Origin of the sequence: Arthrobacter sp. NPDC089319 (assembly GCF_040684925.1) — a bacterium.
Taxonomy (GTDB): Bacteria; Actinomycetota; Actinomycetes; order Actinomycetales; family Micrococcaceae; genus Crystallibacter.
Genome location: NZ_JBFBGZ010000009.1, coordinates 114439 through 228648 on the forward strand (window position 1 = coordinate 114439; position 114210 = coordinate 228648).

Sequence of the window (114210 nt, forward strand, 5' to 3'; positions counted from 1 at the left end):
GCCACGCCCACCGATGTGAAGGTTTACGAGGCCCGCGGCGCCAACTTGGACGGTGCCGACGAGATCGACATGGTGATCGACATCGCCGCCGCCCGCGCGAACGACCGCGACGCCGTTTTCGCGGACATAGCGGCCGTGGCCGAGGCCGTACATGCCGGTGGTGCCATCCTCAAGGTCATCCTGGAGACCCACCTGCTCTCCGACGAGCAGAAGCGGATGGTCTGCGAAGCCGCGGCCGAAGCCGGCGCAGACTTCGTCAAGACCTCCACCGGGTTCAGCGGCGGCGGAGCCACCGTTGAGGACATTGCGCTCATGCGGGACGCCGTGGGGCCGCAGCTCGGCGTCAAGGCCTCCGGCGGCGTGCGCTCCATCGACGACGCGCGCGCCATGCTCCGGGCCGGCGCAACACGAATTGGCGCCAGCTCATCAGTGGCTATTGTTAATGGTGAGCAAGCCGCCGGCGGCTACTGATGCCGCATCGCACTATCGAGGAGAAACACCCCATGGCAGCCCATCCCAAGCAGCGCACCCATTCGGGCGAGGGACATCTGGTCAGCAATCTGATCACGTTCGTGGTCATCATGCTGATCTTTTTCGGTTCCCTGTACGCTTTCAGCCTGGAATCGGTCATCGGCCCCATCCCGGCGTTCGCCATCGGCCTGGGCCTGTTCGCGCTGGCGTTCTTCATTCCCAAGCAGATCCTCGGGCGCTCCGACACCCACCACGACGCCTGAGTCAACACAGGCTTTCCGGGCGCGCAGCCAGGGCACGGCAGGATCTGCCCCCGGCTGCGCGCCCGGCGCTTTTAAGCACGACGGCGGCGCCTCCTCGCGGTTCCGTCCGAACGGTTCCCGGCGCCTGAGCAACGATGGGCGTGTAAACTGGCACACGGTGTGACGGGAAGACTGGTCGTCAAGTCATTGAACGAGCCCTCAGGGCGACCAAAGTCAGGAGCCATACATGGCCACTCCCCCATCTCCCGGCCAGAAGACCATCCTCAGCCGAGGCAGCTACCCAGAGTTCCTCCGGATCAGCGAGCTGCTGCGCAAGGAAACGGTCGGCGGGATCCTGCTACTGGTCGCCACCGTTGCGGCGCTGGTCTGGGCCAACTCGCCCGCAGCCGACAGTTACTTCGCCATCCGCGACTTCCAGGTCGGCATCGAGGCCCTGCACCTCAACCTCAGCATCGGCCACTGGGCTTCAGACGGCTTGTTGGCGATTTTCTTCTTCCTGACCGGTCTGGAACTCAAGCGCGAGTTCGTCGCGGGCGACCTGCGCTCCCCTGCCCGGGCCATCGTCCCGATCGCCGCGGCCTTCGGCGGGGTCGCGGTGCCCGCCCTGATCTTCGTGATGGTGAACCTGAGCGCCGGCCCCGAAGCACTGCGCGGCTGGGCCATCCCGACGGCAACCGACATCGCCTTCGCCGTCGCTGTCCTTGCAGTCATCAGCTCGCACCTGCCCAGCGCCCTGCGGATCTTCATCCTGACCCTGGCCGTGATGGACGATCTGATCGCCATCGCCATCATCGCGTTCTTCTACTCGTCCGACGTGCAGGTGCCCTACCTGCTGTGGATGTTGCTCCCGCTGGGCGCCTTCGCGTTCCTGTCGCATAAATTCCCCAAGTTCTTCGCCCAACACCATCTGGCCGCCTGGGTCATTCTGCTGCCGCTCGGCATCGTCACCTGGGCACTGATGCACTCCTCCGGCGTGCACGCTACAGTCGCCGGCGTGCTGCTCGGCTTCATGGTCCCGGTGCTGCGCAGCAAGAAGAACGGCGGGCCGGAAGCCGGCCCCGGGCTGGCCGAACAGTTGGAACACCGCTTCCGGCCGCTCTCCACCGGGTTCGCGGTGCCGGTCTTCGCGTTCTTCGCCGCCGGTGTGGCCCTCGGCGGCTGGGAAGGCATCAGCCGCACCTTCACCGACTCGGTGGCCATCGGCATTGCCGCAGCACTCGTGATCGGCAAACCGCTGGGCATCATGCTCACCACCTGGGTGCTGACAAAGTCCACCAAGGCCAGCCTTGATCCCTCGCTGAAGTGGATCGATGTGCTGGGCGTTGCGGTGCTGGCAGGCGTCGGCTTCACCGTGTCACTGCTGGTCAACGACCTGAGCTTCACGCTCGGATCCGAGCACCACGACCATGCCAAGGTGGCCGTCCTGGCCGGCTCGCTGGTCTCGGCCCTGCTGGCCGCCGTCCTGTTGCGCGCCCGCAACCGGCACTACCGGCAGGTCGAGGAGCTTGAAACCGCGGATGCAGACCAGGACGGCGTGCCGGATGTGTATCAGCAGGACCCGCGCGCTACCAACTGATCCGGGGCCGGCTCCGGCCCGCTTCGCCGCCGCCTCTGCGACCCGCGTCACACACCGTACGGTTCCGCTGTGCGCACCCGTGCCCGTGCCATACTGAACCAGTTATGGCCAGCCCGGGCCCCGCAGAGTAGCCGGCAGGAGGGCTGCCGGAGTAGGGGATCTTCGAGCATGTCTGCCGCACCAAGCCCGCTGTTGTCATTGCTGATCGGACGCCAGCAGTTCCACGAGCTTTCCCTGCGCGCACGCGTGGTGCTGAGCCATCTGCCGCTGTGCCTGTCTGTGGCGTTGACCGCGCTGCTTGCTGCAGTGTTCTTCCCGGACCTGCTGTCCAACCCGCACTTCATCGGCGGACTGGTCGGCATCGGCCTCTTGTGGATCCTGAGTGCCGTCGTCCCCTGGGATCGGCTGCCCTATCCCTCCTATTGGGTGATCCCGCTGCTGGACTTCGTCGCCATAGGGTTCCTCCGCCAGGGCAGCGGGACGGAACTCTCCGGCATCAGTCTGCTGGCCATCTTCCCGGTTTTCTGGATGGCATGGTCGGAGATCGCTCCCGCCGCCGCCCGTGTTATTAGTTTCGTCGCGCCGCTGTTGATCATCTGGATCCCGGTGTTTGCCGGGCCGGATCCGGTGACAGCTGAAGCATTGGTGGGTCCAGCCCTGATCCCGATTGTGACCTTGGCTGTCTCCATCACCGCGTCCGTTTTCGCCTTGAGCTCTACAGCTCAACAACAAACGCTGGCTCACAAAGACCGCGAGCTGCGGGCCCTGCTGGAAGAGAGCAAGGTCCACGTTCGCCGGCTGGATACCGTTTTGAACGCCGTTGCCGTGGGCGTCCTCGTCACCGACGCCGAAGGACAGGACATCCTGAGCAACGTCCAACAGCAGCGGGACCGCTCGGTGGCCAGGCCCCAGGGAATCGAGAATCCGGACGAGGCCGACCTGCTGGTCTTCGAAGCCGACCGGGTCACGCCTTTCGGCCTGGAAGACCGGCCCATCCGCCGTGCCGTGCGCGGGGAAGCATTTTCGGACGTTTTGGTGTGGATTGGTGCCGGTGAGAACCAGCGGGCCATGCTGTGTACGGCCCGGCCCATGCAGGACGATGCAGGCCGGTTCGACGGGACCGTCATGGCGTTCAGCGACGTCACCGACCTCGTCAACGCGCTGACGGTCAAGGAAGAGTTCGTCTCCAGCGTCACGCACGAGCTGCGCACACCCCTGACCTCCATCATGGGCTACTTGGATCTCGCCCTCGAGGACGCCGACCAACTGCCGCAGCACGTCAGCCATTCGCTCAACATTGCGATGCGCAACTCCGAGCGGCTGCTCCAACTAGTGGAAGACCTGCTCTTCACGGCGGCGGGGACGCTGAGCATAGAACCGCGCAGCACCGCTTTGGCTGAAGTCGTGGCCGGCAGCGTCAGTTCGGCCATGCCGAGGGCGGAACACGCAGGCGTGGAATTGGTGATCGACGCCGCCGAGGGGCTGGTCGCCGAAATCGATCCGACCAGGATGGGCCAAGTTCTGGACAACCTGCTCTCCAACGCCATCAAGTATTCGCCCGACGGCGGCCGGGTCACCGTGCGGACGCTGGAATCCGACGGCGCAGCCGTGCTGGAGGTCCGCGACACCGGGATGGGCATGTCCGAAGCCGACCAGGCGGAAGTCTTCACCAAGTTCTTCCGGACCAGTTCGGTCCGGCAAGCTGCCATTCCCGGGCTGGGGTTGGGGTTGGCGATCAGCAAGTCGATTACCGAAGCGCACGGGGGCACGCTGACCTTCACCAGCGTGCTCGGAGTCGGCACCACGTTCCGGGTTTCAATCCCGCAGCGGGGCGAAAAGGGAGGCCGCCCGGAGACGGCCTCCCTGAGCCAGCTGCCGGCATAAGCCGCTGGTGCCGGCAGCTGGCCGGATGATGCCCGACCGTTAGCGGATGGCCTGGTGGCCCTTGAACTCCATCTTGCCGTTGCCAGATCCCTTGCCGTTGCCCTTGGCGGTGCCGTTCACCGCCGAAGTGGTTTCCGCGAAGGTCAGCGTGGCGTGCGCAATCGCATCGGCCATCTGTTCGAGCACCACGGGGTCAACGTTGTCCACCGTGTCGCAGGCTTGGTGGTAGCAGGGATCAAAAGGCGCGCCGACCGTGCCACCATAGATGGCTGCTTGTTCCGCGGTCTTTTCGCCCTCGGCTCCGGTGAACAACCCTCCGGCCGGGATGCCGTTGTTAATGAAGGCGAAGTAGTCCGAGCGGCCGTCGAAGTCCGTCGGCTCCGTCGCCAGTCCTTGCGAGGCGAAGTAGTCCTCGAAGATGCGCTCGATGTTGGCGGACCCGTTCGGGCCTGCCAGACCCAACGGATCGCCGTCGCCGTCGTAGACGAAGCGGACGGCGTTGGGTGAACCGACCATGTCGAAATTCAGGTTCAGCGCGTGATTTTTGATGTCCTTCTTCGTCAGCTTGGAAACGTAGTGCTCGGAGCCGAGCAAGCCGTCCTCTTCGCCGCCCCAGAAGGCGAACCGCACCCGGTTTCGCGGCTCGTCCCCGCTGGCCGCGATCTGCAGCGCCGTTTCCAGAATCGCCGCACTGCCCGAGCCATTGTCATTGATGCCGGGGCCTTCGGGCACCGAATCCAGGTGCGCACCGACCACCACGGTGCGGTCCGCGCGTCCGGCCGTGTCGGCCAGAATATTGAAGGTCTCCGTCTGGACGATTTCGGCGTCCACCGCGATCCGCACCTCCAGACCATCCGTGCCGGCCAGCTCGGCCCCCAGATCGAAGCTGGTGGTCACCGCCGGTATGTCCTGGAGCGTGCCCAGCGTCCCGCCGAACAGATCGAGCCGGTCCGCTGTGCCCCCGTTGCCCTGGTTGAACAGCACCACGCCCACGGCTCCCGCCGCCGCGGCGTTCGAGACCTTCAGGGCGAAGTCGCAGGTACCGCGCTGGATCAACGCGATGTTTCCGGCGGGGAAGCCGGCAAAGTCGGCGGTCTCACAACCGCTGGTGGACGCCCTGTCCCCCGTGAGGTTGATATCCACCGCCGTCACCGGTGCGATGACATCGTCCGATCCTGAGTAGTCCATGCCCAGGAAATCCTGTTCCTCCGTGTAGTCGGTGGGCGTCGGGGCCACCTGCTCGAACTCCGCGCTGTTCAGCACGAAGCGTTCGTAGGAGAACGACTGGCGGACCGGGGCGTATCCGGCGGACCTCAGTTGCGCTTCGATGTACTGCGCCGATGCCTCGTAACCGGGGGTGCCCGCGGCACGGTTGCCACCATTGGCATCCGCCACGTCCTGCAGCGCCTGCAGGTGGCCGAAGATGTTCTCTGCGGTGACGGCGTCCCGCAGGGCGCTGGTATTCGTCCCGTTGTCGGCCTGGGCTGGCAGCCCGATACCGAAGGCCAAAGCGGTGGCGGCTGTGATGGCCGCTCCGCGCCTGAAACGGTGGGTTTTCATACTGGTTCCTCCGTAGGGTGCGATGATGGACCCCGCTATCCCCGTAGCAGGATCCTGCCCGGAAGCTATCCGATCTGAAGCGATTGCAAAAGAGTTGGCAACTGTTTCGGTGCTGAAACGAACAAAACAAGCATGAGCCAGGTACCGATGCCCCTCACCGATAACATGGTGGCGGGCTGCCCGCCTCACCCGACGGTCAACCTGCGCGAAAGGAGCCCCATGCGGCTAGGCACACCTTTGATGCGGGGCCGCATTCTCACCGCCACGTTGCTGGCCGCCTACATTGTGGTGGTCGCCGTTGTTGTGCTCTGGCCCACTCCCGTGGATGCGGCAGCGAACGGATTGATCCGGCAGGTCCTGTCGGCGCTACATCGCGCAGGCATTCCGGACTGGTTCGACTACAACCTGATCGAGTCCGGGGCCAACGTTGTGATGTTCATCCCGCTCGGTTTACTGACCGCCTTGTTGCTGCCGTCCGCACTGCGCTGGCTCACGCCGGCGGGAGCGCTGGTGTTCTCCGGCGCCATCGAATGGTGCCAGCAGGCGTTCCTGCCCGGCCGCTACGCTTCCTTGCAGGACGTCTGGGTGAACACACTGGGTGCCGCGGTAGGCACGGTGCTGGCCTACGCCTGGCTGGAGCACCTGCGCAATCGGCGCCCGGTAACACGATAAAGTCGAACTAGTCTCTCTCACCGCACAGATAAAAGGACCAGCATGCGTATTTCCGTCATCGGCTGTGGCTATCTGGGGGCCGTTCACGCTGCCGCCATGGCCAAGCTTGGCCACGATGTCGTTGGCATCGACGTGGACGAGCGCAAGATCGCCGAGCTCAAGGCCGGCCGTGCCCCGTTCTTCGAGCCGGGGCTGCCGGAATTGCTCACCGAGGTCCAGAAGACCGGACGGTTGACCTTCAGCACCGAGATGGCCGACGCCGCCGGCGCCGTCGTGCACTTCGTCTGTGTGGGCACGCCGCAGCGCAAGGGCGAGAACGCCGCTGACCTGCGCTTCGTTGACGCCGCCTTCACCTCGTTGGCGGAACACCTGAAGTCAGGTGACGTAGTCGTCGGCAAATCCACCGTGCCGGTGGGCACGGCTGCGCGGTTGGCCGATGAAGTCCAGGCGATTGCTCCGGAAGCGGTTCTCGCGTGGAACCCGGAGTTCCTGCGCGAGGGCCATGCGGTGAAGGACACCCTGACCCCGGACCGTTTCGTCTACGGTGTCCCTTCCGGCGCCAAGGGTGAAGCCGCTACGGCAGCGATGGACAAGGTCTATGCCACCCCGCTGGCCGCCGGAACGCCGCGGCTGGTGGTGGACTACGCCACCGCTGAACTGGTCAAGACGGCCGCGAACTCCTTCCTGGCCACCAAGATCTCCTTCATCAATGCCATGGCCGAGGTGTGCGAAGCCGCCGGAGCGGACGTCACCGCCCTCGCCGACGCCATTGGCATGGACGAGCGGATCGGCCGCAAGTTCCTCAACGCGGGCGTTGGTTTTGGCGGCGGTTGCCTGCCCAAGGACATCCGGGCCTTTATGGCCCGGGCCGGCGAACTCGGTGCGGATCAGGCATTGACATTCCTGCGCGAAGTGGACGCGATCAACATGCGCCGCCGCGCCCGGGTGGTGGAACTGACCCGGGAGCTGTGCGGCGGGTCGCTGATCGGCAAACGCATCACCGTGCTGGGTGCCGCGTTCAAGCCGCAGTCCGACGACGTCAGGGACTCCCCGGCTCTGTCGGTCGCCGCACAGCTGCAGCTGCAGGGCGCTACCGTCACGGTCACGGATCCAGAAGCGTTGGCCAACGCCAAGCAGCGCTTCCCGGAGCTCAGCTATGAGCCGGATACGAAGACGGCAATAGCCCGCGCCCACGCGCTGGTCCTGCTGACCGAATGGCAGGAATACCGCGAATTGGATCCGGCGGCCGTGGGAAACCAGGTAGACGAAAAAAACGTTCTGGACGGACGCAACGTGCTGGACCCGGGCGCTTGGCGCCAGGCCGGCTGGACCTACAAGGGCATCGGCCGCCCCTAGCTTTTCCCAAGCCTTTCGCCCCAGAATGGGCTCGTGCAGCTAGAGCTGTGCGGGCCCGTTGTCGTTTCCGTTGACAGCGGTCCCCGTTCAAGGGAATGATAGGTGAGCCAGCGCTTCAAGCCGCCGACCCTGTTTTCTGCGGGTCCGGTCGAGCTGCGCTGGTTGATGGGGGGACATCGAATGCTGATTCGGAGGGGCTTTGCCCTCGCCGCGGCTGCAGTCTTGGGGCTGTCCGGTCTGTCACTGACCGCAGAGCCCGCCGCAGCAGCCCCGGATCCGGGCCAGCACTTCTATGAACCCGGCGCCACCACTCTGCACGACACATACTTTCCTGACGCCGGTAACGGCGGCTACCAAGCCACCCGCTACCTACTGGACCTGGTGTATGACCCGCCCACCGACCAGCTCAACGGCAAGGCAACCATCACTGCCCAAGCCAAGCAGGACCTTTCGGAATTCAGCCTGGACCTAGACGGGCTGGCCGTCCAGTCAGTCAGTGTCAACGGACTGGGTGCCCGCTTTGACCAGGCTGGCACCAAGCTCGGGGTCGCTCCTGCCCGCGGCGTGCCGAAAGGACGGACTTTCACCGTGGAGGTGGAGTATTCCGGCGTTCCCCATACTCTTGCACTCCCCGGTCCTGCCGGCTTCATCCATACCGGCGACGGCGCACTAGTCACCGGCCATCCGGCCAGCGCCCCCACCTGGTTTCCGGTGAACAATCACCCCAGCGACCCAGCCAGCTACACCTTCAACGTCTCGGTGCCGGACGGTTGGCAGGCCGTAGCCAACGGATTGCCGGACGGAACCAGCCGTACCCCAGGCCGCACTGTCTACAAGTGGACGGCTCAGGAGCCGCTGTCGCCCCATCTGGCGACCATCGCCGTCGGGCATTTTGATCTGGCGAAGTACTCTAAGCGCGGCATCAGCTACGTCGACGCCATGGATCCGGCGTTGAAGAAGACGGTTATTCCCCGCAACGGAGATGGTCTGGCTTGGTCGCAAAGCGACGACGCCAGCTACAAGCGCCTCACCCGGACTGTCAGCGTGCCAGATGCCGACGCCGAGTTCTCCTTTTGGATGCTGCGCGACACCGAGCCCGGCTGGGACTACGCTTTCGTCGAGGCCCGCACGCCCGGCAAGGACAACTGGACCACTTTGAAGGACGCCACCGGATTCGCGGAGAACGGCACCGGAAATTCGTGCCCGGCCTGGCACCAGGTGCATCCCTTCCTGAAGCATTACCAAAACGACGACGGCGGCGGCAGCTGTTCCGCGAAGGGGTCCACCGGGCAGTGGTGGGCGGCCACCGGGACGAGCGACGGCTGGGAGCACTGGGAGTTCGATCTGGCGGACTACGCCGGTGAGGACGTGGAACTCTCCATCACCTATGCCAGCGACATCACCGGACAGAACGACGGCGTCTTCGTCGAGGACATCAAGGTGACCGGGAGCGACGGCTCCACCTCGTTCGACAGCGACGGTGACCGGTGGGACGGCTGGAGCCCGCAGGGCGGCGCGCCCAAGGGAAGCCGGCCCAATGAGAACGAGTGGACCGCCGGCAGCAGCACGCCCCCGTCCCAGGGCTACAAGATCCAGCAGTCGTTGGACAAGCAGCCGAAGATGATCAAGTTCCTCTCTTCCGTGTTCGGGGCCTATCCGCTGGCCAGTGCCGGCGGCATCGTCGACAATGTCGAGGACCTCGGGTTCGTGCTGGAGGCCCAGGCCAGGCCGGTCTACCCGATGGATTATTTCTACAGCGAGGCCAGCGGTGACTCATTCATCGTCCGACAACTCGCTCTCCAGTGGCTGGGCAGCCAGTTGCCCGTCCATCGGTGGCAGGACAGTTGGCTCAACCAGGGATTGGCAACCTACGCCCAATGGCTCTGGGCGGAAGACCGGGAACCCGGCAGCGCCCAAGACAGTTTCGAGTTTTACGCGGACATCGACGCCGCAGACCCGTTCTGGAAGTTCAAGTTGTCCGACCCGGGGCCGGACAACCTGTTCTCCAGCGGCCTGCAGACCCGCGCGGCCATGGCCCTGCACGCGGTGCGGACCGAGATCGGCGACAAGGACTTCCACAAGCTTGTCCGGCAGTGGGTCAAGGACGGTTCGGGTTCCCCCAAGGATTTCCGCAAGCTCGCCGAGGATATCTCCGGCAAGGATTTGGGCCCGCTGTTCAAGAAGTTCGTCGCTACCGCCGGAAAACCAGGAGTACTTTAGCGGTCCTCGCCCAGCACCCGGAGTCCTTCACGGTATGCGTCTGCTGTGAGCTCGCCGCGGGCAAACCGCTGGTCCAGAATCTGTCTAGCCGTACTGCGTCCGTGCGTCCTTTCCATCTTCCCGGCGGCCGCTGCCACCGCAACAGCATCTTCGACGCTACCGGGCCGCAGGCCCATGAAAGCCCGGACCACCAAGATGGCCAACATGGCCACGATGGCCAACAGCAAAATGCCAAACAGCCACGCCAAGCCCATATCTACCATGATGAAGCACTCCTTCGATCACGACGGAACGATGGCTTTATAGTCCGTTCCCTTAGCGTCAGGATACGCGTCGGCCCCGGGAACAAACAGGGCAAATCCATCACAAGAGGATCCCGTAGCCCCGTCTGCTCCCCGCGACGGATATCCCGGGCCGTCCCGCGAGACAGGTATCGTCGGCGCCACATGGGACCGCGCGATGCCCTCCACAAGCCGTTGGCGGCAAATGATGCGGCATTGAGATGTTCAGCACCCATGGCTTCCCCGGATTCCGGCCGCTCCGGACATAGGATGGCTGTAGGCACCCTCCCGTGTAGATCACCGGGCCGCTGTGCTGTTCTATTCCCTGACCTCCGGTTGCCCGGTTGAAAGTCGAGTTGATGAGCCCCACTGCCGACGGCACGCCGTTCCCGCGCCGCCGCGACGTCCGCACCGGCGCCGCTGAACCAGCCGCGCCCACCGGGATGATTCCGGTGGTCCCGCTGGTCTCCGCACCGTCCGGCACCCCCTTGCCTGCACGGCGTGAACTGCGCACCGGCCTCATCCAGGTAGTTCCGCCCGCCGCCGGCCAGGCTGGTGGAACCACCCGCTATGTACGCACGGAGGCTCCGGCCGCACCGAGCGCCAAGCGGCTCAAGGGGCGCGGGACCGCGTGGGCGGTGTGCACCGCCGTCGTGCTTGCCGCTGCGGCCGCCGCCTTCTGGTTGATGTTCGTTCGCTAGGCGTTAGCCTTCTGCCGCTGCCAGCTTGCCCAGGAGCGAGGAGAGTTCGGAGCGTTCCTCTGCGGACAGGGCGGCAAAGTATTCTTCAGCATGGCTTACTTGGATTTTCCGGATGGCCTGTCCAATCTCCCGCCCTGCCTCAGTGAGGACAACCACCGTGGCCCGGCGGTCGGTCGGATCAGGCTCACGCGCGCACCAGCCGCGCTCCTGCAAGCCGTCGACAATATCGGTGGCCGATCGCGGTGCTATCCGCAGCCGCTCGGACAATTCGCCCAGCCGCAGCGAGCCATGGTGGCGTAGCATCCGCAGCGCTCGGGCCTGTGACGGCGCCACGCCCAATGGGGCCATTCCCTGCGAGGATCCCTTCCTGAGTTGGCGCGACACGGCCCAGAATAGGTCTAGTAAGTTCTCATCAGCCACAGGAATAGGCTATCAAGTTTGCCTGTTGTAACCTCATAGTGAGGTAACCTCAGCAATACCGGGGCGTCGCAGCTCCACCATCATGAAACGAGGTGGTTCCGACGGAAACATTCGGAATGAACCCCGGCCGCGGTCCCGTGAAGGAACCGACGGCCGCAGAAAAAGAACAAGCACGGCATGTTCCGCTCAAGCGGATTGTGGCCCTTTTCCGTCCCTACCGGAGACAGCTGGCTTTGGTCACGGCCATCATTGTCGCTTCCTCCGCCGCCGCTATGGCCTCCCCGTTCCTGCTGCGTGCCGTCATCGACACGGCCCTGCCCCAGCAGCAGCTGCCGCTGCTGGCCTTGCTGACCGCGGGCATGCTGGCCGTGGCTGCGGTCACCGCCCTGTTCGGCGTCCTGCAGACCTGGATTGCCACCAAGGTGGGCCAACGCGTGATGCACAGCCTGCGGACCGATGTCTTCTCCCATTTGCAGCGCCAGTCCGTTGGCTTCTTCACCCGGACGCGCAGCGGGGAAATCCAATCCCGCATCACCCAGGATATCGGCGGCATGCAGTCCGTGGTCACGTCCACCGCCACCGGCATTGCCACCAACCTGACCACCGTCGTTGCGACCGCCGTGGCCATGGCTGCCTTGTCCTGGCAGCTGTCGCTGATCTCGCTGCTGGTGATGCCGCCGGCAGTCGTGCTGACCCGGCGGGTGGCCAAAGTGCGGCGTGAGCTGACCGCCCGCCGCCAGCAGGAACTGGCCGACATGAATGTGACCATCGAAGAGTCGCTCTCGGTCAGCGGAATCCAGCTGAGCAAGACCCTGGGCACCGGAAACGATCTGGCGGACCGGTTCTCTGCCTCCTCCGAGCGACTGACCGACCTGGAACTGCGGTCGGAACTGGCCGGCCGCTGGCGCATGGCCACCATGAGCATCATCTTCGCCGCAGTACCGGCCGTCATCTACTTCGCCGCCGGCCTGCCCGGGGCCGCGGGAAACATCAGCATCGGCACCGTGGTGGCCTTCAGCGCGCTGCAAGGCGGGCTTTTCCGCCCCTTGCTGGGACTCTTGAACGTCACCATCACCGTCACCAGTTCGCTGGCGCTCTTCGCGCGAATTTTCGAGTATCTGGACCTGCCGGTGGAGATTACCGAGCCGGCCTCGCCGACTCCGGTGGACCCGGCAAAGGTAGCGGGGCACGTCCGTTTCGAGGATGTCAGCTTCAGCTACCCGGAGAGCGAAACATCGGCCCTCCGGCACGTGAACCTGGCCGTTCCCGCCGGTTCCTCCTTGGCCCTCGTGGGCCCGACCGGTTCGGGAAAGAGCAGCCTGGCCGCGTTGGTGGCCCGCCTGCATGATCCGACGGCGGGGCGCATCACCATCGACGGCGTGGACCTCCGCTCCATGCGGCTGGCCGATCTGGCACGCATCGTGGGCGTGGTCAGTCAGGACACGTATCTGCTGCACACCACGGTGCGCGGGAACCTGCGCTACGCCAAACCAGATGCCAGCGATGCCGAAATCGAGCAGGCCGCGCGGGACGCCCAGATCCACGACCACATCGTCGCACTGCCGGACGGCTACGACACCATCGTCGGCTCGCGCGGGCACCGGTTCTCCGGCGGCGAGAAGCAACGCATTGCGATCGCCCGCACGCTGTTGCGCAACCCTCCGGTGCTGGTGCTGGACGAAGCGACCAGTGCACTGGATACCCAGACCGAGCACGCCGTGCAGCAGGCGTTCGACCGACTGGCCGCGGGCCGGACCACCATCACCATCGCCCACCGGCTCTCCACCGTCCGCAACGCGGACCAGATCGCCGTCTTGGAAGCGGGGCGCATCATCGAACGCGGCACCCACGAAACACTGCTCGACGCCGACGGGCGCTACGCGGCTCTGGCCGCCTGACATGGGACGGGCGTAGCGGGCGCAGTCCGCGTGCCCACATGTAACAGGCGCACCGCACCCCTAGACTATTGCGGTGAATCGATTGAAAAAGCGTCCTGTCCTGGTCACCGTTTCCGTCCTTGTCGGCCTGCTCCTCGTGGCCGGGCTGACCGCCGGAGGCTACCTGTGGAACCTGGCGCATTCTTTTGATTCCAAGAGCGAGAAGATTGCCGACGCTTTCCCCGAGGAGTCGACCCGGCCGATTAAGAAGGCCGAGGGTGCCGTCAACATCCTGCTGATGGGATCCGACACCCGCGGCGGGGACGGCACGGAAGACGCGCTGGAGGGCGCCCCGGGAGATGCCCGCACCGACGCACTGATGCTGCTGCATGTGCCTTCGGACCGCTCTGGGGTCTACGTGATGTCCATCATGCGCGACACGTGGACGGAGATCCCCGGCCACGGCGAGCACAAGATCAATGCCGCCTACGCCCTGGGCGGGGTTCCCTTGACCGTACAGACGGTCGAAGGACTCTTCGACACCCGCATTGACCACGTGGCCATCATCGACTTCGAAGGGTTCCGCGCGCTGACCGACGCGCTCGGCGGCGTTGAGATCAAAGTCAATCCGGCCTTCACGTCGTCGCACTTGGGCGGCCGGCATTTCGCGGCCGGCCCCACTCTGATGAACGGCGAGGAAGCCCTCGCCTTCGTCCGCGAACGCTACGCCTACTCCGACGGCGACTACCAGCGGGTGCGCAACCAGCGTGCCTTCGTCGGCGCGGTCCTCTCCAAGTTCCTCACCGCTGACACCCTCACCAACCCGGCCCGGATTAGTGCCACGGTGGATCAGTTCGCCCCCTACATCACCGTTGACGAGAGCCTGAATGCCGGAGCCATCGGAACTCTGGGACTGGGCCTCAACAAGGTGCGCAAGGACGACATCCACATGTTCACGCTGCCCACCAAGGGCACCGGATCCTCCCGCGACGGTCAGTCGATCGTGCTCAAGGACGAGCAAGCCATTAAGGACATCACCGCGGCGCTGGGCGACGACTCACTGGACAAATACTGGCAGACCTTGCCCTCCGACAACTGAGCCGATCTTGCAACCGGTCGCGGACGCTTTGCGGCATTGGCTGCCTGACCAACAGCGCCGCTAGTCTGTGAAGACCGCGTCGATCACACCCTGCGCCCACTCCAGGATCTGTTGGTCGGCCAGGTCTCTGCCCCCGATCCTGGCGGTCTTGGGTTTGGGGATCAGGATGAAGTCCAGCGCGGGTTTCACCTGCGAGCCCGGGTACATCCGGGTTAGCCGCATCGCCTTGGACTCCGGTAGTGCCGCCGGCGCGAACTTGATGAAGTTGCCCTGTACCGCCACATCGGTCAGTCCGGCGGCGCGGGCCCGGACCCGGAAACGTGCCACGGCGACGAGGTTCTGCACCGGCTCCGGTAGCTCGCCGTAGCGGTCGGTGAGCTCGGCAACCACTTCGGCGATGGCCTCGTCGGTGGCCGCCTGCGCCAGCTTCCGGTAGGCCTCCAAGCGCAGGCGCTCCCCCGGCACGTAGTCGTGCGGCAGGTGGGCGTTGACCGGCAGCTCGATCTTCATGTCGGCAACCTTTTGCTCGGTTTCGCCGCGGAAATCGGCCACGGCCTCGCCGACCAGCCGGATGTACAGGTCGAAGCCGACGCCGGCAATGTGCCCCGACTGTTCCCCGCCGAGCAGATTTCCTGCACCGCGGATTTCCAGGTCCTTCAGGGCCAGCTGCATGCCCGCGCCGAGTTCGTTGTGCGCCGCCACTGCCTTGAGCCGCTCCAGCGCCACTTCGCCAAGCGGTTTCTCGGCGTCGAACAGGAAGTAGGCGTAGGCCCGCTCCCGGCCGCGGCCCACCCGGCCGCGCAGCTGGTGCAGCTGGGAGAGGCCGTAGCGGTCCGCGCGGTCAACGATCAGCGTGTTGGCGTTGGAGATGTCCAGCCCGGTTTCGATGATGGTGGTGCAGACCAGCACGTCGAACCGCTTTTCCCAGAAATCGACGATGATCTGTTCCAGCCGGGACTCGCTCATCTGCCCGTGCGCCACTTCCACCCGCGCTTCGGGGACCAGTTCCCGGATCCGCGCCGCCTGCCGCTCGATGGACGAGACGCGGTTGTGCACGAAAAAGACCTGTCCTTCGCGCATCAGCTCGCGCCGGATCGCCGCCGTCGTCTGCTTGTCCGTGTACGGGCCAACGTACGTCAGCACCGGGTGCCGCTCCTCCGGCGGGGTGGCCAGCGTGGACGTCTCGCGGATGCCGGTCAGCGACATCTCCAGGGTCCGCGGGATCGGCGTCGCGGACATGGCCAGCACGTCCACGTTGGTACGCATCTTCTTCAGCGCTTCCTTGTGTTCGACGCCGAAGCGCTGTTCCTCGTCCACGATGACCAGGCCCAGGTCCTTGAACTGGACCTCCTTGGAGAGCAGCCGGTGCGTCCCGATGACCACGTCGATGCTGCCGTTCTTGATCCCTTCCATGGTGTCCTTGGCTTCCTTGGACGTTTGGAAGCGGGACAGCGCCTTGACCCTGACCGGGAACCCGGAGAAGCGTTCACTGAAGGTCTCGAAGTGCTGCTGGGACAGCAGCGTGGTGGGCACCAGCACCGCCGCCTGTTTGCCGTCCTGGACCGCCTTGAAGGCAGCGCGGACCGCGATCTCGGTCTTGCCGTACCCCACGTCGCCGGAGACCAGGCGGTCCATCGGGATTTCCCGCTCCATGTCCGCCTTGACCTCGTTGATGGTGGTCAACTGGTCGGGGGTCTCGATGTACGGGAATGCTTCTTCCAGCTCACGCTGCCAGGGCGTGTCCGGTCCGAAGGCGTGCCCGCGGGACGCCATCCGGGCCGAATACAGGCGGATCAGCTCGCCGGCAATCTCCTTGACCGCCTTGCGCGCCTGGCTCTTGGTCTTGGCCCAGTCGGAGCCGCCCATCTTGGACAGGACCGGAGTCTCGCCGCCCACGTACCGGGTGACTTGGTCCAACTGGTCGGTCGGCACGAACAGCCGGTCCCCGGGGGCACCCCGCTTGGACGGGGCATACTCCAGGACCAGGTACTCGCGCATGGCCTTGGTGGGTCCGGCACCAGTGGAGCGCTGCAATAGCTCGACGAACTTGCCCACCCCGTGCTGCTCGTGCACCACGAAGTCGCCTTCGGTCAGCTGCAGCGGATCCACCGCGTTGCGCCGCCGCGACGGCATTTTCCGCATGTCCTTGGTGGAGCGTGCCGAGGCCCGGCCCAGCAGGTCGGCTTCGGTCAGCAGGCCGAGCTTCAGTCCGTCGAAGACGAACCCCTTGCCGGTGCTGGCCGTGGTGATTTCGATGATTCCCGGCTGCGGTTCGTTCTCCAGCGATTCCACCCGCGTGGCCGGTATCTCCGCGTCGTGGAAGAGTTCGGCCATGCGTGAGGCCGGGCCGGGTCCTTCGGTGGCCACCACCACGCGCCACTGGTCGCGTACGCGGGATCCAATGAACTCCATCATCTCAGCGACGTCGCCCTGATAGCCCCTGGGTTCCCGGGCCGCGATGGTCAACGTGTCGATGTCCAGCACGGTTTCGTCGTCGGGGTTGAACGAGGTGATGGACCACCAGGACACCTGGTGCTCGCCGGCCGCCGTGCGCGTGTCGCCCAGCGAGCGGAAGCCCGCCTGCTCCAAGTCCCCCTGCAGCGCCAGGTCCAGCGGCGCGTCTCCGCCCTCGGAGGCGGTGGCCCAGGCAGCGGCCAGGAATTCGTCGTTCGTGGTCTCCAGATCGTGTGCCCGACTGCGTACCTTCTCCGGTTCAATGACAACCGCGATGGATCCGGGCGGCAGCTCGCCAACAAACGGCACCATGGCATCCACCAGCACCGGCGAAAGTGACTCCATGCCTTCGACCGTGACGCCCCCGGCGATCTTTTCCAGCATGTCCGCGGCCGCCGGCATCTGGTCCTTGAGCTTGGCCGCACGGCTCATCACCGAGGGCGTAATCAACAGCTCCCGGCAGGGCGGGGCGTACAGCCGGGTGGGGTGCTTGACGTGCTCGCCGGCCAAGGAACGCTGGTCTGCCACAGCGAACCAGCGCATCGATTCAACTTCGTCGCCAAAGAACTCAATCCGGACCGGATGGTCGTCGGTGGGCGAAAAGACATCCAAAATCCCGCCGCGCACAGCAAACTCGCCGCGTCGGCTGACCATGTCCACCCGAGCGTAGGCCGCGTCGGACAACCGACGGACCACGTCGGTAAAGGCGACCTCGTCGCCGACCGCCAGCGCGACCGGCTGCAGCTCGCCCAGCCCCTGGACCAGCGGCTGAAGCACTGCGCGCACCGGCGCGATGACCACGCGCAGCGGCGCCGCACCGTCGTCGTGCTTTAACCGGCGCAGCACCGAGAGCCGGCGCCCCACGGTGTCTGACCGCGGCGACAGCCGCTCGTGCGGCAACGTCTCCCAGCTGGGGAATTCCTCGATGAACTCATCCGGCAGGTAGCTCCGCAGCGCAGCGGCCAGGTCTTCCGTCTCCCGCCCGGTTGCCGTGACCGCCAGCACCACCGGTCCGGTGGTCGACGACGGCCCGCCCTCGCCATCGTTGGTCGACCAAGGCGCGCCAGCGCCGCGTGGAGACCCGCCGGTCTCCAGCCCCTGCACCATCTCTGCCAGCAACGCTGCCCGCAACCCAGGCGGTGCGCCGATCTGCAGGTCCTCGCTGCGCTCTGCCACGGGCCGGGCCGACTGCAGCCGCACCTTGGCGAACGTTGTGTCCTCGGCAAGGGCGGCCAGCAGTCCGTTCAAGCTCATGGCGGTAAATTCTCCCGGTCAGCATGCAACACGAATACCCGAGGTTTGGCAGAACCCCGGGGCGACCGTTCAACTTTACCGCGACACAGACCTTAGCGCAGTGTGGCGTAAAGCAATGCAGCAAGCACGCACACCGCCAGTACCGCCACCACGGTGTTCGCGATTCGGCGCTGCCGGGCAGGCGTGAGGCGGTTCCATTTGCGGCGAAGATTCCGAAACACAGGCAGTCCCCCAGACTGGTTGTGGCGCTCGTACTGCGATGTACCCATAGCGCTGTTTCCCTGCAGCCAACGTACTAGCAGCCATACGCTCCCGGGACAGACAGCGCCGAACGTTACACGGCTGTAATCTGCGACCGGAATATCAGTAAGATGGGTGCCGGACGATTGTTCTCAACACCACCGGGAGTCTTCATGGCGCTCAGCGCTTCCACCACCCTGCCCTACTCCGTCGCCCAAGTCACCGAGACCTTTACCGAGGAAGCGTTCCTGCGCCATACCAGCGAACTGGTCGGTGGCAACCTGGAATCAGCAACAGTGGACGGTTCCGTAGACGGTGCCTTCACGTTGACGGTAGTGCGCAAAATCCCGACGACGCGGCTGCCGGACCTGGCCAAGAAGATGCTAGGCGAGACGCTGACCGTGACCCAGACGGAGCAGTGGCAGGCTCCGGAAACTGATGGCTCCCGAACAGCCAATGTGGCCGTGAAGGTCGCCGGTGCCCCGGTGGATGTGAAGGCCGTGCAGAAGTTGGTCGCGGATGGCACCTCTACCCGCGTGGACCTGACCGGCGACGTGTCCTCGAGCATTCCGTTCCTCGGCGGCAAGATCGCCGCCGCTGCCGAGCCGATGCTCGGCAAGGCGCTGAAACTCCAGGCATCCGAGGCCGAGGGCTGGATTTCCGGCCGGACCAAGTAGCCGCGTCGTGGTCATCCCCGCTGCCCTCGCTTGGATTCTAGTTCTGGCCGGAGCCTGGAGCCTTATCCTTGGCGCGTTGCTCCTGACCCGCGCCCGGCGCGACCCGAAGTCCAAGGATGATGCCGGCGACCTCACCCGTTCCTTCACCCTTCAGTTCATGCAACTCACCACGCTGATGATCCTCGGCATCGCCGTAGCGGTCATCGGCGTCCGGGGTCTCATCGGCTAATCGTGTGACAGCGCTGGTCCGCCAGAGTCCTTCCACGGGCGGAACTTTAATGGGCGTACCGAGTCGTGGCTCCCGTTGCCCGTGGAGCCAAGAAAATTGTGTCTCGTAGCCTCCAAGGAGGTGCTCATCTACCGAGCGGTCCATGGTGATGAGCAGCCGGTTTTCCGACTCGCCATTCTGGATGTGCAACGGATGTCAAGGGGGGCCAGACAATTTGTGGGAAGATGGTATGCGTTTGCACGACGCCCGTGGCGACTGCTGGTCAATAAACGTAGGCGTTGCCTTAGGCAAACCGTCCCAACCCTATATGAGCCGAGGGATCATCGATAATGATTTCGGCGCATTGCAACAAGACCTCCCAGAGAGCGAGACCGTAGATGTCCCTGAAAATCGTGATGATCGGCTCGGGATACGTTGGTCTCGTAAGCGGCACATGCTTCGCGGACTTCGGCCATTCGGTAACCTGTGTGGATATCGACGCCGAAAAAATTGAACGACTCAAGCAAGGCGAAATTCCGATTTTTGAGCCAGGGCTTGATATTCTCGTTCAAAGCAATACCGAGGCAGGCCGACTGTCATTCACCACGGATCTTGCCACCGCAGTGTCGGAAGCTGATGTTGTGTTCATCGCTGTCGGAACCCCGTCGCGGCGTGGTGACGGACATGCAGACCTGAGATATGTCTATGACGCAGCCCGTTCTGTTGCGATGTCCCTTAAAGGATTCACCGTAATCGTGACCAAATCGACGGTGCCGGTGGGAACGGGCGACGAGGTGGATCGACTGGTGCGAGAGACCAATCCCGAAGCGGACTTCTCAGTAGTTTCAAATCCCGAGTTCCTGCGCGAGGGCGCCGCGATCGACGATTTCCGTCGCCCAGACCGCGTGGTGGTCGGAACCACTGAAGAGCGAGCTATCCAGGTGATTCAGGAGGTGTACCGCCCGCTCTCTTTGAACGAGGCACCGCTAATGTTCACCGATCGGCGTACAGCTGAGCTAATCAAGTACGCAGGCAATGCCTTCCTAGCAATGAAAATCACGTTCATCAACGAGGTCGCCGATCTCTGTGAGAAGGTGGGTGCAGATGTGCAAGCCGTTGCTCGAGGGATCGGTCACGACAACCGCATCGGGAAAAAGTTCCTCCACGCGGGCCCAGGATACGGTGGCTCCTGTTTCCCGAAAGACACGCTGGCGCTCGTGAAGACCGGCCAAGACAATGAATCACCGCTACGCCTAGTCGAAACCACTGTTGCGGTCAACGACCAGCGTAAGCGTGCGATGGCGCGTAGGGTTGTCGCTGCCTGTGGAGGAGAGGTCCGGGGACTTACAATCAGCTTGCTCGGCCTAACATTCAAGCCGAATACCGACGACATGCGGGACGCTCCGTCCATTTCTATCGTGCAAGGCTTGCTCGATGCTGGTGCCCGGATACGAGCTTATGACCCAGAAGGTACTTCACAAGCTAAGAAGATTTTCGACGGCATCGAGTACGCGGACGACGCATATTCGGCTGCCTCGAATGCTGATTGTGTTGTGCTGATCACTGAGTGGAATGAATTTCGATCAATTGATCTGCATCGCTTGGGAAAACTCATGGCTACGCCACGCCTCGTTGACCTTCGGAATGTATACCTACCGGCCGAGATGAAGGCTGCTGGCTTCCAATACACAAGCATTGGGCGCGGTTCATCCGGCGCTGCTGTGGCGGACAAGGCGTCCTGAGAATGAAGGTTCTAGTAACTGGCTCGGCCGGATTCATTGGTTTCCATACCGCAAAGCGCTTTTTAGACGCGGGACATGAAGTGGTCGGTTTTGACGGTTTCACTAAGTACTACGACCCGCAGCTCAAACAGGCCCGCGATCAAATCCTCAGGGGTTACTCATCGTTCACGCCGGTGGTCGGAATGCTTGAGGATAGAGGACTCGTCCTCTCCACCGTGGAGGAGCATCAGCCTGAGCTCGTCGTCCACCTCGCCGCACAGGCTGGAGTGAGATACAGCATCGAGAATCCCGCTGCATACATCGATTCGAATGTACTCGGCACGTTCCACTTGGTCGAGGCCCTCCGACATCGGAAGCCCAAGCATTTCCTCTTTGCATCAACCTCGTCGGTGTATGGTGCAAACCCTGTTCTCCCTTTTGAGGAAACTGCTCGGACCGCGTTCCCGGTATCCCTGTACGCCGCAACGAAGAGCGCCGGCGAGGCTATAACCCATTCCTATGCGCACCTTTTCGGTATCCCGACCACCTGCTTCAGATTCTTCACGGTATACGGGCCGTGGGGGCGCCCGGACATGGCTGCCCTTAAGTTCATCCAACGAATCCGGCGCGGCGAGGAGATCGAGGTCTACGGCAACGGCGAAATGTCGAGAGACTTCACTTTCATCGATGACCTCGTCGAGGGCATCTTACGCCTCAGCCAAGTTGTGCCGGCCGCATCGCAGACAGAGCCCGAAGTACGCGCTATTGATTCTATATCCCCAGTGGCACCCTGGCGGGTCGTAAATATTGCAGGTGGAAAGCCGGTGCCGCTCATGCGCTTCATCACGGCCATAGAAAATGCACTCGGCGTCGAAGCCAAGAAAAAGATGTTGCCCATGCAAGCGGGCGACGTACCTGACACTCTGGCGAGTCCCGATTTGCTCCTGTCATTGACGGGTTTCAGACCAAATACAACCGTCGAGGAAGGTGTGAAAGCTCTTGTCAATTGGTACTCGGAGTACGAGACCGGTGCAATCTGATCTCGCGTACCCACAGGTTTTGGTCGGAGGCTTCAACACGATCTCTTGCACGAGGGCCGAACTCGCAGAGTTACTACTTGAAGACTGCATTGAAGCACGAAAGCAGGGGGAATCATGGCTCCCGAAACTGGTGTTCTCATCGAACGGCCAGGGCGTTACCCTCGCCGGCAAGTCGCCCGAGTTCATGAGGATGATGTCGGAAGCCGATATCGTGCACGCTGACGGTATGCCGGTCGTATTCGCCTCGAAACTCACTGAGGCGCCGCTACCAGAACGAATTCCCACCACGGATTTCTTCCACGATGCAGCCCAGGTTGCTGAACCAAACGGACTGCGTTTCTTCATGTTAGGCGCCAAGGATGAACAGAATGCGGCTGCAGTAGCAGCTATTGAAAAGATTTATCCCGGCCTCAATGTTGTCGGGAGGCACCACGGGTACTTCACTGAAGCTGAAGATGAAGCCGTCTGCGAAATGATCCGTGAGAGCAAAGCTGACGTGGTGTGGATCGCGCTGGGCAAGCCTCGCCAGGAGGAATGGTGCTTTCGAAATCGCGATCGGCTGCGCGGGGTCGGATGGTTGAAGACCTGCGGTGGGCTCTATGCCTTCCTGGCGGGTGATGTGCCTCGAGCGCCAGAGTGGATGCAGAAAGCAGCCCTTGAATGGCTATTCAGAATGATGGACGACCCAAAACGTCTTGCGTGGCGATATCTCTCGACCAATCCCTATGCGTTCTACCGGCTTGTACGCGAAACCCGTAGAAGACGAGATCGATAATGCAACCGATCTCGGGAACCATGATGCCCCTGATCTGGCCAAGTCTGCCAAAACGACGACCTAGGTCTGGATGGTGATGGCCAGCTTATGGAGCAGGAGCGGACGGTTTTGTGGGTTATAGGCCAGAAACGTGTGTCTGGAGGCGCCTGCTTCATTGTGCTTCCGCGGCTGAATCCGGTTCCGCATACTCCGGGTCCTTTATTCGTGGAGGGTGCTTGATTCTTGGGACGAATGTGCTCTCTGCGGCGGGACGCTAAAACGCAATGGAAAAACAGCTGCCGGTTCGCCCAGACGGCTGTGCAAGGCACGCGGTGCCAGCTCGTCTGAACGCCGGCGCAGACCCGACGTTTCTCATCGGCACGTTCTGGAGGCGTTCCTAGGCTGGCTGCTGAGCAAGGACTCCCAAGCCCAGGCCGACGGCACGGCCACCGGCCGGACCCTGCGCCGCCGGATCGCGTGGTGCTGGAACGTGGTCCCGCAGATCTCCGTCACCGGCCAGATCCACGACGAGATCCAGCTCGACGGCATCTACCTCTCCGGCGGCTGGTGCTGCCTGATCGCGATCGCCGACGGGCACGTGATCGGCTGGCAGTGGTGCTATACCGAGAAGGCCGCAGCCTGGACCGCACTGCTGGAAAAGTTTCCCGCCCCGCGCGCCGTGATCGTCGACGGGGGCTCCGGCCTCGCGTCTGCGCTCAAGCGAACCTGGCCCGATACGAAGGTCCAGCGCTGCCTGGTGCACGTCCAGCGCAACGTCCGCGTGCTGCTCACGCTGCGCCCGCGGACCAAGGCAGGACGGCAACTCAGGACACTTTCACTGACACTGACCAGGATCGCGACCCGGGACGAGGCAGTGGCCTGGCTGAACGCACTGAACGTATGGCACAGCATCCACAAGGACCTTCTCGCCGAACGCACCTACCGCGGAACCGGCCCCGTACCCAAACACGCCGCACCGAACCAAACCTGGTGGTACACGCACTACCGCCTCCGCCGCGCCTACCACCTGATGGCCCGCTGCGTCCGCCAGGAAGTGCTCTTCACCTACCTGCACCCCGACCTGGCCGGCCTGCAGATCGCCTCCACCACCAACAGAATCGAGGGCGGCATCAACACCGAAATCCGCTACCTGCTGCGCAACCACCGCGGCCTGCCGGCAGAACACCGCAAACGCGCCGTCGAGTGGTACCTCTACCAACGCAGCGAGAACCCCCCAACCACCCTGGACACTGATCCGGCCCGAACACCACAAACCCGCCACAACAGCCAAACGGGTCGCAGCCGAGCCACTCGGACCGGCCGAACTCGGCACCCCTGCCATCGCCGAGGAAGGCCTCTGGGCACGCTCAGGATGGGCCGGCAGAACCTGACACGCCCGGACCAGACACACGTTTTTGGCCTATAAGCCGGTTTTGTTGTGCCGGGTCGTGGACCCGGCCCAGTGGTGCCGGCGCTGGGCCTGAGTTGCACACCTGATAGTTGATTTCGCCATCAAGCAAATGTTTGCCTCGCCAGCACTGGCTGCAGTGAGACGTGCCGGGCAAGAGAAACTCAATCCGACCTAAACAACACTGGATCTGGGAACCGATGACGAACCGGACCGGCCCGTGCGGTCGTGGTCCAGTGCCTCCCTGCTGCTGGTCGAAGGTGTCCGGGCTGTCTCCGGGTCTCGGGGGCCCGATGCTGTCGACGATGTACGTTGTTACAGCTTAGTCGGTATGTTTCAGCTCACATCCGACACTACGAGACGACAACCGAAGAAGCTAACATCCAGCAAGAGCTGGAACTCATCCGGTACATAAACAGAGCCCCACCGCTTAGCCGGATAATACTGTGACCATGTGGCGGCATGTAACTTTTTCTCGCATCTGAAGACCGAGTTTTACCAGCCAAGTTTCAGCAGCCGCCTCGCGACAGGCAACGGCGCCATGGACTACATTGAGTCCGGGTAAAACTGGAAACGTCCATTGGCGAGAGCTCCTGTTCTCGCAGAAGATCAGCTCCCGTCTAGGAACCTGTGTGACAAGAAATCAAGGACGACACTGCCTCACAAGGTCGACAGCGCACCATCTCAGCACAAGCCTCTGAGTGTCACCGACTAAGAAGATCAGGATCCACCTTTCATGCCCACGGCGCTGCGCACGAAGAATCTTAATGGTGCTGACACTGGAGAATCAAAAATGCTTCCAAACGCCCCGAGGACATTACGGACCATTGGGCTCAGAATATGCGAACGGGCTATTTCAACTTCGCCTGCCGGTGATCCAAAGAGCACCATTCGAATCGCGGCGTTGACGATCTTCTTCTGGACGGTCGCGTCGTCAGTTCCAATAACCGCGATTGGCCCACTCGCCTCGATTCGCGCAAGTGCCTCGGCTTCTTGGGCCGGCGACATTTGTGCAAGACGCGCCGCCGCAACGGAGTAGCACGCCTGAGAAACGATCTTCGACGCGACGTAGGAGACCCCGTCGAACTGCACGTACCGGTCGTACACGGGCTCCGGAACCGTTGCGAATCGTGAAACCTTTGCAATCCGAAGCCAAAGATCCCGGTCCTGGGCGTACTTGAATGCCACGCGGTACCCGCCTACAGCATTGTAAACATTTCGGCGGATCATCACCTCGCCATGGGAGAAAAAATTAGTCTTAAGAAAGTCGTTAAGGCCCGCGTCGTCGGCGTTCGGGGACCGAAGTCGTCGGATGCCCTGGTCCTCCTGAACGTTGCTGTACCAGCCACCGACCACGCCCACATCTGGCCGTTCATCGAGCAGGGCGACTTGCAACTCAAGCCGCTTAGGCAGCGAAGCATCCCCGGAGCCCTGGATAGCGATGTACTCTCCGGTTGTCTGCGCAATCGCGTCCCGCAGGCCACAGACGAATCCCTTATTCTGCTCATGGACGGTGTATCGGAACCGAGGGTCGTTGTAGAGCGCGGAAAGCTCGGCAAGACGCTCTGCAGTACCATCAGTGGACTTATCGTCGAAGACGATCAATTCAAAGTCTTGGAAAGTCTGATTAAGGATCGATTCGATCGTCCTTTCCAGCACCGAGGCACGGTTGTAAAATCCGGTGATCACGGAAACTCTCGGCATTGTCATCCTTCACTCGATCGTAAATCGGGCCACCGTTCGTCGGCGACCTCGTGGGCGGGACGCATGCGCCCATCAGGCGACAAATGCCTAACCTCGCAATCCATAGTGAACCCAGTGCGGGCTTGGACAGTGGTCCGGACGAGCGCGATCAACCACAGGACATCATTATCAGTGGCGCCGCCTAGATTCACGATGAAATTCGCATGTTTCTCTGAGATTTGTGCACCACCGCGGCGCACGCTCTTGAGTCCTGCTTCCTCGATCGCACGGCCGGGGGCGCCGACGATCGAATACATGGCAGGATTCGAGAGAAAGGTGGATCCGCAATTGGGCAGATCGAACGGGAACTTCGCAGCTCGCTCCGCGAGAATAGCATCGATGTCCACGATGAGCGCCGCCGGCTCTCCCGGGACCAATTCGAGCTCTACTTCGAGGATCGCGGCTGTTTGCCCCTGCAGGTTTGAGGTGCGGTAGGCGAATCCGAGGTCGTCGTGGCGGACAGCATGCAGCTCGCCTCGTTCGTTAGCAATCAAGGTGCGGACAACTTGCTCACCGATTCCCTTCCGCTGCGTCCCACCGTTCATCAGCACGAGGCCACCGAGCGTACCAGGAACACCAGCAGCGTGGATTATCCCACTCAGTCCAGCTTCGGCTGTCGCCCTAACGAGCTCCGGAATAGACGCCCCAGCCTCCGCGTGAACGCGCCTCCCCTCGATGCTCCACTCTGACATCCGAGGGCCGACCCGCATGAGCACGCCGTCGAATCCGCGGGAGTCGAAGAGCATGTTTGAGGTCTCACCGATAACGACGATCGGCTCAGGACGCTCTGCCATGACACGTAGAACCGCCGCGGCTTCAGTAGCCGACGATGGCTCAACGATCGCAGCGGCTCGGCCACCGATCCGCCAGCGAGAAAGTGTGTCGAGCGGCTCATTGAACCGGACGGAACCTGTCACCGCCTCGCGGAGCGTCGACGCGAGGTCAACCGCTACTGCCTCGACCACTTCGTCAGGCTCCGATCTCGACCGGGGTGTCCTCACGAATAGTGATGTCGGCACCTAGAGCGCGCAATTTGCCCTCGAGGTTGTCATATCCGCGCAGTGCCATGTGAACGTTGTGAATCTCCGATCGACCCGGCGCGCACAGGGCCGCAACAACTACGGCCATCGATCCTCGAAGATCGGTCGAATCGACGATCCCGGGGATGAAGCGCGCGGAGCCACCAATCGTGATCTTCCCCGCCTCCGCTTTCAGGAAGGATCCTTCGACGAGCTTCGCGAGCTCACCGACGAATGCGATTCGCTCGGGATATCGGTAGTCGTATACTCGCGAAGTACCGGCTCCGACTAAGCCGAGCAACACGTAGAGTGCCTGCATATCGGAGATGACGCCCGGGTGCGTGCCGCAGGCAAGCTCGAAAGGCTGAACCTGCCCCGAGAGTAGGCAGTCTGGTGTGACGTGGACCGAGGTGGAGTTGCGGAAAAGGTCGATGCCCGCCTTTTCTAAATGGATCAGCGGCACCTCCATCGCGGAAAAAGGCACGCCCTCGATGGTAAGCGCCCCGCCGGATAGGATCGCGTACACGATCCATGTGAGAGCTTCGATGCGGTCAGGCATCACACTCATGCGAGCGCCGCCTAGCACGCCACCGTGCCCCTCGACCAAAATGCGGCTCGTACCATATATCGTGATGTCCGCGCCCATCCTACGCAGCAATTCGATGAGGTCTTCGACTTCGGGAGTGATGTAGGCGTTCGCAATCTCCGTTGTCCCTGTGGCTACCGAAGCGCAGAGAAGCGCATTTTCCGTGCCACCGACAGTGGAGATGGGAAAGTCGATCGTCCCACCGACGAAGCCACCTGGAGCGACGACTTCAATGTGGTCGAACTTCTCGGTTACGGTGCAGCCGAGCCGTTCCCAGACCATGATGTGAAGATTATAGCCACGGCCACCGGCAGGCCCCCCTCCGATAGCGCAACCCCCCGGATATGGAACGCGAGCCAAACCCTCTCTGGCTAATTGGCTAGCAGCCAACAGATAGGTCGTGCGTATGGGCACGTCGAACTGCTCGCGTGTGAGGATTCGTGGTCCAAGCCCGCCTGCTTCGACAGTCACCGTCTGAGTCTCGTCATTCACGACAACCAGACCACCGAGGTCCTGGATGAAGCGCGCCTTGTGACCGACATCAACTAGACTGACAGGGAAGTTCCCGAGCTCCACCGGTGCATCGGACAAGAGCGCTGCCGACAGCAAACGTGTTGCAGAGTTCTTTGCTCCACTAACCCGTACCACTCCTCGTGGTACAGATCCGCCTTCGATCACGGCGCGCATCAAGCCCCCCTCAGTGAGAATTTCTCAGACCTATCATCACGTATCTAGTCTCTTCCGGAGCGAAGCGCTGGTCGTCCCTCTTAAGCCCGCGTTGTCGGTCGGACGAGTTGCTTCGAAACACTCAGGCGTTCGCCCCTGTGACTGTACTGGGAAGTCACGACAGCAGGCAAACTGGCAAAGAATCCGCGCAGAGGCGTAATCCGAGGTCCCCGGTTTGACTCAACCATCGCTATTTTTTGCGCGAGTTCATCGTCGAATTTGGAGGTATGACTCTGTTGGCAGAGGATCGGAACCATTGATTTCCCGGTGGGAGGCGCCGATATCCAAAATGATCCACCGCGCAGACGAGCCGTGGCCAAAGAGGTCGAGGAATAACCCACGTTCGTGTTTGACTGCACGCAGTTGAAGACATTGTGGCGGCCGATGACTTGTACGTCTAGATCGAGGTTACGCTTGCGTTCCTCAGTTATTCAGATCAATGGGAACTACTTCGCAGCCTAGGATCGCTTGTGGATGAAGAAAGGACGCTATGTCCCGCGCGCGCATCAATATCGCAGTAGGCGGAGGAATTAGCCACCCCGCAGCCCATTAGTCCGCGGGGTTCGTAAACCTTCCGTTCCGGGGCCAGCCGCAGCGGGCCGGGGTCATAGTCAACTACTGACACACCGACGACCCATAGTTCGTGGATTCGCTGCATCGATATGGTGCCCACTGGCGACACGCCAGCACCCATTCTCCGACGCCATCTCCCGACACTACTTGTTACTTGTCCGGTGGCATGGAGGTTCTGAGTATACTAATTGCGCCGACCGCCTCCGAGGCGTTCAGCGTTCTCGCTCACTCCTTATAGACTCATGTCGTGACCGAATCCTTTAGACCACCGCGCCGCCCGACTCGAATCCGCACCCCGTTTCTGGCGACGCGACTCTCGGCCCGCAACACAGGCAGTTTATTCGCACGCACGCAGGGGCCGGTTCGGACGCGGTTATTGGTGACCTTGACCACCGCGGCGCCTACGCTTTCCACACGGCCCCGGCGTTCCATGCGGTCTGCGAAACGAGCAACCTCGTCCTGGTCGGTGGAGCCGCGGTTGCCTAAGCAGCGCAATTTCCGACCCACCTTCGAGTTGACAGCAGAAATCGGCGCGATGACCTGATACCGATGGCTAACGGACTCAGTATCCTCGCGATCGGCGGCTCGGAAGCGCATGTCGTCTCAGTGCAAATGTCGTCGGCTGCTTCGCGTACCGCGCTGACGTACACAAACTTGGCTCAGACTAGATGGGCCACCGTAGGTCGAGTGGATGTATCGTCCCCTGTACGCCCCACGACGGCTTTCGAGCCCTACCTGACTGATCCGTTCAAGCTGGCTGGGATACTAATCGCCCGCAGGAGCGCCGTTCCCCAAGGTGAGGAACCGCAGCTCGACGCGGCAACTTGCAATTCGGGGGTGGCGCATCGTGGCAATACGACACCAACCAGCAATACGTGCGATCTTGGTAAATGAGATCGAACGCGGCACCCAGGTCTTAAGGATTGAAAGATCCCTCTGCCGCGCAAGGAAAAGAACTTCGACACTCCATCGTTCAGATAAGACAGTACGGAGTGGCAGGTCGCGAGGAGAATTATAAATGCCCTCTGGACAGTCTCTGACTGCCTCCGCCGCACGCGGCGGAGCGGTTACAATCGTCGCTCAAGTGGCTCGCACAATTGTGTTACTCGTCCAGGTGGTCGTACTGGCGCGCGTGATTGATCCGGGAACCTATGGCTTGCTCGCTATGGTTGTGGCGTTCACAGGCGTCGCAGTAATATTGCGCGATTTTGGGCTCTCGACCGCGGCACTGCGCTCTGCGGTGCTCACCCACCAGCAGCGCACAAATCTGTTCTGGCTAAACACGGGATCCGGCTTCGTGCTCGGGGCGACCATCTTTACGCTCGCCTGGCCGATCTCGGCCTTCTACCAAGAACCTGAGTTGGTCACTCTGGTGCAATGGATAGCGCCAACGTATCTCCTAAGCGGAATCACCGCTCAATTCCGTGTTTCAATCAGTCAAGCGCTTCGATTTCGGGCGCTGGCAATATGCGATGTAGTCCCGCCGCTCGCGGCGCTTGTCCTTGCTATTCCCGTCGCCACGTCGGGCCATGCGCTCGCGGCGCTGATTGTCCTGCAGGTGACCGCACCAGCAGCCGACCTCCTGCTCGCATATTTTCTCGCCCGGTGGCGCCCTGGTCTGCCTCGCCGCGCTGAAGGCATGCGTGGACTGATGTCGTTCGGACTCGGTTTCGCTGCTACCCAGTTACTCTCCTATGTCTCCCGCAATATCGACAGCATTTTGATCGGGCGTGTGTGGGGCGCCAATGCACTCGGTTTCTATGATCGGGCATATCAGCTGTCGGTCCAGCCGGTGAACCAGATCAATACCCCTATGACTAAGGTGGCGTTACCAGTACTTGCGCGCGTCGTGGATGACCGAGAGCGATTCAACGGTGGACTGCGGTCAGCGCAACTCGTTGCGCTTTACGCGACTGCTACGGTTCTCTGCATCGCTGCCGGCCTGTCGGCCCCACTTATCGACGTATTCCTCGGCGCCGCCTGGGCCGCGTCGGCCCCCATTTTTGCCGTCCTTGCGATCGGCTCGGTCTTTCGCGCAATCCAGCAGATCGCCATCTGGTTGCAGGTGGCCAAGGGAACTGCAGGTTCGCTCCTTGTCGGAAACCTCATAGGTCAGCCCGTGATCATTGTCGCGGTCCTCTGCGGGCTTCCATGGGGTCCTATCGGCGTCGCAATCGGCAGCGCTATCGGCTACGCGGTGTTCTGGGTCTTCTCTGTGCTCTGGGCCGGACGAAACACCGGAGTGGATACAAAGCCGCTGCTTAGCCGTGCGTTCCGTGTAGTGCTGCTGGTCGGCGCGCCAGCCGGCCTCTCAGCTTTCGTCGTAAGCACGTTAGTACCCGCTCCAAGCATTGTCCTTCTAATGCTTGGCACAGCGGCTGCAGCGGCGTCACTCGTAATCAGCTGGGCTTCCTCTTCTCAGACTCGGTCCGAGTTGGGCACGCTCCAGCGCTTCCTTCGGGCCGGTTTGGGACACGTGAGCCACTCGTGAGTGGTTTTTGCTCTAGACGCCGCTGGCCGCGATGGCCGCTCGGGGATCTCAGTGCCCTTGGCAACCGCAACTTTTTGTGAGGGAGAATGACGACGATGCTGGCACCCAAGACGTAGTCTGAGAGATTCGCTGCCCATCGCAATATCCTTAGGGGACCCGGGATGCTGAAGGTTTGGGCAGTCTCCTACCCTACGGCTACTTGGATAGTCTTGAAAGAATCCCAAGTTCCAATTCAAAGTGGTACATGTGGGAGCGTGCGGCGACGATAGTAAAGAGTCGGCGAAGTGGGCGGTTACAGGCAGGCCTTCGGCCAGCATCCAGCGCCCAATCCTCCACTGTGATCACCCACCCAATCGTTTGGAACAGGTGGCTCAGTTTTCAACCGTCACAATGGCTCACTTTTCGACCGACACCGACATGCCACGGTTGCCGCCCGGAAGTGGTCATGCCCCGGTCCCTTCCAGCAACGAGTTAGTGGAAGAGACTGTGCGTTAGTTGCCACGGCCGGTTCGACGTCGTTCTTGATTGCCACGACGTGAGCCTTGAAGCGACGTTCCGGTTCGGGCGGTCAATAAATCTCGGGAATCGGCTTCTGGCACAGTACGAGGCGCCTTGGCGCTCCAAGCTGCCTGCGCCACCATCACCGTAACGATGACCCACAGCGTGGACAATTTTCCGCCGAATACGACCCCCATGGTGCCGCACAGCATGACGAAAAGCACGACTGGCCACGCATACCTGTTAGAGCGGTTTGCTCGTCCGGCGAACAGACCGCCGAGCAAGAAGAGAGAGAGCAGTACGGCACCGATGACACCGGTTTCGAAAGCCGCGTTGATCCATGTGTTGTGCGCGTGGGGGGCAACGTAGGAGGAGAAAAAGTGCGCAGTGAGGGGGCTGAAAAAGCTCCCAAACCCGTATCCTTGCCAAAACCGGTCCGGTATCATCCCGAGGGCGCCCTGCCAGATGCTCGTGCGACCGGTCAGCGTTTCCAGGTTGGACCCTTCCCTGTCGAGGAGGCTCATAATTGAGGTGAAGTTAATGGTCACCCAGGCCACAAGACCGATTACCCCGATTATCAGCACAACCTTGAATGCAGCATGGACGCGCGCATACAAGACGGCGCCGACCACAATAGCGACGAACACCGTATTAGCTCGTGTCTGGGTGGCCAATAGCGTGACGATTAACAGGATCAATGCGAGATTGTCGCGGGCAGTGTTCGTGAACACTTGGTGACCCGCTACTCGAAGCGACACCCATACGATGATCCCCGCGCCGACAACGAGCGCTAACCGCTGTTCGTGCCCCATAACCCCGTTGAGCCTCCACGTGACGTCCGGAACGACTGCGAGGCTAGGGGTCAGGAGTAGCATGAGCCACGATGCGCCTGCGACGAGGGTCGCGACACGCGCGTACTCGCGGGCCATGTGCAAGGGCGGGATGTCAGCGTACGAGACGGCAAGCACGAGAGCAAGAAAGAGTAGCCCAGCTTGGAGCATGCTCTCGCCCGGTATCGCCGACCAACCGGCCGAGCCCAAAGCCCAGATGCAGTAGCCGAAGAGGGCGATGACGGGCCACTTAAACGTCACATGCAGGTTTCGGATTACCGATCGAATCCGGTGGAGCAATAGGAAGTACGCTAAAGCGGCGAAAATCGCCACGTTAAACCGAAGATCGGCCCCAAAGCGTGGTCCCTGGACCTCGAGCAAGAGCGCGGCAACGATGATGATCCGCGCTGTCAGCCGCCAGTTCCTTTCGGCCAGCGTTTGCCGGGTACGGTCACGCCTAGCCATGGTGACCTTCACGGCTGAGGTGCCGTATCTAGGGGTAGATGGCACCAATCAGAATCGCGGCAGCGAAGGCTGCCGCGACTCCCACGGGTTCGAACGCGCCAGAAATTGATGCTCCTGACCATGCGGTCTTGGGTGAAGATGTCACTAACAAGGAGTACAAGGCAGATCAGTCCCGTCACGGCGTCCAGCAATGCAGGATCCGGGCAGCGCGAGGAGGAAGACACCTCCGCAGTATAGGCCATCGACCGAAATAGCACGTAAACCGCTCTGCCGCCGGACGAGCTCGCCGCGCGACAGGGCGTGCCCGTCGTCGGGAGCCCGGTGGTTGTCAACCGGATGTGAGCCATGTCAGCGGCTAGCGAGTATTGGCTGGAGTTTGAGCCGGGCGCCGTCGTTTGTGATAGTGATAGCCGGGGCCTCTGACAGGTAGAGGCGCAGCCGTTCCAGTATCGGCTGGGGGCGGTGTGTAGTGCCCGTCAAGGCGCTACTGACGTATATGCGTCAGCTCGGTTCAAGTGCTGTCAGGCTCACCTAGCCGTCATCTCCACGGACGTAAGGTGTATCCTGGACGAAAGTGTCCCATAAACAAGACCTCCCGCTTCGTGTCTCATCTAACGCTTTTCTCGCGCCCGCTTTGCCGCCGAACGGTTCCAGGTCTCGGTCAGTGCCGCGCAGCGCTGGGTGAAGCGGTATTGTACAGCGGGCGAGGCCGGGATGGCGGACCGTTCCTGCTGGCCGCAGTCAAATCCCCGACACACAAGGTGCGGCGCGAAGGCCGGATTATCGGGCTGCAGGTAAACCGACGGTGGGGCCGGGGCCAGACCGTTCAACTGCACCGCGATGCAGGCCTCAGTACAGCATGGCATAAGCCAGGCAGGCAGCACGCAGACCACCACGATTGCCGCGGAAGGTCCGCGACCGCGCGCTGCCGGACAAGCGTCATCCGATGCCTCTCTTGCGGCAAAGATACCGAAACAAAGGCAATCCCCCGAACTGGTCGTGGCGCCGCGCTGCGGTCTCCCCGACGCGGCTTCCGCTGCAGACAACGTAGCGGGTGGACTCGGAATGGCGGCCACTGCTCCGCGGCGTAGATAGGTCCTCGCTGCTTGACGTGATCGAGCGGCCGCGTCCGGTAACAGCGGACGAGGCCGCCGGTTGTAGGTAGGGGTAAGTTCGACTCACTGCGAGTGTTGCCTGTAGCGGACATGGATGTGGGGTGTTCTTCGGCCGGCGATCGCTTAGTCACCGACTAGATGTTGCTCAACGGCACTCCTCACACGCTCGTGCCCCAGCCAAGAAGTAAGCCGTGCAGGCGTGGTCAATACCGCTGGGCCAGACAAAGCGTGTGTGATGGCTAGTCGGCAAGGACCCACCCAGCGACCATCGGAGCAAGGTAAGCCCCGAAGTCGTAGGTCAGGTGTCGCTCGTCTCGTCGCACTACGAAGTCCCCGATGACGGCTGGGCAGTTTCCGCCCGCATCACAGAACCACATTCCCGTATCAACCATCTTCGCGCCCTCGGCGTTCGCTACATAGGCGGACGCGTCTCGGACCTCGAGCCAACGCTTCGTGATCGTCGAGCCACAGTCGACCGGTGTGTTGTATGGGCGTGAGCAGAACGCGAGGTCCTCACCTGCAGGAGGCGGCATCACGACGAATGTCTCCCCTGAGCCATCAAGCGCCTCGAGCGTCGTGCCGAGCCCTTCCTCCCATACGTCCACGATGTGGGCATCGTCAACGCCGGGCAGCGACCGGGGCAGAGCGGATGTCATCCAGATCGCGTCAGGCTGGATCTTACGGATCTCGGAGATCGCCCAGTCGCGGAACTCGTCGCACGACTCGTAGGTCCCTCCCCCAGGTGCACTGGTAGGGATGTTAGGGGCTGCGCACCCGAGCTTCGCAAAGACGCGGATGTTCCAGTCAGGGTTCTGCTGCACGAAGGTGTCAACGGCGAAGGCGGCGTTCATTGCGATCGAGTCTCCGAAGACAACCACCGTGTGGGGTGCGTCCGCGTCACCTCGCAGGCAGGTCTTGGGCTCGTCCTCGGCCCGAGTCCAGCAGTCCGTGGCCAGCGCACCCGTGTAGTTCTCGATCTCCGAGATAGCCGGTCGGAGGTCTGCCCAAGAGTTCCGTCGCTTGCCTTGCTCAATCATCGCCTGCAGCTCGGCTACCAGCTGCGCCGCCTCGGCCGGCTGGTCCGCCTGCGGGGCTTGGCTTCCCGCAGCAACACCGTGAGATTCACCGACACCAACCTGCTTCCTGACGGCGAAGTCGAGCGCTGCGGTTCCAACCCCCACTATGAGGAGGGCGGCCGTCATCAGCCCAACGTTCCGTGTCACGCGCCCGTTCGTGAACGCGCGCGGACGCTGAGAGCGCTTCAGCCACGCGGAGTTGCGGACCGGCTCCTCAACCCAACGATACGAAGCCCACGAGAGGACGACAGTGAGCGCGAGCGCCACCGGTATGACCACGATCTCGCGCGGGATGAGCGCCGCAATGATCATGATCACGGGCCAGTGCCAGAGATAAAGAGAGTAGGACGCGTCGCCGATGGCAGTCGCCAGGCGTGTGCGTAGCGGCCACATCTGCACTGGTCGATCCGAACCAGTTCCCGCTGCGATGTACAGGACTGCGCCGGTCACCGGAGTAAGCGCCATGGGGCCCGGGAACCCGGACGTGGGGTCGATGATCCAGACCGAAATGACAATGATAAGAATACCCGCCGCGCTCAACCACGGCCGAATTCGCATCGGGATGGAGGCGGCCCTCGGCGCGAGGATCGCGAGCATGCCGCCGAGCGCGAACTCGAAGGCGCGGGAGAATGTCGAGAAGTAGGCGAAGGTCGGCGACGCTTCCGTCTCCATCATCGCCCACGCAAACGACAGAATAGCGACTGTGGCCGTGACAGCGAGTAAGGAACGCGCCGCGGGGAAACGCTTAAAGGCGGCGATCGCTGTTGCCGTGATGAGGACCGGCCACATAATGTAGAACTGCTCCTCGACCGACAGCGACCAGTAATGCTGGAAGATTGAATGGTGATCGGCCGAGAAGTAGTCAACCCCGCGGAACGCGAACGCGATATTCGAAAGAAACAGGGCCGCCCACAGTCCGTCGAGGGCGGACCCTCCTACCTGCCAAGGCCAGAACACGAGCGCAGAAGCGGCAATGGTGACAAGAATCACTAGTAGGGCCATGGGCAGGATGCGGCGTGCACGAGCGACATAGAAGTTCTTGAACGAAACTCGACCGTCCTTCTGTATCTCCGTCACTAGGTGCTGCGTGATCAGAAATCCCGAGATGACGAAGAAAACGTCGACTCCGATGAAGCCGCCGGCGGGACCCCCTGGAAGTTTCTGCAGCAGCACTAGGTGATCGAGGATCACCAAGAGGACTGCGATCGCGCGAAGTGCTTGGATATCCGACCGTTGCAGGCGTCTTGCGCGCGTCAACGGCGGCGCCTTCTCGATTACAGCCACCTGTTGGCTTCCCCCTGGTTCCGCGACGAGCCCGTGCTCATCCTATGGGACACATGTTTCGGCGGACGGCTCGTCGGAAACGAACGCCGCCCGCTGGAAACGTCACAAGGGCGACTTTAGCACCGACCTTGAACTCGGACGCTTGCCAACCGTCGTCCCCCTCGGGCAGGAAAAGAACCCTCCCCACCCAACCGGCGGTCCCTCACACGCTGGGGGATGAGGGAGCCAAATGAGGACTTCCCCTTACCAGGGCCTCGAGCCGCCGAAAAAGAAAGTTGCAAAAATGCCAATCAGATGCCGAACGGTCGCGCTCACCATAGCTGCCCTGCCAGCGCAACTGCGAGTACTCCCTGACGTGGGATCTGTGAGCGAAAAAACACCCACGCGTCCTTCACCCTGGCTACTACTTACCATCTAACCAATAGGTGTTGCAACGACCACTACAAAGCGCCCGCTGCCCGGCCCTTATGCCTACTGTTCCGGTCAGTTCGCCGCCAACAGGGCTTCCTCCAGCGCCACCCACGCCAGCATGGCGCATTTGACCCGTGCCGGGTAGCGGGAGACGCCCGAGAGCGCTGCGGCGTCGCCCAGGATTTCTTCGTCGGCCTCGATGCTCCCCCGGGAACGCATCAGCTCGCGGAAGTTGTCCACCACTTTCAGCAGTTCCTCCTGGTCCATGCCCTGCGCCAGATCGCTGAGCACGGACGCGGAGGCCATCGAGATGGAGCAACCCTGGCCGTCCCAGCTGATGGCGGACAGGGTGGTGGCGGCGCCGTCGTTGTGCACGGCTGCCCGCAGCGTGATTTCATCCCCGCAGGTGGGGTTCAGCATGTGCGATTCACCGGATTTGTCGCCCGGCGGCGGATCTGCCAACGGCGACCCGTTCCGCTTTTTGGCATGTTCCAGGATGATCTGCTGGTACAGCTGCTGCAGTTCGGCGCTCACGTCAGTTGACTCCAAAGAACGGGCGGACCCCGGCGACGGCGTCCAGGAAAGTGTCGACGTCGTCCGTGGTGTTGTACAGGTAAGTGCTGGCCCGCGTGGTCGCCACCAGTCCGAGGCGCCGGTGCAGCGGCTGCGCGCAGTGATGGCCCACGCGCACCGCAATGCCCTTGTCATCCAGGAACTGCCCCACATCGTGGGCATGCACGCCGTCCACATCGAAGGCGGCCAGCCCGATCCGCTCGGTGCCGGCGGCGGGGCCGAGCACTCGGACACCGTCGATGGCCTCCAGACCGGCGACCAGCCGCTGCCCCAGTTCGGCTTCCCACGCATGGATCCGGTCCATGCCCGTTTCGCGCAGGTAGTCCACGGCCGCGGCCAGAGCCACCGCCTGCGAAATCCGCTGCGTCCCGGCTTCGAACCGCTGCGGAGAAGGCAGATAGTCGGCCTTTTCCATGGTCACCGTGGTGATCATGGAGCCGCCGGTCAGGAACGGCGGCATCGCGTTGAGCAGTTCCGCCTTCCCGTACAGCACGCCGATGCCGGTGGGACCAAGCATCTTGTGCCCGGAGAAGGCGGCGAAGTCCACGTCCAGCGCCTTCACGTCCACACCCATGTGCGGCACCGATTGGCACGCATCGAGTACGACGGCGGCGCCCGCCTCCCGTGCCAACCGCACCAGGGTGGCCACCGGGTTGATGGTTCCGAGCACATTGGAGGCGTGCGTGAAGGCCACGACCTTGGTGCGCGGGCCGATGATGTTTTCGGCCTCGTCGAGGCGCAACGCCCCGGCGTCGTCCACCGGGATGTAGCGCAACGTGGCACCGGTGCGGAAGGCAAGTTCCTGCCAGGGAATCAGGTTGGCATGGTGCTCCATCTCGGTGACCACCAACTCGTCGCCCGGTCCCACCACGAACCGCGCCGCGGCGTCCCCGCCGCGTCCCACGCTGGCGTTGGAGAAGGCGTATGCGATGAGGTTGATCGCCTCGGTGGCGTTGGAGGTCCAGACCACTTCGTCCATCCCGGCGTTGATGAAGCCGGCCAGGGTTTCGCGCGCGTTTTCGAAGGCATCCGTGGCCGAGACCGCCAGCATGTGGGCGCCGCGGTGCACCGCAGCGTTGCGCTGTTCGTAATACTCCTGCTCCGCCTCCAGCACGCACAGCGGATTCTGCGAGGTGGCGCCGGAATCCAAGTAGACCAGCGGCGAGCCGTTCACCTGCTGGTTGAGGATCGGGAAGTCGTTGCGGATGCGCCGGGCCTCGGCGTCGTCGATCATGCCAGCGGCATGCTTGAGCGTTGCGGGCGTGGATACCACAGACACCTTGGGGTGCTCCTTGGATCGATGGTTGGAACCGGCTTGTCCCGCACGTGGCGCGGCCAACATCCGACAATACGCAAGACAAGTCTGCGCTAATCATCCCACTTCGCTGGCCCTCGGTCACGTGAGCCGAACCTTACCGGCGGACCGCTACCGCCCTACCCGCATTTTGACTGGTACTTCCATCGGATTCCCGACCACCGACAAGAAGTTTCGCTTCAACGTTTCATCTGCGGCTCCCCAAGGCACAGTTCCTGCCCACTCTCGGCTAGACTTGTGGGGTTTGAGGCATGTTCGCTAGGGGAAGGACCGCACCGTCTCGTGGAAACCAATTACACCGAGGAACAGTCTCAAGGCTTGGAGCTCCGCGACTACTTGCACGTCCTCCATACCTACTGGCGCGGCATAGCCGCCATCACCATGCTGGTCACGCTGATGGCCTTCGGCTGGACCCTGTTGCAGAAGCCGGTCTACGAGGCGCAGTCCACTGGCATGGTCATCGCTGCAGCTGACGCGGACATCAACGCACTGAACGCCGACAACCTGGCGAAATCCAAGGCGAAGAGCTACGCCAGTGTGGCAGAGTCCCGGCCGGTGGCCGAAAACGTCATTGACAACCTCGGGCTGGCTATCAGTGTTGAGGACTTGATCGCGGAGATCACAGTAGAGACCCCGCTCGATACCTCCGAGCTGCGGATCACTGCCGCCGCCCCCAGCGCTGTAGAGGCCCGCGAATTGGCAGATGCCTGGGTCGCCGCGCTGACCGAGCAGGTGGAGGAGATCGAAACCGGTGGCAAGGCAAGCGCTGAAGCCGGAGTCAGGGTCACGCCGCTGGCCGAGGCCGGCCTCCCGACGTCTCCAGCTTCTCCTAACGTCAAGCTAACTTTGGCAATCGGCGTGGTTCTGGGCCTGATGCTCGGCCTGGCCTACGCCTTGATCCGCAATCATCTGGACCGGCGGGTCCGATCCGCGGAACGACTGGAACGAGAATTCGGCGTCTCCGTGATCGGGACGATTCCGGAGGACAAGCGGTTGGCGGCGTCGCGGAAGGTGGTGGAGACGGGCTCGCTCGAAACCAACGGGAACCGGGCCGCACACGCGATGTCTGAAGCGCTCCGCGAGCTCCGAACCAACCTCACCTTCGTCGACGTGGACAATCCTCCGCGGATGATCGTCGTCACCAGTTCGGTACCGGCAGAAGGAAAGTCCAGCGTTACCGCAAACCTGGCCGTGACCATTGCCGCCTCCGGCCACCGGGTGGTGGTTGTGGACGGCGACCTCCGACGTCCAGTCGTGGTGGACATGTTCGGCCTGGTGCCGGGCGCAGGAGTCACCGACGTACTCAACGGCAGCGCAGAACTTGAAGATGTGCTCCAACTGTGGGGGCCGCTGCCGAACCTCGCCGTCCTCGGCTCCGGCCGTGTGCCGCCCAATCCCAGCGAGTTGTTGGGCTCCCAGGCCATGAGTGACATGCTGCAGCGTCTCGCCCAGCATGCCATTGTGCTCATCGATGCGCCGCCGCTGCTGCCGGTTACGGACGCTGCGGTGCTGTCCAAGGTTGCCGACGGATCGCTGGTGGTCATCAGCGCAGGAAAGACCACAGAAGACGAAGTTGGCAAGGCCCTGGGGAATCTTCGCCGCGTGGACGCCCATATTCTAGGCGTCATTCTGAACCGCGTTCCGACGCAGGGTGCGGATGCGGCCCAGTACGGCTATTACGGCCAGTACTACCAGCAGGACGAGGAGGCTTCCGGCCGCCGGCCGGAGAAGCGCCGCCGCTCACGGGCAAAAGCCACCGGCCCTGTCCGCCATGCTCGTCCCCCAGTAGATGAGTTCCATGCCGTGCTCAGTGGTGATGACCGCGCGCCGTCGAGACTGCCATAAATCCGTTGTAACGGAGACCGCCGCATCTACCGGCGGAACGGCCAACCGTTGTCATGCGAAAACGCTCAGCTGGAGGAATCCAGCCGAGCGTTTTTGCTTTTGCGGCCATTGAGAGAAGCGGAGCCATGAGGGCTGCAGCCTCCCGGGGTCATCGTAGGAACCGTGAGACCCAGGACCTTGGTGATAACCGCAGGCTTAGTAAGCGCCGTCTTTTCCGATGACCGCCTTGGCGGTCTTGATCATGATGGTCAGGTCGCCGGCCAAGGACCAGTTCTCCACGTAATAGAGGTCCAGCCTGACGCTATCCTCCCACGAGAGGTCGGATCTGCCGCTGACCTGCCATAGACCGGTGAGGCCCGGACGGACGAGGAGCCTGCGGTGTGTGTATTCCTCGTAGCCTTCCACCTCACCGGGCAAGGGTGGCCGCGGCCCAACCAGAGACATCTCACCGACCAGGACGTTCCACAATTGCGGGAGTTCATCGAGCGAGTAGCGGCGAAGGAAGGCCCCGACCTTCGTAATCCGGGGATCACTCTTCATTTTAAACAGCACGCCGCCGCCCTCATTGTGAGCAGCCAATTCCTCTAGGCGGTCTTCGGCGTTGGGGACCATGGAACGGAACTTGTGCATTGAGAATCTGCTGCCCCTGACCCCCACCCGTTCTTGATGGAATAGGACTGGGCCAGGGCTATCCAGACGGACCGCCAAGGCAATCAACAACATGACCGGTGTAAGCGCTACCAGCGCGAGCGCGCTGGTGACGATGTCCAGCAGGCGCTTCCAGGCGTACTTAGACCCCTCGTAGTTGGGCATCTCGACGCTCATCAGCGGCAGGCCCTCCACCGGGCGCCAGTGAATGCGAGGGCCGGCGACGTCCACCAGACGGCTGGCCACAACCAGAGATGCCTTTGTGGACTCCAGCTGCCAGCTGAGCTCTTTGAGGTAGCGCTGGCTGTCTACTGGCGAGCCGGCCACAATGACCGTGTCGAAGCCCTGCTCTTCCACAAGGCGAACAACGTCTTCAGGTCCTCCAACAATCGGAATGGCTTGCCCTTCCGGCACGTCGACTTTCTTGTCGACGGCAGACCGGACCGCTGCCCCTGCCAAAAGATAGCCCGACTGCGGAGTCTTGAGGACTTTTCGCGCTACGTAACGAACGTCGGGCATCTGCCCGACAATCAACGCACGGTCCATATACTCGCCCCGTCCACGTTTCCGGAGCAGTGTCAACCGCCATAGATGACGGGTCAGCAACAGAAGGACGAGCCCCAAGGGCAGCGCGATGGCGAGATATCCCCGCGCGATGTCAAAATTCACCAACATGGTGCCAATAGCGAAAACGCCAAAGGTACCCATAGTGGCGTTGATCACACGCCGATACTCGTCGTTGCCGATGGCCAAGACGGGAAGGGCACGGCTGCGCGTCATAGACAGTGCTGACAACCACAGGGCACCGAGAATCAGGGAGACCATCGAATAAGCGCCGGCCACTCCGTGGAAATCCAGGTCGGCGTCAGTAACACCGAAGCGGATGAGTTGCGCGGCGAGTAGCGACCCGACCACAACCATCAGATCAGTCAGCGCCAGGCGGCGCTGGAGCGCCGGTCCCCACGACTGGGAAGAAGAAGGTTCCGGCTGCATGGTCAGAGGTGCGGAGCCACCACCGACTCGTTTCCCGTCAGGTGGATCGGTTAACTTTTCCTCCCGCGCCGAGACTGCCATCCCCCACTGCCCTCCAACAAGTCTTTTGCTGCCCCACCCCAAGTACACCTCAATTGTACTAACTATGGGATGAACGATTCCTCGATCGCGACCAGCCGGTCAATGGCCGGCACCAGTTCCCGACCCATCTGTTGGTACACACTATCGTCCAGACGGTAGGGATCCACGATGTCATCTTCGCTGGGATCTGCTGCCCGGGTCTCAAAACGCTTCAGTGCTGCCAAGTGCGGCAGCCGCCTCCACCGGGCTTCGACCTCCTCAGCAGTGGTCCCGCCCGGAATCTCCAAGTGCGGATCGTTCTGAACTGCGTCGAGCATGCGCGCGAGTTCCCTGACGGTGAAGGTACGCTTCAGCAGCCGGGGAGCCAGCTTCAAGACCCGATCTCGATGTTCGGTGGACATGGCCAACACCAGCGCGGGATCGGCAAGGTGCTGTTCCGTGAGATGGCGGGCGACGAAGCCATCTGAGGCCCCTCCGAAGACGTGCAGCAACCCGGCGGCACGTGCGTCCATTGGCGCCCCAGCCAATGCCTGGATGCCGGCGCTGCTGACCTCGAACATCCCAGAACGGACGGCATCGAGTCGGGATTGGAGCAGACGCTCCGCCATTGGCGACCGGCACACATTGCCAGTGCAGACAGTCAAAATCCGGATCATAATCAGACTCTAACCCGCCGCCGCGCCCCCATGGGACACGCAACGCTTCCCCCGGGGAGGACAGCAATTCTTAGGCCAATTCTGAGCAGATGCTGCGTAGCAACCCGCTCCAATCCGTCATGTTCTGCACCGCCGTTTGCTCGTCCGCCGGTCCTTGATGCGCCCGCCCCCTTCTATACAAAGGTGCCCGCGCAGGCTAAAAAGTCGTTAAGTGCCGAGCCCGAACACCCCCAAGGATCCTGATGAACCAAGCCCGAGTTGCCCCAGACCGTGACGCGTTGCGCCGAGTCGCCGAAGAATCGTTTGGTTGGAACGTCCTTCGCGAGGGGCAGCTGGATGCGATGGCCGCCGCCGCGCGCGGCGAGGACGTCCTGGCCGTGATGCCCTCCGGGCATGGGAAGTCTGCCGTCTATCAGGTTCCGGCTGTCGCGTTGCCGGGCACCGCCGTCGTCATATCTCCGCTGATTGCGCTGCAGTATGACCAGGTTGACGCCATCAACGACGGTCTGGGCGCCCGCCGGGCGTTTGCCATCAACTCGCAGCAGAAAGCCTCGGCCGGACGCGCCGCTTGGGACGCCGCCGCCAGCGGCGAGGCGAAGTTCCTGTTTCTTGCCCCGGAACAACTGGCCCGCGAAGAGACCCTTCAACGGCTGGCGGAGCTGGAAATCTCACTGTTCGTGGTGGACGAGGCGCACTGTATCTCGTCCTGGGGCCACGATTTCCGACCCGACTATCTGACGCTCACCCCGGTGGTGAAGCGGTTGCACCATCCGCCGGTAGTGGCCCTGACGGCTACCGCGTCGCCGCATAGCCGCACGGAAATCATTGACCGCTTGGGCATGCGCGACCCGTTCGTCACGGTGCAGAGCTTCGACCGGCCAAACCTCAACCTCCAGGTGCGGCGGCACCACGAGGACCGCGGCAAGCGGCAGGCTGTCGTGGACCAGGTGGCCGGCTCGGGCGGGCCGGGGCTGCTCTACACGGCCACCCGCAAGGACACGGAGCGATACGCCGCCGAACTGGCCGAGCGCGGTTTGCGGACGGACGCCTACCACGCCGGCCGGAGGGCCGCCGACAGGGAGGCGATCCACGAACGGTTCCTTGAAGGAGGACTGGATGTGGTGGTGGCGACCTCCGCGTTCGGCATGGGCATTGACAAGCCTGACGTCCGGTTTGTGGTGCACGCGGATATCCCGGACTCGCTGGACAGCTACTACCAGGAAATCGGCCGCGCCGGCCGGGACGGCGAACCCGCGCAGGCAGTGCTGCACTACCGGTCCGAGGATCTGGGCCTGCAGCGCTTCTTTGCCGGCGGCACTCCCGATCCGGACGATCTCGCCGCGGTGTACGGCACTATCCGAGAGCACGGCCCGCTCCGCCCGGCCGCGCTGCGCGAACGGACCGGCCTCTCGCAGCGCAAACAGGCCCGGCTGCTCAACCTCTTGGAACACAGCGGCAGCATCACCGTGCACCGCAACGGCTATCGGGCGGTCGGCGGAGTCGATCCCTCGTCGGCTGCGGACAAAGCAGTGGCCGAAGCCGAATCCCGGCACCGGATCGATGAATCGCGGATCGAAATGGCCCGCGGCTATGCCGAGACGGACCATTGCCGGCGCGACTGGCTGCTGAACTACTTTGGCGAAGAGACCGATGGCTATTGCGGGAACTGCGATAACTGCGAAGCCGGGTCGGAGGCCGTGGCTGAAGCCCGGGAAGCTGAGATGCCGGAGGGGTATGAGATCCAGCGGCCGGTGAAGCACCGTGAATGGGGACCGGGCATCGTGATGGGGACCCAGCCGGACCGCATCACGGTCCTGTTCGAGTCGGTCGGCTACAAGGACATCGCGCTGTCCGCCGTGCGGGAGGATGCGGGCCTGTTGGAATCCGTGGAGGACCAGTAGCGAATCGGTAGCCGGCCGTTGGCGCGGCATCCCGCAGACCCCGGGGGCGGTTAAAGCCGCACCCATCAAAGCCAGCCATCCTCTATACAAAGTGGTGCCGCCACGCTAGAAATAACGCTATGCGGGGGATAATTCTGGCTGGGGGAACAGGATCGCGGTTACATCCGATCACCCTTGGCATCAGCAAACAGCTAGTACCGGTCTACGACAAGCCGATGATTTATTATCCGCTGTCCACACTGATGTTGGCGGGAATCCGGGACATTCTGATCATCACCACACCGGTGGATGCACCCCAGTTCCAGGCCCTGCTCGGCGACGGGTCCCAGTTCGGCATCTCGCTGACCTACCGGCAGCAGGCGGCGCCCAACGGACTGGCCGAGGCGTTCATCATCGGCGCGGAACACATCGGAACCGACGCGTGTGCCTTGGTGCTGGGCGACAACCTGTTTTATGGTCCCGGCCTGGGCACGCAACTGGAGGACATTGCCAAAGTCGACGGCGGCACGATCTTCGGCTATTGGGTGGCGGATCCGAGCGCCTACGGCGTCGTCGAATTCGATGCCAACGGCACGGCGGTTTCCATTGAAGAGAAACCGCAGCAACCCAAGAGCAATTATGCGGTACCCGGGCTGTATTTCTACGACAACGACGTCGTGGCGATGTCCCGGACCTTGCGGCCCTCGGCCCGCGGCGAATTGGAGATTACCGACCTGAACCGGCTGTACATGGAGCAGGGCCGCCTGACCGTGAAGATCCTCCCCCGCGGAACTGCATGGCTGGATACGGGGACCTTCGATTCGCTCAACGATGCCTCCAACTTCATTCGGACCATCGCGAACCGGCAGGGCATGCCCATCGGCTCGCCCGAGGAAGTCGCGTGGCGGATGAAGTACATCGACGACGAGCAGCTGCACGGGCACGGCCAGTCGCTGGCCAAGAGCGGCTACGGCACCTACCTGCTGGATCTGCTGGAGAGCACCCGCTACGGGCGTTGAGTGGCCCGGACCGGCGGCAGCCGGCCTGCTTCGGCCAATGACGGGGCGAGCACCGCTGTCCGGCAATCTTGGCTGCAGCACTAGTCGCGCGGTGCAACGGTGGCTACATTAGGGCCTATGCGAAAGCTACTGGTAACTGGGGGTGCCGGTTTCATCGGATCGAATTTTGTGCGCCACGTCCTGGCCCACACCGATGACCAGGTAACCGTAGTGGACAAGATGAACTATGCGGCCAACGCCGCTTCGCTCGATGGCCTGCCGGTAGGCCGCTGCCGCCTGGCGCACGGCGATGTGGCCGATCCAGCACTGGTTGACCGGCTGCTGGCCGGCCACGACTCGGTGGTCCACTTCGCGGCCGAGACCCACAACGACAATTCGCTGGCGGATCCGCAGCCTTTCCTGCACAGCAACATCGTGGGGACGTACACGCTGCTGGAGGCCGCACGCCGGCACGGTACGCGGTTCCACCACATCTCCACGGACGAGGTCTACGGCGACCTTCCGCTGGACGGGACGGAGCGGTTCACCGAACACACGCCGTACCATCCGTCCAGCCCCTATTCGTCCACCAAGGCCGGCTCAGACCTGCTGGTTCGGGCCTGGGTACGTTCCTTCGGCGTCAACGCGACGCTGAGCAACTGCTCCAACAACTACGGTCCGTACCAGCATGTGGAGAAGTTCATCCCCCGGCAGATCACCAATATCCTGACCGGACGCCGGCCCAAACTGTACGGGGACGGCCGCAATGTGCGCGACTGGATCCATGTGGAGGATCACTCCTCCGCCGTACTGCGGATCCTCGACGAGGGACTGCCGGGCGAAACCTACTTGGTCGGCGCCGACGGCGAGCGCAGCAACCGCGAGGTGCTCCGCATCCTGCTGGACCTCCTGGGCAAGGGAACCGACGACTTCGATCTGGTGGCGGACCGCGCCGGCCATGATCTGCGCTACGCCATCGACTCCAGCAAGCTTCGCGGGGAACTCGGCTGGGAGCCGAAGTTCCTCAGCCTGGAGGCCGGCTTGGCCGACACCGTGGAATGGTACCGGAACAATCCCGGCTTCTGGGCCGCTGCAAAAGAATCCACCGAGCTGTTCTACGCGGGCCGCGGCCAATGAGCGCCGCACAGCACGGCATCGAGCAGACTCCGATCCCGGGACTGCTGGTGATTTCCCTGCCCGTCCACGTGGACAACCGGGGCTGGTTCAAGGAGAACTGGCAGCGTGAGAAGCTCATCTCACTGGGGCTGCCGGACTTCGGGCCGTTGCAAAACAACATCTCCTTCAATGCCAAGGCCGGAACCACCCGCGGCATCCACGCCGAGCCCTGGGACAAATATGTCTCCGTCGCGGTGGGCAGGATTTTCGGCGCCTGGGTTGACCTGCGCGACGGCCCCACCTTCGGCCAACGGTTCTGCATGGACCTGGGACCGGACACGGCCGTCTTCGTGCCGCGCGGCGTCGGCAACGGCTTTCAAACGCTGGAGCCGGAAACGGTCTACAGCTATCTGGTCAACGAACACTGGAACGCCCGGGCCCAAGAAGAGTATGTGTACCTGAATGCAGGCGACGAGTCCGCCGCCATCCCGTGGCCGATACCGCTGGCCGAGGCCGAACTGTCCGAGAAGGACCTGCACCATCCGCGCCTGACGTCCGTGGTCCCGATGAAGCCGCGGCGCATCCTGGTTCTGGGTGCCGACGGCCAGTTGGGCCGGGCCCTGCGCCAGGCGCTGCCGGAAGCCGAATTCAGGGATCGATCCCGGTTCGATCTGTCGGACGACGCCGCGTTTGCTACCGTCGAATGGTCCCGATATTCCACCGTTGTCAACGCCGCTGCTTACACCGACGTGGACGGCGCTGAGACGGCCCTTGGGCGCCGGGCCGCCTGGCGTATCAACGCCACAGCCGTCTCGCGGCTTACAGAGGTAGCTGCCCGGCACCGCTTGATCTTAATCCAGGTCTCGACCGACTATGTATTCGACGGCGCTTCCGGCCCGCATACCGAATCGGAACCGCCGTCACCGCTGGGCGTCTACGGACAGTCCAAAGCGGCCGGAGACGCAGCTGTTGCGACCCTCGAACGGCACTACATTGTTCGCACCAGCTGGGTGGTCGGCGAGGGCAAGAACTTCGTCCGGACGATGGCCTCGCTCGCTGCACGGGATATCAGTCCAACAGTCGTCAACGACCAGTACGGGAGACTGAGCTTCGCCACGGACCTTGCCGCCGGTATCGCCCACCTATTGAAGTCCCAAGCCCCGTATGGCACTTACAACCTCACCAATTCCGGCCCCTCAACCAGCTGGGCCGAGGTGGCAGCGGAGGTCTACCGGCTCATGGGCAAAGAACCGGCAATGGTGACACCGGTGCCGGCTGCCGAGTATTTCAGCGGCAGAGCAGCTGCACCGCGACCGGCCAACAGTGTGCTGGCGCTGGATGACATTGTGGCCTCCGGTTTCGAACCTCCGGACGCATTCTCGGCTCTGGACGCCTACCTCATTGCAGACCCGGGCCGAAGTCATCAGGCTGAACTGCAGGACCGGGCATGACGGCTGCTAGGCCTGCCAGCGTCGCGCCCACTGCCGACGTGGATCCCACAGCCACCGTCGGCGCCGGCAGCAGAGTCTGGCACCTGGCACAGATCCGGGAGAGCGCAGCAGTCGGCACCAACTGCACCATCGGCCGCGGCGCCTACGTCGGCCCCGGCGTGACCTTGGGCGACAACTGCAAACTGCAGAACTACGCACTGGTCTACGAGCCCGCTCGGTTGTCCGACGGCGTGTTCATCGGCCCCGCCGCTGTGCTGACCAACGACGTCTACCCGCGGGCCATCAACCCCGATGGTTCGCTGAAGTCGGCCGAGGACTGGACCAGTGTCGGCGTCACTATCGGTCGCGGCGCGTCCATTGGAGCTCGAGCGGTCTGCATCGCCCCGGTCACCATCGGTGCGTGGGCCACGGTCGCGGCGGGAGCCGTGGTGACCAAGGACGTCCCGGACCATGCGATTGTGGTGGGCGTCCCGGCACGGCAAGTCGGCTGGGTGGGCGAGGCGGGCGTACCGCTGGAGGAAGTTAAGAACGACATCTGGCTGTGTCCGCAATCCGCCCGGCAGTACAGGGTGTCGGGTGGCGTGCTCCTCGGCGCCTGAGGTTCGGGTGAGGGGGTGGCGGGCATTCTCCGTACAGCAAGCACGCCGGCGAAACAGGGCGCTCGGACAATCCGGCTTTTCCCTAGCTCTGCCGGCTAAATGCCGCTAGATTTGGTGCCGTATCCGGCCGCTTGGGGGTCCTATGGGGGTCCTCCGTGTCAGCGCCGGAAGTGGGGGAAACATGCAACGCGTGACTTTAGGTGGCGTGGAAGTCGATCTGCTCGAGTTCGATGACGCGATCGCCCAGATTACTGCCCGGGCGGCTTCCGGGGACGCCAGCCCCGGGGCCAACCGAAACCGGCGTGCAGGCGGACGCCCGATGGCGGTGGTTTCAGCCAATCTGGACCACGTTGCGCAGTTCGGCACTGACGGGCGATGGTACGGCACGCTTACCTACCGCCTAGGCCATCAAGACGACGAGGGTAGCGAGGATCCCGACACCATCCGCGAAGACGTCGGTGCGATACCGGAATCCAGTTCCGACGCCGGCTGGCTCACTCTGCTGGACGGGGCGCCGCTGGTCGCGGAGGCCAACCGCCTGACCGGAAAGAATTGGCCGCGGCTGGCCGGCAGCGACCTGATCGGCCCGCTGCTCGACGCCGCGGAGGCTGAGGGGATAACTGTAGGTTTCCTCGGAGGGAGCCGACTGGTCCAAGGACTGCTATCCCGCCGGCTGACCCGGACACGTCCCAACCTTGTTATCTCCGGTATCTGGTCTCCGGACCGCTCCGTCCTTGCCGACGACGCGGCCTCACGTCGACTTGCGGCCGCTATCGCTGCCTCGGGCACGAATCTGTTGGTGGTCGGACTGGGCAAGCCGCGGCAGGAGTTGTGGATCGCCAGATACGGCCCGTACACGGACGCCAATGTGCTGCTCGCCTTCGGCGCCGTCGTTGACTTCCTGGCAGGCGCCATGCAACGGGCGCCTCGCTGGGCCAGCGACCACGGCGTCGAATGGCTGTGGCGGCTAATTCTGGAGCCACGGCGCCTTGCCCGCCGTTACCTGGTAGACGATCCACCCGGCTTGGTGCAGCTGAGGCGCAACAGCTACGTGCAGGTGGCTCCACAGCAAGGAGCAGCGCACAGGGAGCACGGCGGATTGCTGCCCGCAACGCGCGGGGCACGGCCGCCCCTGACTGGCACCCCGAATGGGTCATTCCTGCCGCCCGGCGAGTCCGCCGACGTCGTCGTCTATGTTGTCACTTACAACAGTGCCGAAGCGCTGGACGAGCTGGTGGCCGGACTGCGTGTGGAGGCGGAAACGATTCGGCTACGGGTGGTGGTTGCGGACAACGATTCCGCAGACGGCACGCTGCAGGCGCTCGACGCCTATCCGGATGTGTATGCCCTTCCCACCGGTGGGAATCTTGGATACGCCAGCGGCATCAACGCGGCCATGCGGGTTCCCGGCGGCAGCGATGCAGTCCTCGTGCTCAACCCGGATATCGCCCTTGAGGCTGGCGCGATTACCGCCATGTACCAGCGCATGATTGGCTCGGGTGCCGGGATCGTGATCCCGCAGCTGCTCGAAGAGGACGGCAGTACCTACCCTTCCCTGCGGCGGGAGCCGATGCTTTTGCGCGCTGTGGGAGATGCACTGTTTGGCAGCCGCTTCACCTCACGGCCTTCTTGGCTGGCTGAAATGGATTACGAAGCGGAAAGCTACCGGCACCCTCACCGCGTTGAGTGGGCGACCGGCGCCGCGCTGCTCGTTCGCTCCGATCTGGCAGACCAGCTCGGAGATTGGGACGAGCAGTTTTTCCTCTACTCAGAGGAAGTGGATTACTTCCGCCGGGCACGTGAAGCAGGAGAATCCATTTGGTATGAGCCGCGGGCCCGCATGACGCACCGGCAGGGCGGGTCCGGGTCTTCTGCGCAGTTGAACGCCCTGATGGCCGTCAATCGCATCCGCTATGTGCGCAAGTACCGTTCGAAAAGGTACGCGGCCGCCTTCCGCGCGGCTGTCGTTCTAGCGGAAACGCTGCGCTGCTACAAGCGAACCCGGTTGGGAGTCCTGCGGGCCGTGCTCAGCGAGCAGAGCTGGAATACGCTGCCCGGGCCCACTGCCGCCGATAGCTTCGCCCCGCTGCGGGGACAATTTCCGTCCGGCTCGGTGATCATCCCCGCGCATAATGAGGAAACCGTGATCGGCCGTACGCTGGATCGTCTCGTGCCCGCGTTGTCCACCGGAAATATCGAGGTGATCGTTGCATGCAACGGCTGTACTGATGGCACGGCTGAAGTCGCCAAATCTTATGATGGCGTCCTTGTCCTGCAGTTAGAGCAAGCATCGAAGACCACAGCGTTGAACGCCGCGGACGTGGAAGCAACTCTTTGGCCGCGGCTCTATTTAGACGCGGACATTGAGATTAGTCCCGCTGCGCTGCGCATCGTTCTGGACCGACTTAACCACGGCCGGTTCCTTGCCGCCCGGCCAGCCTTCCGGTATGAATTCGACGGCGCAAGCTGGCCTGTGCGCGCGTTCTACAGGGCCCGTCGCCGCATCCCTTCGACGAGCCAGGCACTATGGGGGGCGGGCGTGTACGGCTTGACCGAAGCGGGCCACGCCAGGCTCGGTGAGTTCCCGCCCGTGACAGCGGATGACCTGTTGGTGGACCGTCTCTTCGCGCCGTCCGAAAAGGCGGTGGTACACACTCCGCCGGTGACCGTGCGCACGCCGCGTACTGTCAACGGCTTGTTGGCCATCTTGCGGCGCAATTACAGAGGTCAGGCAGAGCTCGGGGATCAAGAGCGGGCTGCCAGTCCACTCCTTTCGCCGTCGAGTGGGCTCGACACCCGCTTGACGGCACGAGAGCTGGTGAGGTCGATTCGCGGACCTGCGAGCGCCTTCGACGCCACGGTATACGCCGGCTTGGTAGTCGCTGCCCGGTACCGGAGAACCCAACCTGATGCGCAGGCTGATGCGAGGTTTCCTGCCCGTGAATGGGAACGGGACGCGTCCAGTCGTGTGCACTGAGCGGGCAGGCAATCCGGCGCCTGATCCGGGCCACGGGTCCGGCGTTGCCCGGAGCCTTCGGACTGCCGATCCCTAATCCAGTATTCGTGCTGCCAGCACCCTGGCGCTTCGGCCGCTGTCGAAGGACTCTTCAATTCGGCGGCGGCCTGCGGCGCCCATGTGAAGGGCTTTGCTCGGCTCCCCCAGCACCTCCGCCAGCGCCGACGCCAACTCCTCAGGGTGACGCGGACTCACCAGACGTCCGTGGACGCCGTCCTCGACGAGCTCGGGCACCCCGCCTGCTCCTGTGACGACAACCGGTAGACCCATAGCCATGGCCTCCATGATGGCGACGCCTAGGGGCTCAGCCTCGCTGGCCAAGGCAAAAACATGCGAGGTTTCCAACGCGTCCCGGATGTCCTCCTCAGAGACGGACCCTAGAAGAGTTACTCGATCCCTCATCCCTGCTCTGCCAATGCCGGATTCCAATTCCCGACGATAGCCAATGCCGCCTTGCTCATCCTCGCCGGCGATGGTCAGGCGCATGTCCAGGCCCTCATCCACGAGCAATCGCGCGGCCGCGATCAAGTCAAGATGCCCCTTGCTCGGGTTCAGGCGGCCGCAGGCAAACACCCGCACCTCGCCCGTGCCGGCCCAGGGACGATACGGTCGGCGGCGCGAGAAGTTAGAGAGATCAACACCCATGGGAGCGACGTCGATGACGGGCGGCAGGTCGCCGTCCAATGCAATGGCCACCTCGGCCGCCAGCGCTTTGGTGATTGTGATGCCGAAGGCCGCGTGGCGCCATTTCTCGCGCTGTCTGGGGCCGTAGTCGCTCAGCGGGCCGTGTAGCGTGAGGCTGTACGGCACTCCTGTCAACCTGCGGGCATGCATGGCGACCAGGGCTGCATCGGCGCACGAGTGCACATGGACATGGGTCCACTCACGTTGCCTCGCCAATACCGCAAGCTCAGCGCCTACGCCTGCTAGTGCAGCCTGTCGCACGGCGTACCAAGCACCCAGGGCTCCCGGAGTCCTGGGTCTGTGACCATAAGCGCCGCCTCGGCCCCGATTGCGCACTCCCTGAAGGAGAACAGAGGGCATCTGCAGGAGCGTTGAGGGTCCGGGTGGCACCAAATACCGGGTGGCCGCCATCGCCTCGTTCGCCCAGGAGTGCGACACGATCGCCTGAGGCGGCCTTCGGGTGGAAACCAACTCCGGATCCAGGCCGAGGTTCCGGAGAGCCGCGAGTTCCCGCCAAAAGAAAGTGTGAGTTTGCCCCGGAAATTCGGGAACGAAGTATCCGAACCGCACCATCGCCGTTGCCCCCTACATGACTTGGCCGGACTGCGGGATCAGGAATCCACGCAAGTGCTCAGAAGCATACAGTCCCCTAGCGGCCTGCTCCACAAACCATAAAGGACGGAAGTGGGGCGAGTACCCGCCACCTGACCGAGCTGAGCAGTTGGCTGACTTCGCCTATTCAAAGAGCCCCGAGTGGTTCAGCACTGCCGGGTTGAGTCAAGGCGGGTACTGTCGCATAGCCTGCCTAGCGGTTACGCTTCTGCTAAGGCATCGCGGCCGCGGGGTGTGCAGGCACCGATGCCATGCTGATGGGGGAGCATTAATGATGGCCAATTTGGCTACAAGCACGGCTGGGAGACTGCGCAAGCACAAGGCGCGATTACGTGTCGAGCCACCGTACCTTGCCCCGGTTACATTGCGAGATCTGCAATCGGGATCGTCAACGCCCGGACGAGTTCCGCGCCTGTTGATGATCGCGGCGTTCAGCGTACTCGTTTTCCCCTCCAACATGGTGGTGGAATCCATCGGGGCATCAGGCACCGTGCCAATGCTGCTCGCCCTCACGCTCTTCCTATTCTGGGTCGCCTCCACCGTGTTTGGCCTGCACGATCCCATCGGATTCCGCCACCCTGGACGCATCGCCCTGGCCTTGCTCCTGCTGAGCACCTGCATGTCATACGTGGCACTGCAGCTTGGCCTCACCGGCGGCAGCGCCATCGTTGGACGCAATGCCGCAGACCGCTGGCTGATCCTCATGGCGTCGACGACGGGCCTCATCATGGTCACGACGGAATGCGTGCGCACCATCAATGACGCCCTCATGCTTGTACGGGCAATCCTTGCCGGGGCCTATTTTTGTTGCCTTGTAGCCCTCACGCAGTTCGTTTTCCGGGTTAACCCTATGGAATGGATCGAGGCTGCAATGCCTCTCTTTGTGGACAACGGGGGGAATACGCCGTTTCAGGCCCGTGGCGCGCTCATGAGGGTAGCAGGTAGCACCTTTCATTCAATCGAATTGGCTGTGGTCTGCTCGATGCTTCTTCCGTTGTCCCTCTGGCGCGGAATTTTTGACCCAGTTGGGCGTAAATGGATGCACTGGTCCGGCACGGCATTGTTGATCTTTGCCATCGCGTCGACCGTATCCCGTTCCGGCGTTTTGGGGCTTGTGATCGGCATTTCGGTCGCCATACCCTTCCTGCCGAAGATTGCCCGCCGCTGGGCCGCCGTCGTGTCGCCTGTGGTCTTAGCGCTTTTGTTCCTCGCTGTGCCTGGGCTCATGAGCACGTTGTTCGGCTCGGTGACGGCAGGCACCAGCGACCCCTCCATCAGCACGAGGACGGACGACTACCCCAGAGTGGCAGCCATGATTGCCGAGCGACCGCTGCTGGGGACGGGCCCAGGCAACTTCATGTCGGAGGGCGCGCTTTACATCTTGGACAACCAGTATCTGAATGCTGCTGTCACTATGGGGCTCATCGGCCTGGCCTGCGTCATTGTGTACTTATTCGTGCCGGGGCTGGCCGGCGTCGTCGCCGCCCGGGCGGCTGCCAGCCCCGCTCTCAAGAGCCTAACCGGCGCCGTGGCCGCAGGGTGCTTGGTGGCAGGCGTCTGTTCGCTGACTTTTGATTCCATGTCTTTTCCCGTTTTCGCGCTGATTTACCCGTTGCTAGTGGGACTCTTCGGTGCGGCATGGATCATGGTCAAACGCGAACTCGTGCTGCTGCGAGCGCTTTCGGCCCGTCCTCATCAGAACCCACAACAGTCCGCAAACGCTGCGTCAACCAACGGAGGAACCGTATGGACCCAATGAGTGTGCTCAAGAGTGTCTGGCAGCACAAGGTCCTGGTCATACCGGCACTGCTACTGACGCTGGCAGCCGTCCTGTATGTCTTTGAATTTGCACCCCGGACGTATCAGTCCACTACAAGCTTCGCAGTGGTGAACCCCAACGTCCCCAGTGGAAAAGAGATCGAGGAAAACCCAAGCCTGGGTGACTTGAACACGAACAACCCGTACCTTCGGTCCTCGGATCCATCGCTCATTACCCAGGCGCTGGTAACCCGACTGAACGCAGCTCCCACGGCCAAGAAGCTGGTGGACGCTGGACTGGGAAATGAGTATTCCGTTAGCAAGCCCGCGGGGAGCAACGGTTTCGTCCTCGACATTACCGGCACCGGGAAAACGCCGGATGAGACCGTTGCAACGACGGAGATGCTGGGTACTGTTCTGACGGATGAACTGCAGGCACTCCAGACTATTGACGGGGCCGACGAACGGTACCAGTTCACCCCCGTGTTGCTGGCCGCGCCGAATGAACCGCAGGAGCAATTTTCAAGCCGGTTGCGCTCCCTCATAGTTGTAGGACTCGGCGGCGTCGTGCTGATGTTCGCGGCTGTCTCATTGGGTCGTTCTCTGGAGGCCATGAAGCAGAGCCGCGGAAGCCGACGCGATCGGGTGGAGGAAGCTGGCAGCAGGCGTTGGAGGCGCAGGCGCTACCAAGCCGAGAAGAGCCAAAGCACCTAAGCTCAGGGAGAACGGGGCACGCCAGTGAGCGGCGGTGGGCGTGAGCTGTATCAGGCAGCGGGTCGGCAGGTCCGGTCTCAAGGACCCGCTCGGCCGAGTTCGATCACGTTATACGGTCCAGGAATTTACGCGGGCGGCCGTCAAGCTGGACTCGATGAAGCTGCTGAATCGTTGCTGGGAAATACCCCACCCCTTCCTAGGCAGCGCGGCCACTTCCCGCGCTTGCAGTTCGGGATGCGGATGCTCCACGATTCTAGCCAAAGCCCCTGCTATGCCCGTGGGGGTAGCTCGCGCCCAAAGGACTCCAGGCGATGCCAGGTCCGCTTTCGCTAGATCGGAATCGTTGACCACCGGCACGCAGCCCGCGGCCATTAACTCCTCAGCCGCCAACGAAATATTCGTGAAGGACAACGCCAACCCGGCTGAGCACCTGTTGTACAGCGCGTTCAGCTCCTGGGGGCGGAGGCTGCCGTGGGCGGTAACCGGAATCCGCCAGCCGGTGACGTGATCTCCCACAACGTGGATCTCCTGCTCCGGATGCATCTGGTGGAAGAGTTCCAGCCCTGCCTTGGCCAGCAGGTAGCCCCTGCGGTGCACATCTGTCTTCGCATATAGCACTACCCCGCCGCGGGCTGCGGTTGGGGTCGCAGCAGCCCCGTCCGCTTTCAGCAGACCGTACATGTCAGTGTCGCACCCGAACGGGATCGTCGTCGCGGGTTCCAGGCTGAGCTCGTGCACGAGCGACTTCCGGACCATCTCGCCCAATGCGATGTGGGTAAAACCTAGGCTGTAGCTGTCCTGCGCCAACTCATAGAGGTAGCCGCGCGGATAAAAGTACGGCTCATAGTCCTGGATGAAATAGAACCTAGGCACCTGAGCATCAGTTCGCCGTTCGGCCACATGGGCGCTCGCCCAAGCACTGGCCACGACCGCATCGACTCCTCCGATGGACGGTCTGGCGCTTCTGATTTCGGCTTTCATGTCCGGCCAGTAGCTGCGGATCACCGGTTCGTGGCGCTCCACGTCGTCCGAGTTCGTGTCATAGAGGAACAACGTGCACCGGTGCCCTCTTTCCTCCAAGGCGCGAACCATTCTGAATAGAGTGGTGTGCCCACCGGAGCCAGGTCCGGGGGGACTACACACCCAACCGATGTGCAGCGGGCCGTCGACCGCGGCCCTGCGACCGACCCCTGTGAACCCGTGCGGGGAGGAACCCCTTGATACCGTGCTCAGCTCATTGGAAGAGGCAATGTCCTCCGGCAGAAGCGGGAAGTCCAGTTCAGCCCACAAAAAGCGTCTGTCGAGGCGACGAGCCACCCGTAGCGACACCTTCCGCGCCACATCATATGCCCCGTCCTGACGCAGCCTGTTGAACAGCCGCCGGGCTTCAGCCTGATAGTTCATACGGATCCCCCCGATGCGTGTCCTTAGGCCCGAAAACGTGTCTGGCCAAGGCGGATCGGCGGGCTTCGATGTCCGTTCCTGATTTGGCTGAGATCATCACTGCTACGTCGTCGTCGCGGACTGTCCCGAGAAACCGGTCCAGACCCCCCTCGTCCAGCGGCTTTTCCTCCGAGTAAACGGCCGACGGCGTTCGGTTCGTGGCCGATGGCAAGCCTCCCATGACGTCGTCCACAAACACCCCGTACAGGACCATTTCAGAAAAATGCAGCTGGCCGCCCAACTCGCTGGCCCAATCCTTGCCGCTGCGACTCTCGACGGCGGCCAGCATTCGGCGCACCACTGTTGGCTGCCACAAGCAGGGCCAGCAGATGTAGTCCGTCAACGCTCCGCTCGCCGGCGGCTCCAATCCGAGGATTTTCCGTGAGACTTCATGCCACTGGCGGTGCCGCGGTAGACCTGCGTGCACTGCCCCTGGATTCCTGTAAAAAGCGGGGTTGCCCTGTTTCGAGAATGTCGACGCACCAAAAGGTCGGACGAAGACCATGTCCGAGTCAACGAGGAGCACCGCCTCCGACTCGCTTTGCGCGGCCGCGGAAAGCTTGACCAGTTGTTGGGCGATCCATCCCCGAATAGGAGGAAACGGGCGGTGCAGGTTGGCCCACATATTGGCGCCCGGAACCTTGAGTAGGTGCCCGGGCAGGAAATCGGCCACGTCATGAATTACCGTCCGCGCTCCAGTCAGCGGGCTAAATCGGGAGCGGTCCCTGGCCGGTACGATGATGTGGTGCTCCACATCATCCTCCGCGCAGTCCATGATGGAACGGTTTAGATCACGGCAGAGCTCAAGGTCGGGTGCATAGCTTGGCGTTAGCACCATCAAGGAACCGGACGCGGGATTCGCGGTCACAGTTCGTACACCCCTTCCCGGTGCCAGCGCCGCCAATGCAGTTCGGAACGCAGGCGCGTCGTCGCTCGCCGGGCCAAGGCAGCGACGGATAGTTCGGCGGGGATCGCGCGACGTCTGTCAAGCACCCGGTCCCTCCTCCGGCTGAGCGACCGCCACCGTGCCGTCGTCGTTACTGTCGGGTCCAAGGACCGCGCGAATTCCAGATAAGCGTCTGCGGACTCCGCCCGGTTCCGCCCGCGGTCGAGGCTGCTCTGCGCTGAGGCGAGAGCCGCTGCCACTAAGGCTCGATGCGCTGTCGCATTCATTTGCGCGGCATCGGGGATGCTGCCAGCCACACCGTTAAAGAGCGTGCGAAAGCAGGCTAGACGCTCGTTTAGGTCCACGATCTCATTTACTTTTTGTTGTGAGAGGCTGGCGTCGTGTTCGCGGTGCCAGGCCTGATCCGCTCCGTGGACGTAAGCGACGTTGGAAAAGGCGGCAATGCGCAGCCAAAGCTCCATGTCATGCGCGTGCTTCAAAGATGACATATAACCGACCTGTTCAAGCACCGCACGCCGCATCAGCACTTCTGGCGACGTGATGACGTTTACAGAGCTTCGACAGCGGCCAGACAGCCACAAGCGTCCTGGCCACAGGGTCCAGCCCGTTACCCTCAGCCGCGGAGGGGGAAGCATCTCGCCGCGAAAATGAAGCGGGTGACCGTAGACCAAACCAACCGAGGGGAATGATCGGGCAACCTCCACGGCCCGGCGCAGCGAACCCGGCGTCAGGAGGTCGTCCGCGTCCAGCCGGACGACGAATTCACCGGCTGCCTCGCGCACCCCTGCGTTGAAGGCCCCGGCTGGACCTAGGTTCGATGGGATTTCCACTACCGAGACGTTGGAGTGCCGCGCCGCTAGCCCCCGCGCAATCTGAAGGCTGTCATCCGTCGACGCGTCATCAACGATGAGCACATCCGCAAGGACTCCCTCTTGGGTCGCGGCGCTTTGGACCGCTCCCGCAAGGTAGTGCGCGTAGTTGTAGCAGGTGACTACTACGGACACGGTTGTCCCGGCTGCCGAGTCATCGGCTTGATGTTGCGATCGCCGCGGCACATACCGTCGGCGCCCGGGTGTCCGCAGAGAATTGGTTTGTGCGTTCATGCCTCGTCCCCTGTTCGATTTCGAACACTCGCCGTCTGGTCGCCGCGGCCTGAAGCCGGTTTGGCAGGCGGCGGCCCTTCCGAGTGTTCCTCAAGGCTGCCGTCACGCGACCACTCAGTCACGGCCCGTACGCCCCTCACAAGCCAACGGCCGCTCAGCAGGAAATAGGCCGCGCACCCCGCCAGTCCCCCGCACAGTATTCCGATCAGCGGGTCCGGCAGCCAGGCCACCGCGGCACCCGCGATCAGGCCGGCAGGGATCGCGGCCAACAAGGGGGGCCAAAAACGCCGCCCGGCCAGTCGGAGGTCGGCCCCGGATCTAGCGAGGGCGAGTGCGTACGCTGGCAGAACCACGACAATGGCCACGGCCAAGTGCGCAATCCCAGCTCCTTCAATGCCTCCAAGAGCTGTACCGGCGACCATGGCGGGAACCAAAACAACAATCCACGCCACCTGAATAATGAGAATTGTTCCCGAAGCGCCGCGGGCAAGCAGGTATGACGCCGCGAGGTCAAATACCGTGCGCAGCGCCCCGAATAATCCGAGCCAGGCAAGCACGGATGCGGCGGGCAACCATTCGGCGCCGTACACGACCAAGATCATCGGCGCGGAAAGCACCGCGAGCATCAGACCGCCCAGAAGCCCCACGGCCCAGACTGGCCCCAGCATGGTGCCGAATCCCGGGTCGCTCCGACCGATGGACACCCTGGAAAACGCTGGGAGGGAGACGGACCTGACCACCTGTCCGAGTGCGCTCATGGGCCAATTCGAGACGTTGAAAGCCAGAAAGTAGAAGCCGAGGATCATTGGGCCGGCCATTCTGGAAATGGTTACGTTGTCCACGTTCAGCAGGGCTAGCGACAGCAGGTTGGCGCCAGCCACAGGCAGTCCAAAAGAAAGCACGGAAGGGGCCAAGGCGCGGTCGAAGCCGAAGCGAATCTTCTCCCCGGAAAGCAAGAACTGTAATACCAGCGTCAGCGCCTGGGAGATCATCCTGCCAATGACCAACCCCATCACTCCCCAACCGGATAACACCATGGCCAGGGTGAGCACGGTGCCGACCACAAAGTCCGTGGCCCCGATGGCGAACAGCTTCTTCTGCTCGAACCTGCGGAGCAGTGCGGAATAGGGCACTACACCCAGCCCCGCCAACAGCAGGGAGAGGGACATCACCGAAATAACCGGTCCGGCCGCGGGGCTGCCCATGAGGTCGGCGATTCCCTGCCCGGAGACGCTCATGAGCAGCGTCAGGCCGGCGCCAGTGACCAGTCCGAGCGTCGCAACGGTGGGCGCCCGCTCACGGAGGTTCGGGCTCCGGATTAGGTCGGCGCTCAGCCCCAGGTCTGCCATGGCCATCAGCACCGTTTGGACGGTCAGGGCCACGGCAAAGATTCCGAACTGTTCCGGTGCGAGCAATCTCGCCAGGACGATTCCGACCAGAAAGCTGCCTATACGCATGACGATAGCGTTGAGGGTGCTCCATGCCACACCGTGCCTGATGCGTCCGGCCAAGCCGCGCTCTCCGCCGGTTTGTTGACCCCGAACCTTCCTATATTTTTCCCAGACCCGCGCCGTCATCCTGCCCCTCCAACACGCTGACGGACTGGAGACCCGAGATGCCGCGCCCAATGGCGGTTTCTAGTGTCTGAAGACGCATCCTCATGGCGCCCGCTTAGCGTCTGAAAAGCGATCTCGGCAAAGGCGGCTGCCATAGTCCGCTGGGTGTGTTCCTTTCGAACATAGGCTGCAGCCGCCGAAGACATTCTTTGCATTTCAGACTGGTTCGTCAGCAGTTCGATAACAGCCGTAGCCATGTCGCCCGGAGCGCCGGGACGCACCAGCCTCCCGGTCTCGCCGTCCAGAAGGTAATCCTCAACGCCGCCCGTGGCGCTAAGGACTACCGGCCGGCCCGTAGACATGGCCTCAAGCGCCGTCGTCATTCCGGAGACATGAAGATTCGGTCTCGTCGCAATGGCCACAAGTGAGGCCTCCGCATACAGGGCTCGGACTTGCGGCCCGGTTAAACGGTCCAGCGAGTCGAACCCTTCCGGCAGGCGCAGATTCCCTGGGGCCTGCACAACGATCCGAGTGTCGGGAAGCGCTTCTTTCACCTGTCGGAGTGCGGTCAGCAGAGTTGTTGGGTCCCTGTCCCGATCGTTGCCGAGACTGAGCACCGTCGGTCTGTTGGGCAGAGGATGCTGGGGGTAGAAGTCAGTGTCAATACCGAACGGGACAAACTGGATCCGACTCTCCGGCAGGTCCAGCCATTCCCGCAGGACGGGAAGTTGTGCACGCGACAGCGCCCACACCATGTCCAGTCGACTCAAGATGTGCCGCAAAACCCTCAGCCGCGCCCGCTGTTCGCCAGCCTGCAGCCTGTCCGTCGCCCAAATCACACCACCCATGAGCCCGTACCGAGAGTTCGCGTACCGGGCATACATCGCCGCGCTAGTCTGCTCGTCCCAGGCCATCATGAGGCCCTCGTGGGACCGAACTGCCCGACGCAGCCAGCGCGAGGGACGCAGCATGCCGAGCCAGGGAAGGACGTTTCGGGCCGCAGGCCTAATAGTGCCGCAGCTGAGCTCCAGTCCGCACTCTCCTAGTCTGTCGAGGCCGTAAGGGAACCGCCCCGGAACCTCGCCCTGCCGATATGCGGCGGCCCATGCCTCGGCGTCCATGCCCTCCGGATACATCAGCGTGAGTCTGCGCTTTGGCTGCACCGACCTGCCCGCCGCCGGCATCTGGAGCCCCGTCATCGCGAGGATCCCGTCTCACTCTTGCGCAGTCTGCCGGTCAGGTCCCGCACCCGCACGAATGCCCGGAACTTGCCCACTTCAACCGCGCTTCGGGCTAAGGACCGTACGGTACTGGCTAGTGGAGCCGGCTGAACAAGGGTGTCCTGGTAGATTTTTTCCAGCACTGTGGCAGCTGATTCCACGCTAAAACGCTCCAGGACCAGCTGCCGTCCGAAACGACCAAGCTCCGCTCTGGTCTCGGCGTCATCCGCCAGGTCAGCGAGCGCGTCCTTGAGGGCCGAAGCCCCGGATCCTCCGGAACCAAACCATCCGTTGAGTAGGAACTCGTCGACGGTCCCAGGGTTTAGGGGCCGCCAATACCCGCCTATTCCCTGAACGATGAGGGGTTTCGCGAAGGCCATCGCTTTGAGAGCGGAGCTGCCCATGCCAAGGGCAATGTCCGATGCATCGTAAACGCTGGTGGGGTCCACAAGGTTACCGACGGCACATACGGCCTGCCGTCCGTGCCGGGAGTTGACTCGCTGCGCTCGCTCACTGACTTGCGCAGCTCCTTCGCCATCACCGGCGATGATCAGCTTCAGGGGCAGCGTGCGGCTGAGCTCGTCCACCACATCTATGGCAGTGAGCACCCCTTGCAGCTTCTCTAGATCCGTGCTCAGACGGCATACGAGGCTAACAACGATGTCTCCCGGCGCAGCGCCCCATCGAGCGCGGGCCGCCCGAACGTCGCCGGTGGCGTTGACTGTTGTATCGATAGGCGGCTCCATTAAGTAGACGCTCCGCCGCGAAGCCTGTTGGGCGGCGAGAGCGGCAGTGCCTACGATGATGGGCGTATGCGTCGGCAGGAACTCCGGGACGTCCATGGACAACACCGTCATCACCAATGGAGTCCTCTGAAGAAGGTGCGGGCCGAAGGCTGCCTCGATGCAGGGCGCCCATTCGTAGGCATGGACCAGGTCAATGTGCCGTTCCCTCACCAGACGGCTCAGGCCTGTCATCCATTCCCGGGAAATAGAGGAGCCCCCATCGGGCGACTGCACCAATTCCAGCCCAAGTTCTTTGACGGATTGCACCAGCACTCCGTCCGGAGCATAGACGAGCACTTCGTGGCCGAGCTTTTTCACAGCCGCTGCCAGTTCAATCGCATTAATCTGGCTGCCTCCCATGACCATCTGATGCGGGCAGACGAGTATCCTCATCGTTCCCCCCACGCCGCGCCTGGTGAAGGTTTCAGGCACGCGGCTGACAGAATCTCCGCGACATACTCCTGCTGCACCGCGGTCATGTGCGGATATAGAGGCAGCGATAGGATCTCTGCCGCCGCCTGCTCCGCGATCGGGAACGAGCCGGGCCCGTAGCCTAGGCTCCGGAAGGCACCGGCCAGGTGCACTGGCACCGGATAGTGGATCCCGGCGCTTATACCGGCGGCGCTCAGGGCGGCCAGGACCCGGTCCCGGTCCCGGTCCGAAACCCGGACCACATACAGATGCCAGACGTCAAGGTTTCCCTCTGCTTGCTGCGGAAGTTCAAGGCCCGGTATCCCGCGCAGCAATTCCCCGTAGCGGGCCGCCGCGTCGCGGCGACGCTGGTTCCATCCTTCCAGCCGCGCAAGTTTTGCCTTCAAGACCACTGCTTGGACGGTGTCCAGCCGGGAGTTCATGCCGACGGCGTCGTGGCGGTACTTCACCGCGCTGCCGTGAGCACCGAGCAGTCGGACGCGAGCGGCCAGGTCGTCGTCGTCGGTCATGACGGCCCCGGCGTCCCCCGCTGCGCCGAGGTTTTTCCCGGGATAAAAGCTGGTAGCGGCCGCAATTCCCAACGATCCGGTTGGCCGCCCGAACCGCTTTGCCCCCTGGGACTGTGCGGCGTCTTCAATAATGACCGCTCCGCACGCTTCGGCTATCGGCGTGAGCCTTTCAACGAATGCTGTCTGCCCAAACAGATGCACCGGAACAATCGCTTGGGTCCGGTCTGTGACCGCTTCGGCGACCCGATCCGGGTCAATGAGCAGGTGGACCGGGTCCACATCAACGGGGACCGGCACCGCACCGATCCGCCAGACCGCTTCAGCTGTTGCGATGAACGTATTCGCGGGCAGGATTACTTCGCCGCCAGGGCAGACGCCTGCTGCGCGCATCGCCAGTTCCAAAGCGTCCGTTCCGTTGCCGACTCCAATGCAATGCCGCACCGCTAGCGCCGCCGCGTAGGAATCCTCGAATTCTCGGACAGCCGGGCCGCCGATGAATGCCGTGTTGGCAAAAACATCCTTTAGACCGGCCTGCACTTCGTCGTCGATCTCCGCCTGTTGGGCGCCCAAGTCGACGAAGGGCACCTCCATCTTCATAGCGCCACGCCCATTCGGTTCCACTGCTCTTGCTTCAAGACGCCGCCGAGCCGCATTGTGGTCCGGAACCTGGCTGTTGCGGCTGCGCTGCGGGTCAACGATGTAAGGGCCCTGGCCAGCGGGACACGCTCGAGCAACACCTCGTCATAGATATCGGAAAGGACCCGGGCCGCACCGTCGAGGCTGTACCGGTCTTCCACCAGGGACCGCCCGAAACCGCCCAGCTGGGCCCGTCGGTATGGATCGTCAAGGAGCCCCCGCAGCGCATTTTCCAAGTCGGCGGCTCCCGCACCATCGGAACCGAACCATCCGCGGTGCACAAACTTGCTGGAGTTCCCGTTGTCCATCGCCTCCCAATAGCCCGCTGCACCTTGAACAATCAGCGGCTTGCCGAACGCCAGTCCCTTGATCGCGGAGCTCCCCATACCCAGGACAATGTCGGCGGCCTCATAGATGCTGGAAGGATCCGCCTGAAATCCAACGGCCTGGATGACCGTTCGCTGGTGACGCTCGTTCACCCGCTTGCCGCGCAACGAAACTTGCTCAAAGCCCTCCCCGTCGCCGGCAATGAGCAGCCGGATCGGGTACTCCCCCGCAAGCCGGTCAACCATGGCGATGGCCGCGAGGATGCCCTGCAGCTTTTCCAGCTCAGTGGTGAGCATGGAAACGACGGAGACCACCAGTTCGCCCGCGGGGATCTCCCACCTGCGGCGGGCGGCTGGAACATCGATGCTGCGGTTGACGTCCATATCCACGGGCGGTTCGAGCAAGTACGTTCTCCGCGCCGCTCGCCGCTGTTCCTCCGCCAAGGCAGGAGTTCCGACGGCGATCGGCAGATGGTGGGGCAGGAACGGTGGCACTTCCATTGCCATGATGGACATCAGCACCGGCACGCGCCGACGCATACCCGCGCTAAAGGATGCCTCGATGCACGGACCCCATTCGTAGGCGTGGACTAGGTCGATACGCCGTTCTTGAATGACTTCGCGGAGCCTCCGCATCCATGCCCGATTAATGCCATATCCGGGCTCGGGGGCGGAGACGATCTCCACCCCCAGAGTCCGAACCCTTTCCACTAAGACACCGTCGGGGGCATAGACGATGGACTCGTGGCCTTGGTTCCGTACAGCGGCGGCCATCTCGACGGCGTTGAGTTGACTGCCGCCCATTTCCATCTGATGCGGACAAACGAGAACTCTCATCTCACGATTCCTTCCTGAACTTCGGTAAACGCCGCCCCTTCCGAAATTCCGGGAGGTGCTACCGCAGCTGCGGCAGGTGTGCCAAGAGTTGCTCGAGTGCTGTGGATGATCTCGGCCGGTGCCGCATCCCGCCCCTCGGACTCGATGTTGAGCAACCGCACGATCCGGTCTCCTGCCAGAACGTCAACTGCCCCGTTCTGCCGATCAACATGGACCACACGGCCGGGTACGCGCCCCTCGTAAACGAAATCGGTCACGACTTCACAGTGCTTGACGGTCAGTTGACGATTGCCGAGCCAGGTGAACGCCCCTGGGAACGGGTACACCAACGCGCGGACCAGCCGATGGATCGACTCGGCCGGCTGCGACCAATCAATTTCCCCGTCCTGCGGTAGCCGGGCGCAGACATAAGTCGCTTTGCTGTCATCCTGCGGGACACCCATGTCGCCCTCCAGTCGTCGATGCACTGCCTTCCCCAGTTCGGCGCGCTGGATGGTGTTGAGCCGTGCATAAAGCGTCGCCGCTGTGTCCGTATCTGAAATGGCCACGTGTTGTTGAAACAGGATCCCGCCCGCATCTAACCGGGGTGCCAGATCATGGATGGAAATCGCCGTGCTCAGCTCTCCGTTGATGATCGCCCAGTTCACAGTGGCCCGTCCTCGGTAACGGGGAAGAGGCGCGTAATGGACGTTTACGAACGGCAGGGCTCCGAGCATCTTTTCCGGGAGAATCCTGTGAAAGGAAGAAACGACGACGGCTTCCGGCCTATGCCGTGCGATAAAACTGTTGACCCCACTGATGGAGGTATCGTGCGAGAGCTCGGTGCCGACGTCATTTGCCAGCGCCGAGACGTCGTCTTCCGGAGCCGGACTGCGCACCAGCCCGCAAACATCGAATGTCTCCAGCAGCGACTCGAGGGCAGTCAACGCTGTAATTCCTTGCCCCACCAAGAGGACTTTGGGCCTAAATGTCATCGAGCCACGACCAATCAGCTTCGGTACGATCCGGCGGATCCAGCCGCAGGACTTGGGCGACCTTAAGCCCACCGGCCTGGAGACGCACTATTGGGTCGGGGCCCAAGCGTGAGGGCAGCACGCCCATATGGCCGCCGGCCGGAGCGTCGATCGGCCAGTATGCCAAACCCGCCTCCCGACATTCCTCGCGGCTGATGTCGCCCCAGAACTGGCTGAGAACGACGGTGGGCCACTGAAGTGCGAGCTGGCGCAACAGATCTCCGCCGATGACCGGTGAGCCTGTAGGGGTCATCGAGACGACGATGGCCTCCGGCTTATCAAAATTCACCAGGTCCGCTGGAGTCTTTCCTGACTGTACTTGGGCGCCCGCTCGTGCCAGCCCTTCGACAAGGTAAGAGTGGAAGGGGTTGTCGCAGATCAGCGCGATCCTACTGCCGTAAGCGGGCACCCCCGCGTCCGACAACTGGGCCACGGCCATGGGCCCCAGGTAGGAAAAGACATTGACAAGCGGATGCCGCTCATTCGTTCCCGCGATCCGAATACCTCGTTGATGCAGCCTCTGCAAGTCGATGTCGAGCCGGTTCCAATCCAATTCCCACGCCTCGAACATCAGCGACACGACACAGTCAGGACGAATGGCCTCGGCATACGCCCCGGTGATCGGGCGCAGATGGCCGCTATTTGTGATGATGTCGGCGGCTTCAAACAGTGCCGCAGTCTTGTGGTCCGTGACTGTAATTCTGTCGGCGACACCGACGGAATCTGCCAGCGCGGCGGTGGCATCTGCGACTTCACGCACCGTGCCGTATCGCGATGCGGTCGTAACAGCCGTTACCTCAGCGCCGGCCAGCGCAGCGATGACCGGAGTGACCATGTACGGTCCGGTTGCCGCCTCGGTCAGAACATGTGCGCCGGAAAGGTCCAGCCCGTTGTTCTCCACTGCCTCGCGAACTAGTCTGGCCAGCCGGGCAAGTTTCAGACCGGGCCGGTCGGCGTCCGGAGACGCTAGGATGCCGGGCATCAGGTCCGCACCAGCCGATCGATAATACGCCGCTGATCCGCCTCGGAGAGTTCGTGGTACAGCGGAAGGATCAGCGTGTTATCTGTGAGGCGACTCGAATTGTCCAATGGAGCGTCCCCCGTGTCCCGGCCGATATAAGCGGGCTGGCGGTGGGCCGCCATAATCCCGCGTCGGGCAGAAATCCCCTCTGCCGCCAGTTTCTGCAGCAATTCCTCACGATCCAGCGGATACCCGTCCAGCACTTCGACCCAGAAGGATTGGAAATTGGATGTCCCCCAGTCCGGATCGGTGACCGTCCGCAGCCCGAGAACCTCCGCAAGTTCGCGCTGGTAGACCTCAACAAGTTCTCGGCGGCGGTGTACCATCTCGGGCAGTTTGGACAGCTGGACCAGTCCCACCGCCGCCTGCAGGTCCGTCATCCGGAAGTTGTAGCCGATCTCCTCGTAGCGTTCCTGGGGCGCCAGCAAGCTCCCGTGCCGCTCGGCGGCAGAGACGCTCATGGCGTGTTCGCGCAGCCGACGCGCCCTGTCAGCCCAGTCTTGGCGCGCCGTCGTGAGCATTCCGCCCTCCCCCGTAGTGAGCAATTTGCGGGGGTGGAAGGACCATGCCGTGACTTCCGCTCCAGTGCCAACCGGCCGGTCTCGGTACGTAGAACCGGCAGCGCATGCCGCATCTTCGATCACGGTGATGCCGCGAGGGTCGCACAGCGACCGGATTGAAGTCAGGTCTACTGGCATCCCGCCCTGGTCTACGACGATCACGGCCCTGGTTTGCTCGGTCAGCACCGCCTCGATCGTTTCAGCCGTGACGTTTCCAGTCTGCAGGTCGACGTCGGCGAACACAGGCCGCGCGCCCACATAAGTCGGCGCGTTGGCGGTGGCGATGAATGACAGCGACGGTACCACCACGTCGTCGTCGGCACTGATGCCGGCCACCAGCAGCGCCAAGTGCAGCGCTGTGGTGCAATTGGACGTGGCGACTGCGTGTTTGGTCTCCTGTCTGTATGCGAAGGCCGCCTCGAACTCGGCGACTTTCGGACCCTGCGCCACCCACCCGGATTCCACTACTGCTGTGAGTGCCTCGGCTTCCTCGGCGCCTAGCCACGGTTTCATTACGTTGATGCGGTTCATCTGATTGCCCCCCAATCGTTGTCGGTGCCGCAGCTACGTCGTCGGCGCCAGTTTCCTGCCGGCCGCGACTTCATCGCGCAGCGGTTCCCACCAGGCCACTAGCCGGCGTAGTCCCTCGTCCAGCGGCACCTGGGCGTTAAAGGCGAGGTCGCGTGCGGCCGCCGACGTATCCGCCAGCCGGCGAACCACGCCATTGACGGCACGTTCCGGACCGTGCTCGATGGTTAGCGATGAATCCATCGCATCGAGCAGTGCGTCCGCCAGTTGCCTCAAGCTGGTCTCCGTACCACTGGCCACGTTGTAGACACCTTCGACGATGCTGCTGGCGACGGCTAGCAGGTTCGCGCGGGCAATGTCCTCCGTGAACACGAAGTCCATGGTCTGGCTGCCGTCGCCGAAGATCAGCGGCCGTTGGCCGTCCGCAATGCGTTCCATCCAGCGGACCAGAACTTCCGTATAGGCACCGTGGACGTCCATCCGCGGGCCGTAGACATTGAAGTAGCGCAGCGCCACATAGTTCAGTCCGTACATGGCGCGGAAGCTGCGCAACATGCCCTCGTTGAAGGATTTCGCCGCCCCATAGAACGTGTCGTTGTTGTGATGGTGGTGCCGCTCCGTCGTTGGAAACTCCTCGGCCATACCGTAGACCGAGGCACTTGACGCGGCCACTACTTTCGGCACCCTGGCCGCCACGGCTGCCTCCAGAACATTGAAAGTTCCGTTGACCAGTACATCGAGGGCCAGCCTGGGTTCCTCCGCGCATTGGGTGATCCGTATGGCAGCCTGGTGGAACACGGCGTCCTTGCCCTCCATGAGCTCCCTGACCAGCCCGCGGTCAGCCAGGTCACCAACTACGAGATTGGTACGCCCACTGACAAGCGCCTCATCAAGGTTGGCCCTGCGGCCTCGGACCAGATTATCGAGGACATCGACTTGCTCCGCCCCGGCGGCCAAAAGCTGGTCAACGATCTCGGAACCGATCGTACCGGCACCGCCGGTGACCAGGAAGCGTCCGCCCTGCACCGTGGCTCCGCCCGCGCTCATATTGCCTCCTCCAGCAATAGTCCGGAACCGGAGACGGGGCTGCGGCGTCCGCCACGGGTTAAGCTTCGGTTAGCTGCTTCCAGAACGGAGAGCACCCGAAGCGCCGCCCGGCCGTCGGTGCGGGAACTGCGTCCCTCGCGGATGCTGATGGCGAATTCACCGACCATTTTGGCCAGCGCCTCGTATTCCGGCAGGGCCGGCGACCAGGTGTCGCCCAGTCGGTAGGAAATCTGGGAGGCCCGGCGCTGGGCCGCATCGTCCAGGACGTCGGACTGGCGCTGAAGGGTGACCCCGCGGTCGAAGACGCTGATCCGCTGCTGTGGATTCAAATCGTCCCAGATAAGGGTCCGTCTGCTGCCCCCGATGACCATCTGGCGAATTTTGGTGGGACTGAGCCAGTTCACATGGATGTGGGCCAACGCCCCGTTGGCCAGCGGGAGGCTTAGGTAGCCGACGCAGGATTTGCCGGACCCCAGCGGGTCGGCGCCTTGCGCTGACACTGCCACCGAATTCAGTCCTCCTGGCAGGACAAAATCGAGGATGGACAGGTCATGCGGAGCAAGATCCCAGAAGACGTCCACGTCGGGCTGCACCAAGCCGAGATTGATCCGGACGGAATCTACATAGAGGATTTCGCCCAGTTCACCGGATTCCACGAGCTCGCGGATTTTCATGACAGCCGGGGTATAGCAGTAGGTATGGTCGGCCATGAGCACCATCCCCGCTTTTTCGGCAGCGGTCACCATTGCCACTCCATCTGCCCGGTTATCCGCCAGCGGCTTTTCCACGAGCACGTGCTTACCCGCCGCTATGGCCCGCATGGCAATGTCATGATGCGTTTGGGCGGGCGTGGCTATCGCTACGGCGTCGATGTCGTGGCTGGCCAGCAACTCGTCCACCGATTCGGTGACTGCAACGGCCGCGGTCCGATCTGCGAGCTGCTGGGCACGGCTGCCGTCCTGGTCGCAGATGGCCATTAACCTCCAGTCCGGGCTGTTGGCAAAGTTCCGGGCCAGGTTTGGCCCCCAATAGCCGGCGCCAATGACCGCGACTTTCAGCGGGTGCAACGTGGACATCAGTAGGACCCCTTTGGATTGAGCATGACTTTGAGCGTGCGCCACATGATGATCAGATCTCCTGTCACCGACCAGTTCTCCACGTAGTAGAGATCGAGCCGTACACTTTCGTCCCAGTCCAAATCGGACCGGCCATTGACTTGCCACAGGCCGGTGCAACCGGGCTTGGTAAAGAGGCGCCGATGCGTGTGCCCCACATATTGGGAAACTTCCGTTGGCAGCGGCGGGCGCGGCCCGACCAGGGACATGTCTCCCCGCAGCACGTTGTAGAGCTGGGGCAGTTCGTCAAGCGAGTACTTCCGGAGCCATTTGCCTACGCGGGTCACGCGTGGGTCGTCATACAGCTTGAAGAGCGGCCCACTCGCCTGGTTTAGGTCGCGCAGGCGTTCCAGTTCCTCTTCCGCGGACGTCACCATTGACCGCAGCTTGTACATCCGGAAGGTGCTGCCGTTCTTTCCCGTCCGTTCTTGCGAGAAGATGACCGGCCCAGCGCTGTCGCGCTTGATGAGAACCGCCAAGGCAGCCAGCAGCGGTGCCAGTATCAGCAGGGCCACGGCCGACACCACCACGTCCATGCAGCGCTTGATGACGTGCCGCCCGCCGGTGAAACTGGGCATTTCCACATGCATGAGGGGAAGCCCCTCGACAGGACGCAGCTTAATCCGCGGACCTGCAACGTTGGTCAGCGACGACGCCACAACCAACTCTGTGGAGGTGCGCTCCAGGTCCCAGCCGAGTTCCCTGAGGTAACCGCTGCCCCGGCGCAATTGCCCCGCGACGATCACAGCGTCGGCGCCGGTGTGTTTGACCGCGTCCCGGACAGTGTCCAGGTTTCCGACGACTGGGACAGCCTGAGACCCCACCTGCAGCGAGGGGATCTTGGTCTTGCCTTCTAGGACTACACCCACCACGTCGTAAGCCGCACCGGACTTCTTCATCAGCTGCGACACAACATAACTCACGTCGCTGCGCTGTCCAACAACGACGACGTTGGATAGGAAGTGCCCAAAGCGGCGCTGGTAGACCAGCCAGTTACGCCATAGCCAGCGGCTGGCCAACAGCGCTGCCAGACCCACGGGCCAAGTCAAGAGGACAAATTCCCGCGCGGGGCTGCCGCCAATCAGCACATACCCCAACGCTAAGGCGCCAAAAGTCGCGGCGCTGGCGTTAGTGACTCGTTTGTATTCGCCCGCGCCTACACCGATGAGCCGCGGATCCCTCGTATGCATGAGAGCGCCCATCAGAGTCCACACCACGACGACAAGGAAGGCGATACCCGTGTGGATCCCGGCAGCTGCGGCATCCCGGTGGGGTGCCACTGTGTAGAGCCAGGTGCCTGTTCCAGCCGCAGCGCCAACTATAACCGCCGTGTCAGTGAGCAGCAGCATCAACTGATAGCGCTGCCGCCACATGGTCCCTGAGACCACGGGTCCGGCCGAACGCCGGAGGGGTGTATATCCCAGAACGCGGACGCCACCTTTAACAGCCAGGGGGTTATACAAGGCAGCCTCCCCAGAGTGCGTCCCGTGAACCGCAGCCCGGGCAGACATGCGTAAAGGAGCCGACGGCTGCTGGGGGCAGGGCCCCGCTCTCGCGAGGCCCTAACACCGCCGGCTCCGGTTTTGTGGCTCCGGCAGCGAAAACACAGACAGTGTTCGAACGGACGGAGCGGAAGTACCACGCGGATTGTCGGCCAGCCGAAGAGTGGCCCACGGCATGCGTCCGGTGGGAAAATACAACGGCCGTGGTGGGAAATCGCGCGCAAATAGCGGCCCCCATGAGCGACTCATCATGATCGAGACCCCAACTTCACGACTAAGAGATGATTGCTTGTGTTCAAAGCCTATGGAGCGCCCGCTCAGGCCTCACGAGTGCCCTGTACTGGACTTTGACGAGGCGCACCTTATCGTTGCCGGATGAATACTGGGATTCCGCTGCCGGCCACTTGGTATGACGTATAAGCAGGTTTGCCCGCTGTGGGGGTGTCCCGGAGGGTCAGCGGTTCTGGTGTTTGAGCGGGCGCACTTGGAGCTCTTCCCTGCGGCTGATGCCCAGCTTGAAAAACATCCTGTAAAGGTGCCCTTCGATCGTCCTAGGCGAGACGCCCAGACTTTCGGCGATTTCCCGGTTCGTGGCGCCGTGAACCACCATGTCAGCGATGGCAGCCTCTCGCCGGGTCAGTGGGCCCCCGGATTCTTCGGGGGAACGCAACAACGGCGTCTTGATGCCCGTAAGCTTTCGCAGAGCCAGCGCAGCATCCTTACGTAGCCTCGACAGCCCGGCTTTGGACATGCTCTGCTGCGCCAGCCGGCAGGCATGTTCCAGGCACTCGGCGGCCAGCAAATCGTAGCCATACTCCCCTGCTTCCGCAGCAGTTGACGCCACGGCGTCCACTTCCTGTGCCGCCAAGGCAGAAGCGGCCCGGTGCAGTAAGTGGGCCTTGGTCGAATCCAGCCGGGCGGCCGCCGCGGCCAACTGTGCCGCTGTTGAGACGTCCCCCGCATGGAAGCACAGCTCAAGCGCCAGGACGTCAAGTGACGCCGAGCCCGCCCCTGCCGCCTGCTTGGCCGCGGTGTGAAGCCTGCTTACCGTGTCGGGACTGTCATTGAGCACAGCTCGGGCCGCGTCGACATGGCAGAGGGCCGCCAACTGCAGCTGGGGCGGGCCTGCGGCCGGCAGCCGTGCCCATGACGCGATGTAGTCTGCCGCCGAGGTCTGTTCGCCGCGCATGCTCACGGCATAAGCCGCCAAACTGGACGCCAAGGGCAGCAGCTGGGCCGTATCGTGCTCCCGGAGCGCCGCAACGCTGTGCGCCAAAAGCGTCGAAGCCTCTTGCAAATGCCCGCGCGCCAGCACCGTGGCCGCCTCGATCAGTTGCAGGGCGCCGCCGAAATACACCAGTGCTACGGGCGTTTTTTCCAAAACTGTCACCAGCCCGGCAGGGCCACCGCCGCCGAACAGCGCAAGCTGGACCCGCAGTTGCATCACGTGCGACATGACCACCACGTCCATTCCAACGGCATCGACTTCAAGCCGTTGCAGAATCATGTCGGTTTCGACTAACCGCCCATTGTCCAGCGCCTCGCTAGCCAAGATGCAAGCGGTCAACAGTGCCTCTTGCGTTACGGCCGCTGTACCTCTGACCACGCCAGAGTGAATGAGGCCGGTCGCTGGATCGTCCCCTGCCCGCGCGCGGGGTCTCCTCGGCATCCTGCCGCTGGGGGCATCTGCAGCGCGGGCGGCAGCACCACCCGGTTCTGGGTCCGGCCGGACCTGTTCGTGCCATTGAATGGCCCCAGGCCGGTTCCGCATCCTATCCGGTCCGGCCCTGAGTGAAAGTTGCGCCGCGATCCACGCGGTTGCGTCTGCCGCGCGAGGATCCGACGCTGGCCTGCCCGGCATCCTTGCCAACGCCCACTGTTCCGCTGCCTTGTCGGCTTCCCGTAGCAGGAGCAGTGCCTTGATCTGTTCCAGTCGCGCGGCCCGCGCCAGTGGACCTTCGATGACCATTTCGGAGGCCCGTACCGCTTCCAGCGGTTTGAACTGGCAGTTGGCAGCTACAGCTGCACGCAGCAGGCGGTCGTCGGAAACCTCTGCACCGCAGTCCAGCGCCCACATAACGCTGCGGGTCAGCTCCTCCCCTGTTTCGGGCTGCGGCAGGGCCGGTCCAAAGAGCCGGCGCAGGGAAATTCGCCGACTCATTGGAATCTGGCGGCGGAGAACCTCAGCGAGGACCGGCTGTCCCATCCGCATGCTGGCCTCTGCGTCGGCTTTGCGGATCAGCAACCCGGCGGTTTCCAAAGAATCAACCGCTTCCGGGTCTGCCGCCGAAAGTAACAGGGACAGCGGCACGGGCTCAGTCAGCGCCACGGCCTCGAGCGCCGCGTGTTCGGTCGGCGTGCACTGCGCAACCATCGAGAGCACTAGATCGACCAGTTCCTGGTCGGGTTCCCAATGCTTCCCGGAAAAGACCCAATAACCGCCCTGTTGCACTATCAATCCTGAGCGAATTGCGTGCTCACCGAGGGCTGCGGCCAGCAGCGGGTTTCCGCCCGACATCGAGGCCAGAAGGATGCCGATGGCAGGTAGGAAGTCGGACCCCAGGACCTGCCCACACAGCTCCAGAGACGCGCTTCGCGGCAATGGGGCCAGCTCGATCCGATGCAAGAGGCCGTCTGCGGAAAGCTCTTGCAGTTCATGGGGCAGCCGGGCCGTTCTTGTGGCCAAGGCAAGCAAGAGGACGGAACCTGCCGCAGCCAGTTGGGCCAGAAGCAGCCCGCTTCCAGAATCCAGAAAGTGAGCATCGTCCACGACGACGACGGGCGGCGCCGTCCCCGGTTCGTTTCCATCCGTTAGGGACCGGAAAGTCCGCAGGACCGCCATCGGCGTCACCGGGCCGGTTCCATCGTCCCAGGCCATATGCGCGGCCAGTGCCCCATACGGAATGCCAGAGAGTAATGCCGAAGTCTGCACGTGCAGGACCGTCATAGTCTTTGGCAGCGCCGCCGTCACCGCCCTTGCGAACGCCGTCTTGCCCAGGCCGCTATTGCCGATGACCAGGATGCCGTGAGCGTTTCCCTTGACCAAACAATCCACCGCGAAGTCCACTTCATGTGTACGGCCAGTGGGCCGACTGTCGGTGCCGACGACTTGTCTCCGCATCCGGCCGCCCTGTTAGAGGACGCCCGAAAGCTGTGACCGTTTACAAACGTTGAGTTTGGCATAGGTCTGGTGCAGGTGACTTTCCACCGTCCGGATCGACAAACTCAGACTTCGAGCGATATCCCGGTCGGCCAAGCCCGCGGCCGCCAGCCGAGCGACATCATGTTCCCGTGCCGTCAGCCTGCGCCCCTGCGGGGCTGACTGTACCTGGCCAAGCCGTGAGCGGCAGTCGACCATGACATCGCGAGCCCGCAACGCACAGGTTGCGTCGCCTTGAACCGTTGCCATTGAGACCGCCGAACGGGCAGCTTCAAAAGCCAGAAGATCGTTTCCCGCTGCCGACTCCACCGCCCTGAGGAGGCTGTCGGGATCGTCTCCCGACAGCCCTTTGCCGAAATATTCACAGAACCGGGCGAACGGGCCTTGGACGGCTGTTGCCGTGAGAGCCAGTTGCTCGGCGGCTTCGACGGACCCAAGGCGGGCGGCCGCACTGAGGGCAAGTAGCTCCGCCGTCGTTGCCCCTCTTGCCGCAACGTCCCGCGCTTGACCAGCCAAGCCGGCTGTGGCTTTCGCCGGCGATTCCAGGTGCGCGGCACACAAGGCCTTCAAGTACGCCGTGGCCGTAGCAACAGACCAAGGACCGCCATCAGCGGGTTCCGCCTGCAGTTGCCGAGCGCGCTCAAGATCTCCCAGTTGGCAATAGGCGTAGGCGGCGGCTGCGGCCGCAAGTGGCCGGGTATGATGGACATTTTTTTCCCTCAGTTGGCAAAGCACCGGTAGCAACGCTTGAAGGGCTGCAACAGCGTGCCCGCTGTGCACATGATCCAAACCCTCCGCCAGTTGGGCCAACACAGCTTCGGCATAACGCCGCGTCTGCCCAACATGCGTATCGCCGGCCAGCAAGTGCAGTTGTCGCGTCCAGCCGCCAGACAAGAGTCCGATCGAAAAGAGGGTTGCATCGGCCGTCTGGTGGCTGCGTTCCCCGGCTTTGAGGCGGGAAGCAAGCTCTTGGCCATCACTTGGTCTGCCCGTAAAAGACCAGGCTTCAGCCAGCATAAACCCGACCCGCATTCGGTCCTCGTCCGGCGACACAGCGCCGTAGAGTCTTTCGATCTCCTCCAACGCAGCTGCGTGATAGCCGTAGTGGCACTCCATCTCCGCGCGGGCGATATCCAGCTGGTGGAGCAGGCTGGTGCGAGCGCCTTCCTGTTTCCGAGCGCACACCGCACGGCGTGCATCCGCCAGCAGACGAGACTCAGCCTCTCGATCGCCTTCGGCACGGGCCAGTTGCGCCCGCGCCATCGCCAACTCTACGAGCAGCGGAATATCACTGCCCGGCGCAGGTATGTCCGCCAGCAGCTGCTCGGCCTCTTTGTAACGGCCAAGGCCCACCAGGGCTCGGAATTCGACGACGCATCGCCGCCATTCTCGGTTGTCCCCCGTCGCGCGGATAAGACGCAGCGCGTCGAGGTGGTTGCCGGCCTCAAGTCCCTGCTCTGCGGCGACGGTGGCGCTGTCTGCGTCGAGGGCCATGCCAAAGTTCAAACGCCCCTTTGCAGCCGCAAATGCTGCACCGGGGCCGGTGTAGGCGGTCTCTTCGACCCGCTGCAGCAGGGCACGCGCCCTGGCACCTGGCACTGAGGCGCGAATGGCTTCGGCCAGCAAACGTCCGGCGGGGCGCACAACGGGATGACGCCCGGGCACCGTTTCAAGCATGCCCTTGGCTTCCAGTTCGTCGATTTGGGTCTGACCGCACCATTGGATGGCCTGGGTCAGCGGGAGACCCTCCGCAAGAGCTGCGGCGTCCAGAAGCATGCGCTGTTCCTGGCTCAGCTTTCCCAGCCGCGTGGTCACGGCCTCAACTACGCCCCCACTGAGATGCAGAGGTTCGTCACGGCAAATCCAAAAGCCGTCCTGTTCGAACAACGAACCTTTCGCAACCTGTTCCCGGGCCAGTTCCTTGAGAAATAATGGATTGCCGCCGGCGACGTCCCATAACAGCGTTGCCGCGGCCCACGACACCGGCGCGCCCAGTGCTGACTCGAGCGCCGCAACGGATTCCTCCAACGTCAGCGGAGGAATATCGATTCGCAAGAGCCCGGTGTCTTTCCAAAGCCGCGTGAGTTCGGGCCGGTTTGCTAATTCACGAACCATGACCACAGGCGTTGCGGATCCGGATGCCGTCAACCGTACAAGTGTCTCTGCGGAATACTCATCTAGCGTCTCTGCTTTGTCGACCACAATGACCACCGGGCGGCCCGCGGAATCTGACTCGATCAGCGCAGCGAGGGCAACGAAAATTCGCATTGGCTGGCTCAATACTTCGTCGGGTAGCCGGCTGAGTAGAACGTTGAAGGCTTCGTATGGCGTAGCCTGCCCCGTGGCTGAGCCTCGCAGGCGGACAATATGGATCGCGTCCTCATGCCTTCGCAGCATCTCGTTCACCAGCGCCGATTTGCCAGAACCGTGTTCGCCCACGACAACGGCGCCGCGCTGCTGGTCCACAACGCACTCCTCAAGCCGCGCGTACAATGCGCCGCTGCCCATCCACCGCCATTTAAGGCTCGGTTTTATCATCTCTGCCGCCCCAAACACCACACGTTCGCTGGCAAACTAAACCCCCCAAGGTTCAGACCAGCAGATTCCCCAATCTTGCTGCAACAGGTCCGGCTTCACGCGCGTACCGTTGGCAAGCGTCAGTGTACTAGCAGAGTGCGGTTCCAGACAGGCCAATGCCCATGACCGGCGGGCGATCCGGATCCACGTGGGACGAGTGGGGCGCGGAGCCCCGCTGGGTTAAGCGTTGAACAACTACTTTGAAAATTATTCGGGAAGCCCGGGCAGTCTGCGTCGGGCATTGGAAAGGGGCCGACGATGGGATGGGGGTGGCCCAGTCTCATAAGCCGCCCATCGTCGACCCCCGATCAAGGAGCCTTTATGGCTACTTCGATTCTAGGCAATCGAGCTGAAACGATCCAATCGACGAGTCTGTGACGCCGGTGGGCTCAGTCCTGCTTGGCGGTGCCGTGGAAGTTTTGCTGCGCAGCCAGCAGGCCCTCGCGAAGGAGAAGTTCGGCAGCATCTGCCGCGTCGTCCACAAGGAACGGCAACTCTTTCTTTTCCGCCGTCGAGAAATCGCGCAGCACATGGTCTGCTGTTTCCATCCGCCCGGGCGGGCGCCCCACACCAATGCGCACCCGGTAGTAGTCCTTCGTGCCGAGTGCTTTGGACATGTCGCGAAGGCCGTTGTGACCGCCTTCTCCCCCGCCGATCTTTAGTTTGATCGTGTTGAAGGGGATGTCGATCTCGTCATGTAGGGCCACCACATGGTCCGGTGCGATCGAGAAGAAGTTGCACAGCGCCGCCGTCGGTCCTCCTGACAGGTTCATAAACGTCAGCGGCTTGGCCAGCACCACCCGGGGCCCTCCAATACCCAGACGCCCTTCCAGAATCTGGGAGTGGGTCTTGTGCGACTTGAATGAACCGCCGGTCCGAGCAGCCAGCACATCGAGGGCCATCTGGCCGACGTTGTGCCGGTTGCCGCTGTATCCTGGGCCGGGGTTTCCCAGACCGATTATCAGCCAGGTGTCGCTGCTCACGGGGAAGGTGCTCCTTGGTCGGTGGAGGAGATTAACGATTTTCCTAGGGATAGACCAAAGCCCCCGGCGAATGCGGAAAGCAGTCACCGGGGGCTTCGACGAAGCGTTGTTACTCAGCCGGAGTTTCGGCGGACGGTGCTGCGGCTTCGGCCGTCTCGGCTTCAGGCTCGGCCACAGCCGGCGCGGAGACCGTAGCGATCACGGTGTCTTCCGGAATCAGCAGGCTCACGCCGGCAGGCAGTTCGATCTCGGTGGCGTGCACGTGCTCACCGACCTCGCGGCCTTCAACGTTGATGGTCAGGGCCTCCGGCAGGGCGGTCGCATCGGCTTCGACCAGGACGGTGAACTCTTCCAGATCGAAGACAGCACCGGCGGCAACTTCGCCGGCAACATGGATGTTGACGTCCACGTGCACCTTCTCGCCCTTGCGGACGGTCAGCAGGTCAACGTGCTCGATGATCTGGGCGATCGGATCGCGCTGGATGTCCTTGGCCAAGGCCAGGTGCTCTTCCCCGTCAACATCCAGGGTGAGCAAGGCGTTGGAGGTCCGCAGTGCCAGCGTGGTGGCCTTCTGCGGCAGCAGGACGTGCAGCGGCTCGGCGCCGTGGCCGTAGATGACGGCGGGGATCTGTGCGTTGCGGCGGGCGCGTCGTGCTGCACCCTTACCGAACTCGTTGCGTACTTCTGCTGCGAGCTTCTGCTCGGACATGGCGTTCTCCTTGTGCTGGGTGGTTCAGGGCGGGTGTCTAGAGACCGACCCGCCGCACCGAAACCAGTGCAGAGAAGCGAAGCTACTAGCCACCGTCGATAACGGAGAGTCGGTTCCGGCTCTCCCTCGCCTAGGCAATGGTGCCACTTTACCAGTCGGGCTCTCTCATCAAAAAATCAAGCCGGCGGCCCGGGGTTCGCCCAGTCCCTAAGGCCCTGGGCAGAGCCGTGCCATGGCAAAGGGGCCGACGGCGGCATTGGCCCGAATCTCCAGGCTTCCCATCGTCGGCCCCTCGCAGGGAGCTTGCCGACCGAGTGGAACTCAGCCGGCCACTGCGTCAGTTATTAGGCCTTGCCGTCGAACAGGCTGGTGACCGAGCCGTCCTCGAAGACCTCCCGGACTGCGCGGGCGATCAACGGGGCGATGGACAGGACCGTCAGCTCCTTGAAGTTTTTCTCGGGCGGGATCGGCAACGTATTGGTGACCACCACTTCCCTAGCGCCGCTTTCGGACAGCCTGCGGGCAGCAGGATCGGAGAACACTGCGTGAGTGGCCGCGATGATCACATCCTTGGCGCCGGCGTTCTTCAGAACCTGGACGGCACCGGAAATGGTTCCGCCGGTGTCGATCATGTCGTCGATTAGGACGCAGGTACGGTTCTCAACCAGGCCAACGACCTGCTTGGACACCGCCTGGTTGGGCACTGTGACGTCGCGGGACTTGTGCACGAAGGCCAGCGGCGCCCCGCCAAGGCGTTCGGCCCACTGCTCGGCGACGCGCACGCGGCCGGTATCGGGGGAAACCACCGTCACGTTATCCAGATCCACCCGGGTGCGGACATAGTCGGCCAGCAGCGGGATGGCCATCAGATGGTCGACGGGTCCGTTGAAGAATCCCTGGATCTGTGCGGTGTGCAGGTCCACGGAGATCAGCCGGTCGGCGCCGGCTGTCTTGTACATGTCCGCCACCAGGCGTGCGGAAATCGGCTCGCGGCCGCGATGCTTCTTATCCTGCCGGGCATACGGGTAAAACGGAGCCACAACGGTGATCCGCTTCGCCGAGGCCCGCTTCAGGGTGTCCACCATGATCAGGTGCTCCATCAGCCACTCGTTGATCGGGGCCGGGTGCGCCTGCAGGACGAAGGCGTCGGTACCGCGCACGCTTTCCTCGAACCGCACGTAGATCTCGCCGTTTGCAAAGTCGTAGGCGGAGGTGGGCAGCAGTTCGATGTCCAGCTCTTTGGCGATCTGCTGCGCCAGTTCAGGATGTGCACGTCCAGAAGCCAGTACCAGCCTCTTTTCGCCCTGTGCCTTGATTCCGCTCATGAAGGATCACTTTCTACAGTTGGAGATTGCGTGGAGGAGGTTTGTGAGGCGGCCTCCGCGGAGGAGCTGCCGGGGCGGTTCTTCTGTACCCACCCTTCCAGGTTTCGCTGCGGCGCAACGTTGACCGCAAGCGCACCGGCCGGGACATCCTTGCGGATGACGGCGCCGGCACCAGAATAGGCACCGTCACCGACCTGCACGGGGGCGACGAAAACCGTGTTGGATCCGGTGCGCACGTTGGAGCCGATAACGGTGCGGTGCTTCTTTTCGCCGTCGTAATTGGCAGTGATGTTGCCGCAGCCGATATTCGCGTTCTCGCCGATTTCTGCATCTCCGGCGTAGCCAAGATGGGACAGCTTGGCGCCCTTGCCAATGGTCACATTCTTGGTTTCGTAGAATGCGCCGATCTTGCCCTGCTCGCCCAGAACGGTGCCGGGGCGCAGGTAGGTGAAGGGGCCAACCTTGGCGCCGGGCCCGATCTCGGAGTCGGAACCGTGCGTCCTGACCACGGAGGCGCCCTCGCCCACGGTCACGTTCTTCAGCGTCGTGTCCGGCCCCACCACCGCGTCCGAGGCAACATGCGTGGACCCGTGCAGTTGGGTTCCCGGCAGCAGTGTCACGTCGGTCCCGAACGTCACTGTCGAATCGACCCATGTGGTCGCCGGATCCACAATGCTGACGCCGGAGCGCATGGCAGCATCCAGGATCCGCCGGTTGTGCTCGGCGCCCAAGGCTGCCAGCTGAACCCGGTCGTTGGCGCCCTCCACCTGCCACCGGTCAGCGGTGACGACGGCGGCCACCCGCCCGCCGTCGGCCCGCGCCAGCGAGAGCACATCGGTGAGGTACTTCTCGCCCTGGACATTGTCGGTGGTGATTTTGGACAGTGCACCGCGAAGCACCGCCGCATCGAAGGCATAAATACCCGAATTGACTTCGGGGATGGCCCGCTGGTCCTCGGTCGCGTCCTTGTGTTCCACAATCCCCTGGACGCTGCCGTCCGCGGCCCGGACAATCCGGCCGTACCCGCCCGCATCGTCGAGGACCGCAGTCAGCACCGTGACGGCGTTGCCGCCGGAGGCATGCTCGGCGACCAGGTTCCGAAGCAAGTCGCTGGTCAGGAGCGGAACGTCTCCATACGTAACCACCACGGTTCCGTCCAGTCCGGACGGGAGGGCCTCCAGCGCCGCCTCCACCGCCCGGCCTGTTCCGGGAATTTCGTCCTGATCAACAATCAGGACGTCCGGGTCCAGTGCTGCAATGTGTTCCGCCACTCGGTCCCGCTCGTGGCGAACGACGGCGGCCAGCACCGTGGGTGCGAGGCCGCGGGCTGCGGCGAGGGCATGGCCCACCATGGAAATACCGCCGATCTCATGCAGGATCTTCGGCTTCTTGGACTTCATTCGGGTGCCCGCCCCCGCGGCCAGGACAATGACCGCTGCCGGTGATAAAGCTGTTGTGACGTTTTTTTGGTGGACGTCCTGGGGGCTCACTAAGTGGCACTCCTCGCTGCGCTGATTCCGGTGTAGCCGGAACATTGGGGTTAACGGCATCTTATCTGCCACAACACCGCACGTTCACCGGCCGGTGATCGTTCCGCCCATAGGATTCGAACCTATACTCCACAGCTCCAAAGGCTGGGGTGCTGCCATTACACCAGGGCGGAATGTGCCGCGCAGGATTGCCTCCTCGGCACAAGTGTCCATTTTGCCACGATTTCCGACCCCGATGCGACTTGGCGTCGGACCGGTGTCGTTTGGGTGAGACCGCCTGCCGCTATCGACCGGCCGTGAGCGGTTGCCACCCGCTAGACGGGCCCTCGCACCGCTGGCCTTCCAACGGCCATTCGGTGTCAGGCAACTACTCAGCCGTGGCTTATTCGGGGAGTGCCGACGACGCCACGCTGGTGAGGGCACCGTCCGCTTCATCTGCCCCCGCGGGGAGCCGTGCGCCGCTGCGCAGCAGCTGGGCGATCCGCTTCGCTGACACGGGTTTACTGAAATAGAACCCTTGGCCGCCGGTGCAGCCCAGATCGCGCAGTTGTTCGGCCTGCTCCTGCGTCTCGATTCCTTCGAAAATCGCGTCGAGGCCTGCCGCACGGATGAGCTGGAGCACCGCGGCGATGAATTCCTGCTGCGACCCGTCGGCCGAGTGCGTGGCAATGATGGAACGGTCGACTTTGACCAGGTCGACCGGCAGCTCGCGCAGATAGCTGATCGAAGAGTAGCCGGTGCCGAAATCATCGATTTCGATCCCGATGCCGAGCTTGCGCAGGGCGAGCAACGAGTACGTCTCAACTTCACCGCCGGTGACCAAGCCGGTCTCGGTGATTTCCAGGACCAGTGATTCGGCGGCTATCCCGGAGTCCCTCAAGACACCGCGGACATGATCCACCAGGTCGATCCGCTGCAGTTCCGCGACGGAGAGGTTGACCCGGATTTGGAACCCGGGGTCTAAATCCAATTCCGCCGACCACTCGGCAAACTGATGCGCCGCGGCAGAAAGAGTCCACCGGCCCAGATCAATGATCAGGCCGGTCTGCTCGGCCATCGGAATAAAGTCGCTGGGCATGACACGTCCCCGGACCGGGTGGTTCCACCTGACCAGTGCTTCCACTCCAAGCGGGCAGCCGGTGCTCAGCTCCACCACCGGCTGGTACTCCAGCTCAAAGCCCCCCGTGGCTATGGCCCCGCGAAGTTCGGACGCAATTTGGTTGTGCAGCTGCCGCGCTTGCAGCATGTGCGACTGGAAAATCTTGATGCGATTCTGCGGATCTTTCTTCGCCTCATACATTGCTGTATCCGCGTCGAGCAACAAGCTTTGTGCACTCTGACCTGTATCGGCCACCCGTACGCCAATACTGGCTTGGGGCCACACGGTCAGCTCATCGAGCCGAATATCGTCGTTCAGGACCCCCAGGATCCTGTGGGCGACCTGAAGCGCGAGATCCGTTGTGGCTCGGGGCAAGAGGATGGCGAATTCGTCTCCACCCAGCCGCGCCACTGTGTCTATATCGCGCACGATGGACCGGAGCCTGTTCCCCACCACGGTCAGCACGCGGTCTCCGGCGTCGTGGCCGAAGCTGTCGTTGACTTGTTTGAAGGAATCCAGATCCAGCAGCAGCAGCGCCGGAGTCCTCTGGCCGGACCGTGCATCCTCAAGGGCTGCGGCCATTTCGTTGGCCAAGGCCGTACGGTTGGCCAGACCCGTCAGGGCATCGGTCAGTGCCATGCGGCTCATATCCCGATGAGCCTGCCGCAGCTCCGCAGTGCGGGTTTCAACGCGCTGCTCCAGCTCCGAGTAGCTAAGCTCCAGTTCCTCCGCCAGGAGGTTAACTCCGGTGATCACGGCGTCGATCTCGTCCCGCGCTGCCGAAGGCTCGATCCTTGTGGTCAGGTCGCCGCCGGCCAGGCTAACCATGCCGTCGACCAGTTGCTGGAGCCGCGGGTCGGGATTATGCGGCATTATCCCGTTCCAGCCACTCAAGGGCCTGCGGTTCGGAGTCAAAATAGCGGACGGGGCATTCTGAGGGTTCGGCTCCCAGCACGAAATTAGCTATCACCCGGTCTACGGGTGACTCGCCGACCAAGGCGATCGCGGACGCATTCGTCTGCCGGCCAAGCATGGACCGTGCCATCCGCGAGATGGAAGCCACACCCTTCAACCGCATGAGTACCCGGCAGGGCTGGCCGCCCGAAAGCACCTGAAGCCGTGAGGAGGTACTGACGGCAACTTCGTCGGTGAAAGCAGCGCCCCGCGGAAGGTCGACGCTGATGATGCCGTCTCCGGAACGGCTGATGTCAGCAGCAGCGGCGCGGGCCGCGTCGACTACGCGGCCCATACAGCCGGGTTGTCGTTAGATACTGCTCCCATAACCCTTTCGGGCCAGCCATGACCTAACACGTGCATCCGCTCCCCAACGATTCGAAGGGAGCCTGAGCTCCCATCCAACAAATTCAGAACTTACTGCTTCAACGCCGCAACGGCTTCCGCCATTTGTTCATAGCGTAAACGAACGTTGTTCACGACACGCCCAATGACACGACGAATAATACATTCATGAGGCTTGAGGAAATCCTGCGATTTCGTCCGCAATCTGGTCCGCACGATCCTTCGCACCTGACTGGATGAAATAGGCCTGGCTGTCCTTTAAGTGGCGGAGGGCGGCATCAGCATCGCCTTTTACTTGAAGCGTCTTGCTCAGAAGCAAGTTGGCTTCGCCCGCCGTTTGATGAGCCATCGACGGCGACTCCACACAGATCGGCACCAGCAGTTGCGCCGCTTCATCTACCTCGCCCCGCTGAAAGTGCCAGTGAGCCCGGTTCAATTGGTTCAGCCGGCGGACATCATCGGTCAAACCGATGATCGAAGCAGCCAATTCTGCACGGTCCATACAATCTTCCGCCTCAGTGTCGGCAATTCCGGCAGCGAACCTCATAGCTGCCGAGGCCCTATTGAACCAAGCCCAGAGAGAAAGATCGTTCGACGGGGACAGGTGTTCGGCCGCTAGCTGGTGATACCGCACACCTTCGTTTGGGTCCTGGCGCAGGAAGGCCACATTCCCAACCGCCCAGTATCCCTTTCCCGCCATCTGAGCGTCGTTCGAGGCGTCCAGCACCTTGATGAGAGACTGGCATTGCTGCCACGCTTCATCCATTCGGTCGTTTTCTGCCAAGGCAGCAACAAGCGCCGTTAGGGCTGCGATACAGATCTCGCTGCGCAATTCAGCGGATTCACAAAGGGCAACAGCCGAGGTCGCAAACTCAAGGGCGTCAGCCAGTTCACCAGCTCCCTGAGCAGCGACTGATTTTATCGTCAACACGCGGGAGAGCAATTCAGGCGAGGCAGTTGTCAGCCCGTCCGCTTCCAGCGTCTCGGCCGTGCCAATGCAGTCGTAGTAGCGGCCCAAATCTCGGAAGCATTCAGCCTCCAAGAAAGTCATATGCCACCATGTCCCTCGGTCGCCATCACAAGCAGCCTGCTCTGCGCGTGCTCTGGCGATATTCCTAGCCTCCACATAGTCTCGCTTCGCAAACGCATCCCGTGCCCTCAGCTCAAGCAATACGCCGTCGCCAGCACCAGCAGCTATCACCATGTGCGGTCCCTCCCGATTTTTTGCCATCCACGCAGATCAGACGACTCTCGAGTCGATCATATTCGCTATGTGGCCCGTATTTGGGAGCGACGAAATGTGTCGTTTCACCTCTAGCCCACGGACTGCCTGCTCTGTACACTTGCATTGTCGGCACATCCTGCATGGATTTGCAGATCCGTGCATAATAAGTGAATGAGGGGTCCTATGAAGAAGTTTTCCGCAACCATTCTGGTCGCAGCCGTCCTTGCAGTGGTCGGCGTAGCTGCGCCCGCCGCAGCTGCAGATTCCTCTAATTTGTCCAACGTTGTTGTGCAAAGCAAGACCATCGATGGTGGCTTCAGCATCAATGCAGGCAACTGGCCGCACTAAGTTGTTGAGGGCGGAGCACGTTCCGCTCAACGGCCAAGGCCGTGGCATGCATCTTCAGATGCGTGCCACGGCCTTTGTGCTTTAAGAAACGGTGACGGCGCCGGTGGATTCGGCCGCGTGGTGCTGACCATCGCCTGAGAGCGGCAGGGTGATGGTGAATGTGGTGCCAACCCCGACGGTTGATTCGACGGAAACGCTGCCGCGGTGCTGGTCCACCATTCCCTTGACGATTGCCAGGCCCAGGCCGGTGCCTTGAATGGCGTGTGCGTTGGACGCGCGGTAGAAACGGGAAAACAGTTGCGGCAAATCATCGTCCGGGATGCCGATCCCGCTGTCGGCGACCGTAACGATGGCGCAGGGAACACCGTCGTCGTTATGAGTGCCCGAGCCAACGGTGACACGCACTGCCCCGTCCTGAGGAGTGAACTTGACGGCGTTGGACATGATGTTGGCAAAGACCTGCTCAAGCATTTTGGCATCGCCGTCCGCAGCCAGCCGGGTGTCCAGCCCCTCGCTCACCAGTTGGACGTTTTTGGCCTGGGCCGCCGGTTCCAAGGCGGTGGCCACCATGCGCAGCAGCTGCGGCAGGTCCACCGGTTCTGTCTTTAATCCGCTGCTCTGGAAATCCATCCGGGACAGGGTCAGCATGTCTTCAATCAGCTCACGCAGGCGGGTGGCATTCCGACCGACGACCTTGAGCATCCGGGCCACAGACTCCGGGATTTCACCGGCATCCCCGTCCAGCACCAGCTCCAAGTAGCCGGTGATTGACGTCAGCGGCGTCCGGAGCTCGTGGTTGACGGTTGCCACGAAGTTGGACTTTGCCTGGTCCAGTTCACGGAGCTTTTCCACGACTTCTTGCTGCGCCGTGATGAGGTGACCCTGGATGAGCCCGTGGGCCAGGTTTCCGACCACATGTTGGAGCAGCGATACTTCGGCCGGGGACCACGCCCGTGGCTGCCCGTGGCGGATGAGGCAAATCAGTCCGAATGCTTTCGATCCCTGTCCCAGGGGCGCCAGCATCGACGCCTTCCCCCGCGCGGTGGCAAACCACTCCATTACACCGGGGTGCTCGGTCAAGTCGATCCTGCCATTGTCGGCCGACGTGAGGACGCTGCCCTTGGTCCAGAGAGCGGAGGCCAACTGCAGCACCTCATCCTCGGTACGGTGCGGCATGTCCATGGTGTCGTGGGCGGCGTCGCTGGCCCACTCGGCGGCGGTGTGCGGCACTCTTTCGTCATCCAAGGTGCGGATCCACACCTGATCGGTTTCGAAGGCCGCGCCGATCCCGCGCAGCGCGAGCGTGATCATCTCTTGCGGGTCGTTGGTGCTGCGGATACCCTCGGAGACGCGGCGGATTTGGTCGCGGAGGACAGCCACACCGTTGCGCTCACGGCGCCGGTGTTCCGATCTGGCGAGGGTCACACGTACGCGGTTAACCACGTTGGATGCCGATAGCGGCTTGATCAGGTAGTCCGAGACGCCCATTTCATAACCGCGTTCGACCAGCGGCAGTTCGTCTTCGGTGGCCATCAGCATCACTCGCCATTGGGCCCCGGCCTGGCGGTCGGAAAGCCTGCGCACGGCTTCCATCCCTGCCAGTGACATGTCGCCGGCGTCCACCAGGAGGATGTCCGGTGGATTTCGCTGCAGCTCATCCAAGACCTGGGCCGCGGTGGCATAATCCGTCACGGTCATTCCGGCAGCTTCGAGGGCTGTGCGCAGGAAGTCACGGTTTGCGGCATCGGATGCGCCGACCAGTACCGTTGGGCGAACTTCAGTCCCGAGCTCACCTGCAACGGTCCGCACGGCAATTCCTCCTGCTTTGAATGCGGCCCGGCGTTGTCCCGGCCCCCTGACATTATGAATGAAGACTAGCAGTGCCCCTCGACGGGAAATGGCAGATTACGGCAGGAGTTCGGGAGCCACCGCGAGGACACCGGACACCGGACGGCGAACGCCCGCCGGGGGCACCGCCGAGTCAGCCGGCGACGTCCACGCTGCCGAGGGTGCGCAGCCGGCTGGCAATGCGGGAGACGTCCACCGCGGACCGGCTGGCTGACGGTCCCAGGTCCAGCGGCTCAGCGCTGATGAGCGTCAGCGGCACATCGGCGTCGTAGAGGATGTCCACGATATTGCTCAAGCGTTGCCAGCCGTTCATGCTGATGTGGTCGCGGCGCGGCACTCCGGAAATGACCCAGGCCGCGGAGTGCGGCAGCAGCGCCAAATAGTCGGAGGCGGCGGTAGGACCTTCGCACAGGTCTTGGAAGTCGAACCACACTTCATCCGCGGTGCACCGGAGAACGGGAATCGGTTGGCTCCCCGGGCGCAGTTCCTGAGCTTCGGCCTCGGACGGCCACTCAAGACCCGCGTCGGCGACCCGAGGGTCGTTGGGTCCACCTGGGGCGAGCACCATGGCGCCGTCGCTGAACCGCCCAAGGCGGTCACCGCCGTCGTCATCCTGCCCGCGGGACTGCCCGAGCCTCAGCATGCGGTAGTCCATGGGGCCGGCGATGGAGGCGATGTGCATGGTTCGGCGGATCAGCGCAATGGTCGGCTCGAACAGGGCGTGGAAGTCTTCGCTGGGCATTAGCTGCTCGGGCGGATAGTTGGACGTGGCCACCAGCGTGATGCCGCGGCGGTGGACCTCGCGCAGCAGGCGAGCCAGCAATTGGCCGTCGCCGGGATCGTGTACATGGAATTCGTCCACCACCAGCAGGGTGCAGTCCTGCAGCAGCACGTCGATGGCCATGTCTACGGCGCTGGCACCCGGCGGCCGGCTGGCCGGGTCCTGCGCATCGCGCCGGTGGGCATGCAGCTGGCGGAAGAGGTCGTGGAAATGCCAGCGCTTCTTATCCGGCAGGTCCACGGCGTCGAAGAATCGTTGGGCCAGCCAGCTCTTGCCCCGCCCCACCGGACCCCACAGATAGAGCCCGCGGCGCTTTCCCGGAAGCGGCAAGGCACTCGCCGTCAGTCTGGCGCCGGTGTCGGCCAGCAGGCGCGCAGCCTCCTGCTGGTCTCCATCCAAGCGGAAGCCGGCTGTGGAGGCTGCGTGTTCGAAATGGTCGAGCAGCCGCTGGCGGGTGCGAGCCTTGCCGGGCCGGCCGGCCGCAGTGTTTCCTGCGTCCACGCAGGCCCTCCTTCTCCCGATTCCGACAACGTGTTGACCTTGGCAGTCAGTCCGCTCGGGCCGGGAACCAGCTTAACAGCGGCAGGGCGCCCCGGCCTCCCTTCCGGGAAGCACAGAGCGCCCTGCTGTGCGATACGTCAAGCGGCCAGCGGCCGCGATGTACGCAGGTTAGTTGGCAGCTACAGCGGCGGCGCGGACAGACTCCATGGCCTTGGTCCACGGGACGAGCTGGTCGATCATCGGGGCCAGGGAGCCGGCGTTCTGCTCGGTCGGCTTGAAATCGGCGAAGTTCTCGAAATCGGTGAACAGCGAGAACATGACCTGGTTGCGCACGTGGGCAATCTGCAGCTCGGACAGGATGTTGCGCAGGTGCTCGGCGGCGCGGGCGCCACCCATGGAACCGTAGGAAACGATGCCGGCGGCCTTGTTGTTGAATTCAACGTTCAGGTAGGACAGGGCGTTGGTCAGGGCCGGCGTGACGGTGTGGTTGTACTCGCCGGTGACGAAGATGAAGCCGTCGAACTCGGCGATCTTGGCCGACCAGGTCTTGGTGTGGTCGTTCTGGTAGTTCTGGTAGGCAGCCGGGTAAGCTTCGTCCAGCAGGGGCAGGTTGAAGTCGGCGATGTCGACAACCTCGAACTCGGCGTCGGTGCGAGCGGCGGCCTGGGCGAGAACCCAGTCGGCAACCTGCTTGTTGACTCGACCCGGACGGGTGCTGCCGGTGACGATAGCGATCTTGGTCATGTAATGAACCCCTTCGAGGTCTGGTCCCGACGCGTCCCAACTGTTGACACGTCATCGTTTTGTTGACACGTCAATCATGCAACAGGGAAACTTGATCTGTCAACCAAAGAAGAGAAAGGCGCACCGTGAACTCCGACACCCGTTGGCTGAACGATCATGAGCAGGAGGTCTGGCGCGCCTTCCGCGAACTGCTGTGGGGATTTGAGTCGGCGATGGACCGCCAGCTCCTGCGGGACTCCGACCTTTCCGGTGTGGAGTATTCGGTGCTGGCTTCCCTCTCGGAGGCTGACGACGGCGTCATGCGCGCCCGGGACATTGCGCAGCAGTTGGACTGGGAACGCAGCCGGCTCTCCCATCTGCTCAAGCGGATGGAGGCCCGCGGGCTGGTGGAGCGGGTCACCTGCGCCACCGACGCGCGCGGTTTCAACATCTCGATGACTTCGGCCGGCTGGAACGCCATCCGGCAGGCTGCACCGGGCCACGTGACCTTTGTGCGGGAGAACGTCTTTGATCCGCTGTCCGATGCCGAACGCGAGGCGTTGTTGTCCGCCACCACCAAGATGCAGCAGTCCATCCGCGACGCCGGCCTTTGGGGGAACACCAAAAAGTCGTCCTGAGCGTCAGGCTCACTCGAGGATCTCGGAGACCTCCAGCCACTCCAGCTCCAGGCCTTCCTTCTCCTCGGCGATCTCCTGGAGCTTCCGGTTCATCTCCGCCAGCCCGGAAAAATCGACGTCGGCCTTGGCGCCGGCGGTGTGCATCTGCTCCTTGAGTTTGTCCTCCTGCTGGGCCAGCTTGCCCAGCTGGCGTTCAATCCGATTGAGGTCCTTCTTGGCCTGGCGCTTGTCGGCTTCGCTATGGACGGTGCCGGGAGCCGTCTCAGCCGCGCCGCTTGCCGGAGCCGGCGAGGACTTGCCGGCGAGCGATGCCTCGCGCAGCTCGAGGTACTGGTCCACTCCCCCGGGCAGGCCGCGGAGCTTGCCGTCGCCCAGCAGCGCCATTTGGTGGTCGGTCACCCGCTCCAGCAGGTAGCGGTCATGCGAGACCACCACCAGCGTGCCCGGCCATCCGTCCAACACGTCCTCCACCGCGGCCAGCGTGTCCGTATCCAAGTCGTTGGTGGGCTCGTCCAGCATCAGCACGTTGGGCTCGCCGACCAAGAGCCGCAGCAACTGCAGCCGCCGCCGCTCACCTCCAGAGAGGTCGCGCACCGGCGTCCACTGTTTTTCTTTGGAAAAGCCGAGCTGTTCCACCAGTTGGCTGGCTGACACCTCGCGTCCGCCAATGTTGAAGACCTGACGTTCGCGCTGGATCACTTCCACCACACGCAGATCCATGACGTCGTCGAGTTCGCGGACCTCCTGGGTCAGCATGGCGGTCTGCACCGTCTTGCCCCGCTTGACCTTGCCGACCGTGGGCTGGATCTCGCCGTTCAGCAGCCGAAGCAACGTGGTCTTGCCCGCGCCGTTGACTCCCACCAGGCCGAGCCGTTCACCCGGCGCCAGCCGCAAGGTGATGTTGTCGAAGAGCGGGCCGGCTCCGCCGTCGAGATCTCCGCGCGCTTGTTCCTCGCTTGATCGATCACCGGGCCGGGGCGGCGGGGTGTAGGAGACGTGTTCCAGGTCCAGCACGTCTTTACCGAGCCGAGCGGTGGCCATCTTGTTCAGCGCCACCGCGTCCCGGGGCTCGGGCACATCGGCAATCAGTTCATTGGCGGCTTCGATCCTGAACTTCGGCTTCGCGGTCCGGGCCGGGGCCCCGCGCCGCAGCCAGGCCAGCTCCTTCTTGACCAGCTGCTGCCTTTTCCCTTCGACGACGGCGGCAGTGCGGTTGCGTTCGGCGCGAGCCAGGACATAGGCGGCATAACCGCCGTCGAACGGATCCACTACACCGTCATGGACTTCCCAAGTCCGTGTACACACTTCGTCCAGGAACCAGCGGTCGTGGGTGACCACCAGGAAGGCACCCTCATTCGGGCGCCACCTGGTCTTGAGGTGCCGGGCCAGCCAGGCCACGCCCTCGACGTCGAGGTGGTTGGTCGGCTCGTCGAGCATGATCACGTCATGCGGCTCGATCAGCAGCTTGGCGAGGGCAACCCGGCGGCGCTGCCCGCCGGACAGCGAGGACACCGCGGCATGCCAGTCGACGTCGCCCACCAGACCTTCCATGATTTCGCGGATCCGCGGGTTGGACGCCCACTCGTGCTCGGCTGCCTCGCCCACGATCGCCACGCCGACCGGCAGGTCGCCGTCGAGCACGTCCTGCTGGTCCAGGTAACCCACGTTGACGTCGCCGCGCTTGGTGACCCGGCCGTCGTCGGGCGTGCTGCGCTGCGACAGCAGCCGCATCAGGGTGGACTTGCCGTCGCCGTTGCGCCCCACCATGCCGATCCGGTCGCCCTCGTTCAGGCCGAGGGACACCGAATCCAGGATGGTGCGGGTGGCAAAGGAGACGCTGACGTTTTCTGCGCCGAGCAAGTGGACCAAGGGTGCTGCTTTCTGTTGCTTTGAGCTAGTGCGGGGGCGGGCCGTTGGCTGGCCCGTGGAGGAACCTGCCGTCAGGCCATGATCCGGGCGCCGTGGACCGGTCCGCGGACCGGCAGGGCAACCACGCCGGCGACATCGGAGAGCCGCTGCCCCAGTTCTGCGGCTTCCTGCCGTCCTGCGGTCAGGAAGGCCACGGTGGGGCCGGACCCGGAAACCAGGCCGGCCAGTGCGCCTTCGGCACGGCCCAGTTCAAGGATATCGGCAAGCTCGGGCGCCAGTTCGATGGCCGCCTCCTGCAGGTCATTGTGCAAACAACCCGCCAATTGGTGGACGTCGCCGGACTGCATAGCCTGCAGGACCGCCGGCTCCACCTGCTCCGGCTCGTCCGGCACCTGGCCGCGGCGGGCGCGCAGGTCGTCGGCCACGGCATAGACCTTGGGCGTCGACAGGCCGAACGAGGCCGGGACCAGCACCCAGTGCATTTCGCTGCGCGCCAGCGCCGGCGTCAGCCGGTCCCCGACCCCGAGCCCGACGGCGACTCCGCCGTGCAGCGCGAACGGCACGTCGGCGCCGAGTCCGCCGGCCAGCCCGATCAGTTCGTCGCGCGAGTAGCCGGTGTTCCAGAGCGCGCTGCAGGCCACCAGGGCGGCAGCGGCGTCGGCCGAACCGCCGCCCATCCCGCCCGCAATGGGGACCCGCTTGATGATGTCCAAGTGCACACCCTGCGGGTGGCCGGAGGTTTCGCGGATCAGTTCCGCGGCCTGCACCGCCAGGTTGGAGGCATCCAGCGGAATGCCCTCCAGGTCGAAGTCCAGGCCGTCCCCATTGCGCACACTCACCGTGATGGCCTCGTCGTCGCGGGCCGTTGCGGTGACTTCCTCGTACAGCGAGAGGGCCAAATAAACGCTCGCCACCGAGTGATAGCCATCCGGCCGGGGGCCGCCCACGCGGAAGGAGACGTTGATCTTTCCCGGCGCCATCACGCGGACCGGACGTGTTCTGCTCATCATCGTGCCATGACCTTCCTAGCCGAGAAGCGGATGGTTGAATTCCGCGATCCGGGCAAAGGCAGCAATGTCCAGCACTTCCCCACGGGCGCTGGGATCCACATTGGCCTGGCGCAGGGCTTCCTCCGCCCGTGCGGGGCTGCCGGCCCAACCGGCCAGGGCCGCCCGCAGCGTCTTGCGGCGCTGCGCGAAGGCGGCATCAATGACGGCGAACACCTCGCGGCGCGGGGCGCGGGTCACGGGCGGCTCGCCGCGGGTGAACTCGACCAGGCCGGAGGCAATCTTGGGTGCCGGCCAAAAAACGTTCATTCCGATCACCCCCGCCTTGCGCATGCTGCCGTACCACGCGGCCTTGACGCTGGGGACGCCGTAGATCTTGGAACCGGGCTTGGCGGCCAGCCGGTCGGCCACCTCGTCCTGGACCATGACCAAGCCGTGGCGCAGCGACGGGAAGTGCTCCAGCAGGTGCAGGACCACGGGCACGGCGACGTTGTAGGGCAGGTTCGCGACCAGCGCGTCCGGAGCCTTCGGCAGCTCGGTGACCTGCAGGGCGTCCGCCAGCACCACGTCCAGCCGGCCGGCTGCATCGGGACGCCATTCGGAAGCTGTCTGCTCCAGACGGGCGGCAAGCTTGGGATCGATTTCGACGGCGACCACATGCCCGGCGGCATCCAGCAGCCCCAGCGTGAGCGAGCCTAGGCCGGGACCAACCTCCAGCACCGTCTCGCCGGGAACAACGTCGGCCGTGGCCACGATCCTGCGGATGGTGTTGCCGTCGATCACAAAGTTTTGGCCGAGGGTCTTGGTCGGACGCACGTCCAGTTCGGCCGCGAGCCTGCGGATGTCGGCGGCTCCGAGCAACGGCTTGACGGGTGCGGCCGCGGCTTCCCCGTTGTTCTGCCGCGATCCGGTGCCGGGAGTGGAATGTGGTTCTGTCACTGTGCCATCGTATCGGGCCGGAGCCCGCTGCCGCGGCGGCCCCGTCCCGCCCGCTTTAACGCACCTCGGGCCCGGGCCGCGATGCCCGGGCCCGAGGTGGGCGAAGTAACTGACGGGAATGCTTAGAGCAATCCCAGCTTGGAGGCGCAGGCGGGCCAGTGGCCCCAGCCTCCGTTGCCGCGCAGCACTTCGGCGGTCGCGATCTGCTCCGACGGGGTGGCCATGTAGGCGTAGGGGGCGTACTTGCCGCCGCCAGCGCCCAGCCAGGAGCTGGCGCTGAACTGCAGGCCTCCGGAGTAGCCGTTGCCCGTGTTGATGGACCAGTTGCCGCCGGACTCGCATTCTGCCAGCGCCTGCCAGGCGCCGCCTACGTTGGCGTTGTTGACCTTGGCCGGGCGCTTCTTCGTGCCAACCGTGATCTTCTGGCTGACCGGTTCTCGGGTGACCTTTTCCCGGACCAGCTTCCGGCTGGTTTCCTTGCCGTCGGTCAGCACGATCTCGTAGACCTTGACCCGTTCGCCGGGCTCGCCGGCACGGGTGACCTTTTCCTCGTCGTTGAACATGGAGGAGTTGGTTGTCTCGTCCGTCCCGAACGCAATGGACTCGGTCTCCTCGACCTGTTCGCGGTCGATCCGGGTCACCTTGACCTTGGTGCCCTCCTCGACCGGCTCCTTGGCGGCAACGGAGAGCTTGTCGTCCTTGCGGACCTTGATGTCGTGTTCCTTCAGCAGGTCGCCGATGGTCGTCGCCGTGGAGACTTCCTTGCGGGTCTTGCCGTCGGCGGCGATCGTGACATTCTTCGGGGTCGAGATGGTTACTCCGCCCACCGAGGCCAGTTCGGCGGTCAGCGGCGCCGACAGGGCGGACTCGTCGGTGACTTCCAGCTCGTCCAGCAGTTCCCGGACGGTGGCGGCCGTGGTGTGGACCGTGGAGCTGTCGCCGTCCACGTTCACGTTGACCGGCTTGGCCGTGACCACTTCGATGTTGGCGCCGTCGGAGATTTCCTCGCTGACTGCCGGTGTCACGTCGTCGCGTTCGCCCACCTCAACCTCGGATTCGGCAAGGACATCGGCCACCGTGGCGCCGAACGTGGAGACGGTGCTCGCCTGCCCGTCAACCGTCAGCGTCACGGACTTGTTGTTGCCCACGAAGGCAACCAGTCCAAGGACCAGTGCGGTCATGACGACGACCTGGCCGGCGATCTTCACCCAGCGGTTCTTCAGCGCGTTTGTCACGGTTCCCGAATCTGTTGCAGCTTCCGGGCACGGGGACATGAAGGCACACGCGAAGAGCGAGCCGATTCCCACGGCACGATGCGAGTGCAGGCAGCACCTGCAGCGGCTGTTTGGGCGTACGAACGGAACGTCCACTGCAACCGCTACCGGTGTGGCAATGTCCGGATGCCTTCCCCGACCCCGGCCATTAGCTACCTACCGTAATCGAAACGTGACATGGCGACAAGCCGAGCTACCCGCGGGTAGCTTTGGCCTCCCGGTCCGGCCCCGGCCCCCGCGGTCAGCTCCGCCCTGCTTCCCGGGGCTGGCTAGGAAAAATACCGCCGTGTCATTCGTTGTGCCACGGGCCGTAGACACGCTGCGTGTTTTGCGCCACTTCGGTGCATAACCTGGCCAAATCCTTGTCCAGCACCTGCGCCATCGACCGCACGGTGTAGGGCACCAGGTAGCTGGCGTTGGGACGCCCCCGGTAGGGGTGCGGGGTCAGGAAGGGCGCATCGGTTTCGGCCAGCACCAGGGCCGGTTCGGCGATGGCCAGCGCCTCGCGCAGGCCATCGGAGTTCTTGAAGCTGACGGTGCCGGCGAAGGACATGTGCCAGCCATTGTCGTTGCAGATCCTGGCCAGCGCGGCATCGCCGGAGAAGCAGTGGAACACCACCTTTTCCGGGGCACCCTCCTCATGCAGCACCCGGACTACGTCCTCGTGGGCGTCGCGGTCATGGATCTGCAGGGCCAGGCCCAGCCGCTTGGCCATGTCGATGTGGCGGCGGAACGAATCCTGCTGGGCACCCCGCCCTCCGGCTTCCGTCCGGTAGTAGTCCAGGCCGGTCTCACCGATGGCCCGAATCCGCGGATGCCCGGCAATGGCCTCGATTTCCGCCAGGGCCTGCTCCAACGTGCCGGCTTCGGCCAGCGGGGGCGCATCGTTGGGATGGATGGCCACCGCACCCAGCAACCGGGGCTCGGCCTGTACTGCTTGGAGCGTGAAGCGCGAGGACTCCAGATCGCAGCCGACCTGGACCGCGCCGGCAACGCCCACTGCCTCGGCGGCGTCCATCGCCTGCCGGATCGTCACCGACACCAGCCCGTCGCGAAAGTCCAGGTGGGTGTGGTTGTCCATCACCGCCACCGGCAGCGGCTCGGGCGCCGGCGGATAAGTCAGATTACGACGCCGGCCATCGCCCTCAGTGGGGTTGCGGACCGCGGAGGTCTGGGCCGCTGTGCTGTCAGCTAGGTAAGCGGGGGGCGTTTCGCCGGCAACGGCGGCTGGAAATGTGGCCATGGTTCCAGCCTACTGAAGCAGCGCCCGCGCTCCCGCGGCCCCCATCGGGCGTCTCAAACAAACGTTTCATGTGTCTACCGCATCACACAGGCAACCAGTAGGGTTGAGACAACCGGCCCTCGGGGAAGGCATACCGGAAGGTACTTTCATGGATACGCAGCAGGACATGGCAGAGGCCGGGACTATCCGCTCCAACAGCACCGAGCTGGGACCCGGCGCTGAGCTGGGACAGGGCGAGGGACTCGCACTGCCCGAGTTCCACGACGCCTGCGGACGGATCAGGGCCGCTATCGAGACCGTCATCGACGGCAAGTCGGAGGCGGCCCGGCTGGCACTCACAGTGCTGCTGGCACAGGGGCATCTGCTCTTGGAGGACGTGCCCGGCGTCGGCAAAACCATGCTGGCGAAGACTTTGGCCAAAACCGTCGACTGCAGCGTGCACCGGATCCAGTTCACTCCTGACCTGCTGCCCTCCGACGTCACCGGCGTCTCCATCTATAACCAGGACAAGCACCGGTTCGAATTCCGGCCGGGACCGGTGTTCGCCAACATCGTCATCGGCGACGAGATCAACCGCGCCTCGGCCAAAACCCAATCGGCGCTGCTCGAATGCATGGAGGAACACCAAGTCACGGTGGACGGTACCTCCTACCCGCTGGATACCCCGTTCATGGTGATCGCCACGCAGAACCCGATCGAGATGGAAGGCACCTACCCGCTGCCGGAAGCGCAACGCGACCGTTTTATGGCCCGGATTTCCATGGGCTACCCGGACCTGCGTGCGGAAATGGACATGTTGGAGACCCATCAGTCCGTCTCGCCGCTGGTGGCGGTCCGTCCCGTCGTCACCGTGGGCGAAGTGCGCAGCATGGTCGCCACGGTCCGCGATGTGTATGTCTCGCCCGCTGTGAAGGAATACACCGTGAACATCGGCCGGGCCACTCGAGAGCATCCGCATTTGCGGCTGGGGGCAAGCCCGCGAGCCATGCTCCAGCTGCTGCGGGCGGCCAAGGCGACGGCGGCGCTGAACGGCCGCGACTTCGTCCTTCCCGATGACGTGGCCAGCGTTGCCGAAGCCGTGCTCGCCCACCGGTTGATCCTCGACCGGAAAGCAGTGACGGCCGGCGAAGACGCTTCCAGCGTGGTGGCTTCGGTGGTGGCCAAAGTCCCGGTCGGCGGCGAGTCCCGCCGCATATCCCCCTGACGCACATGGACGCGTTCGGCTGGCTGCCCACCCGGTACATCACGCTGCGCGGCTGGGGAATTCTGGCGGCGGGAATACTGGCGCTGCTGCTGGCGCAGGTGCTGGGCCGCCGCGACCTGCTCACGCTGGGTGTGTTCCTGGTTGGGCTGCCGCTGCTGGCCGCGGCGGCAATGGTGCTGCTCAAACCGCAGTTCATCGTGGAGCGGAAGTTCCGGCCGGCCGCCGTCGAAACCGGCGTGGTGGCCCAGGTCGAGTTGACGGTGCGGCGCAGCGGAGGCCTGTCCGGACTCGTGTATATGGAGGAGCAACTGCCGCCTCGCTTCGGCAAGGCTCCGTCGTTCCGGTTCCCGGCGCGGCACCCGTCCCGCTCCGGAGCGAGCATTTACGAATACAAGCTCCGCTCCAACCAGCGCGGGTTGTTCGCCATCGGCCCCGTCACGGCTGATTTCACCGACCCGTTTGGGCTGGCCAATCACCGGCATCATCTGGGCGACACCAGCCCCCTGGTGGTGACGCCGGCCCCGGTGCAGCTGCCGGCCACCTCGCTGACCGGGGCACGCGGTTCCGACGGCACGGCAAGCACCCGGCGGCAAGCCAATCCCAGCGACGACGACGTGATGACCCGCGAGTACCGCTACGGCGATCCGATGCGCCGAGTCCACTGGGCGGCGACGGCCCGGCACGGCGAGCTCATGGTCCGCCAGGAAGAATCGGTGACCACACCGCAGGCCACGATCGTGCTGGACCGGCGCGCTTCTGCCTTCGGCACCGGACTGATGCCGTCCTTCGGCGACGGGGGCAGCCATCACGGCGACCTGCTGCACACCTCGCCGGCCTTTGAGTGGGCCGTCACGGCCGTGGCTTCGGCCGCCAACGACTTCCTCCAGCGCAACTACACGGTCCGGCTCCTGGACATCCACGCCGCGGCGGCGGTCCTCGAGTCCCCGTCGGCGCCGTCGCCCGGCCAGGAGGAATTCGACGGGCCCGCAGGCTACCAGGACCTGGCCGAAGGACTGGCCGCGCTGGGCCTGGCCGACGACCACCGCAAGTCCGAGCGGCATCCGGCCGCACCCGCCTTCGGGGACCGGCTGATGGACAAACTGGCGGCGCACAAATACAAGGGGCCGCTTGTCGCGGTGCTGGGCGAGATCGGCAGCGACGAAGCGCGCCTGCTGGCCCCCGCCGCCGAATTCGGCTCGCATGCCTTCGCTTTGATCGTTACCGACCGGCCACAGCTCGCGCGGGCGTCGATGGACCTGCTGCGCGCCGGTGGCTGGCGCACCGTTGCGGTCAGCCCCAAAGCCTCGGTGTCGGCCGCTTGGGCGCACTTCGATCTGGGCGACCGGATCGAACCGGTGGGAACAGGAGCGGCGCAGTGACCGTCATGCTGGAACGGCCCACCGAACGCCGTACCCCCGGAGCATCCGGTCGCAGCGGCGGCCGGCCCCCCTCCCCCGGCTTCGCGCCGTGGTTGATGAGCACCGCCGTCGCTGTTGCAGTCCTGCTCACCGCCGCCAACCTGCACGGTGTCCTCGAGGGCTGGAGCTGGCTGTTCCAAGTCGCCGTGACCGTGTGTTCCATCGAGGCCGCCACCGGCTTGGCCCGCCGGTTGGACTGGCCACCGCTGACGGGGGCGCTGCTGGGCCTCGCCGCCCTGGTGGCGTCGGTGAATGCAATGTTCCTGGCTCCGACCAGTTTCCTGGGCATCGTCCCCGGACCCGGCACCTTCGCAGCCCTGGATCCCATGTTGGAGGAAGCCCGGGACACCGTGGTTTCGCAGGTGGCACCGGTGCTGGTGAACAACGGCATTGCGCTGGCGGCCTGTGTGGGAGTCGGGCTGATCGCCCTCCTGGTGGACACCCTGGCCGTTCCGCTGCAGATGCCTGCCATCAGCGGCCTGGGCCTGCTCGGTTTGGCCTCTGTCCCGGCCATGATCAAACCGAACAGCATCGGCACGGCCGGCTTCCTGGCGGCCGCCGCCGGTTATCTGCTGTCGCTGGGATGCGCCCACTGGCTGGCCTCCGACGGCGGCGGCAGGGGACGCTTGGCGTCCGCCGAACAGTTCCGCCGCGCCTCGGGCATCGCAGCAGCCGGGCTGGCGGCCGCGCTGGTGCTCCCGCTGGCCATCCCGGGCTTCTCGTCCGGTTTGTTCCCGGAGGGTTCGCGGCTCAATTGGGGTTCGCCGACCGGGCTGAATCCGGTGGTGAACCTGGGCGATAATCTCCGGCGCCCGGGCGCCTTTGGACGGATGACCTATGCCACCGATGCGGAAGAGCCGCTGTACCTGCGCTCGGTCACGCTGGAAAACTTGACCGGCGCGCGCTGGAGCCCCAGCGCGTTCGGGGGGAATAAACGGACGGGAATCGACGAACTGGACGTGCCCGGCGTGCAGAACCTGCTGGCAGCCGGCGAGGTGACCACCACGCGGATCAGCACGGCATCCTTCACCAGCCCGTGGCTGCTGGCACCTTACGCCCCGGCACAGGTCTCCGGCGCCCGCGGCCAGTGGAGCTGGGATCCGAGCACGCTGAACATCCGCGGAGAATCAGGAACCACCACCGCCAACCAGGACTACGAGGTGCGCAGCGTCAAACCCCGGCTGACCCGGGACGTGCTCCGAGCCGCCGAGCCAACCAACAACGCGATAGTCGATCCGGTCTTCTCCGAGCTCCCGGACAGCATGCCCTCCATTATCACCGATACGGCCGCGACGGTGCTTGACGGATTGGACAGCCCGTACGAGCAGGCCATGGCCATCCAGACATATCTGCGGGCACCCGGCTTCGTATACTCCGAACAGGCACCCGTTGAGGGCGGCTACGACCAGAGCGGCTTCGAGGTGGTGGCGGCCTTCTTGGAGGAGAAGTCCGGCTACTGCATCCACTACGCCGCAACCATGGCCATCATGGCCCGGATCGCGGGCATCCCCAGCCGGATGGCGGTGGGCTACGCACCGGGACGCCCCACCGGAACCGTATTCGATGATGGCCCGGGCGGGGATCTGAAGGAATTCGAGGTCGATTCCAGAGACGCCCACGCCTGGCCCGAGCTCTTCTTCAACGGCGTGGGCTGGGTTTCCTTCGAGCCGACCCCGTCACGCGGCGTGCTGCCGGCCTACGCTCAGGCCCAAACCACCCCCGGCTCCCCCACCACAGCGGACGACGTCCTGAGGCCCACCGGCGAGCCCCGGCCGGCCACCGGCGCGGCGGCAGAGTCAGCGGAATCCGGCTCGCAGACTCCGGCCGAGGACGACGTGCTCTCCCGCCAGCTGTGGTCGGCGTCGGCAGCGGCCGTCGTGCTGGGCCTCCTGCTGGCGCCGCTGGTGCTGCGCCGCCGTCGCACGAATCGGCGACGGACGGCGCTGGCGGCCGGCGGAACCGGGCGCAGGGCCGCCGTCGCCGCGTGGGTTGAAGCAGTGGATACCGCAGAGGACCTCGGCTGGGCGGCGGCGGCGACGGAGACGCCGCGGGCTTTCCAACAGCGCCTTGACGACGCCGGGGTGGTCGCCGGCCGGTCCTCCGCCGCTTTGTCCCGGCTGCGCGCAGGCTACGAGCGGGCGGCGTATGCGGCTCCGGAGACACCGGCACCGGACGGCGACAACGCCGCCCGGTGGACCGATGTGGAAACCGTCAAGGGCAGACTCCAGGAGCGGGCCGGCTGGCGGCGGCGCCTGGCCGGGCTGTTCTGGCCGGCTTCGTTGTTCAGCCGCCGGCCGTCCGGAGCGGACGGCCGGCGGGAGGATCCGAGCTACTTGGCGTAGGGATCCGCGATGCCGATGTACTGGACGGTGGTGTACTCGTCCAGTCCTTCTGCGCCACCTTCACGGCCCATGCCGGACTGCTTCACCCCACCGAACGGTGCGGCGGCATTGGAGATCACGCCGGCGTTGTAGCCCACCAGGCCGAATTCGATCTGCTCGGAGACGCGGAACATGCGGTTCACGTCGCGCGAGTAGATGTAGGAGGCCAGGCCGTACTCGCTGGCGTTGGCCAAGGCGATGGCCTGCTCTTCGGTTTCGAACGTGGTCACCGGTGCGACCGGGCCGAAGATCTCGCTGCGCAGGATGTCGGCGTCGTTCGGAACGTTGGCCAGCACCGTCGGCTGGTAGAAGAAACCGTCTCCGTCCACGGGTGCGCCGCCGGTGCTAACGGACGCGCCGGCTTCCACTGCTGCGGTGACCAGGGCGTGCACGTCGTCGCGGGCGCCGCCGTCAATCAGCGGGCCCACCGTGGTGTCGGCCTCGGTGCCGCGTCCGGTCTTGAGCGCTTTCATGGCGTCGGCAAACTTGATGGTGAATTCCTCCGCCACGGAAGCCTGGACCAGGAAGCGGTTGGCCGCAGTGCAGGCCTCGCCCATGTTGCGCATCTTGGCAGCCATGGCTCCCTCGACGGCCTTATCCAGGTCCGCATCCTCGAACACGATGAACGGGGCGTTTCCGCCGAGCTCCATCGAGGTGCGCAGAACGTTGTTCGCCGCGTCCTTGAGCAACTGCTTGCCGACCGGGGTGGAACCCGTGAAGGAAACCTTGCGGAGACGGGAGTCCTGCATCAGCGGCCCGGAGATCCCGGACGCGCTCTTGGACGAGACCACATTCAGCACGCCGGCCGGAAGGCCTGCTTCCATCATGGTCTGGGCGAAGAGCTGGCTGGTCAGCGGGGTGAGCTTGGCCGGCTTGAGGACCATCGTGCAACCGGCGGCGATGGCGGGTCCGACTTTGCGCGTGGCCATGGCCAGCGGGAAGTTCCACGGCGTAATCAGCAGGCACGGGCCAACCGGCTTACGCGTGACCAAGATCTTGTTCTTGCCCTCGGGCGTGGTCAGGTAGCGGCCGTAGTCCCGGACGGCCTCTTCGGAGAACCAGCGGAGGAATTCGGCGCCGTAAACCACTTCGCCGCGGGATTCGGCCAGCGGCTTGCCCATTTCCATGGTCATCAGGAGGGCGAAGTCTTCGGCCCGCTCGGTCACCAGCTCGAAGCCCCGGCGCAGGATCTCGGCGCGTTCACGCGGAGCGGTGCGGGCCCAGGAAGCCTGCACCTTGTCGGCGGCGTCGAGGGCGGCGAGCGCGTCCTCGCTGGTGGCGGATGCCAAGGTGGCCAGCACCTTGCCGGTGGCCGGATCGGCCACTTCGAAGGTGCCGCCGTCGGAGGCGTCGCGCCATTCGCCGTTGATCAGCAGGCCGGTGGGTACTTTGGCGAGCAGTTCTGCTTCGCGGGCTGCGGTTTCAGCCATGGCGGTGCCTCCAAGTGTTCAGGATTGAGTCCGTGGGCGCAGTGCCCGGTTTCCTTCACAGTAGGTTTCCGCTTCACGGGTGTAAATGCGAAGGTGCACTACGTTCCGCGGTCCCTACTGTGCAGATCGACAATACCAACGGCTGCCCCGCAGCACCTGCATCGAACGGGCGCCAAGGCGTTATGTGACGACGGCGGTTTTCCCTGCCGCGGGTGCTCAGCTGACGGTATCCGAGCGGGCGGCCAGCACCGCCGAGTACAGTTCCCGCTTGCTGATCCGCGCATCGGCTGCCACCGCGGCCACCGCTTCCTTAAGCCGGGCACCCTGGGCAACCAAGGCGTTGACGTCTTGCACGTGGTCTTCAGGCCGTTCGGGGGCTGCCTCCGGCGCACCGGCCACCACCACGGCGATCTCGCCTCGCACATCCCCTGCTTCGGCCCACTCCAGCAGTTCGCGGACCGGGCCCCGCAGCACTTCTTCATGCAGCTTGGTGAGTTCCCGGCACACGGCTGCCTGTCGTTCCGGACCGAACCCGGCGTCGAGGGCGCGCAGCATGGCCGCCAGCCGGTGCGGCGCCTCGAAGAACACCATGGTCCGCCGCTCCGCGGCCAGCTCCGCCAGCCGCGCCGCGCGCTCCCCCTGTTTGCGGGGCAGGAATCCTTCGAAGGTGAAGCGGTCGGTGGGAAGGCCGGACAATGCCAGCGCCGTGAGCACGGCCGAGGGACCGGGCACGGCGGTCACCAGGACTCCCGCTGCCACGGCGGCCTCGACCAATCGGAAGCCGGGATCGGAGACCGCCGGCATGCCCGCGTCGGTCACCATCACCAGTGTGCTGCCGGCGAGGACCAGGTCCAGCAGATCGGCGGTGCGGCTTGCCTCATTGTGTTCGTGGTAGCTGATGATTTTGCCGCCGGCGGTGATGCCCAATAGCTGCAGCAGCTTGTGCAGCCTGCGGGTGTCTTCGGCCGCGACCACGTCGGCAGTCTGGAGCAGTTCGACCAGCCGCGGCGAGGCGTCACGAACATTGCCGATCGGCGTACCTGCCAACACAATCTGCCCTGGCTGCCCCGATGCCGGACCGCCAGCCTCCCGCTCATTCACGAGTCCAACCCTACCCGCAGCCCGGCGGCCGGGAATCCAGCAGGGCAGCGGCGCGAGCCCGATCGGCTGGCTGAGCCGCCCGGGCCAACCGGGTGGCTGTGCCTCCCGGGCGTTCGGCTGGCTGGGCCGCCCCCGCCCATTCGGCACCGTTCGACGCCGTTTCCGGCCTCGGTCCGCGGCAGCCCATGGCCTGTTTCGCCGGCACCTTATATAGAGTCGGTATGTGCCTCACCGCAGCGAGGGCCGCTCTGGGGCGGCCGGCAACCCATACGGCGACGCGGCGCACCCGTCAGCCTACCGGCCGGTAACATGAGGGCCGTGACCCACACCATGCCCGCTCCTGCCGCGGAAGCCCGCCGCGGACGCTGGCTGGAATCGCCGGGTCGGGCCTTCAGCGAAGCGGTGCTGCGGCGCCGCCTGCTGGGTGTCCCGGCGCAATTCGGCATCTGGGCCTGGCTGCTCCCCCTGCTCATCGCCGCCCTTGGCGGAGTGCTCCGCTTCTACCGGCTGGGCGAACCGGGTTCACTGGTGTTCGACGAAACCTATTACGTCAAAGACGCCTACTCCTACCTGCAGTCCGGCTACGAACGCGATTGGCCAGACAACGCCAACGACTCCTTCAACGCGGGCCGCCCGGGCGTCCTGCTGGATACCCCCGAGTATGTGGTGCACCCGCCCGTCGGCAAGTGGATGATCGCCGCCGGAATGTGGCTCTTCGGCTCCGACAACGCCTTCGGCTGGAGGTTCGGCGCCGCGCTCACGGGCACGCTGTCGATCCTGATCATCGCCCTGATCGCCCAGGCACTGTTCAAGTCGACGGCGCTGGGCGGCATCGCGGGTTTGCTGACTGCCATCGACGGCCACCATCTGGTCCACTCCCGGACATCGCTGCTGGATATCTTCCTGATGTTCTGGGTTGTCGCTGCGTTTGGCTGCCTGCTGCTGGACCGCAGCGACGGACGACGCCGGCTGGCCGCGAAAATCGCTCGGCTCACCGGCCCGTCCGGGGTGCCCCACCCTTCGCGGCTGTTGTACGGCCCATGGGTGCTCTGGCGGCCGTGGCGGCTGGCCGCCGGCGTCTGCCTGGGCCTCGCGGTGGGAACCAAGTGGTCCGCGCTGGCATGCGTGGCCGCGTTCGGCCTCATGTGCGTGCTCTGGGATCTCAGCGCGCGCCGGACGGCGGGCATCACAGAGTGGTTCTCGGCAGGTGTGCTCCGTGACGGTGTTCCGGCGTTCTTCACCATGATCCCCGTTGCCGCGTTGACGTATCTGGCATCGTGGACCGGATGGCTGCGCTCCGACAACGCCTACGACCGGAACTGGGCGGCGTCGAACCCTTCCGACAGTTGGGGCTGGTTGCCGGACTGGCTGCGCTCGCTGGCCGAATACCACCGCAGCGCCTACGCCTTCCATAATGGCTTGCATTCGGAGCACCCGTACGAGTCCAATGCCTGGACCTGGCTGTTCATGGGCCGCCCCACGTCGTTCTACTACCATTCCGAAGAAGCCGGCCAGGGCGCTTGCCATGCGGTCAACAGCTGTTCGGAAGCGGTTACGGTGGTCGGTAATCCGCTGATCTGGTGGGCCGCCGCGGCGTCGTTGCTGGTGCTGCTCTTCTGCTGGGCCGGCCGGCGGGACTGGCGCGCAGGCGCCGTCCTGGCTGGAGTCGCGGCCGGCTATCTGCCCTGGTTCCTCTACCCGGAGCGGACCACATTCTTCTTCTACGCCATCTCCTTCCAACCGTTCTTGGTGCTGGCCCTGACCTACACGCTCGGGCTGGCGCTGGGCCGGCCGACCGACCCGCCTTGGCGCCGGCGCCAAGGCGTGCTCGTGGTGGGGCTGTTTGTGGCGGCAGCGCTCCTGGTCTCGGCGTTCTTCCTGCCCGTCTGGACCGCCGAGCTGATCGACTACAACCAGTGGCGCTGGCGGATGTGGATGCCGAGCTGGATTTGATACAGGCAGGACAACACGATTTATCGGGGAAGCAGAAGGTGGGCACGAAGTGCGCGAAGCGGTAACAGAACTCCTGGCGGCCATGCCGGCCGGGTCGAACATCACCGACATCCTGGTGGCCCAGCACCAGCGCGACCCGCAACGGGCGCTGTACGCCGTCAAGCGCGATGGCGCGTGGTCCGACGTCTCGGCAGACGAACTGCTGGCCGAGGTCACGGCGCTGGCCAGGGGCCTGATGGCTTCCGGTGTCGAGGCCGGAGACACCATTGCGGTGATGTCCAAGACCCGCTTCGAGTGGACGGTGGTGGATCTGGCGGGCTGGTTCGCCGGAGCCGTGGTTGTCCCCATCTATGAGACGTCCTCCCCGCTTCAGGTGCAGTGGATACTGCAGGACTCCGCGGCCACCATGGTGTTCGCGGAGGATGCGGCCAAGGCGGCCGTGGTGCGCCAGGCCTTCTCCGGGCTGCCGGCCGAGCTTCCCGTCTGGCAGCTGGACGGAAACGCCGACGGACTGGACAGGCTGAAGGCGGCCGGATCCGCAGTCACCGACGAAGCACTCGAACTGCGCCGTACCTCCCGCGGCATGCAGGATGCGGCCTCCTTGGTTTATACCTCGGGCACCACCGGGCGGCCGCGGGGCTGCATCATCAGCCACGGCAACTTCGCGGAACTGGCCGTCAATGTGGTGGAGTTCCTGCCGGACATCCTGAAGCGTCCTGAGGCCAAGTCGCTGATGTTCCTGCCGCTGGCCCATGTGCTGGCCCGGGCGGTGCAGGTGATCTGCCTGGCCGGTGGAGTGAAAATGGGCCACACCTCCAGCATGGCCGAGCTGATCGAGGATCTGGCCACCTACCAGCCCACGTTCTTGTTGGTGGTGCCGCGCGTCTTCGAGAAGGTCTACGCCACAGCCCGCCAGAAGGCCCATGACGGCGGCAAAGGCAGGATCTTCGACGCGGCAGCGCAGGCGGCGGTCGCCTACTCGGAAGCCCGGGATGCGCAGGCCCGCGGCACCGGCGCCGGCCCGGGCCTGGCGCTGAAGGCCAAGCGAGCCCTGTTCGACAAGCTGGTATACGGCAAGCTCCGGGCGGCCTTCGGCGGGCAGGTGGAGTACACCGTCTCCGGGGCGTCCGCGCTGAATCCGATGCTGGCGCATTTCTTCACCGGCATCGGCGTGCCCGTACTCGAAGGCTACGGGCTGACCGAGTCCACCGCCCCCGCCGCGGTCAACCTTCCGCGGGCCAACCGGATCGGCACCGTCGGCCTGCCGCTGCCCGGCACCAGCATTAGGATCGCGGACGACGGCGAAGTCCTGATCAAGGGGATCGGCATCACCCCCGGTTACCACAACAACGACGCTGCCAACGCTGAATCTTTCCGGGACGGGTACTTCTGCACCGGCGACGTCGGCACCCTGGACGACGACGGCTACCTCACCATCACCGGGCGCAAGAAGGATCTGCTGGTGACCGCGGGTGGCAAAAATGTGGCGCCCGGGCCGCTGGAGGACGCGCTGCGAGAGCACCGGCTGGTCTCCCAGGCGGTGGTGGTGGGCGAAGGCCGCCCCTTCATCGGCGCACTCGTCTCGCTGGATGAAGAGCAACTCGCCGGCTGGCTCGCCGCCGCCGGCCGCGGCCCGATGGACCTTGCCGCCGCGGCGCATGATCCGGCGGTGCGGGCCGAGCTGCAGCAAGCCGTGGACCATGCCAACCGGCTGGTCTCGAGGGCGGAGCAGATCCGGAAGTTCCACGTGCTGCGGGAAGACCTGACGGAAGCGTCCGGGCACCTGACGCCGTCGCTGAAGCTCAAGCGCATGACCGTGCTGGAGGACTTCGCCGGGCAAGTCGACGGCCTCTACGGCTAGCTGCCGGGCGTAGCAGCCGCCGGTTGGCCCTGCCTCCCGGGTGTTTCCGGCAGCGTTACGCCGTCTGGTCCGTCTCCCGGGCGAGCAACAGCTCGTGCCGGCGGCGCTGTTCTTCTGCGGCGGCCGCGCTGCGGTTCCGCCGTCCCCGCGTCGGCCAGGTCAGGGCCAGCACCAGCGAGGAAACCATCAATACCAGCAGGGCAATGACGATTCCGGAGTCCATCCAGAACTGCGCCGGGAACAGCCGGATCAACGTATCGTCCACGTAGAAGGTCCAGGTACCGTCCGCAAAGAAGATCCGGTGGAAGTCGGTGAAGAATTGCTGCCAGTTGAGCGCACCCAGGACACCCAGCACCAGAACCAGGATCAGCGTCGCCGCCGAGCCGGCGAACAGGCCGCGCCGGACACCGCCGTGGTAGCGGCGTGCCAGGTAGACCACGCACACCACGGCCAGGATCAGCATGGCCGCACCGGCTATCATCGCCGCAAGGAAAACAGCCTTGACGTCGGCCATGTGGCTGACTTCGGAGTCCAGGAATAGCCTGCCGCCATTCGGGCCGGTGAGATCGCCCAAGTACCGCGCGCCAGCGAAATTCAGCAGGTAGTCCACCACGTAGGAACCGTACGTCATCCGGTCATCGGTGCTGAAGCCGAAGCTGTCGGCCGGGAAACCGGGGCGGTGGTATTCGGCCCCCAGGAACAGCGGCGTGGCCACCAGCCGGACGGCCCCGATGATCAGCAGCAGCGGGAACAGCACGGCCAGCACCACCTGCAGGATGCGTCCGGCCAGCGGCTTGGCGTTCACTGCCTCCTCGCGCGCCGTGGTACGGCGCATCACTTCCGAACGCGGCGGGCGGACCGAGAGCGCGGTGGTCGCGGGGTTCGCCTCGCCGCCGTCGGCGGGCGTGGCCGTCCCGGCGGGAGGAGCCGGCGGTGCGGCCGGCACCGGCTTCCGGACGGACGGCTCCGCGCGGTCCGTGCCGACAGTGCTGCTCCCGGCAGGGCCAAGGCCGGCCGTGCCCGATCCAACCGGGGCGGCAGCGGCACCGGGACTGGTGCTGGCGCCGGCGCTGGTGCTCTCGCTCTCTCCGCCGGATGCCGCACCGGAATGGGCAGCGGCCGGCTCACGCCGGTCGGGGCTGGGCGCAGCAGCCACGGATGTCGGTTCGGTTCCGGCACCAGCCGGGGCACCGCCGTCGGGCGCCGTACCGCCGCCGTGCCGCACGGCACTCAGGTCCGGCAGCCGGCTGGGCCGCCGCATGGGAAGTGGGTTGGCTCCGTCCCGAAAACGGCCGTTGGCGGCAGGTACCGGGGGCGCGGGAGCCCGCTCTGGCTCAACGCCGGTGGCCTCTCCGGGAACCGTCCGGGCTCTGCGTCCGTCTCCGCCGGGGTTTGTCTGTTCGACTGCCACGTCCGTCGCCTCTTTCTGTACCGCTGGCCTCTCTGGTTATGAGACTACCGCCGGCCGGCGACGCTTCGCGGTTGCCACCCCGGGCGCGGCCGCCCGGCTTCTAGACGGTAACGGCAGTCTCGCCCGCGTCGAACCGGCCCAGGTCGCCGCGCTCTCCCGCCAGGTAGGCCCGCCGGCCCAGCACCAGTGTGTAAGTCCAGTACGCCGCCAGCACCAGCGCGCCGATGCCCAGCCGCAGCCAGTCCGGCAGCGCGCTGGGCGTCACGAAACCCTCCACCAGGCCGGATATGAAGAGCACCAGGACCAGCCCCAGGGCAACGGTGATCAGCGACCGGCCCTCCCGGGCCAGCGATGCGGTACGGGTCAGCCGTCCGGGCGAAACCCAGGACCAGAAGATCCGCAGCCCGGCAGCGCTGGCGATGAAGATCGCGGTGATTTCCATCAACCCGTGCGGCAGGATGTAGAGGAAAAAGACGTCCAACTGGTCGTAGGCCGCCATCATTCCGCCGGCCATCCCGACGCCTTGGGCGTTCATGAACAGGATGTACGGCACCCACAGCCCGGTCACGCCGAAGGCCACCGCCTGCGCGGCGATCCAGGCGTTGTTCGTCCAGACCATGCCGGCGAACGAGGCATTAGGGTTTTCCGAGTAGTAATTGACGAAGTCTTCTTCCACGTATTTGCGGATTTCCTCGTCCGAACCTATTGCCTTGATGACCTCGGGGTTCCCCGCGACCCAGGCGCCGAACAGCCCCGCGACCAGGATGAACACGGCACCGATGATGACGGTCAGCCACCGCAGCCGGTAGAACGCGGCGGGCAAAGACAGCACAAAGAATTCGGCGACGTCGCGGGCGAAATTGGAGCGGGCGCCGGTGAAGCGCGTGCGCGCGCGTGAGAGTCGGGTGGAGAGAGCCGCCGACAGCTGGCCTTCGGCCGCCACCGAGCGGATCATCGACAGGTGGGTAGAGGTGCGCCGGTAGAGCACCAGTAGTTCATCCGCCTCGGCGCCGGTGAGCCTACGCTTGGCGCTCAGTTCGTCCAGCCGCTTCCAGTCGTGCTGGTGCACAGCGGTGAAGGCATCGATATCCACCCCCCTAGCCTATCCGGCGCCGGACAGGGCCGGCGGTCCGGACGGGCGGTCGATCGGCGCCCGGATCGATAGAGTGGAACCAGGCGGCAGGGGCCGCCCGGGAAAGGGGTCCGATGAGCAACGTCATCACCGGCGAGGCTGTGGTGCTGGAGCTGCGGCCGGCATCCTTCGGGGTGCGCGCGCTCAGCTCGATGATCGACGTGCTGACCAACGTGGCCCTGCTGATTGCCGCCTTCGTGCTGCTGGCCGAAACTTTGGATGTCGGCTTCGACGCCGCCGCCGCCCGGGCGCTGGCCATCACGGTGGTGTTGTTCTTCCTGGTGATTGTGCCCGTTGCTGTCGAGACGCTGACCCGCGGCAAGTCGCTCGGCCGCTGGATCATGGGCCTGCGCATTGTGCGCGACGACGGCGGTGCCATCCGCTTCCGGCATGCTGTGATCCGGGGTCTGCTGGCGGTCTTCGAACTGTACTTGCTGCTCGGTTCGGTGGCCTTCATGGCGGCCCTATTCAACGACAGGTCCAAGCGTCTGGGCGATCTCCTGGCCGGCACGTACAGCATGCGGGAGCGCGTCGGGGTCATGCCGAAGCTCCTGCCGGACATTCCCCCGCAGCTGGCACCGTGGGTGAAGCTGGCGGATATGGGGCGGCTGCCGGAACCGCTGGCCCGCAGGATTGTGCAGTTCCTGTCCCAAGCGCCCAAGATGATCCCGGCCTCCCGGGCCAGGCTGGCAACGGCCCTGGCCAACGAGGCTTCCGGCTACGTCTCTCCTCCGCCGCCGGCTGGCACGCCGCCGGAAATGTACTTGCTGGCGGTCATGGCAGAGCGGCGCGAACGCGACTTTTCCCGGTTATCCCGGCAACACGACCGCGCCGTCCAGCGCGGCACCCGGCTGCATTCCCTGCCGTTCCAGGACAAGGGACGCCAGGGCCGCTGAAGCACGGAGGCCTGGCCACACGGCTTGCGCCCGGCGCCAGCACGCTGTGGGATCGGCTGGCCCTGCGCGCAGGGTAGTCAGTTCCGCCTAGTCCCGCGCAGAGGGTCCCTGCGGACGTTCCGGCTAGCCCTTGTCTTGCGAGCTCCAAGTCTTCCAGTCCACGTTCCAGTCGCCGAAACCGTCGGTCGGGTCCAGGAAACCGCCATCGGTGTTGCGGATATCCACAATGTCGCCGGTGCGCATCGTCTCGTAGAAGTACCGCGCGCCGGCCTCTGACATGCCCACGCAGCCGTGCGAAATGTTCCGCACGCCCAGCGCCGAGGGGTCCAGCGCGGTGTGGACGAATTCGCCGCTGTTGCTCAGCCTGCTGGCGTACTTGGCGTTGAACGGCTCGTACCAGTCGGGGTCGCCGGGCTTGAGCCCGATGCTGCGCGGGTTGAACGGCAGCGACTTGTGCATGTCCATGATCGGGTGGATGCCCTTGCTGGAAGGCCAGTTGGCGTCGCCCAGAGTAACCGGGAAGGTCCGGGCCAGCTGGCCGCCCACGTAGATCTTCATGGTCTTGGTCTTGTTGTCGACGATGGCCCGGCGGTCATCAAGAATGTTGACGGTGATCTTCTCGTCGTTCATGCCGATCATCTTGTTGCCGAACTCCACGCCGAAGAGTTTCATGTCCACGGTGACGGTGCTGTTGGGCGCCCAGTACTTGGCCGCCCGGTAACGGGCCTTGGTGTCCGAGTACCAGTAGAACTCGCCCTTTTGTCCGGCGGAGGTGGTGATCTTGATGGCCTCCTCCACCTTCTTTTTGTTCAGCACCGGTTCGCTGAAGTTGAACTCCAGCGGCTGCGCGATGCCCACGTGCTGTCCGTCCAGCGGGTACATCCATCCGTCGGCCTGGTTGGGCGCCAGCACCGTAGTGAAGCTCTGCTGCTTGGCGGCTTCGGCTCCGGCGCTGTCCACCAGCGTGTAGCTGAAGTCGTACTTGGTCAAAAAGTCCAGTCGTTGAGTGGCTTTCCAGACGCTGCCGTCCGAGGACAGTTCGCCGGCAACCGGTTCCCCGCCCTTAGCCGGAGCCAGCACCACGTCCTTGATGGAGGCGTTCTTGGCGGTGATGGTGGGGACGGTGGCCGGGTTGACCTCCACGGCCTTGTCCTTCGGGTTGACGCCGACCGACATCGCTTTGGCGACCGGTTCCGAAAAACCCGGGCGCTCGGCGGGGGCGACGGCCAGCATGCGTCCGAGCTGCGCGGCAAAGGTGGGCGACGCCACGGTGGCTGCGGTGACGGCCGCCGCGGCAGCCACCAGCACGCCGATGATGCACAGCAGCGCAATCTTCAGGCCCTTGCGCTTCTTTTCTTCCTCAGTCATCCCAACCCAAACTCGAGACCTCACGGCATGTCGCGCGCCGCCAGGGCACAGCACGGCCCTGCTTCCATGGTAGGTCGCCCAGCGGCTTGCGCCGGGCCACGGCGCGGCGCGGCCGTCCAACAATCCGGTAACCATCCCGGGGACGACGACGGCGATGGGCACCTGAGGGGCGTCCTCTAGCGGTCGTTGCAACACCCTGACTTTGGGAGATGCAACGACCGTGTCGTCTTTAGGCGAGAAGCCCTCGAAACAAGGAAAGTACACGCAGGAGGAAAAGGAAGGGGTTTTCAGGGAGCTTGACCGGCTTGGAAGTGTCACAGCCGCGGCCCGGGCACTCAAATTGAACCCGATGACCTGTTACGCATGGGCCCGCAAAGCCGGGCTGCCCGCGACCGGAAAGCACGGACAGACCCATCGGAAACACTCCCAGGAACAGAAGGAAGAGTTCTTCCGGGAACTGGACCGGCTCGGCAGCGTCACCGAGACGGCGGCGTCCCTTGGCCTGAACCGGGAGACTTGTTACGGGTGGACGAAGAAGGCCGGAATCGCCAGAAAGCGCGCCGAAATGCCTCAGCGTGAGGACTT

At 63.9% G+C, this 114210-nt stretch carries 84 protein-coding genes, 1 tRNA gene and 2 pseudogenes (1 of these 87 only partly in view); 36 read left to right on the forward strand and 51 right to left on the reverse strand.

Annotation, left to right across the window (positions count from 1 at the left end; all coding sequences use genetic code 11):
• From deoC to AB0N75_RS14235, 4 genes are all read left to right on the forward strand, one after another.
• A protein-coding gene (gene deoC, locus AB0N75_RS14220; RefSeq protein WP_364651035.1) for a deoxyribose-phosphate aldolase crosses the window boundary here: on the forward strand, positions 1-471 show its 3' portion. The gene continues 252 nt to the left of window position 1, outside the view; 471 of the gene's 723 nt are visible here — the last part of the coding sequence; its start codon lies beyond the left edge, outside the window; it ends in the stop codon at positions 469-471.
• A gap of 32 nt (positions 472-503) precedes the next feature.
• Positions 504-734 carry a hypothetical protein gene (locus tag AB0N75_RS14225; RefSeq protein WP_364651038.1) on the forward strand — a complete coding sequence of 77 codons (231 nt, stop codon included), beginning with the start codon at positions 504-506 and terminating at the stop codon, positions 732-734.
• Positions 735-960: 226 nt separating this feature from the next.
• Positions 961-2310: a Na+/H+ antiporter NhaA gene (gene nhaA, locus AB0N75_RS14230; RefSeq protein WP_364651041.1), complete on the forward strand. Its 1350-nt coding sequence runs from the start codon at positions 961-963 to the stop codon at positions 2308-2310.
• A gap of 168 nt (positions 2311-2478) precedes the next feature.
• Positions 2479-4194, forward strand: coding sequence for a HAMP domain-containing sensor histidine kinase (locus AB0N75_RS14235; RefSeq protein ID WP_364651044.1), 1716 nt, complete (start codon positions 2479-2481; stop codon positions 4192-4194).
• A 39-nt stretch (positions 4195-4233) separates the two neighbouring features.
• Here AB0N75_RS14235 and AB0N75_RS14240 read toward each other — a convergent pair whose 3' ends face one another.
• The gene (locus AB0N75_RS14240; RefSeq protein ID WP_364651047.1) at positions 4234-5754 is read right to left on the reverse strand and encodes a M20/M25/M40 family metallo-hydrolase; all 1521 of its coding nucleotides are present in this window, start codon (positions 5752-5754) and stop codon (positions 4234-4236) included.
• 132 nt (positions 5755-5886) lie between these two features.
• On the opposite strand from AB0N75_RS14240, the gene AB0N75_RS14245 reads away from it, so the two are divergent.
• The 3 genes from AB0N75_RS14245 to AB0N75_RS14255 all read left to right on the forward strand — a co-directional run bounded on the left by AB0N75_RS14245 (position 5887) and on the right by AB0N75_RS14255 (position 10002).
• The gene (locus AB0N75_RS14245; RefSeq protein WP_364651050.1) at positions 5887-6426 is read left to right on the forward strand and encodes a VanZ family protein; all 540 of its coding nucleotides are present in this window, start codon (positions 5887-5889) and stop codon (positions 6424-6426) included.
• A gap of 42 nt (positions 6427-6468) precedes the next feature.
• Positions 6469-7782, forward strand: coding sequence for a UDP-glucose/GDP-mannose dehydrogenase family protein (locus AB0N75_RS14250; RefSeq protein ID WP_364651053.1), 1314 nt, complete (start codon positions 6469-6471; stop codon positions 7780-7782).
• Positions 7783-7884: 102 nt separating this feature from the next.
• Complete coding sequence (locus AB0N75_RS14255) at positions 7885-10002, forward strand: M1 family aminopeptidase (protein ID WP_364651056.1); 2118 nt, start codon at positions 7885-7887, stop codon at positions 10000-10002.
• Here AB0N75_RS14255 and AB0N75_RS14260 read toward each other — a convergent pair.
• Positions 9999-10265, reverse strand: coding sequence for an SHOCT domain-containing protein (locus tag AB0N75_RS14260; protein ID WP_364651059.1), 267 nt, complete (start codon positions 10263-10265; stop codon positions 9999-10001). The two genes, AB0N75_RS14255 and AB0N75_RS14260, sit on opposite strands and share 4 nt — an antisense overlap.
• 377 nt (positions 10266-10642) lie before the next feature.
• Here AB0N75_RS14260 and AB0N75_RS14265 point away from each other — a divergent pair, with 377 nt between their 5' ends.
• Positions 10643-10984: a hypothetical protein gene (locus AB0N75_RS14265; RefSeq protein WP_364651062.1), complete on the forward strand. Its 342-nt coding sequence runs from the start codon at positions 10643-10645 to the stop codon at positions 10982-10984.
• A 3-nt stretch (positions 10985-10987) separates the two neighbouring features.
• On the opposite strand, the gene AB0N75_RS14270 is transcribed toward AB0N75_RS14265, so the two are convergent.
• Positions 10988-11404: a MarR family transcriptional regulator gene (locus AB0N75_RS14270; protein WP_364651065.1), complete on the reverse strand. Its 417-nt coding sequence runs from the start codon at positions 11402-11404 to the stop codon at positions 10988-10990.
• Positions 11405-11520: 116 nt separating this feature from the next.
• On the opposite strand from AB0N75_RS14270, the gene AB0N75_RS14275 reads away from it, so the two are divergent.
• Both AB0N75_RS14275 and AB0N75_RS14280 read left to right on the forward strand, forming a co-directional pair.
• Positions 11521-13302, forward strand: coding sequence for an ABC transporter ATP-binding protein (locus AB0N75_RS14275; RefSeq protein WP_364651068.1), 1782 nt, complete (start codon positions 11521-11523; stop codon positions 13300-13302).
• Positions 13303-13375: 73 nt separating this feature from the next.
• On the forward strand, positions 13376-14380 hold the full coding sequence (locus AB0N75_RS14280; RefSeq protein WP_364651071.1) for an LCP family protein: 1005 nt from the start codon (positions 13376-13378) through the stop codon (positions 14378-14380).
• A 60-nt stretch (positions 14381-14440) separates the two neighbouring features.
• Here the strand turns inward: AB0N75_RS14280 and mfd are convergent, their stop codons facing one another.
• Positions 14441-18088, reverse strand: coding sequence for a transcription-repair coupling factor (mfd, locus tag AB0N75_RS14285; protein WP_364651074.1), 3648 nt, complete (start codon positions 18086-18088; stop codon positions 14441-14443).
• A gap of 413 nt (positions 18089-18501) precedes the next feature.
• Between mfd and AB0N75_RS14290 the strand changes: the two genes are divergently transcribed.
• The 6 genes from AB0N75_RS14290 to AB0N75_RS14315 all read left to right on the forward strand — a co-directional run bounded on the left by AB0N75_RS14290 (position 18502) and on the right by AB0N75_RS14315 (position 24154).
• On the forward strand, positions 18502-19005 hold the full coding sequence (locus tag AB0N75_RS14290) for a DUF2505 domain-containing protein (protein ID WP_364651077.1): 504 nt from the start codon (positions 18502-18504) through the stop codon (positions 19003-19005).
• A 76-nt stretch (positions 19006-19081) separates the two neighbouring features.
• Positions 19082-19234 (forward strand): hypothetical protein, encoded by a 153-nt coding sequence (locus AB0N75_RS14295; RefSeq protein WP_364651080.1) that lies wholly within the window; start codon positions 19082-19084, stop codon positions 19232-19234.
• 377 nt (positions 19235-19611) lie between these two features.
• Entirely contained in the window at positions 19612-20955 is a 1344-nt protein-coding gene (locus AB0N75_RS14300) for a UDP-glucose/GDP-mannose dehydrogenase family protein (protein WP_364651083.1), read from the forward strand.
• Positions 20956-20957: 2 nt separating this feature from the next.
• Entirely contained in the window at positions 20958-21974 is a 1017-nt protein-coding gene (locus AB0N75_RS14305) for an NAD-dependent epimerase/dehydratase family protein (protein WP_364651086.1), read from the forward strand.
• Positions 21964-22749, forward strand: coding sequence for a WecB/TagA/CpsF family glycosyltransferase (locus AB0N75_RS14310; RefSeq protein ID WP_364651089.1), 786 nt, complete (start codon positions 21964-21966; stop codon positions 22747-22749). Before AB0N75_RS14305 ends, AB0N75_RS14310 begins: the two co-directional genes overlap by 11 nt.
• Positions 22750-22960: 211 nt before the next feature.
• On the forward strand, positions 22961-24154 hold the full coding sequence (locus tag AB0N75_RS14315) for an IS1249 family transposase (RefSeq protein ID WP_364651092.1): 1194 nt from the start codon (positions 22961-22963) through the stop codon (positions 24152-24154).
• Positions 24155-24856: 702 nt separating this feature from the next.
• Here AB0N75_RS14315 and AB0N75_RS14320 read toward each other — a convergent pair.
• From AB0N75_RS14320 to AB0N75_RS14330, 3 genes are read right to left on the reverse strand one after another with little or no spacing between them, the layout of a single operon-like run.
• Positions 24857-25825: a glycosyltransferase gene (locus AB0N75_RS14320; protein WP_364651094.1), complete on the reverse strand. Its 969-nt coding sequence runs from the start codon at positions 25823-25825 to the stop codon at positions 24857-24859.
• 17 nt (positions 25826-25842) lie between these two features.
• Complete coding sequence (gene murB / locus AB0N75_RS14325) at positions 25843-26844, reverse strand: UDP-N-acetylmuramate dehydrogenase (protein WP_364651097.1); 1002 nt, start codon at positions 26842-26844, stop codon at positions 25843-25845.
• 4 nt (positions 26845-26848) lie between these two features.
• Positions 26849-28171, reverse strand: a complete 1323-nt coding sequence (locus AB0N75_RS14330; protein WP_364651100.1) for a UDP-N-acetylglucosamine 1-carboxyvinyltransferase — start codon at positions 28169-28171, stop codon at positions 26849-26851.
• A 1630-nt stretch (positions 28172-29801) separates the two neighbouring features.
• Between AB0N75_RS14330 and AB0N75_RS14335 the strand changes: the two genes are divergently transcribed.
• The gene (locus tag AB0N75_RS14335) at positions 29802-31274 is read left to right on the forward strand and encodes a lipopolysaccharide biosynthesis protein (RefSeq protein ID WP_364651103.1); all 1473 of its coding nucleotides are present in this window, start codon (positions 29802-29804) and stop codon (positions 31272-31274) included.
• A 491-nt stretch (positions 31275-31765) separates the two neighbouring features.
• On the opposite strand, the gene AB0N75_RS14340 is transcribed toward AB0N75_RS14335, so the two are convergent.
• Positions 31766-33079 carry an O-antigen ligase family protein gene (locus AB0N75_RS14340; RefSeq protein ID WP_364651106.1) on the reverse strand — a complete coding sequence of 438 codons (1314 nt, stop codon included), beginning with the start codon at positions 33077-33079 and terminating at the stop codon, positions 31766-31768.
• Between the two features lie 618 nt (positions 33080-33697).
• Between AB0N75_RS14340 and AB0N75_RS14345 the strand changes: the two are divergent.
• Positions 33698-33879, forward strand: a pseudogene (locus tag AB0N75_RS14345) (leucine zipper domain-containing protein); the annotation flags it as partial.
• 542 nt (positions 33880-34421) lie between these two features.
• On the opposite strand, the gene AB0N75_RS14350 reads toward AB0N75_RS14345, so the two are convergent.
• The 3 genes from AB0N75_RS14350 to AB0N75_RS14360 all read right to left on the reverse strand — a co-directional run bounded on the left by AB0N75_RS14350 (position 34422) and on the right by AB0N75_RS14360 (position 38805).
• Complete coding sequence (locus tag AB0N75_RS14350) at positions 34422-36542, reverse strand: acyltransferase family protein (RefSeq protein ID WP_364651109.1); 2121 nt, start codon at positions 36540-36542, stop codon at positions 34422-34424.
• Positions 36543-37025: 483 nt separating this feature from the next.
• Positions 37026-37487 carry a Fe-S cluster assembly sulfur transfer protein SufU gene (gene sufU / locus AB0N75_RS14355; protein WP_364651112.1) on the reverse strand — a complete coding sequence of 154 codons (462 nt, stop codon included), beginning with the start codon at positions 37485-37487 and terminating at the stop codon, positions 37026-37028.
• Between the two features lies 1 nt (position 37488).
• Positions 37489-38805 carry a cysteine desulfurase gene (locus tag AB0N75_RS14360; protein ID WP_364651115.1) on the reverse strand — a complete coding sequence of 439 codons (1317 nt, stop codon included), beginning with the start codon at positions 38803-38805 and terminating at the stop codon, positions 37489-37491.
• 318 nt (positions 38806-39123) lie between these two features.
• Between AB0N75_RS14360 and AB0N75_RS14365 the strand changes: the two genes are divergently transcribed.
• Positions 39124-40686 carry a polysaccharide biosynthesis tyrosine autokinase gene (locus AB0N75_RS14365; RefSeq protein WP_364651118.1) on the forward strand — a complete coding sequence of 521 codons (1563 nt, stop codon included), beginning with the start codon at positions 39124-39126 and terminating at the stop codon, positions 40684-40686.
• Between the two features lie 195 nt (positions 40687-40881).
• Here the strand turns inward: AB0N75_RS14365 and AB0N75_RS14370 are convergent, their stop codons facing one another.
• Complete coding sequence (locus AB0N75_RS14370) at positions 40882-42408, reverse strand: sugar transferase (RefSeq protein WP_364651121.1); 1527 nt, start codon at positions 42406-42408, stop codon at positions 40882-40884.
• Positions 42409-42470: 62 nt separating this feature from the next.
• Positions 42471-43064: a low molecular weight phosphatase family protein gene (locus tag AB0N75_RS14375; protein ID WP_364651125.1), complete on the reverse strand. Its 594-nt coding sequence runs from the start codon at positions 43062-43064 to the stop codon at positions 42471-42473.
• A 242-nt stretch (positions 43065-43306) separates the two neighbouring features.
• Here AB0N75_RS14375 and AB0N75_RS14380 point away from each other — a divergent pair, with 242 nt between their 5' ends.
• The 6 genes from AB0N75_RS14380 to AB0N75_RS14405 all read left to right on the forward strand — a co-directional run bounded on the left by AB0N75_RS14380 (position 43307) and on the right by AB0N75_RS14405 (position 52085).
• The gene (locus AB0N75_RS14380; protein WP_364651128.1) at positions 43307-44965 is read left to right on the forward strand and encodes a RecQ family ATP-dependent DNA helicase; all 1659 of its coding nucleotides are present in this window, start codon (positions 43307-43309) and stop codon (positions 44963-44965) included.
• Positions 44966-45084: 119 nt separating this feature from the next.
• Positions 45085-45963, forward strand: a complete 879-nt coding sequence (gene rfbA / locus AB0N75_RS14385) for a glucose-1-phosphate thymidylyltransferase RfbA (protein WP_364651131.1) — start codon at positions 45085-45087, stop codon at positions 45961-45963.
• 117 nt (positions 45964-46080) lie between these two features.
• Positions 46081-47079, forward strand: coding sequence for a dTDP-glucose 4,6-dehydratase (gene rfbB / locus AB0N75_RS14390; RefSeq protein ID WP_364651134.1), 999 nt, complete (start codon positions 46081-46083; stop codon positions 47077-47079).
• Positions 47076-48509: a bifunctional dTDP-4-dehydrorhamnose 3,5-epimerase family protein/NAD(P)-dependent oxidoreductase gene (locus AB0N75_RS14395; protein WP_364651137.1), complete on the forward strand. Its 1434-nt coding sequence runs from the start codon at positions 47076-47078 to the stop codon at positions 48507-48509. Before rfbB ends, AB0N75_RS14395 begins: the two co-directional genes overlap by 4 nt.
• Positions 48506-49108: an acyltransferase gene (locus AB0N75_RS14400; protein WP_364651140.1), complete on the forward strand. Its 603-nt coding sequence runs from the start codon at positions 48506-48508 to the stop codon at positions 49106-49108. Before AB0N75_RS14395 ends, AB0N75_RS14400 begins: the two co-directional genes overlap by 4 nt.
• A 190-nt stretch (positions 49109-49298) precedes the next feature.
• Complete coding sequence (locus AB0N75_RS14405; RefSeq protein WP_364651143.1) at positions 49299-52085, forward strand: WecB/TagA/CpsF family glycosyltransferase; 2787 nt, start codon at positions 49299-49301, stop codon at positions 52083-52085.
• Positions 52086-52157: 72 nt separating this feature from the next.
• On the opposite strand, the gene epsE is transcribed toward AB0N75_RS14405, so the two are convergent.
• Positions 52158-53381 carry an exopolysaccharide biosynthesis GT4 family glycosyltransferase EpsE gene (gene epsE / locus AB0N75_RS14410; RefSeq protein ID WP_364651146.1) on the reverse strand — a complete coding sequence of 408 codons (1224 nt, stop codon included), beginning with the start codon at positions 53379-53381 and terminating at the stop codon, positions 52158-52160.
• Between the two features lie 310 nt (positions 53382-53691).
• Between epsE and AB0N75_RS14415 the strand changes: the two genes are divergently transcribed.
• A complete protein-coding gene (locus AB0N75_RS14415; protein ID WP_364651149.1) occupies positions 53692-55179 on the forward strand; it encodes an O-antigen ligase family protein in 1488 nt (495 codons plus the stop codon).
• Positions 55167-55892: a chain-length determining protein gene (locus AB0N75_RS14420; protein ID WP_364651152.1), complete on the forward strand. Its 726-nt coding sequence runs from the start codon at positions 55167-55169 to the stop codon at positions 55890-55892. The genes AB0N75_RS14415 and AB0N75_RS14420 overlap by 13 nt, the downstream gene beginning before the upstream one ends.
• A 108-nt stretch (positions 55893-56000) precedes the next feature.
• Here AB0N75_RS14420 and AB0N75_RS14425 read toward each other — a convergent pair whose 3' ends face one another.
• The 24 genes from AB0N75_RS14425 to AB0N75_RS14540 all read right to left on the reverse strand — a co-directional run bounded on the left by AB0N75_RS14425 (position 56001) and on the right by AB0N75_RS14540 (position 86125).
• Positions 56001-56984, reverse strand: a complete 984-nt coding sequence (locus tag AB0N75_RS14425; protein WP_364651154.1) for a glycosyltransferase family 1 protein — start codon at positions 56982-56984, stop codon at positions 56001-56003.
• Positions 56985-57279: 295 nt separating this feature from the next.
• Complete coding sequence (locus AB0N75_RS14430) at positions 57280-58203, reverse strand: DUF6492 family protein (protein ID WP_364651157.1); 924 nt, start codon at positions 58201-58203, stop codon at positions 57280-57282.
• The gene (locus AB0N75_RS14435) at positions 58200-59246 is read right to left on the reverse strand and encodes a glycosyltransferase family 2 protein (RefSeq protein WP_364651160.1); all 1047 of its coding nucleotides are present in this window, start codon (positions 59244-59246) and stop codon (positions 58200-58202) included. The genes AB0N75_RS14430 and AB0N75_RS14435 overlap by 4 nt, the downstream gene beginning before the upstream one ends.
• A 95-nt stretch (positions 59247-59341) precedes the next feature.
• Positions 59342-60922, reverse strand: coding sequence for an oligosaccharide flippase family protein (locus AB0N75_RS14440; protein ID WP_364651163.1), 1581 nt, complete (start codon positions 60920-60922; stop codon positions 59342-59344).
• Entirely contained in the window at positions 60919-61818 is a 900-nt protein-coding gene (locus tag AB0N75_RS14445) for a glycosyltransferase family 4 protein (protein WP_364651166.1), read from the reverse strand. Before AB0N75_RS14445 ends, AB0N75_RS14440 begins: the two co-directional genes overlap by 4 nt.
• Before the next feature lie 278 nt (positions 61819-62096).
• Positions 62097-63299 carry a glycosyltransferase gene (locus AB0N75_RS14450; protein WP_364651169.1) on the reverse strand — a complete coding sequence of 401 codons (1203 nt, stop codon included), beginning with the start codon at positions 63297-63299 and terminating at the stop codon, positions 62097-62099.
• Positions 63296-64444, reverse strand: coding sequence for a DegT/DnrJ/EryC1/StrS family aminotransferase (locus tag AB0N75_RS14455; protein ID WP_364651172.1), 1149 nt, complete (start codon positions 64442-64444; stop codon positions 63296-63298). The genes AB0N75_RS14450 and AB0N75_RS14455 overlap by 4 nt, the downstream gene beginning before the upstream one ends.
• The gene (locus AB0N75_RS14460) at positions 64441-65646 is read right to left on the reverse strand and encodes a glycosyltransferase (RefSeq protein ID WP_364651175.1); all 1206 of its coding nucleotides are present in this window, start codon (positions 65644-65646) and stop codon (positions 64441-64443) included. The genes AB0N75_RS14455 and AB0N75_RS14460 overlap by 4 nt, the downstream gene beginning before the upstream one ends.
• Entirely contained in the window at positions 65643-66572 is a 930-nt protein-coding gene (locus tag AB0N75_RS14465; protein ID WP_364651178.1) for a formyltransferase family protein, read from the reverse strand. The genes AB0N75_RS14460 and AB0N75_RS14465 overlap by 4 nt, the downstream gene beginning before the upstream one ends.
• A 37-nt stretch (positions 66573-66609) precedes the next feature.
• The gene (locus AB0N75_RS14470; protein ID WP_364651181.1) at positions 66610-67560 is read right to left on the reverse strand and encodes a hypothetical protein; all 951 of its coding nucleotides are present in this window, start codon (positions 67558-67560) and stop codon (positions 66610-66612) included.
• An 80-nt stretch (positions 67561-67640) separates the two neighbouring features.
• Entirely contained in the window at positions 67641-68771 is a 1131-nt protein-coding gene (locus AB0N75_RS14475) for a DegT/DnrJ/EryC1/StrS family aminotransferase (RefSeq protein ID WP_364651184.1), read from the reverse strand.
• Positions 68772-68804: 33 nt separating this feature from the next.
• Complete coding sequence (locus tag AB0N75_RS14480; RefSeq protein ID WP_364651187.1) at positions 68805-69815, reverse strand: NAD-dependent epimerase/dehydratase family protein; 1011 nt, start codon at positions 69813-69815, stop codon at positions 68805-68807.
• Entirely contained in the window at positions 69812-70891 is a 1080-nt protein-coding gene (locus AB0N75_RS14485) for a Gfo/Idh/MocA family oxidoreductase (RefSeq protein WP_364651189.1), read from the reverse strand. The genes AB0N75_RS14480 and AB0N75_RS14485 overlap by 4 nt, the downstream gene beginning before the upstream one ends.
• Complete coding sequence (locus AB0N75_RS14490; protein WP_364651192.1) at positions 70891-72279, reverse strand: sugar transferase; 1389 nt, start codon at positions 72277-72279, stop codon at positions 70891-70893. Before AB0N75_RS14490 ends, AB0N75_RS14485 begins: the two co-directional genes overlap by 1 nt.
• A gap of 607 nt (positions 72280-72886) precedes the next feature.
• Positions 72887-75553: a LuxR C-terminal-related transcriptional regulator gene (locus AB0N75_RS14495; RefSeq protein ID WP_364651195.1), complete on the reverse strand. Its 2667-nt coding sequence runs from the start codon at positions 75551-75553 to the stop codon at positions 72887-72889.
• A 12-nt stretch (positions 75554-75565) separates the two neighbouring features.
• Positions 75566-78130 carry a LuxR C-terminal-related transcriptional regulator gene (locus tag AB0N75_RS14500; RefSeq protein WP_364651198.1) on the reverse strand — a complete coding sequence of 855 codons (2565 nt, stop codon included), beginning with the start codon at positions 78128-78130 and terminating at the stop codon, positions 75566-75568.
• Between the two features lie 428 nt (positions 78131-78558).
• Positions 78559-79152 (reverse strand): aminoacyl-tRNA hydrolase, encoded by a 594-nt coding sequence (gene pth / locus AB0N75_RS14505; RefSeq protein WP_364651201.1) that lies wholly within the window; start codon positions 79150-79152, stop codon positions 78559-78561.
• A gap of 109 nt (positions 79153-79261) precedes the next feature.
• Entirely contained in the window at positions 79262-79861 is a 600-nt protein-coding gene (locus AB0N75_RS14510; RefSeq protein WP_364651203.1) for a 50S ribosomal protein L25/general stress protein Ctc, read from the reverse strand.
• A 344-nt stretch (positions 79862-80205) separates the two neighbouring features.
• Entirely contained in the window at positions 80206-81186 is a 981-nt protein-coding gene (locus AB0N75_RS14515; RefSeq protein ID WP_364651206.1) for a ribose-phosphate diphosphokinase, read from the reverse strand.
• Positions 81183-82721: a bifunctional UDP-N-acetylglucosamine diphosphorylase/glucosamine-1-phosphate N-acetyltransferase GlmU gene (gene glmU, locus AB0N75_RS14520; protein ID WP_364651292.1), complete on the reverse strand. Its 1539-nt coding sequence runs from the start codon at positions 82719-82721 to the stop codon at positions 81183-81185. Before glmU ends, AB0N75_RS14515 begins: the two co-directional genes overlap by 4 nt.
• A 56-nt stretch (positions 82722-82777) precedes the next feature.
• Positions 82778-82849, reverse strand: a tRNA-Gln gene (locus tag AB0N75_RS14525).
• 209 nt (positions 82850-83058) lie between these two features.
• Positions 83059-84648, reverse strand: coding sequence for an EAL domain-containing protein (locus tag AB0N75_RS14530; protein ID WP_364651209.1), 1590 nt, complete (start codon positions 84646-84648; stop codon positions 83059-83061).
• The gene (locus AB0N75_RS14535; RefSeq protein ID WP_364651212.1) at positions 84638-85024 is read right to left on the reverse strand and encodes an STAS/SEC14 domain-containing protein; all 387 of its coding nucleotides are present in this window, start codon (positions 85022-85024) and stop codon (positions 84638-84640) included. Before AB0N75_RS14535 ends, AB0N75_RS14530 begins: the two co-directional genes overlap by 11 nt.
• Before the next feature lie 216 nt (positions 85025-85240).
• Positions 85241-86125 (reverse strand): hypothetical protein, encoded by an 885-nt coding sequence (locus AB0N75_RS14540; RefSeq protein WP_364651215.1) that lies wholly within the window; start codon positions 86123-86125, stop codon positions 85241-85243.
• A 345-nt stretch (positions 86126-86470) separates the two neighbouring features.
• Between AB0N75_RS14540 and AB0N75_RS14545 the strand changes: the two genes are divergently transcribed.
• On the forward strand, positions 86471-86647 hold the full coding sequence (locus AB0N75_RS14545; protein WP_364651218.1) for a hypothetical protein: 177 nt from the start codon (positions 86471-86473) through the stop codon (positions 86645-86647).
• 81 nt (positions 86648-86728) lie between these two features.
• On the opposite strand, the gene AB0N75_RS14550 is transcribed toward AB0N75_RS14545, so the two are convergent.
• The 3 genes from AB0N75_RS14550 to AB0N75_RS14560 all read right to left on the reverse strand — a co-directional run bounded on the left by AB0N75_RS14550 (position 86729) and on the right by AB0N75_RS14560 (position 90521).
• Positions 86729-88456 (reverse strand): ATP-binding protein, encoded by a 1728-nt coding sequence (locus tag AB0N75_RS14550; protein ID WP_364651221.1) that lies wholly within the window; start codon positions 88454-88456, stop codon positions 86729-86731.
• Positions 88457-88628: 172 nt separating this feature from the next.
• Positions 88629-89777 carry a cell division protein ZapE gene (zapE, locus tag AB0N75_RS14555; protein ID WP_364651223.1) on the reverse strand — a complete coding sequence of 383 codons (1149 nt, stop codon included), beginning with the start codon at positions 89775-89777 and terminating at the stop codon, positions 88629-88631.
• Positions 89778-89945: 168 nt separating this feature from the next.
• The gene (locus AB0N75_RS14560; RefSeq protein WP_364651226.1) at positions 89946-90521 is read right to left on the reverse strand and encodes an NAD(P)H-dependent oxidoreductase; all 576 of its coding nucleotides are present in this window, start codon (positions 90519-90521) and stop codon (positions 89946-89948) included.
• A 125-nt stretch (positions 90522-90646) separates the two neighbouring features.
• On the opposite strand from AB0N75_RS14560, the gene AB0N75_RS14565 reads away from it, so the two are divergent.
• Complete coding sequence (locus tag AB0N75_RS14565) at positions 90647-91138, forward strand: MarR family winged helix-turn-helix transcriptional regulator (RefSeq protein ID WP_364651229.1); 492 nt, start codon at positions 90647-90649, stop codon at positions 91136-91138.
• Between the two features lie 9 nt (positions 91139-91147).
• On the opposite strand, the gene AB0N75_RS14570 is transcribed toward AB0N75_RS14565, so the two are convergent.
• From AB0N75_RS14570 to AB0N75_RS14590, 5 genes are all read right to left on the reverse strand, one after another.
• On the reverse strand, positions 91148-93007 hold the full coding sequence (locus tag AB0N75_RS14570) for an ABC-F family ATP-binding cassette domain-containing protein (RefSeq protein WP_364651232.1): 1860 nt from the start codon (positions 93005-93007) through the stop codon (positions 91148-91150).
• A gap of 71 nt (positions 93008-93078) precedes the next feature.
• On the reverse strand, positions 93079-94014 hold the full coding sequence (locus AB0N75_RS14575) for a 4-(cytidine 5'-diphospho)-2-C-methyl-D-erythritol kinase (protein ID WP_364651235.1): 936 nt from the start codon (positions 94012-94014) through the stop codon (positions 93079-93081).
• 18 nt (positions 94015-94032) lie between these two features.
• On the reverse strand, positions 94033-94875 hold the full coding sequence (gene rsmA / locus AB0N75_RS14580) for a 16S rRNA (adenine(1518)-N(6)/adenine(1519)-N(6))-dimethyltransferase RsmA (RefSeq protein ID WP_364651295.1): 843 nt from the start codon (positions 94873-94875) through the stop codon (positions 94033-94035).
• Positions 94876-95075: 200 nt separating this feature from the next.
• Complete coding sequence (locus AB0N75_RS14585; RefSeq protein ID WP_364651238.1) at positions 95076-96188, reverse strand: ubiquitin-like domain-containing protein; 1113 nt, start codon at positions 96186-96188, stop codon at positions 95076-95078.
• Positions 96189-96516: 328 nt separating this feature from the next.
• Complete coding sequence (locus AB0N75_RS14590) at positions 96517-97470, reverse strand: TatD family hydrolase (protein WP_364651241.1); 954 nt, start codon at positions 97468-97470, stop codon at positions 96517-96519.
• A 148-nt stretch (positions 97471-97618) separates the two neighbouring features.
• On the opposite strand from AB0N75_RS14590, the gene AB0N75_RS14595 reads away from it, so the two are divergent.
• The 3 genes from AB0N75_RS14595 to AB0N75_RS14605 are packed head-to-tail and all read left to right on the forward strand — an operon-like array spanning position 97619 to position 102434.
• Positions 97619-98674, forward strand: a complete 1056-nt coding sequence (locus tag AB0N75_RS14595; RefSeq protein ID WP_364651244.1) for a MoxR family ATPase — start codon at positions 97619-97621, stop codon at positions 98672-98674.
• 5 nt (positions 98675-98679) lie between these two features.
• Positions 98680-100053 (forward strand): DUF58 domain-containing protein, encoded by a 1374-nt coding sequence (locus AB0N75_RS14600; protein WP_364651247.1) that lies wholly within the window; start codon positions 98680-98682, stop codon positions 100051-100053.
• Positions 100054-100058: 5 nt separating this feature from the next.
• Complete coding sequence (locus AB0N75_RS14605; RefSeq protein ID WP_364651297.1) at positions 100059-102434, forward strand: DUF3488 and transglutaminase-like domain-containing protein; 2376 nt, start codon at positions 100059-100061, stop codon at positions 102432-102434.
• Here AB0N75_RS14605 and AB0N75_RS14610 read toward each other — a convergent pair.
• Together AB0N75_RS14610 and rsmI are read right to left on the reverse strand one after the other, a co-directional pair.
• Complete coding sequence (locus AB0N75_RS14610) at positions 102422-103903, reverse strand: NAD-dependent succinate-semialdehyde dehydrogenase (RefSeq protein WP_364651250.1); 1482 nt, start codon at positions 103901-103903, stop codon at positions 102422-102424. The two genes, AB0N75_RS14605 and AB0N75_RS14610, sit on opposite strands and share 13 nt — an antisense overlap.
• A gap of 216 nt (positions 103904-104119) precedes the next feature.
• On the reverse strand, positions 104120-105004 hold the full coding sequence (rsmI, locus tag AB0N75_RS14615; RefSeq protein WP_364651253.1) for a 16S rRNA (cytidine(1402)-2'-O)-methyltransferase: 885 nt from the start codon (positions 105002-105004) through the stop codon (positions 104120-104122).
• Positions 105005-105334: 330 nt separating this feature from the next.
• Between rsmI and AB0N75_RS14620 the strand changes: the two genes are divergently transcribed.
• Both AB0N75_RS14620 and AB0N75_RS14625 read left to right on the forward strand, forming a co-directional pair.
• Positions 105335-106957 carry a phospholipid carrier-dependent glycosyltransferase gene (locus AB0N75_RS14620; RefSeq protein WP_364651300.1) on the forward strand — a complete coding sequence of 541 codons (1623 nt, stop codon included), beginning with the start codon at positions 105335-105337 and terminating at the stop codon, positions 106955-106957.
• Between the two features lie 49 nt (positions 106958-107006).
• A complete protein-coding gene (locus tag AB0N75_RS14625) occupies positions 107007-108818 on the forward strand; it encodes a long-chain fatty acid--CoA ligase (RefSeq protein ID WP_364651256.1) in 1812 nt (603 codons plus the stop codon).
• A gap of 55 nt (positions 108819-108873) precedes the next feature.
• Here the strand turns inward: AB0N75_RS14625 and AB0N75_RS14630 are convergent, their stop codons facing one another.
• Positions 108874-110079 (reverse strand): TIGR01906 family membrane protein, encoded by a 1206-nt coding sequence (locus AB0N75_RS14630; RefSeq protein WP_364651259.1) that lies wholly within the window; start codon positions 110077-110079, stop codon positions 108874-108876.
• A 250-nt stretch (positions 110080-110329) separates the two neighbouring features.
• Complete coding sequence (locus AB0N75_RS14635; RefSeq protein ID WP_364651261.1) at positions 110330-111322, reverse strand: stage II sporulation protein M; 993 nt, start codon at positions 111320-111322, stop codon at positions 110330-110332.
• 113 nt (positions 111323-111435) lie between these two features.
• Here AB0N75_RS14635 and AB0N75_RS14640 point away from each other — a divergent pair, with 113 nt between their 5' ends.
• Positions 111436-112257, forward strand: coding sequence for an RDD family protein (locus AB0N75_RS14640; protein ID WP_364651263.1), 822 nt, complete (start codon positions 111436-111438; stop codon positions 112255-112257).
• 123 nt (positions 112258-112380) lie between these two features.
• Here AB0N75_RS14640 and AB0N75_RS14645 read toward each other — a convergent pair whose 3' ends face one another.
• Complete coding sequence (locus AB0N75_RS14645) at positions 112381-113625, reverse strand: Ig-like domain-containing protein (protein ID WP_364651266.1); 1245 nt, start codon at positions 113623-113625, stop codon at positions 112381-112383.
• A gap of 202 nt (positions 113626-113827) precedes the next feature.
• Between AB0N75_RS14645 and AB0N75_RS14650 the strand changes: the two are divergent.
• Positions 113828-114210, forward strand: a pseudogene (locus tag AB0N75_RS14650) (hypothetical protein); the annotation flags it as partial.

Coding starts and splice junctions, on each gene's coding strand:
- AB0N75_RS14225 (WP_364651038.1), top strand. CDS start 504: ATGGCAGCCCATCCCAAGCAGCGCACCCATTCGGGCGAGGGACATCTG.
- nhaA (WP_364651041.1), top strand. CDS start 961: ATGGCCACTCCCCCATCTCCCGGCCAGAAGACCATCCTCAGCCGAGGC.
- AB0N75_RS14235 (WP_364651044.1), top strand. CDS start 2,479: ATGTCTGCCGCACCAAGCCCGCTGTTGTCATTGCTGATCGGACGCCAG.
- AB0N75_RS14240 (WP_364651047.1), bottom strand. CDS start 5,754: ATGAAAACCCACCGTTTCAGGCGCGGAGCGGCCATCACAGCCGCCACC.
- AB0N75_RS14245 (WP_364651050.1), top strand. CDS start 5,887: ATGAGCCAGGTACCGATGCCCCTCACCGATAACATGGTGGCGGGCTGC.
- AB0N75_RS14250 (WP_364651053.1), top strand. CDS start 6,469: ATGCGTATTTCCGTCATCGGCTGTGGCTATCTGGGGGCCGTTCACGCT.
- AB0N75_RS14260 (WP_364651059.1), bottom strand. CDS start 10,265: ATGGTAGATATGGGCTTGGCGTGGCTGTTTGGCATTTTGCTGTTGGCC.
- AB0N75_RS14265 (WP_364651062.1), top strand. CDS start 10,643: ATGAGCCCCACTGCCGACGGCACGCCGTTCCCGCGCCGCCGCGACGTC.
- AB0N75_RS14275 (WP_364651068.1), top strand. CDS start 11,521: ATGAACCCCGGCCGCGGTCCCGTGAAGGAACCGACGGCCGCAGAAAAA.
- mfd (WP_364651074.1), bottom strand. CDS start 18,088: ATGAGCTTGAACGGACTGCTGGCCGCCCTTGCCGAGGACACAACGTTC.
- AB0N75_RS14290 (WP_364651077.1), top strand. CDS start 18,502: ATGGCGCTCAGCGCTTCCACCACCCTGCCCTACTCCGTCGCCCAAGTC.
- AB0N75_RS14300 (WP_364651083.1), top strand. CDS start 19,612: ATGTCCCTGAAAATCGTGATGATCGGCTCGGGATACGTTGGTCTCGTA.
- AB0N75_RS14305 (WP_364651086.1), top strand. CDS start 20,958: ATGAAGGTTCTAGTAACTGGCTCGGCCGGATTCATTGGTTTCCATACC.
- AB0N75_RS14330 (WP_364651100.1), bottom strand. CDS start 28,171: ATGCGCGCCGTGATCGAAGGCGGATCTGTACCACGAGGAGTGGTACGG.
- AB0N75_RS14335 (WP_364651103.1), top strand. CDS start 29,802: ATGCCCTCTGGACAGTCTCTGACTGCCTCCGCCGCACGCGGCGGAGCG.
- AB0N75_RS14370 (WP_364651121.1), bottom strand. CDS start 42,408: ATGGCAGTCTCGGCGCGGGAGGAAAAGTTAACCGATCCACCTGACGGG.
- AB0N75_RS14375 (WP_364651125.1), bottom strand. CDS start 43,064: ATGATCCGGATTTTGACTGTCTGCACTGGCAATGTGTGCCGGTCGCCA.
- AB0N75_RS14380 (WP_364651128.1), top strand. CDS start 43,307: ATGAACCAAGCCCGAGTTGCCCCAGACCGTGACGCGTTGCGCCGAGTC.
- rfbA (WP_364651131.1), top strand. CDS start 45,085: ATGCGGGGGATAATTCTGGCTGGGGGAACAGGATCGCGGTTACATCCG.
- rfbB (WP_364651134.1), top strand. CDS start 46,081: ATGCGAAAGCTACTGGTAACTGGGGGTGCCGGTTTCATCGGATCGAAT.
- AB0N75_RS14395 (WP_364651137.1), top strand. CDS start 47,076: ATGAGCGCCGCACAGCACGGCATCGAGCAGACTCCGATCCCGGGACTG.
- AB0N75_RS14400 (WP_364651140.1), top strand. CDS start 48,506: ATGACGGCTGCTAGGCCTGCCAGCGTCGCGCCCACTGCCGACGTGGAT.
- epsE (WP_364651146.1), bottom strand. CDS start 53,381: ATGGTGCGGTTCGGATACTTCGTTCCCGAATTTCCGGGGCAAACTCAC.
- AB0N75_RS14415 (WP_364651149.1), top strand. CDS start 53,692: ATGATGGCCAATTTGGCTACAAGCACGGCTGGGAGACTGCGCAAGCAC.
- AB0N75_RS14420 (WP_364651152.1), top strand. CDS start 55,167: ATGGACCCAATGAGTGTGCTCAAGAGTGTCTGGCAGCACAAGGTCCTG.
- AB0N75_RS14425 (WP_364651154.1), bottom strand. CDS start 56,984: ATGGTTCGCGCCTTGGAGGAAAGAGGGCACCGGTGCACGTTGTTCCTC.
- AB0N75_RS14440 (WP_364651163.1), bottom strand. CDS start 60,922: ATGACGGCGCGGGTCTGGGAAAAATATAGGAAGGTTCGGGGTCAACAA.
- AB0N75_RS14445 (WP_364651166.1), bottom strand. CDS start 61,818: ATGATGGCCTGGGACGAGCAGACTAGCGCGGCGATGTATGCCCGGTAC.
- AB0N75_RS14450 (WP_364651169.1), bottom strand. CDS start 63,299: ATGAGGATACTCGTCTGCCCGCATCAGATGGTCATGGGAGGCAGCCAG.
- AB0N75_RS14455 (WP_364651172.1), bottom strand. CDS start 64,444: ATGAAGATGGAGGTGCCCTTCGTCGACTTGGGCGCCCAACAGGCGGAG.
- AB0N75_RS14460 (WP_364651175.1), bottom strand. CDS start 65,646: ATGAGAGTTCTCGTTTGTCCGCATCAGATGGAAATGGGCGGCAGTCAA.
- AB0N75_RS14475 (WP_364651184.1), bottom strand. CDS start 68,771: ATGAACCGCATCAACGTAATGAAACCGTGGCTAGGCGCCGAGGAAGCC.
- AB0N75_RS14480 (WP_364651187.1), bottom strand. CDS start 69,815: ATGAGCGCGGGCGGAGCCACGGTGCAGGGCGGACGCTTCCTGGTCACC.
- AB0N75_RS14485 (WP_364651189.1), bottom strand. CDS start 70,891: ATGTCCACGTTGCACCCGCTGAAAGTCGCGGTCATTGGCGCCGGCTAT.
- AB0N75_RS14490 (WP_364651192.1), bottom strand. CDS start 72,279: ATGCTGCTGCTCACTGACACGGCGGTTATAGTTGGCGCTGCGGCTGGA.
- AB0N75_RS14495 (WP_364651195.1), bottom strand. CDS start 75,553: ATGCGGAGACAAGTCGTCGGCACCGACAGTCGGCCCACTGGCCGTACA.
- AB0N75_RS14500 (WP_364651198.1), bottom strand. CDS start 78,130: ATGATAAAACCGAGCCTTAAATGGCGGTGGATGGGCAGCGGCGCATTG.
- AB0N75_RS14510 (WP_364651203.1), bottom strand. CDS start 79,861: ATGTCCGAGCAGAAGCTCGCAGCAGAAGTACGCAACGAGTTCGGTAAG.
- AB0N75_RS14515 (WP_364651206.1), bottom strand. CDS start 81,186: ATGAGCGGAATCAAGGCACAGGGCGAAAAGAGGCTGGTACTGGCTTCT.
- glmU (WP_364651292.1), bottom strand. CDS start 82,721: ATGTTCCGGCTACACCGGAATCAGCGCAGCGAGGAGTGCCACTTAGTG.
- AB0N75_RS14530 (WP_364651209.1), bottom strand. CDS start 84,648: ATGCCGCATAATCCCGACCCGCGGCTCCAGCAACTGGTCGACGGCATG.
- AB0N75_RS14535 (WP_364651212.1), bottom strand. CDS start 85,024: ATGGGCCGCGTAGTCGACGCGGCCCGCGCCGCTGCTGCTGACATCAGC.
- AB0N75_RS14540 (WP_364651215.1), bottom strand. CDS start 86,125: ATGACTTTCTTGGAGGCTGAATGCTTCCGAGATTTGGGCCGCTACTAC.
- AB0N75_RS14545 (WP_364651218.1), top strand. CDS start 86,471: ATGAGGGGTCCTATGAAGAAGTTTTCCGCAACCATTCTGGTCGCAGCC.
- AB0N75_RS14560 (WP_364651226.1), bottom strand. CDS start 90,521: ATGACCAAGATCGCTATCGTCACCGGCAGCACCCGTCCGGGTCGAGTC.
- AB0N75_RS14575 (WP_364651235.1), bottom strand. CDS start 94,014: ATGAGCAGAACACGTCCGGTCCGCGTGATGGCGCCGGGAAAGATCAAC.
- AB0N75_RS14590 (WP_364651241.1), bottom strand. CDS start 97,470: ATGGCCACATTTCCAGCCGCCGTTGCCGGCGAAACGCCCCCCGCTTAC.
- AB0N75_RS14595 (WP_364651244.1), top strand. CDS start 97,619: ATGGATACGCAGCAGGACATGGCAGAGGCCGGGACTATCCGCTCCAAC.
- AB0N75_RS14600 (WP_364651247.1), top strand. CDS start 98,680: ATGGACGCGTTCGGCTGGCTGCCCACCCGGTACATCACGCTGCGCGGC.
- AB0N75_RS14605 (WP_364651297.1), top strand. CDS start 100,059: ATGCTGGAACGGCCCACCGAACGCCGTACCCCCGGAGCATCCGGTCGC.
- AB0N75_RS14610 (WP_364651250.1), bottom strand. CDS start 103,903: ATGGCTGAAACCGCAGCCCGCGAAGCAGAACTGCTCGCCAAAGTACCC.
- AB0N75_RS14620 (WP_364651300.1), top strand. CDS start 105,335: ATGCCCGCTCCTGCCGCGGAAGCCCGCCGCGGACGCTGGCTGGAATCG.
- AB0N75_RS14630 (WP_364651259.1), bottom strand. CDS start 110,079: ATGCGGCGGCCCAGCCGGCTGCCGGACCTGAGTGCCGTGCGGCACGGC.
- AB0N75_RS14640 (WP_364651263.1), top strand. CDS start 111,436: ATGAGCAACGTCATCACCGGCGAGGCTGTGGTGCTGGAGCTGCGGCCG.
- AB0N75_RS14645 (WP_364651266.1), bottom strand. CDS start 113,625: ATGACTGAGGAAGAAAAGAAGCGCAAGGGCCTGAAGATTGCGCTGCTG.